This window comes from Streptosporangium sandarakinum (assembly GCF_013409935.1).
In the GTDB taxonomy this organism is placed as follows: domain Bacteria; phylum Actinomycetota; class Actinomycetes; order Streptosporangiales; family Streptosporangiaceae; genus Streptosporangium; species Streptosporangium nondiastaticum.
In genome coordinates this window covers 1,375,748-1,491,090 of the sequence record NZ_JACCCO010000003.1, presented here as the reverse complement: position 1 = coordinate 1,491,090, position 115,343 = coordinate 1,375,748, and the positions used below count along the sequence as shown (strand labels likewise).

Genomic DNA, 115,343 nt, shown 5'->3' with positions numbered 1-115,343 from the left:
ACGTCGTTCGCCGTCCGCACCGGGTAGCCGGCGCTCAGCCCCATCGACCCGAGTGCCTCGGGCACGTCGCCGGGGGTCTGGTCCAGCAGCCACTTGTACTCGTGTTCCACACCCACGGTGTAGGCCGGCAGCCGGTTGATCCCGGAAGCGACCTCATGATCGTCTGTCATGTCCGTCTCCAGTGTCAGGCAGTTCGAGGGTGAAGACATCCACGTCGCGCCGGTCGAGTTCGAGCACGGTCGAGCACACCCGGCGGATGGTGTCGCGCGTGGCGGGCGGAGGCCGGAAGTGCCCGGACTTGGTGTTGGCGACGACGGCGCACACCCTCGGCTCCCCCACGAACACGATCTCCCCGGCCGCCTGCGCCATGAGCCGTTGCGGCACCAGCAGCGGATGGGCGACCCGGACCCCCGCGGCCATCGCGGTGGCCCGCCCGAACACCAGATCGCGCAGCCGGAAGGCGCGGTTCCAGACCACCAGCGTGCCTCGATCGTCGATCACGAACATGTACGGCACCCCCGCCCGGAGCGGGCCGAGCAGAGGACCGGAGACCTCGACGAGCCGGGGGCTCACCACGGGGACGGCCGCCGCGTAACGCTCTTCGAACCGATCGCGATCGAACTCGATCACCAGCGGAGACTCGGACACCACCCTGCTGGACGGGCTGGGCAGCGCCGGGAACTCGCTCACCCGGTAAAGGTCCTGGATGGCCTCGCGCAGCCGGTCCACCCGCGCCGCGATCACCATCGCCCCCGGGTCCCCCGCCAGCACGGTACGCAGCCTGATCAGCTCTTCGGTCAGGACGAACACGAGCGCTTGCGACCTCGGGCCGTACCGCTCGGCCGTCAGCCGTGCCAGCGCGTCGTATCCGGCCGTCAACTCTCTGTGATCGTTAAAGGCAGGCGTCAGCATGTGTTTCCCGGCCCTTTGTCGTAGAGGTGGTGCGCCGGAGACCGGCGCACCACCTCGCTCCCGTACTTACCGAGGGCTGAGACTTACTGCGGGCTCAGACCGGCCTGCTCGGCGGCGAGGAGCTCGCGGCCGTCGGCGGTGACGTCCAGCTCCTGCAGCGAGGCCACCAGGGTGTTCACGTCCATGTCGTTACCTCCTTTCGGCGGGGATTCCAGCGGGGACCGCTGTGATGTACATGCTTGCGATCCCCGCCATCGAACATCCATCCGGACGCCACCCGGCCGCCACCGAATGCCTTTGACCTGCGTGTCCGAAGTTCACCGGCTCGCGCAGGTCGAGGAGCCGGACCCGGTCGGACCTCGTGCCGGCCAGCACCACCGATCCGGCGTCGTGGCCGTGCCGGACGGCTCCCCCGGGGGGCCGTCCGGCAGGCGCGTCGGGGCGACGAGGATCGTCCGCGGTGCCCCGGCCTTCAGGCCGGGGGTGAGGCCGACCGCAGCGACGTCGTCGTCAGATGCGGGTACGCCCTGATCTCGGCCTCGGTGAACCGCTCCGTCACCCACCCGCCGCGGGAGAACAGCTCGGTCTGGTCGGCGTGGTGCGGCGAGGCCGCGCCGGCCGACAGCGAGTACGTCAGCACGGTGCGGGTGCGCGGCCCGGCCGGGGTCAGTTCCACGGCCATCATGAAGCTGGAGCCGGTGTCGACGTCCGGATAGCGGCCCGCCTCGCCGAGCGGGCCGCCGGTGCGGATCCGGTCGAAGCAGCCCTCCCCCTCGGTGCAGCCCGGCACCGGGACGTCGCCGTAGCGCTGGGCCTGCCCCGGCGTGAGCGTCAGCGGCAGGTCATTGGCGGTGAAGAACCGCACGGCGTCGGCCAGCGCGCCCTGCACCACCGGGTTGGCGATGTCGAGCTTGAACGATGAGCCGCTTCCCAGGCGGCCGAGGTCGAGCAGGTTCGTCCACACGTCGGTGGCGGTGATGGGGCCGACCCACTCCTTGCCCCGGCAGGCCGGGTCGGGCAGCCTGTCCACGCCGGTGTCGCTCAGTTGACGCGCTCCCCGGCCTGAAGGCCGGAGGTTCAGCCCGTGCCGCGTCATGCGGCGCCTCTGTGGCTTCCTGCTTCACTGGGCTGTGCCACCGCGAGCGGTGGTCTTACCGGCCCTCCACAGGCGTTTCGCCTGTCCGCCCGTCCGGCGGCCAGGATGTTGATCGCCGCATTGACGTCCCGGTCGTGGGCCGCGCCACAGGCGCAGATCCACGACCGGACGTTCAGCGGCATCGACTCTTGCAGAGCGCCGCACTCCGAGCAGAGCTTGGAGGAGGGGAACCACCGGTCGATCCGATGGAAGGTTCGCCCGTACAGCTTCGCCTTGTACTCCAGCATCGCGATGAACTGCGACCAGCCCGCGTCGTGCACGCTTTTGGCCAGCTTGGTGCGCGCCAGTCCCACCACCGCCAGGTCCTCCACATGCACCGCTTGGTTGTCGCGAATGATCTGCGTGGAGAGCTGGTGGTGGAACTCGTGGCGCGTGTCGGTGACCTTCGCGTGCTGGCGGGCGACCTTGCGACGAGCCTTGGCCCGGTTGTTCGAGCCCTTCTCTTTACGCGACAGGGCGCGTTGGAGCTTCTTGAGTTTCTTCTCCGCCCGGCGCAGGAACCGGGGTGAGTCGATCTTCCAGCCTTCCGAGGTCACCGCGAAGTGGGCTAGGCCCAGGTCGATGCCGACCTCGGCATCGGCGGGCGGGAGCGACTGCTCGGCGACCTCGACCACGAAGCTCGCGAAGTACCGTCCGGCCGCGTCTTTGACCACGGTCACGCTGGAGGGTTCGGCGGGCAGGGCGCGGGACCAGCGGACCTCCACATCCCCGATCTTCGGCAGCCGCAGCTTCCCGCCCGGCATGATGGCGAACCTGGCGTTCTTCGTGAACCGGATCGCCTGCCGGTTGTCCTTACGCGACCGGAACCGGGGCGGCGCGGCCTTCGGACCCTTCCGTTTCCCGGCGACCGAGGCGAAGAAGTTTCGGTAGGCGGTGTTCAGATCGGCGAGCGCCTGCTGGAGCACCACGGCGGAGACCTCGCCCAGCCAGGCACGCTCGGGCGTCTTCTTCGCCTCGGTGATGACCCGCTTGGACAGCTCCCCGTCCACGATGTACGGCAGGCCCGCCTCGCGGGCGTCCTGGCGTGCGCGCAGCCCATCGTTGAACACCGTACGGGCGCATCCGAACGCCCGCGCCAGCGCCTCGTGCTGGGCGGCGTCCGGATGAAGCCGGTACTGGTAACGAAGCTGCATGGTACCGATGGTACCATAGGTACTATGACGGAACGTATGAGTGTTCGAGAACTCCGCGACCAGTTGGGGCGCCGGATCGACGTCGCCCACTTCACTGGTGAACCCACCATCGTGGAGCGGCACGGGGAGCCTCGCGCCGTGGTCGTCTCCTACGCCTGGTGGATGGAGCAGCAAGACCAGGAAGGCCAAGGCACGCTCGTGCCCTAACAGGCACTCCCGCGCGGGCCTTCACCCCCGCACCTGAAGGCCGGAGCACTGGCCCGCATTCTGATAGCCGTAGCCGAGGCCGCCGTGGTCTTTCGCCGAGATGTGCGGGATGCCGTACTCGGTGCGTCTGATGTCGGCGCTGTAGCGGCCCCCGGCGGCGCTCACCGGCGCGGGCGCCGCCACGAGGAGGGAGGCGGTCAGCGCGGCGGCGAGCACCGCGGCCGGCCGTCGGACATGTTTCATCATCGACGATGGTCCTATTCGAAGCGGGCGCCCTCGGGCGCGGTCACACGCTTGAGCAGCGGCAGGCCGGCGAGGATCACCAGCAGGGCGGCCAGCAGCCCGCCGCCGACGGTCAGGAAGTAGGCGGGGCCGGGCAGCGCCGCCGGCGCGCTCTTGATCCTCAGCTGGTCGATCAGCGGTTCGGCCACGCCGAGGCCCGCGCCCGCCGCCACCAGGGCGGCCAGCACCACGGGAGCGGCCGTCTCCAGTAGCACCACCTGGGACAGGACCCGGGTCGGCGTGCCGCACAGCCGCAGCAGCGTGAACGGCTGCCTGCGCTCCACCACGCCTCCGGCGACCGCCACCAGCAGGCCGCAGCCCGCCACCAGCAGGGTCAGCGCGACGATGGCCGGCGCCACGCGTTCCACCTGGTCCAGCAGCACCGCGCGGACCTGGGCGACCTCGGCGAGCGTCAGCGGCGTCTCGGCGCTGCCGGAGCGGGCGACGTACGGGGCGAGCAGCGTGCGGATCCGCTCGCGGACGGCCGGGTCGTCCGCGCGGACCAGCACCGCCGCCAGGGACAGGCGAGCCGGGGCGGCCTGGCCGGCGGCTTGATCGGCGGCCGGGCCGGCGGCCGGGCTGGAGGGGTCCACGATCGGCAGGTTGCGGTCGACGGAGAGCATGTTGTCGCTGGTCAGTAGCCGGTTGAAGTCGGCCGTCACCGCGCGGGCGCCCGGGGCGCAGCGGCCGAGCGCCGGGAAGGCGGCCAGGGCGTCGCACGCGACCACGTGCCCGAGCATGAAGTCGGGCCGGCAGCCGGGGCCCGGGGCACACGGCGGGGGCCCGTCGGGCCGGGCCGGCTGCCCGATCCTGCGGTAGATCGGCAGCACGGTGACACCGGGGCGGGAGCGGAGCTCGGCGAGCAGTTCGTCGGCCGTGCCGGGCGGCAGCGGCCGGCCCGGGGCGGCGTCGGCGTACCCGAACGACGTCCGCAGGACCTCGCCCAGCGTGCCGCCGCCCGCCGCCGCCTGCCCCGAGACGACGGCGGGGACGATACCGGCGACGGCCGTGCCGATGAAGACCGCCAGCACGATCCCGTTCACCGACCGGAAGGCCCCCTTCGGGTCGGCCGCCAGCCGCTGCGCGGCCAGCAGCGTCGCCGCGCCGCGGGTGAGGCGGGCGGCCAGCCGCGCGACCAGCATCGTCAGCCACGGCCCGGCCACCATGAGACCGACCATGATCAGCGCCAGGCCGACGTCGAGGAGCAGCGCGTCCGGCTCCCTGTCGCCGCTCGCGAACACCGGGCCGGCGAACAGCCCCAGCCCCGCCAGCAGCGGCAGCACCCGCCACCATCCCGGGGCGGAGGCCCGCACCTTGCGCGCGGCGCCGAGCGGTGTGATCCGTACCCGGCGCAACGACCACAGGGCGGCGCCCGCCGCGGCGAGCGGCACGCCCGCGACCACGGCGGCGTAATGCGTCGGGGTGGGCGCGACCACGTCGGGGAAGAAACGCGAGCCGGTGACGGCGACGCCGGCCAGCGCGGGCCGCACCGCCTGGAAGACCGCGATGCCGGCGAGCGCGCCCAGCAGCGCGCCGAGCGCCGCGTCCACCGAGGCGATCGCGTTGACCTGCCGCGCGGTGGCTCCGGCCAGCCGGATCGCGGCGAAGCGCGCCTCGCGGCGGGCGGCGGCCAGGCGCGTGGCGGTGCCGATGAGGATGATCAGCGGGACGATCAGGCCGACGGCGGCGATGCCGAAGCCGTGCTCGTACAGGGCCATTGTGTCGTCCGCGGCCGGGGCGGTGGCGACGGCGTCCACGGCCACCGTGCCCGCCATGCCGGCCAGCGCGTCAGGACTCTGGCCGACGACGACGACCAGGTCGTCGGGGCCGGACAGCGCCGCCCGCCCGATGAGACCGGCGCGGGCGCCGGGGAAGCGGTCGGCGAGTTGCTCACGCGGCACGGCGTCCATCAGCTCGGCGAGCGCGGGCGAGACGTAGTGGCGCCCCGCCCCGGGCAGCGCGGAAAGACCGGGAACACCCGGGGCGGGCGTCCGCGCGTCGAGGACGGCGACGTCGAGCCGCTTGATCGGACGGCCGGCGTAGTAATCCTGGCGGTGGTTCCACAGCACCGCGCCGGAGGTGGCGCCCAGCGCCCAGCCCGCCGGCGCGGAGCCGGTCGTGCACTCCCAGCACGGCCGGTCCGCGGTGGTCCGGAAGGCGTTGAACAGCGCCACCGTGGACAGCAGCACCGTCACCCCCGCCGCGACGGCGGCGGTGACGAGCACCAGCCGGACGATCGCCTCCCGGCCGCCGCGCAGCGACAGCCGCAGGCCCAGCCACAGCGTCATCGGACGACCTCGCCGGCGTAGGGGTCGGTGACTCTGCCGTCGCGCACCATGACCTCCCGGTCGGCGCAGGCGGCGACGCGGGCGTCATGGGTCACCACGATCACCGTCGTGCCCTCCTGACGGGCCAGGCCGACGAGCAGCTCCATGACCTTCTCCCCGGTGAGCGAGTCGAGCGCGCCGGTGGGCTCGTCCGCGAAGATCACCTTGGGCCGCGTCACCAGCGCCCTGGCGACGGCCACCCTCTGCGTCTGCCCGCCGGACAGCTCGCCGGTGCGCCGTCCGGCCAGGTCCTCCAGCTCCAGCCGCCGCAGCCAGTCGCGCGCCCGCTGGTAGGCCTGCCTGCGCCCGGTCCTGCCGAGCAGCAGCGGCAGGGCGACGTTGTCGGCCGCCGTGAGCTCCGGCACCAGCTGGCCGAACTGGAAGACGAAGCCGAACGCGGTACGGCGCAGCTCCGACCGCCGGGCGTCGCCCAGGGTGTCCAGCCGCCGCCCGCCGAACCAGACCTCGCCCGCGTCGGGGGTGAAGATGCCGGCCAGGCAGTGCAGCAGCGTGGACTTGCCGGAGCCGCTCGGGCCCATGATCGCCAGAACCTCTCCCGACGTCACCGACAGGCTCGCCTCGCGCAGCGCCGGCGTGCGGCCGTAGGAGCGCTCGACGGAACGGGCCTCCAGCAGCGGGCCCGGCAGGGGAAGCGCGTCGATGGTCATGCGCGGCGCACCGTCTCCGCCAGCGCGCCCAGCCGGGCCGTGGTCACGTCGATCCAGCGCAGGTCGGCCTCCAGGTGGAACAGGGCGTGGTCGGCCAGCAGGGCGTCCACGAGCGCGCCGTCGCGTTTGATCTCCGACAGCTCGCGCATGCGCCGCATGTGCGTGGCGCGCTGGACGTCGAGGAAGCGCTGCGCGTCGTGGCCCAGCATCAGCGCCAGCACGACCTTCGTGAACAGCACCGTCTGCAGGAACGGCTCCGCCGCCGCCGGCTCGGCCAGCCACGCCTCCACCTCCTGCCTGCCCAGCGGGGTGATGGCGTAGCGCTTGCGGTCGGGCCCGTCGCCGGGCTCGCTCGGGCCGGCCGCGACCTTGCCGTCCCTGGCCAGGCGGCCGAGCGTCGAATAGACCTGCCCGAAGGGAAGCGGCTTGCCCTTGCCGAAGTAGGTGTCGTAGTCGCGCTTCAGGTCGTATCCGTAGCTGGGCTCACGGTCCAGGAGGCCCAGCAGGGTCAAGGGGACTGTCATGGCGATCAATATATACCGGGGGTATATACGCGGCGCATACCACGACGCGCGGCCCTCACCGGAGGCCAGGGGCCGCCGCGGCGCTTTGACACCTCATATGGCTAACCGCTATCTATTGGCTAACCGTTAGGGGGTGGAATGCAGGACGCGGTGCTGGCGATGCTCGCCAAAGAACCATCACACGGGTACCACCTGCGGGCCCGGCTGCGGCACAGCCTCGGACCGCTGGGCGAGTCGATGAACCCCGGCCAGATCTACGTGACCCTGGCCCGGCTGGAAAAAGCCGGGCTCGTGGTCTGCGAGCGGGCCGACGGCCTGCCCGAGAAGCCCGAACGCAAGGTCTACGCGCTGACACCCGCCGGACAGCAACGGGTCGCCGCCTGGCTGACCGAGATCGGCTGGCCGAAGCCGGACCTGGCGGAGTTCCACCTCAAGCTCGCCACCGCCGCCGCGGCCCGGCTCGCCGACCCGGTCGAACTCATCGCGGCCCAGCGCCGCGAACTGCTGCGCCGCCTGCGCGAGGCGCAGCAGGCGGCGCTGGCCGAGCCGGCGGGATCGGGCGCCGCCCTGCTGCTGGAAGGGGTCATGCTGCGACTGCAGGCGGACCTGCGCTGGCTGGACGCCTGCGAACGCGCCTGGTCCAAGGTCGATCACGAAGCCGAGGGTGCATGAACGTGTCAAGTGCCGCAGTCCGGGCCCGCGGCCTGGTGAAAACGCACGGCCAGGGGCAGAGCCGGGTCCGCGCGGTGGACGAGATCGACCTGGAAGTGCCCCAGGGGCAGACACTGGCGGTCATGGGCCCCAGCGGCTGCGGGAAATCCACCCTGCTGCACCTGCTCGGCGGCCTGGAACGGCCCACCGGCGGAGAGGTGTGGATGGCCGGACGGCGCATCGACGCCCTGAGCGAGCGAGCCCTGGCGCGCATGCGGCGCCGATCGGTCGGATTCGTCTTCCAGGCATTCCACCTCATGGACGAACTGTCGGCCGCCGAGAACGTGGAACTGCCCGCCCTGCTGGCCGGCCGCTCACGCCGCCAGGCCAGACGACGCGCGAACCTCCTGCTGGAACGGGTCGGGCTCGCCGACCGCGCCCGGCACCTGCCGTCACAACTGTCCGGCGGGCAACGCCAGCGGATCGCCGTCGCCCGCGCCCTGGTCAACGACCCCCTCGTCGTCCTGGCCGACGAACCCACCGGCAATCTCGACACCGCGGCGAGCCTCGACATGCTGAGAATCTTCGATGACCTGCGCGCCGCGGGGCAGACCCTCATCATCGTCACGCACGACGAACGGGTCGCGGCCACCGCCGACCGGCTGGTCTCGATGCGCGACGGGATGTTCGTCGACGACACCCGGCTGGCCGGCACCGGCACCGGACGGCTCGGCGGCCTGATCGGGCTGGAGGGCTGAACATCATGGGCTCCACCGTGCTCATCGTGCGCCTGGCACTGGCCGACATGCGCCGGCACAAGATCCAGGCCGCGATGCTCCTGCTCGCCGTGACCGTGGCCACCGCCACGATGACCCTGGGCCTGTCCCTGCGCGGCGTGAGCGACGCGCTGTACGAGCAGACCCGCGCGGCCACCGCCGGACCGGACGTGGTGGCGCTCTCCGGCGAGACGGGCCCCACCGTGACGTCGGCCCTGACCTCGCTGACGGACGACCCCGAAGTGGTCGCCCACCACGGCCCCTACCGCATCGTCTACGCCGACCTCACCACACGCGACTCCATCTCCTCCCCGGTGGTGGTGCAGGGCTTCGCCGAGACACCCGGCACGCTCAACCGGCCCCTGGTGACCTCGGGCCACTGGGTACGCCCCGGCGGCACGGTCCTCGAACGCGGCTTCGCCACCGCCCTGGGCGCCGGCGTCGGCGACCACGTCACCATCGCCGGCCGGTCCTACCCCGTCGTCGGAATCGCCGTCACCGCCGCCACCTCCATCTACCCCTGGGCGGCACAGATCGGCCCGTACGGCGGACCCAGCGACTACACCGGCCTGGCCTGGATGACCCGATCGGACGCCCGCGCACTGGCGGCGTCCCGGGACCTCCCGGTGACCACGGCCCTGGACCTCAAGCTGCGCGACCCCGGCGGGACCGAGGCATTCCTGGCCGCCCACCACGGCCTCACCCTCAGGGTGAGCCTCCACACCTGGCGGTTCACGGCCGAGCAGGACATGGTCATCCTCAGGGACACCCAGCCGATCCTGGTCGTCGGCAGCTGGCTGCTCGGCTTCCTGGCCATCACCGGAGTGGCGGCGCTGGCCGCCGGACGCGCCATCGAGCGGACACGCCGGGCCGGACTGCTCAAGGCCGTCGGCGCCACCCCGAGTCTGATCGCCACCGTCCTGCTCACCGAGTATCTGGCGCTGGCGCTGATCGGTGACGCGCTGGGGCTGGTGATCGCCCGCCTGACCCTGCCCGCCGTCGCCAGCCCCACCGCCAGCCGGATCGGCACCGCCGAGCTGACCGGCGCCACCGTCGCCGCGGCGACCGTTCTCGCCATGGCGGTGGCGGTGCTGTCCACACTGCGTCCCACACTGCGGGCCATGCGCACGGCGACCGTCACGGCGCTGACCGCCACCGCGCACCAGCCCCGTCACCGCCCCCGGCTCACCGCGCTGTCCGCACTACTGCCCACACCGCTACTGCTCGGGCTGCGGCTGACCGCCCGCCGGCCGGGCCGCGCCGTACTGCAGGCATGCTCCACCGCCACCACGGTGATCGCGATCGTCGCCCTGCTGACCCTCCACGCCCAGCCGGAGAGAGGCTACGGACTGGACGGCTCCTCCGCCCTGCCCAACCTGCGGGGCGAGCACGACCGCGGACTGATGCTCGCCGTCACCGTCCTGCTCATCGCACTCGCCGTCGTGAACACCCTCACGTTCACCTGGACCACCGCCATGGAGGCCCGGGCGAGCATGGCCGTCGCCCGCACGCTCGGCGCCACCCCGGGACAGATCTCCGCGGGACTGTCCGCCGCCCAGCTCCTGCCCGCGCTGCCCGGCGCCGTCATCGGCGTCCCCCTGGGCGCCGGCCTGCTCTCGCTCTTCGCCGCCCCCAACGCCGTGGAACCCCCCTCCTCCTGGCTGCTCGCCGCCGCGCTCGCGACCGTCCTGACGACGGCCGCGCTCACCGCCCTGCCCGCACGACTGGCGGCCCGCGTGCCCGTGGCACAGACCCTCAGCGCCGAAACGGCCTGACCGGCCCGGTACGGCGGACACCGGCGGCCCCGGAGGGTGCGGCCGGACACCGGCGGCCCCGGAGGGTGCGGCCGGACACCGGCGGTCCCGGGGTGCGCGGCCGGCGGCGAGCGGCCAAGCCCGGGCTGAACGACGACGATGGGGCGGTTCCCCGGGCACGGGGACGCCAGGAGAGGAGTCCTTCCCAGAACCCGCCCTCCCCGGCCCGCCGGGTGGCCGGGCTCACCCGGCGGCTTGCCAACCGAACATTCAACATGTTCAAATGAACTCGTGGAGAGTTCAGATCGCCTGCGCGCCATCATGTCCGAACTGCGCGCCAAGGACAGCGTCTCAGTGGCCGAACTGGCCGTCGCCCACGCGGTCTCAGAAATGACGATCCGCCGCGACCTCGACGAACTCGCCCAGCAAGGAGTCGTCAGACGCGTCCGCGGCGGCGCCATCAGCCTCCTGCTACGCGGCGAGGAACCCCCCTTCGGCGTACGCGAACGCGAGGCGACCGACATCAAACGCCGCATCGCCGCCGAAGTCGCCACCCTGCTCGCCGACGGCGAGGCCGTCCTGCTCGACGGCGGCACCACCACCCTGGAAGTCGCCCGCGCGATCCGCGACCGCCGCCTGACCGTCCTGCCCCTCTCTCTGCAATCCGCCGACGAACTCGCCACCGCACCCCGCATCCGCCTCGTCCTCCCCGGCGGCGAGGTACGGCCCGGCGAACTCAACTTCTCCGGCCCCCTCACCGAGACCTCCATCCGATCCCTGCGCTTCGACACCGCGATCATCGGCTGCTGCGGCCTGTCCGCCGAACACGGCCTGACCGCCCACGACCTGTCCGACGTCGCCGTCAAACGAGCCGCCATCGACTCCACCCGACGCGTCATCGTCGCCACCGACTCCGGCAAGTTCACCCGCACCGCCTTCGGCGCCGTCTGCCCCCTCGACCGCCTCGACATCGTCATCACCGACACCGCCATCCCCCCGGGCGAACACGACGCCCTCACCGCCGCCGGCGTCACCGTCCGCACCGTCTGACCGGAGCGCCCATGCACGTCACCACCCCCGACCGAACGGTCCTCACCCGCGCCCGCATCGCGGTCTACCTGCTCTTCACGCTGGCGGGCATCGCCATCGGCACCTGGACGGCACGCATCCCCTCCATCAAGGAAGGACTCGACCTCAGCGACGGCCGCCTCAGCCTCGGACTCCTCGGCATCGCGGCCGGGGCCATCACCGGCATGCAGGTGGTGGGCCGCCTCATCGACCGCCACGGCAGCACCACCGTCATGATCCCCATGGCCTTCGCCCAGGGCATCGTCCTCATCCTGCCCGCCCACGCCCCCGGCCTCACCGCGCTCGCCGCGACGCTGTTCGCCTTCGGCCTGGTCCACGGCACCCTCGACGTGGCAATGAACGCCAACGCCGTCGAGGTCGAACGAGCCGCGAACCGCCCCCTCATGTCGTCCTTCCACGCGGCGTTCAGCATCGGCGGCTTCCTCGGCGCCACCACCGGCGGCCTGCTCGCCCAGACCGGGCTCACCCCCGCCGCCACCTTCACCACCACCGCCGCAGTCCTCACCCTCATGGCACTGTGGGCCGCCCGCTGGGCCCTCCCCCGCTCCGCCGCACCTCCCGGACACCCCGCCGAACCCGCACCCACCGGGCTCCCCGAAACCACCGGCCCCGCCGCGCGGACCACCCCGGAAACCACCACCGCCACCACCACGACCACCACGGAAACCACCCCGGCGACCGCCGCGGGAGCCGCCCCGGGAAGCGGCGGGAGCAACACCCCCGCGAAAGGCGCCGCCCACGGCGTGTTCACCCTGGGCGTACTCGCCATCTGCTGCATGATCGGAGAAGGCGCCGCCGCCGACTGGAGCTCCGTCTACCTCCGCGACAGCCTCGGCAGCTCGGCAGGATTCGCCGCGGCCGCCTACGCCGCCTTCTCCGTCATGATGACCGCCGGCCGCCTCGCCGGAGACCGGCTGGCCGCCCGGTTCGGCGCGGTGACGCTGGTACGCGGCTGCGGCACGCTCGCCGCGGCCGGACTCGGCGCCGGCCTGCTGGCCGGCAACCAGATCATCGCGGTCCTCGGGTTCGCCTGCTTCGGCGCGGGCCTGTCGTGCATCATCCCCCAGCTGTTCTCCGCCGCCGGCCGCCGCGACCCCGCCCGCGCCGGCCAGGCCCTCGCCCGGGTGGCCGGCCTGGGATACGCGGGCTTCCTGGCCGGCCCCATCCTGATCGGCGGGCTCGCCGAAGTCGTCGGCCTTCCTCTCGCGCTGGCCGTTCCCGCCCTGCTCGCTGGTTCTGTTGCTTTGGGCGCTGTTCTTCTTCGAACGGTGCCCTTCACAAAGTAGATCATTTATCTCGTGGTCGCCCCCAACGGCGGCGCCGCCGACCGTCCGCTCTGACTCCACAGCCGCTCGCCCAGTCGCAGGTCAAGGCGCAGGCCGGGGCCGAGGTGTCCGGCGCGGCGGCCCGTCCGGCGACCGAGGGCGAGCGGCTCCGCCCCCGGGAGACGATGACCGGGACTTGGCCCCGCCACATCGGTTACCGGCGAGAGGCGTCACGGCGGATCCCGATCGTGGCCATCGAGCGGGCGGCGACCTGACGGGTGGACTCAGCGGGCGCCGGCACGTACGGCGGTCGCGGCCAGGGTGGTGTAGTTCATCGTGAAGCGTCCGCCCAGGGAGTCGATGGCCTCCCCGACCGCGCCCAGTATCCCGGCCAGCTGATCGGGACGGAGCCGGGTGAGGCCGCCGGTGGTGGGCAGCAGGTCCAGCCACTGGTCGCGCGTGTAGGACCGCTCCCAGTCGAACCGCCACTGTTCTGGATCGTGGAACTGCTCGGTCTCGCGGATCTGGTCGGCGAACTTCGCGTACGCCGCCCGGTAGAGGCCGAGCGGACGCCGGGCCGGTTGACCGTTGAGCGGGGAGTCGGGCGCCGCCCGCCGGTAGGCGGCGGCGAACGGTTCGGCCACCTCGGCAGGCGGCTCGTACACGTGCCCGAAGATCGCCAGCCGTCCCCCTGGACGCAGCACACGTGCCGCCTTCGCGGCACCGGCGACCGGATCCACCCAGTGCCACGACTGGGCCGCGATGACCGCGTCGAACGTCCGGCCGGCCGGCCGCCAGGCTTCGAAGGTCGCCACCTCGACCCGCAGGCCACGGGCTCGCGCGAAGTCGGCCATCCGCGCATCGGGCTCGACGCCGAGCACGGCGCAGCCGGCGGCCTGGAACCGGCGGGCGGCGATGCCGGTGCCGCAGCCGACGTCGAGCACGTCAGGCCCGGGGCTCCCGGCGACGATCCGCGCCACCAACGCATCGGGGTAGCCGGGACGGGCCTGGTCGTAGCGTTGTGCGTCCACGCCGAACGACTCGGCCATCTGCCGGGCCTTTCGTGGCTCGGCCAGGGGCGGTTCCGGTTGTTCTCGCGGTAGTATGGGCATGCGCCCACTTTAGTGGGCGCATGCCCACTGGGCAACGGAGACCGACGGGCTGACATACGAGAGGATCTGCGAGTGCCGACCGGAGTGCACCTTCGCGACGCGCGGCGGCAACTGTTCGAGGCCGCCGAACGCGTGCTTCTGCGGGACGGGCCGAACGGGCTGACCAGCCGGGCCGTCACCGACGAGGCGGGCTGCGCCAAAGGCGTCCTGCACCGGCACTTCCCCAATTTCGACGCCTTCCTCACCGACCTCGTGCTCGACCGGGCCGCGCAGCTCGAGACACAGGCGAGTGCGCTGCGCGAGTCCGCCGGCACCGGCACCGTGGCCGGCAACCTCACCAGCGCGCTGACCACCCTGTTCGGACCGGTTCCGGTGGCGATCATCCCGCTCATCACCTTCCGGGATGAGCTGCGCGCCCGGCTGCGGCAAGCCATGCCCGGAGGCGGCATCGCGATCCTCTCCCAGGCCACGGCCGCGATCTCCGCCTATCTGACAGAGGAGCGTGAACTGGGCCGCATCGCGGCCGACGCCGACATCGACTCGCTCACCCTCTCCCTGGTCGGCGGCGGGCACCTCCTGTTCGCGGACCGCGACCCCGGTCCGCCGGCCACGGCGGTCGTCGACAGGTTCGTGACAGCGGTCATCGCCGACGCCGGCCGCTGAGGACCGGAGATCAGATGGCGGAAGGCGAGCCGCCGTACATCGATTGGTGTAGCCGGATACTCCGATGGCGCAGGCCCAGGTGACGCGTGAAGGACGATGTGTCCGGCCGTCACCGAAACCTACCGTTGGGAGCCATGGGCAAGAAGTTCTCTTTGACTGGTTTCGTGATCGCTATCCTTTCCTTTGTGGTGTCCGACGTGGTCAACCGGGGCTACGATCCGGTGGACGAGACGATCAGCAGGTACGTCAACCTGCCGTACGGCTGGCTGGTGACCGTCGGCCTGCTGGGGTTCGCGGTCGGGACCGCAGCACTGGCCGCGCGGACCGCGGGCAGCGGGTGGGGGCGGGGGCTGCTGTGGTTGTGGGCCGGGTGCGCCCTGGCCGCGGCGATCTTCCCGGCGGACCCGCCCGGCAACTGGTCCCACCCCTCTCTGGCGGAGAGCGTGCACGGGATGGCCGCCTGGGTGGGGCTTCTCGCGTTGGCGATCGCGATCGTAGGACCATCTCCGCGACCCTGTTCAGCCTTGTGGCCGTCGTCGCCCACCGCTTCCTGCTGCCGGGCCCGGAAGACGCCGAGCGCTCCGCCGAAGCCCGTGATCCGGCCGCGGCCGACGACCACGCAGCCGCCCCGCCCACCCTGCCCGCCCAGCGCGCGGGCCGGCGCTCGTTCACCGGCCCGGCGGTACGGATGCTCGCCGCGCTCGGCGTACTGGCCGCGTGCGGCGCGCTGGTCGAGGACGCCGGCGCGTCCTGGGGCGCCCTCTTCCTCACCGGTCTGCACGCCGACGCCGCCACCGCCGGCCTGGCCGTCGTGGTCTTCCAGACCGCCATGACCATCGGCCGCCTGTCCGGCGACCGCGTGGTGGACCGCTTCGGGCAACGCGCGGTGGCCCGCGCGGGAGGCGTCCTGGCCGCCGCCGGCATGGGCGCGGCGCTGGCCGTGCCGTCCATCCCGGCCGCGCTGGCCGGCTTCACCCTCGCCGGGCTCGGCTTCGCCACCCTCGTCCCGGCCGCCATGCACACCGCCGACGAACTGCCCGGCCTGCCGCCGGGCACCGGCCTGACCATCGTCAGCTGGCTGCTGCGCGGCGGCTTCCTGCTGTCCCCGCTGCTCGTCGGAGCCGTCGCCGACCTCCTCAGCCTGCGCGCCGGCCTGCTTTCGGTCGTCCTGGCCGGCCTCGTCACCATCGTCCTCGCCCGCGTCCTGACCGACCGTACCCACGCCTCGGCCTGAACACCGGGCCGGCCACAGAGACGCCGCCCACGGGAACCCGAGGCGGCGGAGGCGGCGTTCCCCGCTCTCCGGAACGCGGCGCGGCGGGCCGCCGCGAGGGCGCGAAGGCGAGGCGGACGACGGTCAGGCGGCGCGGCGCAGGGGTGGGCGGCCGGCCCAGGTGGCCCATCGCCAGAGCCACTCGACCGGCCCCTGGCGGTACCGCCGCAGCCACAGCACCGACCACAGCCACTGCACGGCGAGGATGACGCCGGCGACCGTCACCACCGTCGCCTCCGACCAGCGGTCCGGCACTCCCCCGAGGACGCGGGCGGCGGCCAGGACGAGGACCGTGGCGGTCAGGTAGTTCGTCAGCGCCATCCGGCCCAGCGGCGCGAAGACCGCCCGCAGCGCCGGCCGGAGCGGCGTCCGCATCAGCACCAGCAGAACGCAGACGTACACCCCGGCGACCAGCAGTCCGGCGGTGGAGAACGCCAGGCTGAAGCCGGAGTCGTACGGATCCAGCCCGCTCTGCCACCACAGCGCGGGCACCGCCCCCGCCGCCAGGACCAGGCCCAGCGCCGCCGGCCCCCGCGCGGACCGCTCGACCCGGTCGATCACCCCGTACCGGGTCAGCGCCGAGCCCAGTAGGAACAGCCCCGGAACCAGCGCGTGCCAGCCCCCGGTGGCCAGTAGCGACACCGCGAGGAGTACGGCCGCCAGGCACGCCACGGCCCACCGCGGCAGCCAGGTCGAGGGCAGCAGCACCAGCAGACCGACGACGGCGTAGGCGGTCAGGATGTCCCCCCGCCACAGCAGCAGGAAGTGCACCAGGCCGATCGCGAGCAGCGCCAGGAGCCGGCGCGCCAGGACCAGCCGCGGCCGGGCGGCGCGGACCGCCGCCGACTCCAGCAGCAGCGAGAACCCCACACCGAACAGGAGGGAGAAGATGGGGAAGAAACGCTGGTCGATGAACAGCCCCGGCCACGCGGCCGTGTCCCCCTCCAGGGTGGGCGCGGCGGGTGTGAGGGCGTCCCCGACGTGGGCTATCGGTTTGACGTTGGCCAGCAGGATCCCGCACAGCGCGAACCCGCGCACGACGTCGAGCGCGGCGATCCGCGTCCGGCCGGGCCCGGCCGGGCGGTCACCGGGGCCCGGCGTTCGCGACGACACCCGCCCGGGACGCGAGTCTCCGGGACGCGGATTTCCAGGACCGGGCGGGTGTCCAAGGCCGAGCGGGTCTCCGGGAGCGGGCGGGTGTCCAGGGCTGGGGGGAAGATCTTCGTACGGCATGGGCTCATCGTGCGGGTCCGGCCCGCCGCCGGCATGGGCCGAAAGCATGATCCGCACCACGGGCGGCCGTACTTTCGGCCGGTTCCACGCCTACCCCGGCGATGTCCAACCGCCCGGGGGCCGCGGCCTCCGTGCGACGAGGACGCCACCGACGAGCGACGGGCCGCGGCGGGCGGGAAGCCGGACCCTCCACCGCCCCACGGGCCAGCTTGCCCACGGGGAAAGGTCTGTGCGAACCTCTTACGTCATCTCTCCGAAAGGGCTGATCGTGACACTCGGCATGGTTCTCGGCGACTTCCCCGCTCGCGCTTCGACGCGGGAGCGGTAGCCCCACCTGCCCTGACACCCGCCCGTGCGCCGCACGGGCCGTTTCTCCCGCTCCTCGTCGAAGTGCTCTTCGTGCCCCTGCACGTTCGACCACGAGGAGTACGTGGTGTCCACGATCCGCTGGACCGAGACGAACACCCCCCGTTCCGCCCACTGGCATTCCGAGAGCGCGACCCCGCCTCCCCGCCGGGTCATCGGCGCCGACGACCGGATGAAAGCCGACACCGCCTACCGCCTGGCCTGCGAAGGCACCGGTCTGCTGTGGCGGGGTGACTTCCACGGCGCACGACGGCTGCTGCAGGCGATGAGCCGCCGCATCGACCGGAAACCTCCCCGGCGAGGTGACAGCCCGGCAGAGTCCTTCCACCTGCACCGCCGTGCCCGCGGCCACCGTGCCCGCGTGCTGGGCCGGCTCCTCGTCCTGCTGGAGGACGACTACCGCCTGAACCTGCGCAGAGCCCCCGATGTGCGCCGAGCCTGCATCGAAGCGTACGGTCCGCAGTCCGAGCCGATGGCCGTCTCGCTCACCGAACTGCTGGGTGTGATCGGAGCGCATCAGTGGCGCACGAAGGGCGTGGAGGTACCGGCCCTCCGCGCTCGCATTCACCCGCACTACGGCGTGTTCTCTCCCGTCAGAGGGGAGTACGTCGATCTCGTCGCGCATGCGCCACTCCCCCCGCCGGCGGGCCCTCGCGCGGGCCGCCGCACCGCGTTCGACCTCGGCACGGGAACGGGAGTGCTCGCGGCCGTCCTGGCCCGCCGGGGAGTCGACCACGTCGTGGCCACGGACATCAGCCCGCGCGCTCTGGCCTGCGCGGAAGAGAACGTCCGCCGGCTATGCCTCACCGGGCGCGTCGACGTCATGGGCCCCGGCCTCTTCCCCGACGGGCGCGCGGACCTCGTCGTCTGCAACCCGCCCTGGATTCCGGCCCGGCCCACCTCCGCCGTGGAGCAAGGCGTCTACGACCCGGATGGCAGCATGCTCCGCGGCTTCCTGACCGCGCTCACCGCGCATCTCGAACCGGGGGGTGAGGGATGGCTCATCCTGTCGGACCTGGCCGAGCACCTCGGGCTCAGGACGCGCGGCGAACTGCTGGCCGGCATCGAGGCGGCGGGCCTGCACGTGGTGGGCAGGATCGACACCAGGCCGCGGCACCCGCGAGCGATGGACGCCGCCGATCCCCTCCACGCCGCCCGGGCCGCGGAGGTCACCTCGCTCTGGCGTCTCGCCGCCGGACGACGTCCGGCATCGGCTGTCACCGGGAGCGAGCCGGCCCCGGCACCGCCGCCGGATGAGGACGGAAGCGCTTCCGCGCGTTCTACGGCTTCTCCTGCCGGGACCTCGTCATCGGCGTGACCGCACTCGCCCCGGCCTCGCCTGCCCAGGTGAGGCCGGGGTTTTGTTGCATTTATGAGTTTCAACCAGCCAGGCGGCTTTACAATGTAGATCATATAATCAGGCGAGGAACTGCTCGTAGCCGAGTTTCGCCACCATCGCGCACACCACGCACAGCAGCACGATCCGCACGAACCCCGAACCGCGGCGCAGCGCCATCCGCGCCCCGACCTGGGCTCCGGCGATGTTGCAGACGGCCATCCCCAGCCCCAGCGACCACAGCACGTGCCCCTGGGAGGCGAAGACGATCAGAGCCCCCACGTTGGTGCAGGAGTTGATGATCTTCGAGTGCGCCGAGCCGTGCACGAAGTCCATGCCGAGGATCGTGGTGAAGGCGATGATCAGGAAGGTGCCGGTGCCGGGCCCGAGGATGCCGTCATAGAAGGCGATCGCCGCGCCGGTGACCGCGGTCGCGGCCAGCACCCTGGCCCGGGTGCGCAGGTGCGGATGGGAATGGGCGCCGAACGCCGGGCGGAGGGTGACGAACAGCGCCACGCACAGCAGGGCGGCCATCACCAGCGGGGTGAGCGCGTCCTTGGAGATCGACGCCGCCGACGCCGCGCCGAGACCGGCGAACACGACCGCGGCCAGCCCGGCGGGCACCGCCACCCGGCGGTCGATCTTCGTGGTGCGGGCGTAGGCGACCGCCGCCGATGAGGTGCCGAAGACGGCGGCGAGCTTGTTCGTGGCCAGCGCCTGGACCGGCGAGACCCCGGCGACGAGCAACGCGGGCAACTGCAGCAGCCCTCCCCCGCCGACCACGGCGTCGATCCACCCCGCCCCGGCCGCGGCCGCCAGCAACAGGAGGATCTCCACCGTGCCCATCCTGAAATCCCCCGAACCATCTGTTATCCACCGTCAGCTCGGCAGAGCGTACCGAACACCGCCCCCCGCGTCCTCCGCGCGGGGGACGCGCTCCCCTCCCCGCGGGAGGGCGGGCGGTCACCGTACGGGACGGCCGCCTGGAACCGGACGTGCGCAACCGGCCCCGGACCCCGGCACGGCTGCCCCCGCGCGACGCGTCATGATCGGGGCGATGCCGTTTGGGGCGGGCGGGCGGAGGAACTCCTTTCCCAGCGGCACACAATGACGGCTTGCGAGACGGGCGGGACGATGGCGGAACGGCTGGTGGTGATCGGCGGCGACGCCGCGGGGATGAGCGCGGCCTCCCAGGCGCGGAACCGGCGCGGCCCGGACGACCTGCGGATCGTGGCGCTGGAGAAGGGCTTCCACGCCTCCTACTCCGCCTGCGGGATCCCCTACCTGGTGGGCGGCGAGGTGGGCGGGGTCGAGGACCTCGTCGTCCGGCGCCCCGAGGTCTTCCGCGACGAGCAGGCCATCGACCTGCGCCTGCGCAGCGAGGTCACCGAGATCGACCTGGACCGCCGGGCGGTGGCCGTACACGACCATGAGGAGGGCCGCGACTACTGGGAGCCGTTCGACCAGCTCGTCGTCGCCACCGGCGCCCTGCCCAGCCGTCCCGGCCTGCCCGGCGCCGACGCCGCCGGCGTGTACGGCGTGCAGACGCTGGACGACGGCGCCGCGCTGCTGCGGGCCGTCGAGGCCGACGGGGCGGAGCGCCCGCGTGCCGCCACGGTGGTCGGCGGCGGCTACATCGGCCTGGAGATGGCCGAGGCCCTGGTCCGCCGGGGCCTTTCGGTGACGCTCGTCGAGGCCGGTGAGCAGCCGATGGGCACGCTCGACCCCGACATGGGCGCCCTGATCGCCGACGCCCTGCGCCGGCTGGGGGTCGAGGTGCTCCTCGGAGAGGGGGTGACGGGCTTCTCCGCCTCCGGCGGCCGGGTGGACGCGGTGTGCGTCGGGAACCGGAGCGTACGGGCCGACCTGGTCGTGCTGGGCCTCGGGGCCCGCCCGAACACCGCGCTGGCCGATGCCGCGGGCATCCCGGTGGGCGAGACCTCCGGGATCCGGACCGACCGGCGGATGCGCACCCCCGTCGAGGGCGTGTGGGCGGCCGGCGACTGCGTCGAGACCTTCCACCTGGTCTCCCACCGGCCGGTGGCGATCGCGCTGGGCACCCACGCCAACAAGCAGGGCCGCGTGGTCGGCATCAACATCGGGGGCGGGTACGCGAGCTTCCCCGGGGTGGTGGGGACCGCGGTGTCCAAGATCTGTGAGTACGAGGTGGCCCGCACCGGCCTGAACGAGGCCGAGGCCGCCGCGGCGGGGTTCGAGTTCGTCACCGAGACCGTGGCCTCCACCACGCGTGCCCACTACTACCCCGGCGCGCGGGAGATGCGGACGAAGATGATCGCCGACCGCCGGACCGGACGGCTGCTGGGCGCCCAGATCGTCGGGCAGGAGGGCGCGGCCAAGCGGATCGACACCCTGGCGCTGGCCGTATGGCACGGGATGACCGTGGAGGAGATGACCGGCCTGGACCTGGCCTACGCTCCTCCGTTCGCCCCGGTGTGGGACCCCGTGCTGATCGCCGCGCGTAAGACGGCCGAGCGCCTCGAACGCCTCCACACCGGCGGCTGAGCGGGCCGGCCCACCGGGAGCCGGGGGCCGGGCGGATCGGCGGTGTGTCCGGCGCGGAGCGGACCCCGCCGTTCAGGCGCGCAGGAACTCGAGCAGGTCGGCGTTGAACTGCTCCTTCTGGCCCGGCACCATCGCGATGCCGTGCGAGCCACCCTGGTACACCCTGTAGACGTTGTCCGGAATGATCCTGGATGCCTTCTCCCCGGCCGCCGCGATCGGCACGACCTGGTCGTCGTCACCGTGGACGATCAGCGTGGGGATGTCGAACCTCCTGAGATCCTCGGTGAAGTCGGTGGCCGAGAAGGCGTCCACGCAGGCCACCCCGGCTTCGATGTTCTCGGCCATGGCCATCAACCAGAAGGCGTCCTTGTTGCCCTGCGTCACCTTGCCGCCCGGCCGGTTGGCCCCGAAGAAGACCTCGGCGGTGTCCTTCCAGAACTGCGAGCGCTCGGCGAGGATGCCGTTCTTCAGGCCGTCGAACACCTCCTGCGGCGTTCCCTCGGGATTGCCGTCGGTCCTGAGCATGAGCGGTGGGATCGCGGACAGGAGCACGGCCCTGCGAAGGCGGGACGTGCCGTGCCGGCCGATGTAGCGGGCCAGTTCCCCGCCGCCCATGGAGTGCCCCACGAGGGTGACGTCGCGCAGGTCCAGGCTTTCGATGAGATCTCCGAGATCGTCGGCGAAGGTGTCGAAGTCGTAGCCACCCGCGGGGTGGCTGGAGCGGCCGTGGCCGCGCCGGTCGTGCGCGATCGCCCGGAACCCGTTGTCCTTGACCAGCTTCAACTGGTCCTGCCAGGCGTCGGCGTTCAGCGGCCAGCCGTGGATGAAGACGACGGGCGGGCCGCCGCCCCAGTCGTAGAAGAAGATCCGCGTGTCGTCGCGGGTGGTCGCGTAAGGCATCGTGAAGCGCTCCGAAGGGACCGGCGGTCGTACCGAATGAGGGGTGGGTGACGGCCGGTTCCGCGCATCCGGCCGGTCGGCGGTCTGCACGCCGGCCGGATGCGCGTCTCCGAGGCCACTCACCTCGGTCGATACCGCGGTCATGATGCGCCTAAGGCCATGGTCCGGTCTGCCGTTCTTTGCCCACGTTGTGTTCATGGCGACGCTGGCGCGTCGCGGCTCGGGGGCTGTATTCATGGCGACGCTGCGCGTCGCGGCTCGGGGGCTTGAGCCCGGTGCCTTCCCTCGTCGTTCACTCGCTGCGCTCGCTCTCTCCTCGGTCCAGACACCGGTGCCCCCTCGCGGGTCCGGTCAGCGGTGCCCCTTTGCGGCGTTCACCGCGAAAGGGCCTCACGCCCGGAGCTGCCGGGCTGGCCGGGGACGGGTACGGCCGGCGCCGGGGGAAATCCCCTGGCTCAGGTGTCGGCTCCGCCGGAAGCGGGCAAGGGCGGAGAATCCAGCCTTAATTCGGACAAGGAGTAATAATGCTCACAATGACCGACACTGCCGCGCAGGTGATCCGGAATCTCAGCTCGCAGGTGGGAGGCTCGGCGGACACCGGGGTCCGCATCTCCTCACAGAGCGACGACACGGACTCGCTGCTGCTGTCGATCGTCGAAGGGCCGCAGTCCGAGGACAAGGTAGTCGAGACGGACGGAGCGCACATCTTCCTGGATCCCAAGGCGGCGGACCTGCTCGACGACAAATCCCTCGACGCCGACGTCGACGAGGGTGGAGGGGTGACCTTCACGATCACCGAACAGATTCCCCGGCAGGCGTGACGGCCTTTCGGGAAGCGGGCCCCGGCCTCGGAACGAGGCCGGGGCCCGCGTTGTACCGGGCGCCCTGACGGGCGCTTCGGGGGGCGTTCCCACCGCGTTCCGGCGGCGCCCCGCCGCGCCGCCGGCGCCCTACTGGCGGGCGCTGGCCAGCGCGAGCGGGTCGGACGGGGCCTCGGACTTGGCCTTCTCCATCCGCTCGCCGAGCTCCTGAAGCCTGTTACGCCCCAGGGCCTCGCGGACCTGGGGGAACCAGTCCTCTTCCTCCTCCTTGATGTGGTGGCGCACATTCTCGATGAGGACGGTCACCTTGGCGTCGAACCGCTCGTCCTTGGGGTCCATCCCCTTCAGCTCCGACAGCAGCCAGGCCACGACGTGGTGCTCCTCCACGCTCTCCAGGACGTGGTCGGAGGTGTCGGGTGCCTCGGCACGCGCCTCCGGGTAGAAGATCGCCTCCTCGATGTAGGCGTGCTCGCACAGCTCCTTGGAGATCTTCTCGACGATCTCCTGCTTCTTCTTGTAGGCGGTCTCGCCCGCCTGCTCGAACTCCTTGAACAGCTTCTCGACCGTCTTGTGGTCGTCCTTCAGCAGCACGATGGCGTCCATGGCCTCATCTCCTTCGGATACCGGGTCACGGGGACCCGCCTGTTCGGGGGGACGTCTTCTCTCGGGGGTCGTCAGGGGGTCAGGAGGACCTTGATGGCCCCGTCCTGCTTCTTCTGGAAGATCTCGTAGCCGTGCGGGGCCTCCGCCAGCGGCAGCCGGTGCGTCGCCAGGTCCATGACGCCCAGCGGGTCGGAGTCGTCGGTCACCAGCGGCATCAGGTCGTCGATCCAGCGCTTGACGTGCGCCTGGCCCATGCGCAGGGTGATGCCCTTGTCGAACATCTTCAGCATCGGCATCGGGTCGGCCGCGCCGCCGTAGACGCCGGAGATCGAGATCGTGCCGCAGCGCCGTACCGTGTCGATGGCCTGGTACAGGGCGGCCAGCCGGTCCACACCGGCGTTGGTCATCAGGGGGGCGGCGACAGCGTCGGGCAGGAGCCCGGTGACGGTCTGCGCCATCTTGGCGACCGGGGAGCCGTGCGCCTCCATGCCGACCGCGTCGACGACGGAGTCGGTGCCCCGTCCACCGGTCAGCTCGCGGACCGCCTCCGCCACGTTCGGGGTCGCGGAGGAGTCCAGGATCTCCACGCCGTGCCGGCGGGCCATCTCCAGCCGCTCGGGCACGCCGTCGACGCCGATCACCCGGTATCCCAGGTGCTTGGCGATCCGGGCGGACATCTGCCCGATCGGGCCCAGGCCGAAGACCGTGACGCTGCCACCATCAGGGATGCAGGCGTAGTCCACCGCCTGCCAGGAGGTGGGCAGGACGTCGGAGAGGTAGACGAACCGCTCGTCCGACGGCCCGTCGGGCACCTTGATCGGCCCGAAATGGGCCTGCGGGACCCGGAGGTACTCGGCCTGTCCCCCGGGGACCTGGCCGTACAGCTTGGTGTAACCGAGCAGCGCGGCCCCGGTGCCGTACTCGCGCACCTGCGTGGTCTCGCACTGGGCGTACAGCTTCATGTCGCACATCCGGCAGCGGCCGCACGAGATGTTGAACGGGATGACGACCCGGTCACCGGGCTTGATGTGCGTGACCTCCGCGCCGACCTCCTCCACGACGCCCATCGGCTCGTGCCCGAGGACGTCCCCCTGCCCGAGGAACGGTCCCAGCACCTCGTACAGGTGGAGGTCGGAGCCGCAGATCGCGGTCGTGGTGACCTTGATGATCGCGTCGGTAGGCTCCTTGATGATCGGGTCCGGGACGTCCTCGACACGTACGTCTCGCTTACCGTGCCAGGTAAGTGCCTTCATCGCTCTCCTCCTGTCAGGACGCCGGACGGCGTGTCTCGTCCACGCCTGAGCTGCGACGACGTCCCCCTTACCCGCTGAACCGCCCTCAAACGAGAACCCGCGGGGGAGGACACCGGATCTGAGCCCCCGAGTCGTGACGCGCAGCGTCGCGATGAGCCCTCCCGGAACCGGCGCATTCCCCAAGCATTCCCCGCTCATTTCGGTCGTCTTTTATTCCGTTTTCCATTCGCGCTAATCAGGGAGTGGACATGGAGGGTAATTCGCGCGGCGGATCAACGCTCACCCGCGCGAAGGACGACCCGGTGGTTCGGCGGCCGTCACGATGAGATCGCGATCACCTGCGGCGGTTCTTTCCTCCGCGTGCAGGTGCCGCGCGGATGAGGTCGGCGAACCATCGGCCCAATAGCCGGTTCGTGCCGCCGCCACATGCGCTCTAAATACCTGGAAAGACGCCCGAAAGGAAACCGAGGAACGTGAAGAAGCGCGAGAAGGCCCTGCTCGCCACGACCGCCACGGCGGCCCTGGCCACCCTCGCCCTGGTGCCGGCGGCTCCCGCCACCGCCGCGAGTTACACGGTCGAGGTCCAGCTCCAGACCATCAGCACCGTGAAGGAATCCGCCGGAGTCACCTTCACCTGCCCCGCCAACCAGGTCATGACCGGCCGTTCGCACTCCGGAGACGAGAACGGCTACACGAAGTACTCCTGCAGCCGGATCCTCATCAACGGCGAGCAGGTGACGGTGGAGTCCCGGAGCTGGAGCTCCAACCAGAAGGAGAGCAGCTCGAACTACGAGACCACCGACAACCGGGTCATCACCGGCCGGTGGCACAGCGGGAACGAGAACGGCTACACGAACTACGAGTCGGGCGCGCTGTGGTGGCAGGGCAGGCAGCTGCGGCTCGTCCCCGGCCCGTGGACCTCGAACCTGCGTGAGAGCAGCCATTCCGTATCGGCGAGCCCCTACCACGTCATGATCGGCCGGAAGCACTCCGGAGACGAGAACGGCTACACGAACTACCGGTTCGCCTCGGTCACGGTCGACGGCTGAGCCCTCCTACCTCCACTCACCCGGCACCGCCCCGGGCGAAGGCTCTTCCGCCGCTGAAGCCTTCACCCCGGGCGGCCACCGAAAAGCCGGGAGCGACTGAGCCCGGCACCGCGCCTCGCACCGCCGGACGAGCCGGTGGTCTGCACACCCGGGTCCTGGCGCGAGAGTCAGGGCCCGGGTTCACCACGGCTCAGAGGCCACTTCGCCGGAACTTCCCCATTGCCGCCGGAAGCTCCGGCGGTCCCTGGGGCGCGGGAGTCGGCTTTCCGGTTTCCGCACACCGCAGGGCAAGGGCCCGAGCCGCGACGCGCGGCGTCGCAATGAACATCGTCAATACGGCCGGCGGGTCAGGCCCAGGTGCACCATCTCGGTGAGCGTCACGATGTCGAAGACCGGCACGCCGGTCCGCTCCTGGATCGCGTGCGCGAACGGCACCAGGTCGGTGCACTCGATGACGATCGCCCCCATGTCGGGGTTGTCGCGCGCGAGCCGTACGGCCTGGCCCAGCACCTCGCGTTCCAGGCGGTCGGCGTCCAGTTCCACGCGCCGGCCTTCGAGCATGACCTCGCGGAACTCGGGTTCCTCCTCCATCCCGGCGACGCAGACCGGGACGTCCTCGGCTCCGACCGCCTCCAGGTGCCGCCGGGTCAGCGCCGCCTTCTTCGCCACCAGCAGTCCCACCTTCCGGCCGGGGCGGAGCATGCGGTGGACCATCGGCAGTTGGATCAGGCTGGAGGCGTAGAGGGGGACGCCGACCGCGCCGGCCAGTTCCCGCTGGAAGAGGACGAGGAAGCCGCAGGCGCCGGTGATCGCCGCCGCGCCTTCCGCCTCCAGTTCCCGCGCCGCGTCGACGAACGGGTCGAGCAGCCGGGGGTCGCCCATGCTCACCACGCGCTCCGGCGTCGCGCCCCGCACCACCTTGTAGATCACCGGGAAGCCGAAGGTGACCGGGTTCCTGATGTGTCCGGGGATCTTGGTGAACGAGGTCTCCAGGCACAGTACGCCTATCGGAGCCTCGCGGCCCGTCTTCTCCTCGCCGGTCATGGCCATCGCCTTCCTCCGTCTCGTCCGCGCCGCCGGGCCGTACGGTCGCCGTAGCGGCCCGGGTGGAACGGCGCGGGGTCCGTGTCGGGTGGCTCGCCGTTGAGGAGCTGGGCGAGCAGCCTGCCCCCGGACGGCGCCAGGCCCATGCCGATGTGGCCGTGACCGCAGGCCAGCCAGAGACCGCGGTACGACCCGGCCCGCCCGATGAGGGGGAGGCTGTCGGGGGTGCAGGGTCGCAGGCCGCTCCAGGTCTCGATGATCGGGGTGGTCTCCATTCCTGGGAGGTAGGACCGGACGGTCCGCAGGATGCCCGCCACGCGCCGCCGGGATACCGCGGGATCCATGCCGGACAGCTCCAGCGTCCCGCCGAGGCGCAGCCGGTCGCCGAGCGGTGTGATCGCGACCTTGCCCTCCCCCAGCAGGACCGGGTGCCGCGGCGCGTTGCCCGGCGCCTTGACCGTGACGGTGTAGCCCTTGGCGGGCTGGAGGGGGAGCCGCAGTCCCAGGTGACGGACGCACTCCGCCGACCAGGCGCCGGCGGCGACGACCGTCTCGGCGGGCGAGAGGTCGCCGCGCGTCGTCCGTACCCGCCGGACCGCGCCGCCCGCGGTCTCGAAGCCGACGACCCCGGTCTCCTCCAGGATCTCGACTCCCATGTCCCGCAGCGTCCGGGCGAACTCGCGGAGGAACTCCGGGACGCGCAGGTAGGCGCCCTCCTCGTTGTACAGCGCGCCGCGGACGTCGAACTCGACGCCCGGTTCGAGTGCCCGCAGCTCGTCCGGGTCGAGGACGCGCAGCGGCACGCCGCGGGCGACCGCCCGGGGTACGGAGCGGCGTCCCTTCTCGAACCCCTCGGCCGTGTTGAACGCCAGCAGCATGCCTCCCTCGGCGAAGGCGGAGGCGAGACCGTTCGGACCGGCCGCTCCACCCGGTCCGGGTGGGCCGGTCGGCGCGCACAGCTCGCGCAGCATCGCCAGGCTGCGCCTCTTCATGTCGGCCAGCACCCGGAAGGCGGCGTCGGCGGCGCGTTCGTCGCAGGCGCGGCGGAAGTGCCACAGCCAGCGCGCCAGCTCGGGGTCCCAGCGCGGCCGGACGGAGAACGGGCTCTCCGGGTCGAGCAGCCAGCGCAGCCCCTGGGCCGGCACGCCGGGCTCGGCGAGGGGCGCCGCGCCCTGCGTGCCGACGAAGCCGGTGTTGCCGTGGGAGCAGGACTGCGGGCCGCCGACCGGCCCGCGTTCCACCACGGTGACCCGGGCACCGCCGAGCCGGAGGTGGTAGGCGCAGAACAGGCCGGCGATGCCGCCGCCGATGACGAGGACGTCCGGGTCGTGCCGCGCGGGAGCCCCGTCGAGGGCGCCGGAATCGCCGTGGTCACCACGGTCACCGGAGCCGCCGAGGGCGCCCATACCGTCGGGGACGCCAGCACCGCCGGAAGCGTCGGGGACGTCAGGGACATCGGGGGCGTCGGAGGCGTCGGGGGCGTCCATACCGTCAGGGGCGTCGGGGGAAGGCATCGCCGGCGTTCACCGTCCTTCACAGGCTCACGACGAAGAAGTTGGTCGGGAGGTTGACCACGACGCGCTCGTGGATCTGGGCCATGAGCGCGAGGCCCCCCGGCTCGGCGAAGGTCCCCGGGGGCGGCTCGGCGAAACGGATCACCGAGCGGCCGGCGTCGAACAGCAGGGCGCCGTGCCCGAAGTCTCCGACGAGGGCGGTGCCCGGCTCGACCAGGCGGGTCCGCACGATGAAGACGCCGTTCCGTTCGATGTCGTCCATCAGGCGGCCCTCGCCCATGAAGGCGTAGTAGTCGGCGGGGTTGATGATGAGGCCGTCGGCCGTGCCCCCCATCTGCTCCACCTCGTTGCACGCCGCCAGGATCGTGGAGGCGAACGACCCCTTGGAGGTCATGCGGGCGATCTGCGGCATGTTCAGCAGGCCGCCGGCGCCGCGGATGATCGTGTCGTTCTCTGCGGTGGACAGGCGGACGATGAGCCGGTAGTTGATGAAGGACTCAAAGGTCTCGATGTCCTCCCACAGGTCCGGCGGGACCTGGACCCAGGCGGTGGTGGGCAGCAGTTCGGGTACGGGTGAGCGGTGGAAGCGGTTGGCCGCCTCCCGCCGGAGGTCGGCCTCGTGGACCTGCGGGGCGCCGGGGTCCGGGAGGCTCTCGTGCCAGTAGTAGCGCCGGGGGTCCTTTGAGAGGTCGACGACCTTGATCATGTTGCGCGCCGGGTAGCGCGGCTTGCGCCGGGAACTCGTCAGCGAGTCGGTGATCGTCACGTCGTACTCGACGACGGCGTCGGTCCCCTTGGCCGCGCATGCCTCGGCGAAGATCCGTCCCGGGGACATCTCGGTCCTGCGCTGGGCGACGACCTCGGCCATCGTGCGCTTCATGGTGTCTGTCGGCTGCATGGCGTCCTCACTGTCGCGGTGCTGGTCACGGTCGGCGTGCCGGTCTACGGTCGGCGTGCCGGTCTACGGTCGGCCACGGCCGATCACGGTCGATCACGGCCCGCCACGGCCGGTGATGGCCGACGCGGCAGGCACGGCCGGTACTGGCCGGCGCGGCTGGCGCGATCGGTACTGGCCGGCGCGGCTGGCGCGATCGGTACTGGCCGGCGCGGCTGGCGCGATCGGCGCGGTCGATGTCGGCACGGTCAGCGTCTGCGGGCGACGAAGACCCCCCAGCCGAACTCCCCCCGGTCGATGGCAGCCTGGATCTCGCCGCAGGACTCGGAGAAGGCGAGCATCCAGTCGCGCGCCGCGGCGTCCGGCGTCGTCTCGGCCCGCTCGCGCGCGGTCTTCCCCAGCACCCGGTAGGTCTGCCTGATGTGATCTTCGAGGTTGCGGGCGAGGAGGATCTCGAATCCGGCGTCCTCCAGGGCCCGCTGGTAGCCGACGAGCGAGTAGCCGCCGCCCCACCGCACCCGGTCGTAGACGTGCTTGCGGGCGCGTTCGCCGATGTCCTCCCTGGGCTGGAGGAAGTCGGAGAAGGCGAAGATCCCGCCGGGCCGCAGGACGCGGTTGACCTCCGCGTGGCTGCGCGGCTTGTCCGGCACCAGGAAGAGCGCGTCCTGGCTGACGACGTGGGTGAAGGAACCGTCCTCGTACGGCATGCGCGTCGCCGAGCCGTGCCGGAAGGCGATGCCGGGACGGTCCCCGGCCAGTTTCCTGGCGAACGCGACGCGCTCGGCGCTCAGGTCGAGCCCCTCGCCGCGGCAGCCGTACCGGTCGGCGAGGTGGATCAGGAAGTTGCCGCAGCCGCAGCCCACGTCGAGCACGTGGGAGGTCTCGCCGATCCCGGCCTCGGCCGCCATGATGTCGGAGGTCCGTTCGGCGGCCGCGCGGTAGTCCTCGTCGTCGTCGCCGGAGAAGTACCCCGTGTGCAGGACGCCCTCGCTGTCCCAGAAGGTGAGGTAGGTCTGCGTGGTCTGGTCGAAGAAGTCCCCGACGTCCTTCTCGGTGTAGACATGACTGGTCAGCGACATCATGCGCTCCTTGTCTCCGTGGTGTCTCGTGTCCCCCGTCCGGCGGCGTCCCGTGCGAGGATCCCGGTGAGATGCCTCGTGCGGGACGTCTCCGGGACGCCTCGCCTCGGTCAGGGGTCCGGTGGCGATCGAAGGTCCGTGGCCGTCAGAGGATCCCCGACCGCAAGGGGGTTCCCTCGCGGCAGGAGTCCGGTGGCGGTCAGAGGCCGTGGCGGTCGGTCGTCCGATGGCGATCAGGTGTAGGTGTTCTCCCCCGCGCCCGACAGGTGCGGCAGCTCCGGCCCCACGACGGCGGCGCCGCCGTCGATCAGGTGCACCGCACCGGTGACGAAGGACGCCCGCTCCCCGGCGAGGAAGGCCACCACCGCGGCGATCTCCTCGGGGCGGGCCAGACGGCCGACGGCGTTGTGGTGGCCCATGGCGCGCAGCCGTTCCTCCACGTCGCCGCCCGCGGCCAGCCGGGCCGCGGCCCGCTCCATCGGCGGGGTACGGGCCCCGCCGGGAGCCAGCACGTTGACGGTGATGCCCTCGCGCCCCACCTCCGCGGCGAGCGCCTGGGCGAAACGCACCAGGGCCGCGCGGGTCACGCCCGAGAGCGCCAGCGGCGGGATGGGGACGCTCGCCGTCTCCGAGGCCACGAACAGCAGCCGGCCCCATCCGGCGGCCCTCAGGTACGGCAGCGCCGCGAGGGCGAGGTCCACCGCGGGCAGCAGCACCTTGCCGACGGCCGCCTCGTAGTCACCCGTCGCGAAACGCGAGGCCGGGCCGATCGGGGGGCTGCCGCCGCTGACGAGAACGATGTGCAGGGCGCCGAGGTCGGCGGCCACCTCGTCCACCCAGCGGCGCGCCGCCTGCCCGTCGGTGATGTCCACGCTCCGGACGTGGACGTGGCCGGACGCCACCTCCTTGACGGCGCGTTCGGCCTCCCGGAGCCGGTCGGGATCGCGGGCGCCGATCGCGACGTGCGCGCCCTCCCTGGCCAGCTCCATGGCGGCGGCGAGGCCGAGCCCGCTGGAGCCGCCGGCGACGAGCGCGACCTTGTTCGCAAGGCCCAGGTCCAATCGTGGTCCTCTCTGTGTTCATTGCGACGCTGTTCTCATTGCGGGCTCATGGCGACGCTGCGCGTCGCGGCTCGGGGGCTGGTGCCCGGTGTCTTCCCTCGTCACTCCGTCGCTCCGCTCCCTGTTCATTGCGACGCTGCGCGTCGCGGCTCGGGGGCTCAAGCCCGGTGTCTTCCCTCGTCACTTCGTCGCTTCGCTCCTACGTTCCTCGGTCCAGACACCGGCGCCCCCTCGCGGGTCCGGACTCCGGTGGCCCCTTGCGGGTCCGGTCAGTGGCGACCCTTGGCGGTGTTCTTCAGGCCAGGCGGCGGGGCGCCTCGCGGGGCGCCGGTGGGCAGGGGGCCGCCGTGCCGGTAGCCGTAGTGCCGTAGGAGCGGCCAGGACAGCGCCGTCGCCGCCAGTCTGGCCGTGGCCGGCAGGCCCGTCCGCCAGGCGTCGTCCCGGTCCCGGATGACGGTCACGCCGGTGCGGAAGCGGTCTGGGTTGCCGGTGACCGTGTGGTTGGGGCGCAGCTCGACGGCCCGGTCCCGCACCGGGTTGCCGGCCGGGTCGGCGCCGCAGAGCCGCAGGAGCGTATCGATGGTCCCCGCCGGGTCGGCGGCGAAGTCCTCGTAGCGCAGGAGGAGCGACCGCTCCGGGTGACGCCGGGTGATAGCCCGGGAGGCCAGGTTGAAGCCGTCCCAGTAGGCGGTGCTCTTCGCCGCGGACATGGCGTAGACGTACTCCTTGGGCCGGCGCCAGGAGTGGGCCACCGCCCGGGGGTCCCGTACGAGGTGGACGTAGTACGGCCGCACCCCGTCGAGGTGCGGCAACAGGGCGGCCTCACCGGGGATCTTCGTGGTGTCCACGATCACCCGCGCTCCGGTCCGCTCGGCGATGGCGTGGTAGGTCCGGGTCATCAGGGCGGCGTGCTCGCGGATGTCGTCGCGGTACGGCCCGCGGCCGAGCACGCGCCAGGTGTGCCGGGTCCGGACGCAGGAGAGCTGGCGGCGGATGACGGCGGCGGCGTGCTCGTGCGCCGTCATCCCGGCCGGGCGGACGGTCTCCAGGATCTCCGACCAGACCGGGCAGCGGGTCAGCGTCTCGCCGCAGCCGCACAGGTTGTTGGCGCCTTCGCCGACGCTGTTCCTCCACAGGAAGTGCAGCTCCCCGACGTGGAAGAACCCCGGGATCTCGTTGAGGACGTTGCCGATGATGGTGCTGCCGTTGCGGCACCATCCGGTGATGCACAGGATCGTGAGGGGCGACGATGTGTCCATGGGGGCTCCCTGGCTTCAGCCGGTGGTCGCCGGCCGTACGGCCGGCCTGCGGACACGGAGCGCCACGGCCACGGCCGCCACGGCGCAGGCGGCGCCGGCGACGAACACGGCCGGGTAGCCGAATCCCGTCGCCACGGCTCCGATCAGCGGGCCCCAGAGGGCGAGGCCCAGGTCCCAGAAGGAGGTGTAGGCACCGATCGCCGCCCCCTGCTCGGCGGGGTCGGCCAGGTCCATCACCATCAGGGAGAGCGAGGGGTGCAGCAGCGAGAACCCCACCCCGGTGATCACACTGCCGATCAGGGCGACCGGCAGGTTCGGGGCCACCGCGACGACCAGCAGGCCGGCGGCCTCGCCGATGCCGCACCAGACCGCGACCCGGCGCGGCCCGAGCCGGTCCGGCAGGTGGCCGATGAACAGCCTCGTGCCGGCGTAGACGGCGCTGAAGCAGCTGAGCACGGCGACGCCGGAGTCGATGCCGCGGGCTCTCAGGTGCAGGACGACGAAGGCGGCGAGACCGGCGTATCCGGCGGAGGCCAGGGCCAGCGCCGTTCCGGGCAGCAGCGCCGGGCGCACCAGCAGGCGGTGCCCGCCCCCTCGCCGCACGCCGCCCGCCGGGCCGGTGCCCCGCTCCTCTCCGCCGGAAGTTCCTCCGCCGGAGCCACCGCCGGAAACCGTGCCGCCGGGAGCCTCGCCGGGCCGCCCGGTGCGGGCGTGCACCGGGGACGCGCTGATCAGCAGGAGGCCGACGAGTGCGGCCGCGCCGCTGAAGGCCCACACCGCGCCGTAGCCGAGCGGCAGCATCGCCGCCCCGAGGAAGGTGCCCGCGGAGATGCCGCCCCACATGCTCACGCCGTACAGGCCGATGAGCTGGCCGCGGCGCTCATGCGGGGCGAGCGCCACGGTCCAGACGGCGCCCGCGGTGAACAGCGCCGCCTCCCCCACGCCGAGCAGCAGGCGCAGGGGGACGAGCCCGGCCACGCCGAGCGGCAGGAAGTACAGGACGCCGCCCACCGCGATGATCAGCGCGCCCGCCAGCATGACGAGGCGGTGGCCGTGGCGGTCGGCCAGGTGACCCGCGACGGGCCGGACCAGCAGCGCGGTGAACGCGGTGGCCATGACCACCAGGCCGACCGCGACGTCGGGGGCGCCGTAGCGTTCCCGGACGAAACCCGGCAGCACCGGGATCACCGCGCTGAGGCCCACGTATCCGCAGAAGAGCCCGCCGAAGACCCCGACGAGGGCGAGGCGGGGGATCGCGTTTCCCGTGACCTGTGCGCTCATCACCGCCGCCCGGCCCGCGCGACGCCGGCCGTGCCACCGTCCGGTACGGCGCTCGCCCCCGTGGACGGCACAGTGTCCGGCACGGTGTCCGGCACGGGCCGCGGTCCCGCCGTTCCGGCCGTTCCCGGGGCCGGTCCGGCGTGCGCTCCGGCCGGTAGGCCGCTCTCCGGTACGGCGAGCGCCTCCGCCGGGGGTCCGGCGGCCGGGCGGGCGGCCTCCGCGACCTTGCGGACCGCGCGGACGAGCTGGTCGCAGTCGGCCGGCGACAGGCTGGACGACAGCGGGACGTCGACCGCCTCCCGCAGGTGACGCGTCGTGGCCGGCAGCAGCGCCCTGACCTGCTCGGCGGTCAGGCCGCCGAACATGAACCGCCAGTTCCAGAAGACGCGGACGTTGACGTCCTCGTCGGAGCCGAGGTTGCGCGCGTCGATGCCCTCGTGGCGCAGCGCGCGGGCGAACCATTCGGCGTCCCCGCCCGGGACCCGGAAGATGAACGCCTCGCCGAGGTAGGCGCCGGGGGCGACCGGTTGCCGGATCTCGATCCCCGGGACACCGGCCAGTGCCGCGGCCACGTAGGAGTAGTTGGCGCGGAAGCGTTCCAGGCGGACCGGCAGCCGTTCCAGTTCGGAGCGGAGCAGCGCCGCGCGGATCTCGTCCATCCGGAAGCTGAGCAGCGGCAGGTCCAGATCGGTGCCGATCGGCGGGTCACCGTCCGGGAAGTGCCGGCGGAAGCGGCCCTCGTAGGCGCCCGAGAGCACGACGGCGCGGGCGAACAGCACGCTGTCGTCGGTGACCAGGAATCCGCCCTCGCCGCAGTTGAGCGACTTGTCGGACTGGGTGCTGAAGGCCCCCGCGAGGCCGAAGGTGCCGAGCTTGCGGCCTCGCAGTTCGGCGCCCAGGGCCGGTACGGCGTCCTCGATGACCGGCACGCCCATCTCCGCGGCGAAACGCGTCAGCGCCTCCATGTCGGCGGCGAAGCCGCGCATGTGGACCACCAGGATCGCCTTGATCTCCGGCGTCCAGCGGCGGCGGAGGTCGTCGAGGTCCATGTGCAGGTTCTCGTCCACCTCCACCAGCAGGGGCGTGCATCCGGCGAGCACGATGGCGCTGGGGGTGGCGACGAAGGTGAAGCCGGGGCAGGCGACGAGCGAGCCCGGCGGGATGCCCGCCGCCATGATCGCGAGCGCGAGCGCGGCGGTGCCGCTGGACACGGCCAGCGCGTGCCTGCTGCCGAAGTAGCGGCGCAGTTCCTCCTCGAGCGCGCCGCACTCGGTCTCGTGCTGGGCGCGGTGGTCGTAGCGGAAGTAGAGGTGGCTGCGGACGGCGCGCATCGCCGCCTCCTCGTCCTCGGGATGGACGAAGACGGCTCCCTTGTCGTAGGTGGGCCACGGTGCGTGCCGGACGGGGCTGCCGCCGTACAGGGCCAGCCGCGTGTCCTCGGTCTGCCCGGTCCGTGCCTGCGGCCGGACCGGTGTCGAACTCTCTTCTGTGCCGTCCACCGTCGAGCTCCTCGTCGTCGGCTGTCGGTTTCCGTCGTTGACGGTGCGCGGGCACGCGGACACCGCCCCGGGCGGGGCCGTGGTCGCGTATCGGTGACCTTTTGTGAAGGCGGTAGAAGGCGGGGAAGCGCCGGGGGCCGCGGGGCGACCGTCCCGGTGGCGCCGTCCGGCGGGGCCGGCGGGCCGGGGGTTTCGTAGGGGGCGGATGAGATTTTTTGAATGTTCTCTAAATACATTAGGGGTGTCAATGAGAGCTAATGGCCGGTATTGGACAGACAAAAATAGTCATATCCACATATTTACCTTTTGGCGCTTATGTCACTTCAACACCATGGGCTTCGTACGGCACACACGTCACACCGGCGGCACGGCGGCATCCCGCCCGGCCCAGCGCGAGCCCGAGGTGACCGAGCAGAGCTGGTGCGCCGGTCGACGGGCACCGCGCATCGGGCCGAGGATGCCGCCGACCTCGCCCGGATGTTCTACGTCGACGCCGATCAGCCACATCGCCTGATTCTCCGCGATCACCACCGGGGTCCCATGATGAGCCGGAGCGGCACCTTGGCCTCTCCGAGATGGGTGTCCGCCAACTGCCGGAGGTGATCGCGCGACTCAGTGGCCGCCGGACAGCTCGCCGGACAGGGTGGCGCGCATCTTGGGTGCCGGATGGGGACGGGCCGGGGAAACGGGACTGATCGCACCGCGCCCCGGCCCGACCCGGCAAGGGGCGATTTCGCCCCAGGCCACCGTCACGGCCTCATCGGAGCCGAGCTCTATGACGAGCGCCGGCCTCGGTGGTCCGGCCCGGTCTGCAGGCCGTCGAGGATGAGCGCGAGGTAGCGCCGCCACGGTTGCACGGCGCCGGCGGCCGGCAGATCCATCACGGAGTCGATCATCGCAACGATGGGCGCGATGTCCTCCACCGTGACGTCGTCGCGCATCGTGCCCTGTTCCTGGGCGCGGGTGATGAGGTGGCCGCAGGACTCCACGATGCCCTCCCGGGTGCGCAGGATCCGCTCGCTGTCGCTCGTGCCCTGCCGTATCAGTTCGCGGAGCCCACGGTCGGTCGCGGCTTGCTCCAAGGCATGTTCGAGGAAGGCCCTCAGGGCTTCGTAGGCGTCCCGCCCCGCCAGCGCGGCCTGCGCCGTGGCGCGGATGTCGTCGAGCTTGCCGGCGTAGACGGCCTCGGCGAGGGCCTCTTTGTTGGGAAACCGCCGGTAGACGGTGCCGACGCCGAGTCCCGCGTGGTGGGCGACGTCGTTGAGCGTGGCTTGCAGCCCGCGCGCGGCGAACACCTCCCGCGCCGCCGCCAGTGTGCGCCGCCGGTTGTGCTCGGCGTCGCGGCGCAGCACCGGTGTCTCTTCGCTCATGACATCCCCGCTCCTCCGACTAACCGGATACAGCATATCCGGTTCATGCTAGGCTGCCCGGCATAAGCGGATATTGCATATCCACTTCGGTGGATATGCCGCGAGAGCAGGTGAAACATGCAGACCGTGGTCATCACCGGAGGCACCGACGGGCTCGGCAAGGGGCTGGCCCTCCACTACCTCCGGCAAGGCGCTCACGTCATCGCCGTCGGCAGCACCGCCGGAAAGGGACAGGCCCTGCTCGCCGAGGCCGAGACCATTCCAACCGGGCGGGCCGGCTTCGTGCGCTCCGATCTCACCTCGGTGGCCGCCTCCCAGGATCTCGTCGAACGCCTTGCCGAGGATCATCCGGTCGTGGACAAGCTGATTCTCTGCGCCCAGCGATACCGGCTCTTCGGCGACCGCGTGACCACCCGCGAGGGCTTCGAGCACAGCTTCGCGCTCGCCTATCTCAGCCGTTTCGTGCTGAGCCACGGCCTCCACGACGCGCTGCGGGCCGCCCGCCGTCCGGTCATCATGAACGTGGGCACGCCCGGTGTCCCGCTGGGCCGCATTCACTGGGATGACCTGCAGCTGACGCGCGCCTACAGCGGGACCAAGGCCACCCTGCAGTCCTTCCGGGCCAACGATCTCCTTGGAGTCGCCTTCGGCGTTCTGCATGCCGGCAGCGGCGTCTCCTACATCGGCTACAACCCCGGCGTGGTCTCCACCGGCATGCCCGAGAGCCTGCCGCAACCGCTACGCGCTGCGGCAAAGGCGTTCTTCGCCATGTTCGCCACGTCGGTACCGAGGGCGACGGCACCCCTGACCGCACTCCTGGACGACCCGCCGGCCGAGCCCTTCACCGCCTACTGGCGGAAGCGCCGGCTGTCGCCGGCCGGCCGCGCGTTCGCCAGGCAGGACGCACTACGCCTCCACGACCTCACGCGAGAACTGATCCCACGCTGACGCCCGTGCCGTACCCGCATTCGAGGGCCTGCCTGACCGACCGGGACGACGGCGCCCCCGACCACACCTGGAGAACGTACAGATGCATTTGAGCGACATGACGGGCAAGACCGCCCTGATCACCGGCAGCACCGCGGGGATCGGCATGGAGACGGCACGCGGTCTGGCCGAACGGGGGGCCTCGGTCATCCTGGTGGGAATCGATCACATCCGAGCGCAGCAGGCCGCGCAGGACATCCGCGCCGGCGCCGGACACGATCGGGTGAGCGCCTTCGCCGCCGACCTCACCAGCCTCCACGGGCTGCTCCAGCTCGCATCCCGGATCGCCGAGCGCTACGAGGCTCTGGACGTCTTGGTCAACAACGTCGGCGTGAACCGGCCGCACCGCGAGCTGACCGCCGACGGGGTGGAGAAGATGTTCGCCGCACACGTTCTCACCCCGTTCACCCTCACTCGCCTGCTCCTGCCGCAGCTGAAGCGCGCCGGCCACGCCCGAGTCGTCAACCTGACGGGCGGCATTCCCGGCGGCCCCATCGAGCACGACAACCTCCTGGGCGAGCGCCGCTTCATCGGGTGGACGTTCAGCCACTACAACCACACCAAGACCATGACGATGGCGCTGACGGCCCGGCTAGCCCGGGAGCTGCGCGGCACGGGGGTGACGGCCAATGTGGTCTACCCCGGGCACGGCTACACGCCGATGAACAGATCGACCCCGATCACCGCTTTCCCGAGGCTCTACCGGCCGATCGCGCCCCTGGTCCTGAAGGTCATCGCTCCGCTTTTCCTGTCGGATCTGACCCGTTCGGCTCGCTCCAGCGTCTATCTGGCCGCGAGCCCGGAGGTGGAGGGCCTCACCGGCGCCTACTTCGACGACAAGTGCCGCCGCAAGCCGTTGCCGGTCAGCGCTCTCGACGAACGCAACCAGAGCGCCGTATGGGACCTCTGCGTCCGGCTGAGCGCGGACGCGCTCACAGGCACCCAAGCCTGATCGAACCCCCTGGCGGTCACCACTGCCATGGGGCTCGTCCGCCCCCTCGCGCCACCATCGGCACCCTGACGGCACGCCACGCCTGAGCGGCCTATCGCCGAGGATGGGACGTCGCGCCAGGCCACGCCGGCGCGCAGGACGTAGATGACGCCGGCCAGGGCCGTGCGGTCATCGATCGGCCGCCGCCCCGGATGGCGTCGGCGACGTGGCGGGTAAGGCGGCGACGGCGCGGGCCGTCTCCACGCCGTGAGCCGGGAGCCGGGAGCCGGGCGCGGGCGGCGGGCGCCCGGGAATCCGCGGGGCTCACCGCGCGGATTCCCGGGTGGAGGGTCCTCTCACCAGTTGGCGGGCAGGCCCGGCACGGTGGTGGGCAGGGCTTGTCCCGGCGGGCGGATGACGTAGACGATGCCGCCGCTGCTGGTGCTGCGCTGCCAGACGTTCTCGAAGTCGCCCCGCGGATAGACGTGGCGCACCGCGTCGTCGCTCGGCGAGGCGGGGTCGTTGGCGATCACGTCGCCGGTGGCGGTGAACCCGACGATCACCATGATGTGGCCGTCGGTGCCGTAGCCCGCGCCGGGCAGCTCACTCTCCTTGAACGACTGGGAGGTGATCACCGGGATTCCCGCGGCGATGAAGCGCTCCAGCTCGGTCAGCGACCGCAGCCGGGTGACGAAGCCCTCCATCCCGTACCGCCCGGCATAGGCGGTGTTGAACGGCCAGTTGCCCGCCCCCTGGTATGCGTGGTCGTAGGTGTAACGGGCGGCGTGGTCGACCTCGGGGTCGGGGTCGGACGGGTCCACCCAGGAGGTGTCCTCCTTGCTGGGCCAGGCGCCCCAGTAGCCGAGCACCATCGTGGTGGAGGTCGGGCTGCACCACGCCTGGCCGCCGCCGTCCCACTCGGGGTAGTGGCCCTTGTGGACGTTCTGGGAACGGCGTGGCACTTTCAGCTCGATGCCCCATGCCTGGCCACCGGGACTGGCCGTCACGCGCTTGCGCTCGGGGACGGCCGAGGCCATCGCGCCCAGGCTCCGTACGACGGGGGTCACGGTGGAGCCGGGCGTGCGGTGCAGCGTGACGCGCAACTGGTAGGCGGTGATCGGCCGGCCCGACGCGGCAACGAAGGTGTCGACCGAGACGGTGCCGTCGGCGTCACCCTGGCCGGGGACCGAGGTGCGGCGGATGTCATCCTCGCCGTAGGCCCAGCGGCCCATGACGTACCACTTGCTCAGCCCGGCGGCGTTGCGGCCGCGCATCTCGACCTGCACCCAGCTCCCGGCCGGGGTGTCGGCGGTCCAGGACGCGACCAGCTCGGTGGCGGCGAAGCCGACCCGCCGCTCGGGGCCGGTCCAGCGGGCGTAGTCCCAGGTACGGGTGCCCAGGGCATCGGTGTAGGAGGTGGTTCCGGCGGCGGAGGCGAAGGCCAGGGTGTCACGGGCCGTCACACCCTCGGCGACGCCGGCGGGGAAGGAGGCCCGTTGGTAGACGACGTCGGTCTGGGTTGGCGGCGGCTTGGTCACGGCCGCGGCGGGCCCCACCGCGGAGGCGGTGAGGGTCGCGGACGACACGACGGTGGACAGGAACGCGGAGAGGAACACGGTCAGCACGCGCATGGGCTCACCTTGCCTGGGGGTTCTCGACCCCGCAGACGGTAGGTCTCCGCGCCACACCGCGCATCGGGAACTTTACGTATCCGCGCCCCCCACCAACGGAAAAGCCCGCGAGGGGCGCCGGTGTCTGGACTGAGGAGCGGAGGAGCGCAGCGACGGAGTGACGAGGGAAGACACCGGGCCAAGAGCCCCGAGCCGCGACGCGCAGCGTCGCCATGAACACAGAAGACACCGGACCAAGAGCCCCGAGCCGCGACGCGCAGCGTCGCCATGAGCAGAGCGGATATCAGCGCAGGGACGCGCCGACGCCCCGATGAAGGCCGTCCATCTCGTCCCGGGAGACGTCGTAGGCGGCCCCGCAGTAGGTGCACTGCATCATGTATCTCTTCCGCACCGGGAAGAGCGGAATGAAGAACAGGCTGAACTTCGTCACCCGCTTCGCCAGCGCCTGAGCCGCGGTGTTGCCGCAGTTACGGCAGACGAGAGTGACCATGCCGAGCCGCTGGATCGCGGTACGAAGACCGAAGATGAACAACATCACCCGCTCCTACCCGCCCCAGCCCAACTTCCACGTCGAACCCGCGAGGGGGCGCCGGTGTCTGGACCGGGGAGAGAGCGAGCGCAGCGAGTGAACGACGAGGGAAGTCAGCGGTCACCAGCCCCCGAGCCGCGACGCGCCAGCGTCGCAATGAGCCCGCGAGGGGGCGCCGCTGACTGGACCGAGGAGAGAGCGAGCGCAGCGAGTGAACGACGAGGGAAGTCAGCGGTCACCAGCCCCCGAGCCGCGACGCGCCAGCGTCGCAATGAGTAGGGAGAGGGCGAGGCGGTCGGTCGGTGAGTCGAGGTCCAGGCCGGTCAGTTTCGCCAGGCGGCGCAGCCGGGCGCGCAGTGTCTCGCGGTGCACGCCGGCCGCGGCCGCGGCCGGGTCCCAGTGGTGGTTGGCCTCGACCCAGGCCCGGGCGGCGGCTATCAGTGTCTCGCCGTCGGCCGTCTCGGTCACGGGTGCGAGCAGCGCGGCCGCGAACCGCTCCGCTTCGGGTGAGGCCAGCAGCCGGTCCAGTTCCATCACGGGTGTGTCGGCGTAGCGCACCACCGGCCGGTCCGGGCCGGTCAGCTCGGCGGCCAGGCCGGACTCGCGGATGCCGGCCGGGACCTCGTCGAGCGGCCTGGGCACGGCGATCCCGGCTCGGGCGCCGTCGAGCAGGGGCTCCAGCCGTTCCTCGGTGAACCCCGGGATGACGAGCACGACCGTGCCGGCCCGGCCGTCGCCGGCCGCCCAGCCACCGGCCGCCACGATCCGCTCGGTGGCGCGGCGGTGGCCGGGGCCGGCCAGCGTGACGGCCGCGAACTCCTCGGGCAGCGGCAGGTCTGCCGCGGCGGCCACCCGCGCGGCCGAGCGGGCGTCGCCCTCGGCCAGCAGCCCGGCGATCGTCCGGCGCAGTTCGCGTTCGCCGCCCCGGTCGAGCACGGTGAGCAGGGCGGCGGCGGTGCCGATGATCCCGGCGGCCCACATGGGCCGTTCGCCGACCGAGAGCGCGCCGACGCAGAGCGTGCCGCGCCGCTCGCGGGCCGGGCCCAGTGGGACCGCGGTCACCGGCTCGCCATCCAGTTCGACCTGGAGGATGTGCCGTCCGGACCGGTCGCCCTGGCGGGCCAGTTCGGTGAGCGCCTCGGCGGCGGGGCCCGCACCGGCGGGCGCGCGCAGCGCCACGGCGTGCCCGGCGTCCAGTACGGCGACCCAGCCGTGCAGTTCCCGCGCCAGCCGGTCGGCCACGGCCTGCCGTCCGGCGTATCCGGCTTCGGCGAGCTGCTGCTGCACCTTTCTGGCCTGTTCGGCCTCGCGCCGCGCCTCTGCGGCGTTCAGGTCGGCCACGGCCCGGTCCACCGCGACGAACGGCGTGCGGCGCGGGACCTCGATCAGCGTCAGCCGGTGGCGGCGGGTGGCGTGGACGACTTCGGCGGGGACCTCGGTGAACCAGGGGTCGAGGCCGAATCCGACGGCGCGGGCCCCGGCCTCGGCGAGCCGGGTCGCCCACCGTTCGGCCGCCGCGGCGGGGTCGTCCTGGTCGCGCAGCCACATGCCGCTGGTCAGCAGGAGTTCGGCGCCGTCAAGCCAGGGTGTGGGGTCGGGCTGCTCGGACACCGCCACCCAGCGCACCGGCTGGTCGAGCCCTTCGTGGCCCAGGACCACCCGCAGTCCGAGGCGGGCGTTGGCCAGCAGCCGTCGGATCGTCACCGCCATGGCTTTCACCGTCCTCCGCGCGGCCACCCCGGCGGCCGCCGGTCAGCGGGGCCGTCGCAGCATCTCCGCGCCGAACAGGTCGGTCCGGCGCCGTGCCAGCTGCGGTTTCACCGCGCACGCCTCCCCCGCGCCGTCCGTACCCCGCACCGCGCATCGCAGCTTCGTCCAGCCTATCCCCGTGTTCAGCGCCTCCTTTCGGGGCACCGTGACGTGGTCGGGGCCGAAGACGCCGCCGGGTGTCGTGCCGGCGTTGGCCAGAGCGATCCAGACGTGGGAGTCGCCGGCGCGCAACCGGGCGGGGTGGGCGAAGGCGGGCTCGGGGTCGCGCAGCGCGGCCGGGTTCAGCGGAACCCGGGTGCCGGGGAAGGGCACCGGGTAGGGCCAGTCCACCGCGGCGGGCACCGCGAGGACGTCGGCGCCGAGGACCGCGAGCGCCCGCGAGGGTTCGAAGGGTTCCAGCTCCTCCCCCGCCAGCAGCCCGAGCGAGCCCCACGGCCGGGTGACGACCGCCGGGGGCGCGTCGCCGGGCTCGGCCCAGGCGGCGTGCGCGCCCAGGTGGGTGACGTGGCGGCGGGCGGCCTCGCCGCCGGGGGTGACGAGCGTGACCGCGTATCGGACCGGACCCGGCCGGCCGCCCGAACCGTCCGAACCGTCCGCGCTCTCCGCATTCCCGGCGCCGCTCCCGCCGTCGCCGGGTACGGCCAGCGCGGTCACCGCGTCGCAGCGGTGCCGTTCGCACCAGGCGCGCAGTTCCTCCAGCGCGGCCCGGGCCCGGCCCGGGTCGGGGACGCCGCCGGTCAGGTGGAAGGCGGGCAGCACGGCGAGGTCGGTGCCTTCGGGCGGGGCGGGCAGGTCGCCGGCGGGCCCGGCCAGTACGGCGACGCCCACGGACGGCCCGTCTCCGGCCGCGCCCTCGGGCACGGTCCCGATCCCGGTCTCCGCTCCGCCGCCGGACAAGGGCGGGACGCCGGACAAGGGCAGGCCACCGGGCGGCGTGGTCAGCGCCTCACGCTCGGCGCGCGGCCAGGTGGTCGAGCGGGCCAGCGGGCCGTACTCCGCGGGACGCCGGGCGGCCAGCCGCCGGTGGCGCGCGGTGGCCGCGGCGGTCAGGTCGAGGGTGGCGGTGACGAACCCGGGACCGTCGTCCAGGGCGGCGGCGACGTCGCCAGTGTGGTCGAGCACGCAGCTTCCGCCGCTGAACTGGAAGGAGTTGCCGGCGAGGGTCTCGGCGCCGGCCTGGTCGGCGGCGACCAGCGGCAGGCCGTTCTCCCAGGCGCGCAGCCGCCAGGTGGCGCTGGGGCCGGGCTCGGCCACCCATGCGGTGGGCAGCGCGATCCAGTCGGCGCCGCGCAGCGCGGCGTACCGGGCCGGCTCGGGATAGTCGATGTCGGCGCAGATCAGCGGAGTGACACGGCCCGCGGGGGTGTCCCACACCGGCGGCGGCAGGTGGCCGTCCACCGCCCACAGGGGGTCGGGGACGAACGCCTGCGTCTTGCGGTAGGAGCCGACCGGCCCGTCGGGGCCGATGAGCACGCACGCGTTGTGCAGGGTGCCCAGCTCGGGGTCGAGTTCGGGCATGCCGAGCACGATCCAGGCGCCGGTGGTACGGCACAGCCGGGTGAGCCGGCGCACCGACGGGCCGTCCACAGGTTCGGCGAAGGGCCGCACGTGTTCCTCGGAGGACCACAGGTAACCGGTCAGGGCCATCTCGGGGGTCACGACCACCCGCGCGCCGGCCGCGGCGGCCGCCGCGGCGAGATCCTCGATCGCCTCCAGGTTGGCGGCGACGTCGCCGTGCGCCGACTGGAGCTGGACGGCTCCGACGGTGACCGTACCGGGCGCGCCGGGCCTGGGCGGGGTGGTGATCGCGGTCATGGTCTCCGATTCTCCGGTCGGTCCAGGAGTGGCGCTCATGGCGACGCTGCGCGTCACGGCTCGGGGGTTGTGTTCACGGCGACACTTCGTGTCGCGGCTCGGGGGTTGTGTTCACGGCGACACTTCGTGTCGCGGCTCGGGGGCTCTTGTCCGGTGTCTTCCCTCGTCACTCCGTCGCTCCGCTCCTGCGTTCCTCGGTCCAGACACCGGCGCCCCCTCGCAGGCTCCTCAGTCCAGACACCGGCGCCCCCTCGCGGGCTCCTCGGTCCAGTCAGCGGCGCCCTCTCGCGGGGAGCGGAGGGGGACGCCCGCCGCGGGGCGGCCGGACGGACGGGGGAGCATCCGGTCCGTGCCGCCCCGCGGCGGGCGGGAGCGGCGTCAGTCGAAGACGATGACGCTGCGGGTGCGGGTGCCGTCGCGCATCGCGTCGAACGCCTCGTTCACCTCGTCGAGCCGGACGCGGTGCGAGATGAGCGAGTCCAGCGGCAGCTTACCCGCGAGGTAGAGCTCGGCCAGCCGGGGGAAGTCCAGGCTCGGCACGGCTCCGCCGTAGTTGGAGCCGATGAGGGTCTTGCCCGCCTCGGCCAGTTCCAGCACGTCGATGCCGGCCTTGGCGCCCTCGGGCGGCAGACCGACGAGGACCCCGACGCCGCCGGGCGCCAGCAGCGACGGCAGCGTCTCGATGGTCTCGACGCGGCCGATCACCTCGAAGGCGTAGTCGGCGCCGCCGCCGGTCAGCTCGGCCACCTGGGCGGCGACGTCGTCACCGGCGCGCAGGGTGTGGGTGGCGCCGAACGAGCGGGCGGCGGCCAGCTTCTCCTCGGCGGTGTCCACCGCGATGATCGGGTGGGCTCCGGCGAGCGCCAGGCCCATGATCACCGCCAGGCCCACGCCGCCGCAGCCGACGACGACGGCCGAGGAGCCGGCGGGCACCCTGGCGTTGTTGACGACCGCGCCGACGCCGGTGGTGATCGAGCAGCCGATGAGGCTGGCGACGTCGAACGGCACGTCGGAGGGGATGCGGACCGCGGCTGACTCGGGCACGACGGTGTACTCGCTCATCGTGCCCACGGCGAGGTAGGGGTAGACGACGTCGTCGCCGTCGCGCAGCCGGGTGGTGCCGTCGGGCAGCAGGCACTCGGGCGCCCGGGTGCCGGTGCACGCCCACGCCTTGCCGGCCGCGCAGGCGCGGCAGCGGCGGCAGGGGTAGTACCACGACAGGATGACGCTGTCGCCGGGGGCCAGGCCGGTGACGCCCTCGCCGACCGCCTCCACGGTGCCGGCGCCCTCGTGGCCCATCACCGTCGGGGAGGGCAGGTTCCACTCGCCGTCGAGGACGTGCCGGTCGGAGCCGCACACGCCGGAGGCGCCGAGCCGTACCAGGACCTCGCCGGGGCCCGGGTCGGCCACCTGGATCTCCTTGATCTCCAGGCGGTTGCCGCGGCCGTCGTGCACGGCCGCCAGGGCGGTTCTGGGCATCAGGACTCCTTGTGCGTGGTGACGGGGACCGCTCCGGCGACGGCCGGGGCGAGGTGCCGGCGGTTGAGCGCGCGGCTGAGGACGATGTGCGCGACCGCGGCGACGACCACGGCGGGCACCGAGGCGGTGAGCCAGTTGAAGGCGGGCAGCGTGTCGAGGGTCTGCGGGTTGTACAGCACCACGTAGGCGACGGCGCCCAGCGCGGTGGAGATCAGCCCGGACAGGTTGAACCCGCCGGTGAAGTGGTACGGGCTGGCGGCGCGGTGCGCGTACAGGCCGCGCAGGTCCAGCCGCTGGCGGCGCACCACGAAGTAGTCGGCGATGACCGTGCCGCAGATAGCCGCGAGGAAGGCGCCGCTCCAGGTGACGAACACCAGGAACCGGTCGTACAGCAGGTTCGGCCAGAAGCTGATGATCGCCGGGAGGAGGAAGAAGCCTCCGGTGAGCCATTCCCAGCGGAATCTCGCCAGCAGCTCGCCGCCGGCCTGCCGCAACGCGAGGCAGGTCGAGTAGACGATGGAGGTGAGGCTGGTGAGGTTGGCGAAGGCGATGAACAGCAGCGCCAGCATGCCGAGCCATTTGCCGCCGAGGGGGACCATCCACACGGTGGGGTCGGGGTCGCCGAGGGTCAGCGCGGCCGCCATGCCCACGACCTGGGCCACGATCGTCGCGCCGAACAGGCCGATGAAGCCCGGCCACAGTGCGCTGCGCGGGCGGTCGGTGAGGCGGGCCAGGCTGCCCATGACCGGCCACCACGACAGGCCGACGCCGAGGTTGAACTCGACGGCGAGGGCGAAGTTCAGCCCCTCGCTGGGGAACGGGTTCAGCGGCTTGGCCGCCAGCAGGTCGTTCCACGAGGTCTTGGTGAGCACCAGCACGATCATGCCGACGGTCAGCAGGGCCAGGCCGGGCGAGACGATGCGGTTGAGGAACCGCATCGTCAGCGGACCCTTGGCCAGGACGATCCAGGCGATCGCCAGCGCGAGGAGGGCCAGGATGGTCACCGGCAGCGCGTTGGGGCCGATGTCGGTGCCGAACACCTGGTTGGACACCTGCGTGGTGGCCCGCCCGAACATCACGCCGAGCAGCGCCGACCAGCCCATCTCGGTGAAGAGCACGACGGTGAACACCAGGACGGCGACCCCGCCGAACCCGAACACACTGCGCAGCAGGGTGTACTGCTCCACGCCGTAGCGCTGGCTGGAGACGACGCTGCCCAGCAGCATCACGGCGACGCCGATGGCGTTGCCGATGACCATCGCCGCCAGGCCCTTCTGGAAGCCCACCAGCGCGGCCGTGGAGCCGCCGACGAGGAACGCCCACGTCGCGATGGCCAGACCGACGTTCACCCAGGTGAAGTCGGTGAAGTTCCAGACCCGCTCGCTGCGCAGCACGGGCAGCGACCCGAAGGTCGCCTCCTTGGCGACGTCTTCGTTGGCCGACATCACGCCATCACCCACCCGGCGATCGTGAGGGCCACGACGATGGCGGCCAGCAGCCACAGGTCGGCCGCGGCGAGGGGCGCGTGCGCCGGGTCGCCCGACTCGTCGCGTTCGAGGGTGACGAGCCGCCTGTCCAGCTCGGCCCGCAACGCGGAGTCCTTCACATCCATACGGTTAACCTCCAGGAACGGTCGCCCGACGGCGCCGGTCGTCTCCCGCGGAGCGGCCGCGTGTGACGCGGAGCTCATCCGGCGGTTAACTCACCGTAAAAGGAGGTTCCTGAAGGTGTTCCCGCTGTATTTCCGCTGTTCGGGCGGCGATGGTGGCGGATTTACCGTACGGCGGGGCCGCCGGGGGCGGTCCGGAGCGGCCGTCCCCCGGCGGCCGGCGGGTCAGTAGGGCCAGATCCAGTCGCGGATGCCGGCCGGGTCCTCGCCGTACTCGCGGGTGTGGGCGCGGGCGCGCAGGCGCTCGTCGGCCATCCGCTGGCGCAGGTGGGCGGCGGTGGCGCCGAGCCCGGGCACCCGGTCGATGACGTCCATGACCAGGTGGTAGCGGTCGATGTCGTTGAGCATCGCCATGTCGAAGGGCGTGGTGGTGGTGCCCTCCTCCTTGTAGCCCCGCACGTGGATGTTGTCGTGGCCGTTGCGGCGGTAGGTGAGCCGGTGGATCGACAGCGGGTAGCCGTGGAAGTTGAAGATGATCGGCCTGTCGGTGGTGAACAGCGTGTCGAACTCGGTGTCGGACATGCCGTGCGGGTGCTCCGACTCCGGCTGCAGCCGCATCAGGTCCACGACGTTGATCACCCGTACCCGCAGCTCGGGCAGGTGCTCGCGCAGCAGCGCGGCGGCGGCGAGGGTCTCCAGCGTCGGCACGTCCCCGGCGCAGGCCAGGACCACGTCGGGCTCTGACCCGTCGTCGGTGGAGGCCCACTCCAGGATGCCCAGCCCCCGGGTGCAGTGCGCGACCGCCTCCTCCATGGTGAACAGGTCCAGCACCGGCTGCTTGCCCGCCACGACGAGGTTGACGTAGTCGCGCGAGCGCAGGCAGTGGTCGGCGACGGACAGCAGGGTGTTGGCGTCCGGCGGCAGGTAGATCCGCACCACCGAGGATTTCTTGTTCATCACCACGTCGAGGAAGCCGGGGTCCTGGTGGCTGAAGCCGTTGTGGTCCTGGCGCCAGACGTGCGACGACAGCAGGTAGTTCAGCGAGGCGACCGGCCGCCGCCAGGGGATCTTCTGCGACGACTCCAGCCACTTGGCGTGCTGGTTGAACATCGAGTCGACGATGTGGATGAACGCCTCGTAGCAGTTGAACAGCCCGTGCCGGCCGGTCAGCAGGTAGCCCTCCAGCCAGCCCTGGCACAGGTGCTCGCTGAGCACCTCCATCACCCGGCCGTCGGGGCCGAGGTTCTCGTCGGTGCCGAGGGTCCGGGTGTCCCAGGCCCGGTCGGTGACCTCGAAGACGGCCGACAGCCGGTTGGAGGCGGTCTCGTCCGGCCCCATCAGCCGGAAGTCGTCGGGGTTGGCGGCGATGACGTCGCGCAGCAGGCCGCCCAGCACGCGGGTCGGCTCGGTGAGCTGCGTCGCCGGGGACTTCACCGCGACGGCGTGGTCGCGGAAGTCGGGCAGCGCGAGCGGGCGCAGCAGCTCGCCGCCGTTGGCGTGCGGGTTGGCGCTCATCCGGAGCGGCCCGGCGGGCACCGTCTCCAGCACCTCCGGCACGGGCCGCCCGTCGGCGTCGAACAGCTCCCCGGGCCGGTAGGAGCGCATCCACTCCTCCAGGGCCCGCAGGTGTTCGGGGTTGTCGCGCACCCCGGTCAGCGGCACCTGGTGGGAGCGCCAGGTGCCCTCGACCTGCAGGCCGTCCACCTCGCGCGGGCCCGTCCAGCCTTTCGGGGTGCGCAGGATGATCATCGGGAGCCGGGTGGCGCGGCCCTCCTTGTACTCGGCGATCTCGTCGAAGACCCGGTCCAGGGTCTCGGCCATCAGCGGGTGCATGGCGGCCGGGTCGTCACCGGCGACGACGTGCGGGCGGTAGCCGTACCCCTCCATGAGCTTGACCAGCTCTTCCTCGGGGATGCGGGACAGGATCGTCGGGTTGGCGATCTTGTAGCCGTTGAGGTGGAGGATCGGCAGGACGGCGCCGTCCCGGGCGTGGTTGAGGAACTTGTTGGAGTGCCAGCTCGCGGCCAGCGGGCCTGTCTCGGCCTCACCGTCGCCGACCACGCAGGCCACCACGAGATCGGGGTTGTCGAAGGCGGCGCCGAAGGCGTGGGCCAGTGAGTAGCCCAGCTCGCCGCCCTCGTTGATGGAGCCGGGCACCTCGGGGGCGACGTGGCTCGGGATTCCGCCGGGGAAGGAGAACTGCCGGAACAGCCGCCGCATCCCCTCGGCGTCCTGCCGGATGTGGGGGTACTTCTCGGTGTAGGTGCCCTCCAGCCAGGCGTGCGCGACCGCCGCCGGGCCGCCGTGTCCGGGGCCGACGATGTAGATCATGTCCTGGTCGCGCTCGGTGATGATCCGGTTGAGGTGGGCGAAGCAGAAGTTCAGCCCCGGCGTGGTGCCCCAGTGGCCCAGCAGCCGGGGCTTGATGTCCTCGGGCCGGAGCGGTTCGGACAGCAGCGGGTTGCCGAGGAGGTAGATCTGCCCGACCGACAGGTAGTTGGCGGCCCGCCAGTAGGCATCGACGTGAGCGAATGCATCCATACACCGACAGTTCCTCAGCGGAGGGTTTCGAACCCTCACCCGTCCGGTTCTCCCACGCGGGAGAACCGGACGGCCCGGCCTCAGTCGGTGACCTCCACGCCTCTCCAGAAGGCCACCCGATCCTTGATCTGGGCCGCCTCAGGCTTGGGCTCGGCGTAGAACCACGCCGCGTCGGGGTTCTGCTTTCCGTCCACCTCCAGCGTGTAGTAGTTCGCCGTGCCCTTCCAGGGGCAGACCGTGGTCGTCTCCGACGGCCTCAGGTACTGCGGGAACACCGACTCGATCGGGAAGTAGTGGTTGCCCTCCACGACCCGGGTGTCGTCGCTCCGCGCGATGATCTCGCCGTTCCACCGTGCTGTCGCCATGCTCCCAGGCTGACACATCACCGCCCGAAGATCCCGCGCCGCCCTCCCCCGGCCGGAAAGCACCACCCCTCCGATCGGAAAGCACCACCCGCCCGGCCGGAAAGCACCACCCCTCCGATCGGAAAGCACCACCCGCCCGGCCGGGAAGCACAACCCTTCCGATCGGAAAGCGCCCTCCCCCGATCGGAGAACACCGTCCCCCGGCCGGGAAGCGCCACCCGCCCGCCGCGTGCCGGGGCTCCGGGCGGCGGAACTCTGCCGCCCTGCCGCATACGGCAAAGCCATCACCCGGTACGGGTTCGACCGCGCAGGCCGGGGCATTCCCGTACATATGCGCGTAGTAGTCGTCGGCGCCACCGGGAACGTGGGCACCAGCACGGTGTCCGCCCTGGCGGCCGATCCCGAAGTCACATCCATCGTCGGCCTGGCCCGGAGGATCCCGGACTGGAGTCCCGACAAGACGACATGGCGTTCGGTGGACGTCTCCACCGGCGACCTGGACACGCACCTGGCGGGAGCGGACGCCGTGGTGCACCTGGCGTGGCTGTTCCAGCCCACCCGGGACCCGGTGACGACCTGGCGGTCCAACGTGCTGGGCAGCATCCGGGTGTTCGAGGCGGCCGCCCGGCAGGAGGTCCCCGCCCTGGTCTACTCCTCCTCGGTGGGCGCCTACTCCCCCGGCCCGAAGAACCGGCCGGTCGGCGAGGACTGGCCCACCAACGGCTGGCCCGGCGCCGCCTACGGCCGGGAGAAGGCCTACGTGGAGCGGGTGCTCGACACCTTCGAACGGGACCATCCAGGCACCCGGGTGGTGCGGATGCGGCCGGGCTTCGTCTTCAAGCGGGAGGCGGCGACCGAGCAGCGGCGGCTGTTCGGCGGGCCGTTCATCCCCCAGCGGCTCGTACGGCCCGGCCTGATCCCCTTCGTCCCGGACAACCCGGGCCTGAGGTTCCAGGCGGTGCACGGCGAGGACGCCGGCGAGGCGTTCCGGCTCGCGGTCACCCGGCCGGTGTCGGGGGCCTTCAACCTCGCCGCCGAGCCGGTCGTCGAGCCGTCGACGCTGGCCGAGCTGCTGGGCGCCCGGCTGCTGCCGGTGCCCGACTGGGTGCTCAGGGGGACCGCGGCGGCCGCCTGGTACGCGCGGCTGATCCCCGCCTCGCCCGCCCTGGTGGACATGGTGCTGAAGATGCCGGTCATGGACGTCACCCGGGCCCGTACCGAGCTGGGCTGGCAGCCCCGCCACACGGCGGTCGACGCGCTGCGGGAGCTGTTCGAGGGCCTGCGGGGCGTCGAGGGCATGGCGACGCCGCCGCTGTCGACGGAGACCGGCGGCCCGGCGCGGACCGGCGAGCTGAGCACCGGGGTCGGCAAGCGGCCGTGACCGCGGCGTCCCGTCCCCGCCGGACGGCCCGGCCCGGTGTCCCGGGCGCCGGGCCGGCCGCCGCGGCCACGGTGGGGGAAGGCGTCCGATGGGGTCGCCGCGACGGGTGACGGAGCCGCGCCGCGGGGCAGGGATGCGGGCATGACGACACCGCCCTCCTTCCCGCACACCGCCCCGCCGCCCGCCGCCCTGCGGCCCAGGGCGGGCCGGATCCTGGTCGGCACGGCCTCCTGGACCGACCGGTCGCTGCTGGAGTCGGGCTGGTATCCCGCGGACGTCTCCACCCCGGCCGAGCGGCTGGCCTACTACGCCTCGCAGTTCCCGATCGTCGAGGTGGACGCCACCTACTACCACCCGCCCGCCCAGCGCACGGTGGAGGCCTGGCGGGACCGGACGCCGCCGGACTTCACCTTCAACATCAAGGCGTTCTCGCTGCTGACCGACCACCCCACCCCGCCCCGGTCCCTCTACGCCGACCTGCGCGACCGCGTCGGCACGGCCAAGCGCAACCTCTACCTGCGCGACGTCGGCCCGGAGATCACCGAGGAGGTCTGGCAGCGGTTCCTGTCGGCGCTGGCGCCGCTGCAGGAGGCGGGCAAGCTGGGGGCGGTCCTGTTCCAGTTCCCCCCGTGGTTCGCCATCGGGGCGGCCCAGCGGCGCTACATCCTCGACTGCGTACGGCGCTGCCGTCCGATGCGCGTCTGCGTGGAGTTCCGCAACCGGACCTGGATGGAGCCGGAGCGCAACCGCGAGGAGACCCTGGAGTTCCTCGCCTCGCACGAGATCCCCTACGTCTGCGTCGACATGCCCCAGGGGCATCCGTCGTCGGTCCCGCCGGTGCTGGCCGTGACCGCCGGCGACCTGGCGGTGGTCCGCCTGCACGGCCACTCCGACCGGTGGGTGGGTGGGACGAAGGAGGAGCGCTTCGCCTACCTGTACTCCGAGGAGGAGCTGGCGCGGTGGGCGGAGAACGTCCGGCTGCTGTCCGCCGAGGCCGCCGCCACTCATGTGATCTTCAACAACTACTGGGGTGACGGCTCGCAGCGCAACGCGGCACGGCTGGCCGAGCTCACCGGCCGGAACGGTTCAGGTGGCGGGGCGGCCTGAGGGAGCCCCGCCCGGCGTACGGATGATCCCATCCGTGAAGCGGGGACGGCGGGAGGGCGACCCCGCCCAAGGCGGCGGACCCGCCGGGGCGGACCGGCCGGGGGCGCGGGTCAGCTCCGGGTGACCGCCTCGGCCTTCGCCCTGGCCTTGCGGCGCACCACCGCCATGAGCGCCCTGCGCTCGTCAGGGGTGGTGCCGCCCCAGACCCCGTACATCTGCTGGGTGTTCAGGGCGTAGTCCAGGCAGCGCCGCTTGACCGGACAGCGGTTGCAGACGGCTTTGGCCTGCTCGCACTGCTCCCGGCCGGGGCCTTCGAAAGAGACGGGGAAGAAGAGCTCCGGATCCTCCTCCAGGCACAGGGAACTGCGGGACCAGTGGATGATGGGCACGACGTTGCCCTGTCCAGACATAGGCGATCCAATGAAGATGAAAGGCGTGATGATTCGCAACTTGGCTTCTGGCTCGCGTGCCCACGGGAGATACATTCATACCTTTTAAGGCGAAAAATCGCGTTACTTTGCCAGCTGTTTCCCTGCCCCGCCGCTCACGCCCCGCCGCTCAGCGGAACCGGAAGGACAGCGGGCCGGTCGGCGTCGAGTCGTCGAGGGAGTCGAGCATGTCCCCCTCCTCCCCGAGGCCGCTCTCCCGAGCCAGGCGCGGGCCCATCTCCCGCACCTCGTCGGCCAGGTCCTCCCGGCCGATCTCGTCCAGCGTGGCCCGCAGCTTGGCCAGGCCGTGCCCCATCTCCACACTCGCCACGTGCGACAGCGTCGCGGGCAGCGCCCGTTGCAGGCTCCTGACCGCCACGTCGCGGTCCCGGCCCTCCAGCTGCGGCAGGATGTCGGCGAGGGTGGACAGCGCCGCGGCGCACGTCTGGTGCTGCCGGGAGGAGGTGCTCACCACCACCAGGTCCACCAGCGCGGTGACGATCCGCCGCTGCGCCACGTCCTCGTAGACCACCGGCAACGGCCCGCCGTACAGCTCGGCGTCGGGCACGCCCGCCGCCGCCCACCGGGCCGACAGGTCGCGCAGGGCCCCGATCGCCGCCACCGCCACGTCGGGGTTCTGCCGGGTGGAATTGGCGGCCCAGGCGACGTGGCCGAGCTGCTCGACGGCGTGGTCGGGGTCGACGCCGGCGTTGCGGGACCGGTCGATCATGACGCAGGACAGGATGTTGCCGGCGACGTGGGCACGGCGGCCGGCGTCCCCGCCCCGGATGTGGGCGACGATGTCGCCGTAGGCGAGCAGGTCGCCGATCCGCACCCGGAACTCCACCTCGATCTCCTCCCCGGTGCCGCGCAGCAGGTCCTGCAGGCGGGCCGTGCTGATGTCGATCACGTACCCCGTCTCGCGGGTGGTCACCGAGGTCGGCTCGCCGTCCAGCGTCCGCCTGCGGCGGGAGCGGGCCACCAGCGGCATCTGGCGCAGCCTGGCCCGGATGGCGAGGTCCTGGATCGAACGCACCACGGAGGTGGGCCGCATCTGGTCGATCACGCCGTAGCCCATGAACACCAGCAGGACCAGCGCCCCGGCGGCCAGTACGACCGCCAGCATCGCCCCCACCCCGATCCACTCCGGGCGCGAGACGGCCATCACGAGATAGGTGAAGGTCGCACAGCCCGCGAAGTAGCCGAAGTACGCCTGGTTGGCCCTGCGCCGCAGGAACTGGTCGAAGACCACCGGCGCGACCGAGGTGGACGTGTGGGAGATCGCCACCAGCAGCGCCGACAGCGTGAGCGTGGTCACCGTCACCAGACCGGAGGCGATCACGCTCAGCATCCTGAGCAGGTTGGCGTGCGGGAACAGCCGGAGGAAGAGGTCGTGCACGGCCCCGTGCGACCTCGACAGGGCGATGTCGGCGAAGACGGACACCGCGGCCAGCCCGACGAACCCGAGCACCATCAGCAGCGGTGTGAACAGGAACTCCGTCGCTGACAGCCGCCAGCGGACCCGCAGGTCCTGGGCGGGAGGCACGAACCTCTGGAGATGGGGGGCTTCGGGCACCGTGATCGACTGCCCCGGCGCAATGGCGGCAAACGCCGTAGAACCCCGTAGAACCCGCGAAAACCGGCGCCCGGACTCCGCGTCCGGGCGCCGAATCCGGCGGCCGTCAGGCCGTCTCGGCCATCCGCGCCCGCTCGTTGGGCACGCCGTGCGTCATCTTCAGGCCGCTCACGTCACGCGGCCCGTTCTTGCCCAGGTTGGACAGCCGGCCCAGCTCCTCCTCGCTCAGGTTCTGGGTCGCCAGCGGCTCCAGGTGGGCGACGTCCTCCGGCCCGATGCCCAGCCCCTCGCCGACGCGCAGGCCCAGGTCGTCGTCGACCATCAGGAAGTGCCAGACCATGCGCTCCTGGATGGGACGCTCGGCCTGCGACAGCAAGGTGACGAAGTTCAGCACCAGGTCGTCGCGCTCCCACTGCTCCATCAGCGCGTAGCGCTGACCGGCCTGGGTGTAGTCGTTGGTCCGCGGGATGCGCTTGCGGGTCAGCCGCCCGGAGACGACCGGCCCCTGCTCGTCGCGGGTCGGGTACTGCGCCTCACGCAGCCCGCCGGTGATGGACGGCTCGTAGTTGACGTGCGGGTTCTCCCCCTCGCCGTCGACGTAGTAGGTCATCTGGCCGTCTCGCTGGTTGGTCCGCACCTTGGCGTTCTTCGCCTGGTTCACCGGCAGCTGCAGGTAGTTCGGCCCAACCCGGTAGCGCTGGGTGTCGCTGTAGGAGAACGTCCGGCCGACCAGCATCTTGTCGTCGGAGAAGTCGAGCCCGTCGACCAGCACGCCGGTACCGAAGGAGATCTGCTCGTTCTCGGCGAAGTTGTTCTGCACACTGCGGTTGAGGACCATCCGGCCGACCGGCAGCGCCGGGAACTCGTTCTCCGGCCAGACCTTGGTGTCGTCCAGCGGGTCGAAGTCCAGCTCGGGATGCTCGTCGTCCGACATGATCTGCACCAGCAGCTCCCACTCGGGGAACTCACCGCGGTCGATGGAGTCGCGCAGGTCCTTGGTGGCGTGGCCCAGTTCCTTGGCCTGCACGGCCGCCGCGTCCGCCACCGTCATGCTCCGCACGCCCTGCTTGGGCATCCAGTGATACTTCACCAGGTGCGTCACACCCTCGGCGTTGACCCACTTGTAGGTGTTGACCCCGAAGCCCTGCATGTGCCGGTAGTCGGCCGGGATGCCCCGCGGGCTGAACAGGTTCACCAGCATGTGCATGCACTCCGGCGTCTGCGACATGAAGTCGAAGATCCGGTTGGGCTCCTGCCGGAACGTCACCGGGTCCGGCTTGAGCGCGTGGATCACGTCGGGGAACTTGATGGCGTCCCGGATGAAGAAGACGGCCAGGTTGTTGCCGACGAGGTCCCAGTTGCCGTCCTCGGTGTAGAACTTCACCGCGAACCCGCGCGGGTCGCGCGCCGCCTCCGAGGAGTCGCGACCGCCGATCACCGTGGAGAAACGCACGGCGACGTCGGTGCGCTTGCCCGCCTCCTGGAAGAGCTTCGCCCTGGTGAACCGGCTGATCGGCTCGTCACCCAGCTTGCCGTACGCCTCGAAGAAGCCGTAGGCGGTCGTCCCCCGGGCGTGCACCACCCGCTCCGGGATGCGCTCCCGGTCGAAGTGGCTGATCTTCTCCAGGAACTGGTAGTTCTCCAGGGTCGCCGGGCCCCGCGCGCCGATCGTGCGCTGATTCTGGTTGTCATAGACCGGGTGTCCCTGCCGATTCGTCAGCGTCGGGCGCTCATCACCCGGCTGCGACCCCATGCTCGACACGTCCGTCATGACGTCATTCCCTTCCGTGTCGCGATCACTTCGGCGTACCGAGCCTGTCGGCACACGAGGTCCCCATATCCGGCGGTGTGTGATTTATAGCGGGGAAGGAAAAGAATCTCCGTAACATGGAGACCCGCGTGAACGGTACGCGGCCGTCACGCGGGCATCCGATTCCCTCAGCGGGACTTCGCCGTGGCCCTCCGATTGGCCTTCTTGATCGCGTCCACCAGCTCCTCCTTGCTCATCGAGGAGCGTCCGGGCACATCCAGGCGCTTGGCGACCTCGTACAGGTGCTGCTTGGACGCCTTGGCGTCGACCCCCTCGGCGGTCTTGCCGCGCTTCGGAGTGCTCTTGGCCGCCTGGGAGTCGGAGGGCCCCTTGCGGGACTTCTCCTCCCAGTGGTCGCCGACCTTCTCGAAGGAGTGCTTCAGCGCCGCGAACGCCGTACGATGCGCCCGCTCCCCCTCACCGTAGGTCTCCACCGCCGAGTCATGGGCCTTGCTCCAGGTCTCCTGCGCCTTCTTGGGAGAACGCTGGATGGTGGACGGCATTTCCTTCCGTGCCGGCATCGGAATCACCTCTCTCCCTCGTTCACCGGCTCCCTGCCCGCGTCACCGCCTTTCATGCGACCCCGGCCTTCACGTGACTCTCGGCCTTCACGCGTCCTTCGGGCTTCACGCGTCCTTGTGGCCTTCACGCGTCCTTCGGGCTTCATGTGTCCTTCGGCTTTCACACGGCCCCGACCTTCGCGCGACCCTCGGTTTTCACGCGGCCCCTGCGCCGGCCGCCCCCGCGCCGCGCCTTTCCCCGGGAGCCCTCCCGGGCCGAGTCCCGCAGCAGGGAGATCACCGCCTGCTCCACGCCACCGTGCGTGGCCAGCTGCCCGAAAGCGGCGTCGGCGCCGAGCTTTCCGAGCGCGGGCCCGATGGTCCGGCCCCTCTCGTAGGCCTCGATGACACGCGGGTCGATGTACGAGACGCGGGCGACGGCCGGGGTGTTGCCCAGGTAGCCCGCCACCTCGTTCACCACCCGGCTGATCGCCCGCCTCCGGCCGGTCCTGGACCGGGCGCGGGCGGAGACCGCCAGGCCCACGGCGGCCAGGACCGTCCCGTGCCAGGTACGGAAGTCCTTCGCCGACACCTCGGTCTCCAGCGTCTCGCGCAGGTAGGCGTTAATGTCGTCGCTGCGCACGTCCACCCAGCGGGAACCGTCCCGGTAGCGCAGCAACTCCCCCTCCTCCGCGGCCCGGTGCAGGGCGGTGACCACCTTGCACACGTCCGCGTCCATGATCTCCACCTCCCGCTGCTTGCCGCCCTTGGCCGGGTAGGAACAGACGACGTGGCCCGCCGAGCAGGTGGCGTGCTCCATCCGGAGCGTGGCCAGCCCGAACGACTCGTACGCCTCCCCGCCGACCCGGAAGAAGCCGATGTCGAGCATCCGGGCCGCGGCCGCCATCACCCGCTCACGCGTCAGCCCCCGCTGCCCCAGATGCTCGGCGACCCGCTCACGGAACTTGGGCAGCCGCTCGGCCATCTCCAGCACCCGGTCGAACTTCAGCCGGTCCTGCTCCCTGCGCCAGTCGTCGTGGTAGCGGTACTGGCGGCGCCCCGCGGTGTCGGTGCCCACCGCCTGGATGTGCCCGTCGGACCATCGGCAGATCCACACGTCGGTCCAGGCGGGCGGGAGCACCAGCGCCCGGATCCGGTCGAGGGTAAGGCGGTCGCGCACGGGCCTGCCGTCGGAATAGTGGTAGCTGAACCCGCGGCCCCTGCGCCGCCGTACGATGCCTGGTTCCGCGGGATTGCTCTGGCGAAGTTCGGTCACGGCGGTTTCCCTACCCTGCTCATGGCGACGCTGCGCGTCGCGGCTCGGGGGCTCAGACCCGGCGCCTTCCCTCGTCGTTCACTCGCTACGCTCGCTCTCTCCTCAGTCCAGACACCGGCGCCCCCTCACGGGCTCATGGCGACGCTGCGCGTCGCGGCTCGGGGGCTCAAGCCCGGCGCCTTCCCTCGTCACTCCGCCGCTCCGCGACTGCGTTCCTCAGTCCAGACACCGGCGCCCCCTCGCGGCTCTCATCGGTCCAGGCACCGGTGGCCCCTCGCTGTGTTCTCAGATGGGGGCGCCGTCGTCCTCGTCGCCCTCCCGGGGGCCCGGGGTCCCCGTACCGCTCTGCGAGGGGGACGGCGACGGCGACACGGTGGGCCGGTTGGGGTCCGGGGTGCCCGGGACCGGCGGCGGGGTCGGCACGAACACCGTCGCCGGCAGCGGCCTGCGCGGCGTCTGCGCCTCGCCCTCGGCGCGCAGCAGCAGCCACGCCATCACCACCGTCATCACCAGCAGAACGGTCAGCACCACCCCGGCCAGGACCACCGACCGGCGGGGCTCGGTCGGCGGCGGGGCGGGCTTCGGCGGGCCGGGAAGCGCGGGCACGCGGTCGCTCACCCAGTACGGCGCGAAGTCCGGGCCGTGCCGCTCACCGATCAGCATGCCGCGCACCAGCACCGGCTCCAGGAACCGCTCGGCGCCCGCCCGGGACGGCTCGTACGGCGTGGCCACCCACGGTGCGCTCCCGCCGTTCATCCCGAGCACCGGCGGCGCGTCGGCGGCGAGCGCGGTCCTGCCCCTGGTGGCCCTGACCACCCACCCCCGCACGACCGAACGACCGGACGCGGCCTCGCGGATCGCGGCGACGAACCTGTCACGGGCCGCCGGATCCAGCGCCGCTCCCCGGGTCAGCACCGCGACCGAGACCGCCCTGCCGTCGGGGGCCTGCCCGAGGTAGACGAGCCCGGCCGGCCCCGCCCACAGGCGGGCTCGAAGGACGAAGGGCCCGAGATGGGGCGGATCACCGTACTGGAGCGGACTGGCCACGACTGCCATGAAAGCACACGCCCGCCGCCGCACGCGGCCCGCGCGAGCCGCGGGCGGCGGGCCACGCGGAGACCGGGGGAAATACCCCCGCCCAGCCGTGCGGCGCGGGTTTTCATTTGGTGGAATGTCACCATGACCGTCGCCGAAGAACTGCCGCGCGAGATCGACACCGGACTGCTGCGCGAGGCCCTCGCCGAGGTGCGGCGGGTCATCGTGGGTCAGGAGCACATGGTGGAGCGACTGCTGGTCGCGCTCCTCGCCCGCGGGCACTGCCTGCTGGAGGGCGTGCCGGGCGTCGCCAAGACCCTGGCCGCCTCGACGCTGGCCACCGTGGTGGGCGGTGACTTCGCGCGCATCCAGTTCACCCCTGACCTGGTGCCCAGCGACATCGTCGGGACGCGCGTCTACCACCCGTCACGGGAGTCCTTCGACATCGAGCTCGGCCCGGTGTTCGTCAACTTCCTGCTCGCCGACGAGATCAACCGCGCCCCCGCTAAGGTGCAGTCCGCGCTGCTGGAGGTCATGGCCGAGCGGCAGGTCACCCTCGCCGGCCGGACGCATCCCCTGCCGCGGCCCTTCATCGTGCTCGCCACCCAGAACCCGATCGAGTCCGAGGGCGTCTACCAGCTCCCGGAGGTCCAGCGCGACCGGTTCCTCTTCAAGATCCGTGTCTCCCATCCCAGCGCCCAGGAGGAGCTGGAGATCCTGCACCGCATGAGCGTCACCCCGCCCGCCCCCAAGGCGGTGCTGGACCCCGGGCGGCTGATGGGGCTGCAGGCCATGGCCGACCGGGTCTCGGTGCACCAGCTCGTCGCCGACTACGTCGTCCGGCTGGTCATGGCCACCCGCTCACCCGCCGAGTACGGCCTGGCCGACCTGGCGGAGAGCGTCGAGGTCGGCGTCAGTCCCCGCGCCACCCTCGGCCTGGTCGCCGCCGGACGCGGCCTGGCCCTGCTCCGGGGCCGCGACTACCTGCTGCCCGACGACATCCGCGACGTGGCCGTGGACGTGATGTCCCACCGGCTGATGCTCACCTTCGACGCCCTCGCCGACGGCGTGGACCCCGACGACGTCGTCAGACGCATCCTCGCCGCCGTCCCCCCACCCCTGGTCGTCTGGAACCAACCCGCCCGATGACCGCGAGGGGGCGCCGGTGTCCGGACCGAGGAGAGCCGCGAGGGGGCGCCGGTGTCTGGACCGAGGAACGCAGGAGCGCAGCGACGAAGTGACGAGGGAAGACACCGGGCAAGAGCCCCCGAGCCGCGACACGAAGTGTCGCCATGAACACAGCGAGGGGGCGCCGGTGTCTGGACCGAGGAACGCAGGAGCGGAGCGACGGAGTGACGAGGGAAGACACCGGACATGAGCCCCCGAGCCGCGACACGAAGTGTCGCCATGAACAGGGAGCGCAGCGAGTGAACGACGAGGGAAGACACCGGGCTCCAGCCCCCGAGCCGCGACGCGCAGCGTCGCCATGAACACAGAACAGGCTCTGCGGCGATTGGAGTTGACGATCGTCCGGCGGTTGGACGGGTTGCTGCACGGTTCCTACGAGGGGCTCATCCCGGGTCCGGGCAGCGAGGCCGGTGACAGCCGCGTCTACGTCCCCGGTGAGGACGACATCCGCCGCATGGACTGGGCGGTGACCGCCCGCACGGGCGTCCCGCATGTGCGGGACCTGATCGCCGACCGGGAGCTGGAGACCTGGGCGCTGGCCGACCTGTCGCCCAGCATGGACTTCGGCACCGCCGTCATGGAGAAACGCGACCTCGTGGTCGCCGCGATCGGCGCGATCGGCTTCCTGGCCGGGCGGATCGGCGACCGCTTCGGCGCCTACGTCCTGCACGACGAGCACATCCACCGGATGCCCGCCAGGAGCGGCCGTCCCGCCCTCTATGGGCTGCTGCACTCGCTGGCGGAGGCCCCCCGGGGCCGCCCCGTCGCCGACGCCCCCGACCTGGCCGAGGCGGTCGAGGTGCTCGCCTCGGTACGGCGCCGCCGCGGGCTGCGAGTGATCGTCTCCGACTTCCTGGGCGCCGAACCCGTCCTCGATCCGCGTCTGGAGCCGCCCTGGGAGCGGCCGATGCGCCGGCTGGCCGCCCGCCACCAGGTGCTGGCCGTCGAGGTGATCGACCCGCGTGAGCTGGAGCTGCCCGGGGTGGGGCTGGTGAGCCTCGTCGATCCCGAGACCGGGCGGACCCGCGAGGTCCGGCTCACCGGCAGGCTGCGGGCGGCCTACGCCGAGGCGGCCGCCGCCCAGCGCGCGGCGACCCGCGCGTCGCTGCGCCGCTGCGGAGTGGCGCACCTGGTGCTGCGGACCGACCGCGACTGGATCTTCGACATCGCCCAGTTCGTCCTGCGGCAGCGGCGCACGGCGCACCTGGCGCACCGGCATCCGACGTCAGGAGTGGCACGGTGACCTTCCTCTCTCCGGCCTGGCTGTGGCTGTTCGCCGCGCTGGCGCTGGTCGTGGCGGGCTACGTGGCCGCCCAGTTCGCCCGCCGGCGTCACGCCGTGCGCTTCACCAACCTGCCGCTGCTGGCGCTGGTGGCGCCGGCCGGGCCCGGCTGGCGACGGCACGTCGCCCCCACGCTGTTCCTGCTGATGATGTCCCTGCTGGTCCTGGGCGCGGCCCGGCCGGCCGACTCGGTGCGGGTCCCGCGCGACCGTGCCACCATCATCATCGCGCTGGACGTCTCGCTGTCGATGGAGGCGGGCGACGTCGCACCCAGCCGGATCACCGCCGCCAAGCAGGCCGCGCAGAAGTTCGTCAGGGACCTGCCCGAGCGGTTCAACGTCGGGGTGGTCGCCTTCGCCCGCTCCGCCTCGGTCGTGGTCTCCCCCACCACCGACCATCAGGCGGTCAACACCTCCATCGGCAACCTCAGCACCCGGGCCGGAACCGCGATCGGGGAGGCGGTGTTCAATTCGCTCGACGCCGTCCGCTCCTTCGACCAGCAGGCGGTCACCGATCCGCCGCCCGCCGCGGTCGTGCTGCTGTCCGACGGCGACAACACCTCCGGCCGTACGGTGGCCGAGGCGGTCGAGGCGGCGGCCTCCGCCCGGGTGCCGGTGTCGACGATCGCCTACGGCACGCAGGACGGCACCGTCACGATCGACGGCCGCGACGTCAACGTCCCGGTGAACAAGGCGACCCTGCAGAGTCTGGCGGAGGGCACCGGCGGCCGTGCCTACGAGGCGGAGTCGGGCAGCCAGCTCCGGGAGGTCTACGAGCAGATCGGCACCTCGCTCGGCTACCAGACGGTCGAGCAGGAGGTCACCCAGTGGTTCGTGGTGGCGGCGGCGCTGACCGGCATGGCGGTCGCCGCGGCCTCGATGCTGCTGGGCACGCGGCTGCCCTGACCCGGCCGCCTCCCGGCCGTGGCCGCTCCCCGCCCCGGACTCCGGGCGGCCCGCGACGGGTCCCGGGGACGCGGCCGCCCCGGCGCGGTCCCGGGCGTTGGTAACGTTCTACGACGTGGCACATTACTTCGAGGAGCGTCCCGAGACCGCCAGCCGTCCCGGCTCGGTCACGCTCGTGCTCCCCGACCTTCACCTGAGGATGGAGACCGACAGCGGGGTCTTCTCCCCCGAACGGGTCGACCAGGGCACCCGGATCCTGCTGGAGACCGTGCCGCCTCCCCCGGCCGAGGGCGACCTGCTGGATCTCGGCTGCGGCTACGGCCCGATCGCCCTGACCATGGCCTCCCGCGCGCCCGCCGCGACCGTCTGGGCCGTCGACGTCAACCGCAGGTCGGTCGACCTGTGCGCCAGGAACGCCCAGAGCGCAGGCCTTGACAAAGTAAGGTCAGTGCATGTCGACGAGGTCCCGCCGGAGGTGCGGTTCCGGGCCATCTGGTCCAACCCCGCCATCCGCATCGGCAAGGCCGCGATGCACGAGATGCTGACCCGCTGGCTGTCGCGGCTCACCCCCGACGGCGTCGCCCACCTCGTGGTCCAGAAGCACCTGGGGTCCGACTCGCTGCAGCGCTGGCTGAACGAGCAGGGCTGGCCCGCCACCCGCGCGGCCTCCCGCTCCTCCTACCGGGTCCTCAGGGTCGAGGCCCGCCCCGCGGACCGGAAGGGCTGAGACCCGCCCCGGCGGGGCCCCGCCTCCCCCGGGCGCCGGCCGTACGGCCCGGTGACGAACGACCCCGGCGAGCCGCGGCGCGCCCGGGTGAACCACGACGAACGAGGAACGGTGAACGAACGATGACCGCGAATCCGCGCAGGCAGCTGCGGCAGACGGACGTCAAGCGGCTCAACCGCACCTGGCGCAGGCACACCGAGGGGAGGCTCGCCCTGATCGTGGAGTCGGTGACCGGCCCGTTCAACATCGGCTCGATCTTCCGTACGGCCGCCGCCTTCGGGGTGGGGCACGTCTGGCTGGCGGGCAACGCCACTCCCCCGACCAACCCCAAGGCGCAGAAGACCGCGCTGGGCACCGACCGCCTGGTGGCGTGGGACGAGCCGGTCCCCGTCCTGGAAGCGGTGCGGGCCGCGAAGGACGACGGCTTCAGGGTGATCGCGGTCGAGCTGACCGGGGACGCGGTGCCGCTGCACGAGGCGAAGCTCGACGGCGACGTGTGCCTGGTGGTGGGCAGCGAGGACCACGGCTGCTCCCCGGCGCTGCTGGAGGCAGCCGACGGCGTCTGCTACATCCCGCAGGTCGGCCGGGTGGGCTCGTTCAACGTGGGGGTGGCCACCGCGATCGCGGTGGCCGAGGCCCGCCGCCAGGAATGGGCCGCGAAGGGCATGCCCGCCGGGAACTGAGCCCCGCTCCCGGCGCGGCGCGTCCGGGAACCGGCCCCCTGGCGGGCGAAGCCGGCTCCCGCGGCGTCCGGCGCCGCGGGCACGCGGCCACGGGCGCCCGCCGTTTCACCGGGGCCACCGCGAACGTTCACCGCCCGTCCCGGTGACGCGCCCCGCCCTCAGGCGGCATACTCCTGCACGTGCAGCGCCGTTACGCCTTCCTCGACCATCCCGGCCCGCTCGCCTTCGCCCATCGGGGCGGGGCGGCCGAGGGCCGGGAGAACAGCCACGCCGCGTTCGCCCGCGCCGTGGAGCTCGGCTACACCTACCTGGAGACCGACGCCCACGCGACCGCCGACGGGGTGCTGCTGGCCTTCCACGACCACACCCTCGACCGGGTGACCGACCGGCGCGGCCGGATCTCCGACCTGCCCTACCGGGTGGTCCGGCAGGCGCGGATCGGCGGGACCGAGGAGATCCCGCTCCTTGAGGACCTGCTGGGCTCCTGGCCCGGGGTGCGGTTCAACATCGACGTCAAGGAGACCTCGTCCATCGGGCCGCTGGCCCGGGTGATCAGGCGGACCAACGCCTACGACCGGGTCTGTGTCACCTCCTTCTCGGAGGAGCGGCTGGCCCGGGCCCGCGCCGCGATCGGCCGCGACGTGTGCTCCTCGCTCGGCCCGCTCGGCGTGATGTCGCTGCGCGCCGCCTCCTCCACCACCCGCTACGGCCGGCTGCTGGCCCGCCTGGCCCGCGCCGGGGTGCCGTGCGCCCAGGTCCCGCTGGGCTTCCGCGGTCTGCGGGTCACCACGCCCGCCCTGATCCGCACCGCGCACGCCCTGGGCATGCAGATCCACGTGTGGACCATCAACGACACCGGCGAGATGGATCGCCTGCTCGATCTCGGCGTGGACGGCGTGATGACGGACAACATCTCCGGTCTGCGCCGGGTGCTGGAGGAACGGGGCCTGTGGCACCCGGCGGGCCTGCCCGTCTGAACGCCCCGGCCGCCCGTCCGAACGGCCCGCCGCCCATCCGAACACCCCCCACCGCCCACCCGAGAGTCCCGGCCACCCGTCCGAACGGCCCGGCATCCACGGCCTTCCCGATCTTCCAGTTCCAGCCTCCCCCCAGTGAACCGAGGACCGTCATGACCGCCGAAAAGGTCACCGAGGACCTTTCCCCGTCCCCGAACCGCCTGCGCGAGCAACGCGGCTGGTACTTCTACGACTGGGCGAACTCCGCCTTCCCCACCACGGTCCTGACCGTCTTCCTGGGCCCGTACCTGACGACGATCGCCGAGACCGCCGCCGCGGGCCGGCCGTACGTGGACGTGCTCTGGTTCGACGTGCGGCCCAGCGCCTACTACTCCTTCGTGGTGGGTTTCTCGGCCGTTCTGCAGATCTTCCTGATGCCCGTCGCCGGGGCCCTGGCCGACCACACGGGCCGCAAGCGGGAGATCATGGGCCTGTTCGCCTACCTCGGCGCCGGGGCCACCGTCTGCTTCTGGTTCCTGTCGGGCGACCGCTACCTGCTGGGCGGCGCGCTGTTCGTGATGGCCAGCGTCTCGTTCTCGGCGGCGTTCGTCGTCTACAACTCGTTCCTGCCGGAGATCGCCGCGCCGGACGAGCGCGACCGGGTCTCGGCCATGGGCTGGGGCTTCGGCTACCTCGGCGGCGGCCTGCTGCTCGCCGTCCATCTGGGCCTGTTCCTCTACCACGACGCCTTCCACGTGACGGAGGGCGACGCCGTACGGCTGGCGCTGGCGTCGGCGGGCCTGTGGTGGGGCGGGTTCACCGTCATCCCGATGCTGCGGCTGCGCAACCGGCGCGCGCTCGCCCGGGGCTCCGAGAGCGTGGGCCGGGCCGTCACCGGCACCTTCCGCCAGCTCGGCCGCACGATCGTGGAGCTGCGCCGATACCCGCTGTCGCTGGCGTTCCTGGTGGCCTACCTGATCTACAACGACGGCGTGCAGACCGTCATCTCCTTCTCGGCCACCTACGCCGACAAGGAGCTCGGGCTGGGCCAGACCGTGCGGATCGGGGCGATCCTGATGGTGCAGTTCGTCGCCTTCGGCGGCGCGCTGCTGCTCGGCCGGCTGGCCGCCTCCTACGGCGCCAAGCGCGTCGTGCTGGCCGCACTGGTCGCCTGGACCGGCGTGGTGGCCGTGGCCTACTTCCTGCCCAAGGGGGCGGCCCTGCCGTTCTTCGCGCTCGGCTTCGCCATCGCGATCGTGATGGGCGGCACGCAGGCCCTGTCGCGGTCGCTGTTCTCGCACGTGATCCCGGCGGGCAAGGAGGCGGAGTACTACAGCCTGTACGAGATCAGCGACAAGGGCTCGACGTTCCTCGGGTCGTTCACCCTGGGCCTGGCGCTGCAGCTCACCGACAGCTACCGGCTCGGCATCGTCTCGCTGGTCATTTTCTTCGTGGTGGGTTTCGTCCTGCTCGCCGCGGTGAACCTGCCCCGGGCGATCCGCGCGGCGGGCAACCAGGTGCCCGAACGCCTCTGAGACATCTTCCCAAAAGCGCATCGCAGACCCGGCAAGGAACGCGCGATTGGATCTCCTCGTGTGTGGGAATCCACACACGGTATCAAGCGTTGTACGCCGTGGGAGACAAACCCCTCACGACGGGGCCCTCAGGAGGCATTGAGACATGGGCGAGCGTGCGCTACGCGGTACCCGACTCGGGGCGACCAGCTACGAGAACGACCGCAACACCGATCTGGCTCCGCGCCAGGAGGTGTCCTACATTTGCCCGAAGGGCCATCGGTTCGACGTCCCGCTCGCCGCCGAGGCCGAGATCCCGGCGACGTGGGAGTGCCGCATGTGCGGCGCGAACGCCCTGCGGGTGGACGGTGAGCTCCCGGAGGCCAAGAAGGCCAAGCCGCCGCGGACGCACTGGGACATGCTGCTGGAGCGTCGCACGATCGAGGACCTTGAGGAGGTGCTCAACGAGCGCTTGGCGATCCTGCGCGCCCAGCGCCGCAAGAGCGCCTGATCCGACGACCTGACGCGAGACCCCCGGCCCACGGCGAGGGCGCCGGGGGTCTCGTGCTGTCCGGGCAGGGCGGACGGATCCGGCCGGTTCAGTAGCCGATGGTGAAGCGCCGCTGGACGAAGCGGGGTAGTTCCGCCTCGTCGATGAGTGCGACGGCGGCGTCCTCGGAGGAGATGCGGCTGCGTCCGGCGGCGTCGAGGACCGGCTGGTCTCCCCCGATCCGGAACCGTCCGGTGCGGCGGCCGGGGGCGATCTCCTCGGCCGGACTGAACGGTTGGAGGCGCGCAGGACGTTCAGGGCGTCCCGATGCCCGCGCACGGCGGCGGCGTACTCCCTCGGCAGTCCCGCCCGGTCGAGGCTCTCGTGCAGGAGTTCGTCGGAGTCCGCCCGTACGAGGCCGGGCTCGACCTCCAGGCTGCCGGCACCGCCGATCACGATCAGCCGGGTCCGGGGGTGGCTCTCCAGCGCCTTGAGCAGTGCTCGGGCGGCGGCGGCGTAGACCGTGGGATCGGCGATCGAACGCGACACGGTGTCGGCGAAGTCGGCAGCGGCGTTTCCGGGCTGGTATCCGCTGATCAGGACGTCCAGTCCGGGCAGGACCGCGGCGATGCTCCCGGCATCGAGGACGTCGATGTTCTCCCAGACGATGTTCTCCCGCTCCTCGTCGATCCGGGTGGCGTCGCGGGTGAGCGCTGTGACGTGGTGCCCCCGGTGGAGGGCTTCGGTGACGACGCGGCTTCCGATACCGCCCGTGGCTCCGATGACTCCGATGCGCATGGATTCTCCCCTGTTCTCTGCGTGGCGTGAGGAGACCATACGGCGTGAAGTTAATGCACGCCACGCAAATCAGTGACAGGGTAGAGTGACTGTCGTGGGAAGCGCGGGAGGACGTCGCGAACGGCTGCGGGCCGAGACGACAACGGAGATCAAGCAGGTCGCGCTCAGGCTGATGGCCGCGGGCGGTCCCGACGCGATCACGCTGCGGGCCATCGCCCGCGAGATGGGCATGACCGCCAACGCGATCTACGGTTACTTCGCCACCCGCGACGACCTGGTGACCACGCTGATCAACGAGCTCTACACCGCGCTGGCCGACGCCGTGGACGCCGCGTGGGCCGAGGCTCCCGCGGCGCATCCGGCCGATCGGATCCAGGCGTGGGCGCGGGCCTTCCGGGGGTGGGCCCTGGCCAATCCCGAGGGTTTCCGCCTCATCTACGGCGACCCGGTGCCCGGCTACCAGGCACCCGAGGGCGGCGCCGCCCCGGATGCCGCGCACCGGGTCTGCACGGGCATCGCCGCCCTCGCCGACGCCGCCTGGCCGCACACCGGACGTCTTCACGCGCGCAGCGACTTCCAGTGGTCCGACTTCGACGCCGGACTGCTCGGCAAGGTCCGTCCGGCGTTCCCCGAACTGCCTCCGGCCGGCGTGGCACTCGCGCTGCGCATCTGGGGCCACCTGCACGGCCTGGTATCGCTGGAGATCTACGGGCACCTGCGCACCCAGACGGTCAACCCCGACAAGCTCTTCCACGAAGAACTGACCCAGCTCGTCCGGTCACTGGGCATCGAACCCGAGGGGTGACGGCCCTCGGCGCCTCCGGAGTCGGTCGCGGCCCCGGCGACCCGCGACCGGGACACCGCGTTCACCACGCGGCCGGGGCCGCCTCCCTCGGCGAGCACTCGGTGGACGCCGGCCACGGACGGGTGCCTGCCCCGGTTCCTCCCGGTGGGACGACCGTACGGGCAGGCGACCGGCGGTCATACGCCCGGCGTACGGCCGGCGGTCATACGGCGGGCGGCGAGCTTCCGGGCAGCGGGCGTCCAGGGGGCGAGCGTCCGGGTCCGGGGGGCGCGGTAATGGCCCGGTCCGGTGACGTGGAATCGGCTCTGGGGCCCGGCCTCTCCGGTCCTCTAGGGTCGGATCATGACCATCGCCGAGGACACGACGAACGACCGGCCCGCCCCCGGCAGGGCCGCGGCGCTGCGCGCGCTGCACGTGCCGGGGGACCCCCTGGTGCTGCCCAACGTCTGGGACGCCGCCTCGGCCCGGATCGTGGCGGCGGCGGGCTTCCCGGCCGTCGCCACCGGCAGCGCCGCGGCCGCCCCGGTGCTCGGGTACGACGACGGGGAGACGGCCCCGGCCGCGGAGATGCTGGCCGCGACCGCCCGGATCGTCCGCGCGGTGGCCGTCCCGGTCACCGCCGACCTGGAGCGCGGCTACGGCCTGGCGCCCGCGGAGCTGGTGGAACGGCTCGCCGCGACCGGCGCCGCCGGCTGCAACCTGGAGGACTCCGACCCGCGCACCGGCGAGATGATCGACGCCGCCGAGCAGACCGTCTTCCTCGCGGCCGTCCGCTCCGCCGCCTCCGCCGCGGGCGTGGACCTGGTGATCAACGCGCGGGTCGACGTCTACCACCACGGCTCCGGCTCCCCCGCCGAACGGCTCGCCGAGGCCGTACGGCGGGGCCGCGAGTACCTGGCGGCCGGCGCCGACTGCGTCTACCCGATCTCCGTCTCCGAGCCCGCCGACATCGGCGCGCTGGCCGAGGGGATCGGCGGCCCGATCAACATCATGTTCCGCCCCGGCACGCCGTCACTGGCCGAGCTGGCCGGGCTCGGGGTCGCCCGCGTCAGCTTCGGCCCCGGTCTGCACCGGGCCGCGCAGGAGCACACCGCGCGACTGGTCGCGGCGATCCGGGAGGGCCGCAGCCCCTACGACCCGGAGTTCTCCGGGCGGTGACAGGCGCGTCCTCCGGGGTACGACGAGCCGTATTTCCACGACGTGTGTCAGAGGAGGCTCATATGCGTACGGTCATCGCCGGTGGCCACGGGAAGATCGGGCTGCGGCTGGGGCGGCTGCTCGCCGGGCGGGGGGACGAGGTCGTCAGCCTGATCCGCGACCCGGCGCAGGAGGACGACGTCCGCGGGACCGGGGCCGAGCCCGTCGTGTGCGACCTGGAGAAGGCGGGGGTGGAGGAGGTGGCCGCCCTCCTCGCCGGGGCGGACGCCGCGGTGTTCGCCGCCGGGGCCGGGGCGGGCAGCGGCGTGCCGCGCAAGGACACCGTCGACCGCGCGGCCGCGGTCCTGCTGGCCGAGGCGGCCGAGCGCGCCGGGGTCCGCCGCCTCGTCCAGATCTCCTCGATGGGGGCCGGGCAGCCGCCCCAGCCGGGCAGCGACGAGGTCTGGGCGGCGTACATCGACGCGAAGACCGCCGCCGAGAACGACCTGCAGGGCCGCCGCGACCTCGACTGGACGATCCTGCGTCCCGGGACGCTGACCGACGATCCCGGAACCGGGCGCGTCACGCTGTCGCACCCGCCGGTGCCGCCCGGGCGGGTGTCCCGCGACGACGTCGCCGCGGTCATCGTAGAGCTGCTCGACACCCCCGGCCCCCACCGCCACATCGTGGAACTCGTCAGTGGCGACGTCCCCGTCGCCGACGCCGTCCGCGGCCTGGCCTCCTGACCGCCCGCCGGGACCGGGCGGGCCGATCGCGTCCGAGCGGATTCTGGCGGATTCTGGCGGATTCGGGCGGGTCCGGGCAGTCAGGACAGTCCGGCCGGACGTCCCCCTCGGCCCGCCCCCGGCGACTCCGCCGGGGGCGGGGTCATTAGGATGTCCGGATGCGTGATCTCGGTGAGGACCCGCGGCCGGCCCGGGGGGCGGTCCGCGAGGTCTACGGCGTGGACCGGACGGCGACCCTCGACTACTCCCCCGATCTGGACGGCCTGGCCGACCCGGGTGAGATCGTGTGGGCCTGGGTCCCCTACGAGGAGGACCCGGACCGGGGCAAGGACCGGCCGCTGCTGATCGTCGGCCGCCACCGGCGCCGCCTGCTGGCGATGATGCTGTCCAGCCACGGCGACGACGACCCCCGCGAGTGGCTGGAGCTGGGCGCGGGTTCCTGGGACCGCGACGGCCGGGTCTCCTACCTGCGGCTGGACCGCGTCTTCGCGCTTGGGGAGGATGACATCCGCCGCGAGGGGGCGGTCCTCGACCCGGCCCGCTTCGCCCGCGTCGCCGCCGCCCTCGGCAGGATCCACGGCTGGTCCGTCGCCCGCTGACGACCGGCCGTCCCGCCGGCCGGGACCGGGGGGTCGCGGCCGGGTGACCCCGGGGGATCCGCGGCCGGGTGACCCCGGACCGGGTGTCGCGGTCCGCCGGTGCCCGGCGGGCGGGCGGCGCGCGGTCCGGTTCCGGCCGGGACCGGTCAGGGCGTCTAGGCGGGCTCCACCGCCCAGGCGCCGCAGGCGTCGGAGATCATCGTGAAGGCCGCGACCGATCCGGCCGCGGCCGATTCGATCGCCGCCTGCGAGTCGGTGATGAGGTCTCCGGCGGCGTACAGGCCGGGCACGTTGGTGCGGCGGCACTCGTCGGTCTTGACGTAGCCGTCGCCGCCGAGCACCAGGCCCAGCCGCTCGGCCAGGCGCGTGATCAGCGGGACGGGCCGCTGGCCCGGCTGCCACAGCAGGGTCTGCCGTTCGACGAGCATGCCGTCCTCCAGCTCGACCGCGTGCAACCTGCCGCCGGTGTGGTGGAGCCTGCGGATCCTGCCCTCGACGACCCTGGCCTCGGGGACCGGCTCGGGCAGGGCGCCGTCGGCCAGGACGATCACGTCGTGGCTCCAGGCGGAGAAGCCCGCGGCGGCCGTCCTGGCGAAACCGGGGTCGGAGGTGACCACGCCCCAGGCGCGGTCCCGGTTCTCCCAGCCGACGCAGAACGGGCAGTGGATGACCGTCCTGCCCCAGCACTCGTCGAACCCCTCCACCTCGGGGCGGACGTCGATCACTCCGGTGGCGAGGAGCACCTGGCGCGCCCACAGCGGACCGCGGCGGTCGGACAGGACGGTGAAGCCTCCCTCGGGGTCGGGGATCACGTCGGTCGCGGTGGTCTCGTACATGTCGGCCATGCCGTACCGCGCCAGGTCTGTCCAGGCGCGGCGGCGGTACTCGTCGGGGGTGAGGCCGTCGAGGCCGACGATGCCGTGCACTCCCCTGGAGGGGGCGTTGCGCGGTGGTCGCCTCGTCTCCAGGACCGCCACCCGGCGCACCGAGCGGCCCAGCGTCATGGCCGCCGTCAGCCCGGCCGGCCCGCCGCCGATGATCGCCGCGTCGTAGTGCTGCACGGCGTGCTCCTTTCCGCCGGATCCACCGGCTCGGATCCGGTGCCTCCCGGTCCGCCGCCTCCTCCGCGGGCTCGCTGCGGCCCACCGGGCGGGGACCCGCTTCCATGACCGTCTGCCTGGCAGTACCCCGGAACCCTGGCGGTACCCAGGAACTCGGGCGGTACCCCGGAACCGGGCCGGGAGTCGCCGGCCGCCCGCGTGGGCCTCCCGGCTGATCGCTGACGGCGGGAGGTAATAAGGTTTACGGCCTATGTCCAGGAAGGTACAATTTTATGACCGCAAACCTTTTGTGGGCTTTCTTGCCCTCAGTATTTCAGCGACGCTGCTGGCCGGCGGCGCCACCCTGCTGAGCGGTCGTCTCGAACCGGTCCCGGACACACCCGGCACATCCGAGGCCCTGCCCCGGGTGCCGGTGACCCCCACCCCGCCCCCCGCGCCGACGGCGTCGCCGCGGTCGTCCCCCGGAACGGACCGTCCCTTCCTCCTGGCCAACGGCCGCCGGCAGCCGCAGCGGATGAAGGTGCCGGCCTCGGCGGGTGGCCGCTACGCCGTCGTGGGCGGCGGGGCCGAGCCGCCGGCGGGCGGCAGAGGACGGGTAATCCGCTACATCGTCGAGGTCGAGCGCGGCCTGCCGTTCGACGGGCGGGAGTTCGCCGATGCCGTGCACCGGACCCTGAACGACTCGCGGAGCTGGGGGTTCCGGTTCAAGCGCGTGGCGCGCGGGCCGGTGGAGATCCGGGTGTCGCTGTCCAGCCCCGCGATGACCGACCGGCAGTGCCTGCCGATGATCACCAACGGCATGCTGTCCTGCTGGAACGGCAGACGCGCGGTGATCAACGCCATGCGGTGGAACCAGGGCGTGCGGGGCTACAGGGGCGACGTCGCCACCTACCGGGAGTACGTCATCAACCACGAGGTGGGCCACGGCCTCGGCCACGGCCACACGCCGTGCCCCGGGCGCGGCCGGCGGGCCCCGGTGATGCTCCAGCAGACCAAGTCGCTGTACGGCTGCCGCCCGAACGCCTGGCCCTCCCCGGGCCGCTGACCGGCCTTCGGCGCCTGGCCGGCCGCCCCGCGGGCCCTCCCCGCGGGGCGGCCGGCCTCCGAAGATCAGCGGATCCGCGTCGCCTACTCTTGGCAGAGATCACTGTGATCGCTGCCAACACGAGGGGACGAGCGATGCTGCACGAAAGACTGGCGTCGATCTACGATAACGTTCTGAGCCGCAACCCGGGTGAGATCGAGTTCCACCAGGCCGTTCGCGAGGTGCTGGAGAGCATTGGACCGGTGCTCGCCAAGCATCCCGAATACGCCGAATCCAAGATCATTGAGCGCATCTGCGAGCCGGAGCGCCAGATCATCTTCCGCGTGCCGTGGGAGGACGACCGGGGCGAGGTGCAGATCAACCGGGGTTTCCGGGTGGAGTTCAACAGCGCGCTGGGCCCCTACAAGGGCGGCCTGCGCTTCCACCCCTCGGTCTACCTCGGCATCGTGAAGTTCCTCGGCTTCGAGCAGATATTCAAGAACGCGCTGACCGGCCTGCCCATCGGCGGCGGCAAGGGGGGTTCCGACTTCGACCCCAAGGGCCGCTCCGCGCGTGAGGTGATGCGTTTCTGCCAGAGCTTCATGACCGAGCTCTACCGCCACATCGGCGAGTACACCGACGTCCCGGCCGGTGACATCGGGGTCGGGCAGCGCGAGGTCGGCTACCTGTTCGGCCAGTACAAGCGGATCACCAACCGCTACGAGTCGGGGGTGATCACCGGCAAGGGGCTCAGCTACGGCGGCGCGCAGGTGCGGACCGAGGCGACCGGCTACGGCTGCGCGTTCTTCGTGGAGGAGATGCTGAAGGCGCGCGGCACGTCGTTCGACGGCCGGCGCGTCGTGGTGTCCGGGGCCGGCAACGTCGCCCTCTACACGATCGAGAAGGTGGAGCAGCTCGGCGGCGTGGTGGTCGCCTGCTCGGACTCCTCCGGATACGTCCTCGACGAGAAGGGCATCGACCTCGCGCTGCTCAAGCAGGTCAAGGAGGTCGAGCGCAGGCAGCTGGACGCCTACGCCGAGCGCCGCGGCGGGGCGCTCTTCATGGCCGGCCGCTCCGTGTGGGAGGTGCCGTGCGAGGTGGCGATGCCGTCGGCCACCCAGAACGAGATCACCGGGCGTGACGCCGAGGCCCTGGTGGGGGGAGGCTGCATCGCGGTGGGCGAGGGCGCCAACATGCCCACATCCCCGGAGGGGATCCGGGTCTTCCAGGAGGCGGGGGTGGCCTTCGGTCCCGGCAAGGCGGCCAACGCGGGCGGCGTGGCCACCAGCGCGCTGGAGATGCAGCAGAACGCCAGCCGCGACTCCTGGAGCTTCGAGTTCTCCGAGCAGCGCCTGCGGGAGATCATGTGCGACATCCACGCCCGCTGCCTGGAGACCGCCGACGAGTACGGCATGCCGGGCGACTACGTGGCCGGGGCCAACATCGGCGGGTTCAAGCAGGTCGCGGACGCGATGCTGTCGCTCGGCCTGATCTGAGGCCGCATCCGCCCCGCACGGGGCCTCCCCGCGTGGGGCTTCCCGGCGTAGGGCCTCCCAGCGCGGGTGGATCCCAGCGCGGGTGGATCCCGCCGGGCCGGTACCCGGTCCGGGCGGTCCCGCCGGGCCGCCGCCCGGTCCGGCGGGTCTCCGGTCCGGGCGACGGGCCTCCGGTCCGGGCGACGGTCTCCCGATTCGGGCCGGCCCCCGGCTGGACCGAGCCTTCCGGGCGGGCATGACAGGCCGGAAATACCGGTCGTTCCCGTGACTCGGCTGATCCGGTAGCAAAATGCCGGACAAATAGCTCTTTTATCGGAAAAGGCCATCTTCTTCGCGTCGCACGGAATACAGTCCGGATTGTCGGACGGCGCCCACCCTTCGCGGAAGGGCGGAGGACACGCGGACGGGGTGGCTGACGGCCTTGGATCCGATCGGTGACGCACTGCTGAAGGCCATGGCGCCGGAGCTCGGGTACCGGCAGCGGGACGGGCAGCCCACCGTGTTCGGCCGGTGGTACTCGGCCAGCGTCGTCCGGGACGCCGAGTACGAGAAGGCCCCCTGGTGCGACATGTTCATCGCCTGGGCCGCGACGAAGGCCGGCGTCGCCGACTACGTCGGCCGGTTCGCCTGGACCCCCTCCCACGCCCGCTGGTTCACCACGCACGGCGCGTGGTCGCGCACGCCCGAACCGGGGGCGCTGGTCTTCTTCGACTGGTCCGGCGGCGGGGACATCGGCGGCATCGACCACGTGGGAGTGGTCGAGAGCGTGGACGGTGGAACGATCCACACGATCGAGGCGAACGTCGACGGCTCCCGGCTGAAGCGCAAGACCCGTGACGAGAGCAAGGTCGTCGGCTACGGCCTGCCGCACAAGGTCAGGGAGAGCCTGACCGGCGCGCCCCCGGCCGAAGGGGCGCCGGTCCCCTCCGCGGTCACGCGGATCGAGGTGCGCCCGGCCCCCGGCCCCGGCGCGCCCGCCATGGCCTTCAGTACGGGGCCGTACGGCGTGCCTGCGGAGACGGTGCCGGTCGCCGGACTGCTGGCCGTACTGCTCGTCGCGACGTTCCTGCTGACCAGGCGGCGGCCCCGTCCCGGGGCGGGCCGGCACCGCAGGCGGGGCCGCCGGCCGGACGGGGTGCCGGAGGGCGGTAGAGCGGCGGGCGCCGGGTAGTGTCCCGCCATGACGGTCACGGGATTCGCCGGGCGGATGGCGGCGTTCTGGACGCGGGCCCGCCGCCGCAACGGCTGGCTGGACCACCTGGTGCGCGCCGGGGTGCGGTACGACCAGGCGGACGGCGGGCGACTGTCGGCCGCGCTCACCTACTACTCGTTCTTCGCGGTGTTCGCGCTCGGGCTGCTGGGGTTCTCGATCATCGGGCACGTGCTGGACGACCCGAAGGTCATCACCACGGTGCAGGTCTTCCTGAGCGAGAACTTCCCCCGCCTGGACGTGGCGGCGCTGCGCGACGCCCGGGGCACGGCCGGGGCGATCGCCCTGGTGGGCCTGCCGCTGACCGGTTTGTTCTGGGTGGACAGCATGCGCTCGGCGATCCGGGCGATCTGGCGATTGGAGGAGTATCCGGGCCCCTACCTCCTGCGCCAGGTGATCGACCTGGGCGTGCTGGCCGGGCTGGGACTGCTGCTGTCGGTCTCCCTCGCGGTTTCCTTCGCCGCCGAGTCGTTGCTGAACTGGATGTTCCTGCACACCGTGGGCGTCACCGACGACGCGACGAGATGGCTGCTGTCGGCGGTCTCGTTCGTGCTCGGCCTGGCGGTGAACACACTGCTGGCCGCCGCCCTGCTCACCGTGACGCCCCGGCTGCGGCTGCCGCTCGGCCGGGTGCTGGGGCCCGCGCTGTTCGCCACCGCCGGGCTGGAGATCCTCAAGACCATCGGCCAGTTCTACCTGGAGACCACCGCGGCCAACCCCGCCTACCAGGTCGTGGCGGGCGCCGTCGGGATGCTGGCCTTCCTCAAGATCCTCAACCAGATCATCCTGTTCGCCGCCGCGCTGTGCGCCACCGGCACCGGCGGGCGGGTCGTCGATCTGGCGGCCCGCACGGAACGGCCTGAACGGCCCGAACAGGCTGAACAGGCTGAACAGCCCGAGCACTCGGGGCATCCGGAGCACCCCGGGAACCCCGGGAACCCCGGGAACCTTGGGCATCCGGAGCGTTCCGAGCGCCCGGCCGTGACCACCGTCCCGGACGCCTGACCGGCCCGTTCCCCAGTCGGCGACCGCACCGACTCCCTCATACCCTGACAATTACCCCATACTGAGGCGGTGTTGAGCAGTCACCGCCTCCGGGTCCTGCTGGAGGTCTTCCGTACGGGGAGCATCGCCGGCGCCGCGCGCGTCCTGCGGCTCTCACCGTCGGCCGTCTCCCACCAGCTGTCCCGGCTGGAGGAGGAGGCCGGGGTGGGCCTGGTCGAGCGGGGCGCCCAGAGCCTGCGGCTGACCGCGGCGGGCCGGCGGCTGGCGACCCGCGCCCAGGAGGTGCTCGACATCATCGAGGCCGCCGAGAAGGACCTGCTGGCGCAGGCCAGGGCCGACGCCGGGCAGCTGCGGATCGGGTTCTTCGCCTCGGCGGGGTACCGGTTGCTGCCGCTGGCGCTGTCGGCCTTCACCGCCCGCCACCCGGCGGTGGAGCTGGACCTGGTGCTCGGCCAGCCCCACGAGCTGATGCCCGACCTGGAGCGCGGCGCGCTCGACGTGCTGGTGGTCTTCGAGCACGCGCTCGACCCGTGGAAGCCGCCGGAGGGGGTCGAGGTCACCCACCTGTTCGACGAGCCGCAGCTGCTGGTCGTGCCGCCCGGCCACCCCGCGGGCAGATCGCAGCGGGTACGGCTCGCCGACCTGGCCGGGGAGCCGTGGATCACCACCTACGGCACCGGCACCCCGGTCTCGGTGCTGGAGCGGGCCAGCGCGCTGGAGGGCTTCAGCCCGATGATCCGCTGCCGCAGCGACCACTACGAGGTCACGCTCGGGCTGGTGCGGGCCGGGCTCGGGGTGGCGCTGGTGCCCAGCCTCGGCGCGCGGGGCGCCCCCGGCGTCCAGGTGTGCCGGCTGGACGGGCCCCGGCTCTACCGCAGGATCGGCGCGGCGGCCCGCCCGACCAACCCCAACCCGGCTCTGCGCTCCTTCATCGACTACCTGCGCGACGCCTCGGCCCGGCTCCGCAACGCGTCGCACTGATCACCGGGCCGCGCCGGGGATCGCTAGCCTTTCCCTCGGAGAGCGCGCAGGTATAGTCAACGCTCATCCGTTCAGCACATATGTTCAGAGCCTAGGGAGAGCCCGCCCATGAACGCCGCCGACGCCGCACCGGAGGCACAGGCCCGGTTCCCCCAGGAGCTGATGTACGCGGCGGCGTCGCAGTACTACCTTGAGGACGCCACCCAGGCCGACATCGCCAAGCGGCTGGGCGTCAGCCGGGCCACGGTGAGCCGGCTGCTGACCGAGGCGCGCCGGCACGGCATCGTGGAGATCCGGGTGCACCGGCCGACGACGCTGGAGGAGGGCCCGCTGGCCGCCGAGGTGGCCGCCGCGCTGGGCCTGCGGCGCGTCTTCCTGGTGCCCAGGGTCGGCGGTCCGGCGCTGGGCCCGTGGCTGGCCCCGGGCCTGGCCAGGGCGCTGGCCGCGGCGGGCCTGGAGTCCGGCGACGTGCTGCTCGTCTCCTCCGGCAGCACGGTCTACGAGTGCGCGCGGGAGAGCCTGGGGCGGTTCCCCGGCGTCACGATCGCCCCGGCCGTGGGCGGCCAGGAGGACCCGCAGCCCTGGTTCCAGACGAACGAGACCACCCGCCTGCTGGCCGAGCGCGTCGGGGGCGTGCCCAGCTACCTGTACGCGCCCGCCCAGCCGGGCCCCGAGCTGTTCTACTCCCTGCAGCACGAGCCGTCGGTGCGCAAGGTCATGGACCTGTGGGCGCACGCCAGGTGCGCGATCGTCGGCGTCGGCTCGCCGCCGCTGACGCGCCAGGTCGTGCCCGCCTTCGTGCCCCGCCACGCCGACGGCCTGCGCGACGCCGTCGGCGACGTGTGCTCGCGCTTCTACGACCGCGACGGCGAGCCCGTCGGCTACCCGGGCAGCGAGCGGCTGGTGGCGACCAGCCTGGAGCAGCTGCGCCGCATCCCCGTCTCGATCGCGGTGGCGGTCGGCCCGGAGAAGGTCCTGTCGATCGTCGCCGGGGCCAGGGGCGGCTACTTCAACCAGCTCGTCACCGACGCCCTGACCGCGGAGAGCCTGCTGTCGGCGACCCGCTGACGAGAGACGGCCCCCTGACGAAAAGGTCCTGACGGAAGGGGCCCCGGCGGAAGGGGACGTCCGTCCGCGACCCGCCGTAGCCACCCGCACCGCACCGCCCGCCGTACCGCGCCGCGCCGCACGACGCACGACGCACGACGCCGCCCCCGTACCGCACCGCACCGCTCCCGTACCGCCGTACGGTGCCGCCCGCCGTACGACGCCGCCCCCGTACCGCACCGCCGCACCGCGCCGCCCGCCGTACGACGCCGCCCGCCGCCGGGTCCGCTGACGGACGGTGACGCCCCCGCGCGCCCCGCGCTCCGGGAGGGAACTCACCGGTCACCACGCGCGCATGAAGGCCAGGTCACGGGCCAGGAAAATCCCTGAACACTTTTGCTGGACAAATATTCCGGACACGGCTAGCGTGTTCGGCCACGGCGCATCACCGCGTGTAGCGGACCGTGCCCGACCTCGGGGGACCGCGTAGCAGATCCGCTCCGCGAGGACACAGCAAGCAAGGGAAGAATCCGTGAAGAAAGCTCATATGCGGACATCGGCGTTCGCCGCGGTGGCGGTCATCGCAGGCATGGCGCTCACCGCCTGTGGTTCCGACTCCACCGGAGCGGACGGCGGCACCGGCGGCAGCGGTGGCGGGAGCGCGGAGAACGCCAAGGTGGCCTTCCTCATGCCCGACCTCGCCTCCACCCGGTACGAGCTGGCCGACAAGCCGCTGTTCGAGGCGAAGATGAAGCAGCTGTGCTCAAGCTGCACCGTCATCTACCAGAACGCCGACTCCGACGCCTCCAAGCAGCAGCAGCAGGCCAACTCGGCGCTGGCCCAGGGCGTCAAGGCCATCGTGATCGACCCCGTCGACTCCGCCGCCGCCGCGACCATCGTCAAGTCGGCGCAGGCGCAGAACGTGCCGGTCATCGCCTACGACCGGCCGATCCCCACCACTCCGGCCGACTACTACGTCTCGTTCGACAACGAGAAGATCGGCTCGATGATCGGCCAGTCCCTGGTCGACCACCTCAAGAAGGAGAACGCCGAGGGCGGGATCCTCCAGGTCAACGGCTCCCCGACGGACGCCGCCGCCGGCCTGATCAAGAAGGGCATCCACAGCGCGGTCGACCCGAGCGGCTTCAAGCTGCTGGCCGAGTTCGACACCCCCGACTGGTCGCCGGAGAAGGCCCAGGGCTGGGTCAGCGGCCAGATCACCAAGTTCCGCGACCAGATCGCGGGCGTGGTGGCGGCCAACGACGGCACCGGAGGCGGCTCGATCGCCGCGTTCAAGGCGGCGGGCGTGAAGGTGCCGCCGGTCACCGGCAACGACGCCGAGTCGGCCGCCGCCCAGCGCATCATCTCCGGCGACCAGTACAACACGATCTCCAAGCCCATCAAGACCGTGGCCGAGGCCGCGGCCGACGTGGCCTACCAGTTCGTGCAGGGCAAGAAGCCCGCGGGCAAGACCACCCTCTACGACACTCCCTCGGAGCTGTTCACCCCCACGGTCGTGACCAGGGACAACATCAACGAGGTGCTGTTCCAGAGCGGAATCATGAAGGCGTCCGAGGTGTGCACGGGTGAGTACGCCAAGGGATGCGCCGAGCTCGGCATCAAGTAGATCTCGAGGAGCCCCTTTGTCCGCCACCCAGCAAAAAGACAGCGTCCTGTCCCTGCGCGGGATCAGCAAGACCTTCGGTGCGGTCGCCGCGCTCACCGACATCGACCTCGATGTGGCGGCGGGTCAGGTCGTGGCCGTCGTCGGGGACAACGGCGCCGGCAAGTCGACGCTGGTCAAGGTCCTGTCGGGCGTGCACTCGCCGGACTCCGGCACGATCACCTTCGACTCGAAGACGGTCGGCATCCCGAGTCCGGCGGCCGCCCACCGGCTCGGCATCGCCACCGTCTTCCAGGACCTCGCGCTGTGCGAGAACCTCAACGTGATCCAGAACCTCTTCCTCGGCCAGGAGCTCCGCCCGCTCCGGCTGAACGAAGTGGCGATGGAGACGCGCTCGTGGGAGCTGCTCCGCCAGCTCTCGGCGAAGATCCCCAGCGTGCGGGTGCCGGTGGCGTCACTGTCGGGCGGCCAGCGGCAGACCGTCGCGATCGCCAGGTCGCTGCTCGGCGACCCGAAGATCATCATTCTCGACGAGCCGACCGCCGCCCTGGGCGTCGCGCAGACGGCCGAGGTGCTCAACCTGGTCGAACGGCTCCGGGAGAACGGCCTGGGCGTCATCATGATCAGCCACAACATGGCGGACGTGAAGGCGGTCGCCGACACCGTGGCCGTGCTGCGGCTGGGCCGTAACAACGGGGTGTTCGACGTGAACGACGTCTCGGTCGAGGACATCATCGCCGCCATCACCGGCGCCACCGACAACGTGGTGTCGCAGCGCCGGGCGCGCCGCAAGGAGGGGCTCTCATGACCACCACGCTCGCCACCGACCGCCAGGACGAGCGGCTGCAGAGCCGCGAGGGGCTGCGCGGCGCGGTCACCGACGTGATCGAGCGGGCCCGCGGCGGCGACCTCGGCGTGATCCCCGTCGTGGTCGGCCTCGTGGTGATCTGGGCCGTGCTGCAGATCCTCAACCCGGTCTTCCTGTCCAGCACCAACCTGGTCAACCTCACGCTGGAGTCGGCCGCGGTCGGCGTCATCGCGCTCGGCATCGTGTGCGTGCTGCTGGTCGGGCAGATCGACCTGTCGGTCGGCTCGGTCAGCGGCCTGTCCGGCGCGGTGCTGGCGGTGCTGTTCGTCGACAAGGGGCTGCCGGTCTGGGCGGCCATCCTGGCGGCGATCGCGCTGAGCGCGGCGATCGGCTGGGTGTACGCCCAGCTGTTCAACCGCTTCGGGGTGCCGAGCTTCGTCATCACGCTGGCCGGGTTGCTGGCCTTCCTCGGCCTGCAGCTGTACGTGCTGGGCACCAAGGGATCGATCAACCTGCCGTTCGACTCGGCCCTGGTGAACTTCGCGCAGCTGGCCTTCGTGCCGCAGTGGCTGTCGTACACCTTCGCGGTCGTCGCCGCGGCCGGGCTGTTCGCCAGCGGCTACCTCCACGCCCGGGAGCGCCGCCGGGCGGGCCTTTCGGCCAGGACCACCTCCATGCTGGCCGTACGGAGCATCGCGCTGCTGGCGGTGCTGGCGTTCGTGGTCTGGTACCTCGGGCAGACCCGCGGCGTCGGCTGGATGTTCGTCCTGTTCGTCGCGCTGGTGCTGGTCATGCACTACCTGCTGTCACGCACCAAGTGGGGCAGGTCGGTCTACGCCGTCGGCGGCAACGTGGAGGCGGCGCGGCGGGCCGGCATCAACGTCCGGGCCGTCTACACCTCGGTGTTCATGCTCTGCTCCTCCTTCGCCGCGGTGGGCGGCATCCTCGCCGCCGCCCGGCTGGCCGCCGCCAACCAGAGCAGCGGCGCCGGCGACGTGAACCTCAACGCCATCGCCGCCGCCGTGATCGGCGGGACGAGCCTGTTCGGCGGGCGCGGCACCGCGTTCGGCGCGCTGCTCGGCATGATCGTCATCCAGTCGATCTCCAGCGGCCTGACGCTGCTGAACCTCGACTCCTCCATCCGGTTCGTGGTGACGGGCGTGGTGCTGCTGCTGGCCGTGGTCGTCGACTCGGTCGCGCGCAAGTCGCGGACCTCCCACGGGCGGGCCTGATGGCGGCGATCTGCGTCGACGCCGGAACCACGGTGGTCAAGGCGGTCGGCTACGACGAGGCGGGGGCGGAGGTCGCGGTCGCCCGGCAGGAGACCGGCGTGTCCCGCCCCGCGCCCGGCCACGCCGAGCAGGACATGAACACGGTCTGGGCGGCGGTCGCGCGCACGGTGCGCGCGGTCGCCGACCGGCTCGCCGACGCCTCGGCCGGGACCGTCGACTTCGTCGCGGTCACCGCCCAGGGCGACGGCGCCTGGCTGGTCGGCCCCGACGGTGAGCCGACCGGCCCGGCGATCCTGTGGAACGACGGCCGGGCCACGGCCGCGGTGGACGCCTGGAACCGCTCCGGCGCTGCCGGGCGCGCCTTCCGCGTCAACGGCTCCGCCGCCGCCTCGGGGCTGCCGCACGCCATCCTCACCTGGCTGCGGGAGCACGACCCCGAGCGGCTGGAACGCTCGGCGGCCCTGCTGACCTGCGGTGGATGGATCTTCTCCCGGCTGACCGGGGAGATCGCCGCGGACGAGTCCGACGCCTCGGCACCGTTCATGGACCTGCGCGCCCGTGCCTACTCCCCCGAGCTGATGGCGCTGTTCGGCCTGGAGTGGGCCGCGCGGCTGCTGCCAGAGCCGCGCGGCGACGCGCGCCGCGTCGCCGCGCTCACCGCGTCCGCCGCCGCGTCGCTGGGCCTGCCCGCCGGGACCCCGGTCGTGATGGCCCCCTACGACATCGTCTCCACCGCCGTCGGGGCGGGCGCGGTGGGCGACGGCCGGGCGTGCAGCATCCTGGGCACCACGCTGTGCACCGAGACCATCGTCGCCGAACCCGGCCTCGACGGCCCCGCCGTGGGCATCACGATCGCGGCCCCCGGCGGCTACCTGCGGGCCTTCCCCACCTTCGCCGGGGTCGAGGTGATCAACTGGGTCTGCCGCCTGCTCGGGCTGCCCGGTCCGGCCGCCCTCGGCGAGCTGGCCGCGGCGAGCCCGCCGGGCGCGGGCGGGCTGGCGTTCCTGCCCTACCTGTCCCCCGCCGGGGAGCGGGCGCCGTTCTGCGACCCGCTCGCCCGGGGCTCCTTCCTCGGCATGTCGTTCGACCACGACCGTGAGCACATCGCCCGCGCCGTGTTCGAGGGCCTCACGTTCGTCGTCCGCGACTGCCTGGACGCCTTCGGCCCCGCCGTGCGGGAGCTGCGGGTGTGCGGCGGCGGCTCGGCGAGCGACCTGTGGGTGCGGATGATCGCCGACGTCACCGGCCTGCCGGTGCTCCGGCCGGCCGACTCCGAGGTCGGCGCCCGCGGCGCCTTCCTCGTCGGCCTGGCCGCGACGGGCGCCGCCGCCGATCTTGAAGAGGCGGCCGGGCGCCACGTGCGGCTGCGCGACGCCGTACGGCCGCGGCCCGGCGCCTACGAGACCTTCTACCGGGACTTCCTCGCGCTGCGCGAGACCGCCGCCCGGTCCTGGCCGCTGCTCGCCGGAACGCGGAGCCGCTCATGAGCGTGTGGATCGGCATAGACCTGGGCACGCAGAGCGTGCGCGTGATGGCCGTCACCGGCGACGGCCGGGTGCTCGGCGCGGCCGGCAGGCCGCTGACCAGCCACCGCGACGGCCCCCGGCACGAGCAGGACCCCGAGCAGTGGTGGGAGCAGCTGGCCGCCGCCGCCCGCGAGGCGCTGCGCGACGTGCCGCCCGGCCCCGTCGGCGGCGTGGCCGTGGACGCCACCTCCGGCACGATCCTGCTCACCGGCGACGACGGCCGGCCCCTCACCCCCGGGCTGATGTACGACGACCGGCGGGCGGCCGGCGAGGTCGATCGGGTCAACGAGGCCGGCGCGCGGGTCTGGGACCGGCTCGGCTACCGCCGTATGCAGGCCAATTGGGCGCTGCCCAAGCTGCTGTGGCTGCTGCGCGACGCCCCGGCCGGGGCGCGCCTGGCGCACCAGAACGACTTCGTCAACCGCCGCCTGACGGGCCTGCCGGTCGCCACCGACCTGAGCAACGCGCTGAAGACGGGCGTGGACCTGATCGACGAGCGCTGGCCGTCGGACGTCCTGGACGCCCTCGGCGTCCCCGCCTCCGTGCTGCCCGGCGTGGTACGGCCCGGCACCGTGCTCGGCGAGGTCTGCGCCGGGGCCGCCGAGGCCACCGGCATCCCGGCGGGCACGCCGGTGGTCGCCGGCACCACCGACGGGTGCGCGGCGCAGCTCGGCGCGGGCGCCCTCACGCCCGGGAGCTGGAACTCGGTGATGGGCACCACGCTGGTGCTCAAGGGCGTCACCCGGGAGCTGGTCCACGACCCGCTGGGCGTCGTCTACTCCCACCGCGCCCCGGACGGCTCGTGGTTGCCGGGCGGCGCGTCCAGCACCGGCGCGGGCGTGCTGGCCCGCGACCTGGCCGGGCGCGACCTCGACGCGCTCAGCCGCCTGGCCGCCGGCCGCTTCGGATCCGGCGGCTCCTCCGCCGACCCGTCCGCCACCGTCTACCCGCTGGTCTCGCGGGGAGAGCGGTTCCCGTTCGCCGCGCCGGAGGCGGAGGGCTTCACCCTCGGCCACGTCGGCGACGACGTCGACCGCTACGCCGCGATCCTGCGCGGCGCCGCCTACATCGAGCGGCTCTGCTTCGACTACCTCGATCTGCTCGGCGCCCCGGTGGACGGCGAGATCGTGCTGACCGGCGGCGCGACCCGCAGCGCCTACTGGAACCGGGTCAGGGCCGCCGTGCTGGGCCGGCCGGTGACCCTGCGGGAGAACGCCGAGCCCGCGCTCGGCATGGCCGTCCTCGCCGCCGGGCCCGCCTCGGCGGCGCGGATGGTCCGCACCCGCGAGGTCGTCGAACCCGGCGGTGAGGACCTGCGCGAGTACTACCTGCGGTTCGTCGCCGAACTGGAGGACCGCGGCTGGCTGCCCACGGAGGCCGCCGCCCACGCCCGGAGAAGGAGCACCCGATGACCCGGCTCGTACTGGCCCGCCACGGCGAGACCGTCTGGCACGCCGAGAACCGCTACGCCGGCGTCACCGACGTCGAGCTGACCCCGCGCGGCCACGAGCAGGCCGGACGGCTGGCCGCCTGGTCCGCCGCGGCCGGGCTCGCCGCAGTCTGGACGTCCACGCTGAGCCGGGCCCGGATCACCGCCGAGGCGAGCGCCCGCGCGGCGGGCGTCGAACCGCGGGTGGACGCCCGGCTGTGCGAGCTGGACTTCGGCCGGGGTGAGGGGCTGACCTCCGCCGAGATGCACGAGCGGTTCCCCGAGGCCCGCGCCGCCTTCGAGGCCGATCCCGCCGCCCACCCGCTGCCCGGGGGCGAGGACCCCGGGCGGGCCGCCGCCCGGTTCACCGCCGCCCTGGGCGACATCGCCGCCGCCCATCCCGGCGGGCGGGTGCTGGTGGTGGCCCACACGACCGCAATCAGGCTCGCGCTGTGCGGGCTCATCGGGGTGCCGCTCGGTTCCTACCGGCGGCTCTTCCCGCGCCTGGACAACTGCGCCGTCACCGAGCTGCGCCTCGACGGCGGGCAGGTCGCGATCCTGCAGTTCAACTCTCCGATTGGAGCCGTTCGTTGACCATCCGAATCCTCGCCGCCGGTGACCACTTCGTGCGCAGCGACCTCCTGGCGGACGCGCTCAGGCAGGTGGTCCCCGGCGGCGCCGACATCCGCGAGCTGACCCTGCCGTGGCCGGTCGTGCCGTTCGGCCGGGTGGGCGAGGTCGACGAGGCGTCCGACGTGGAGGAGGAGCTGATCGAGGCGCTGCGTGGCGTGGAGATCTGCGTGACCCAGATGGCCCCGCTGACCCGGCGGGTCCTCGACGCCTGCCCCGACCTGAAGCTGTTCTGCGTCAGCCGGGGCGGCCCGGTCAACGCCAACCTCCAGGCCGCCACCGAGGCCGGGGTGACCGTCACGTTCGCGCCGGGCCGCAACGCGGTCGCCACCGCCGAACACACGGTGGCCATGCTCCTGGCCGCCACCCGGCGCATCCCGCAGACCAACGCCGACCTCGCCCGGGGCGTGTGGCGGGGCGACTACTACATGTACGACCACGTGGGCCCGGAGCTGGAGGGCGGCACGGTCGGCCTGGTCGGCTACGGCGCGATCGGCAGCCGGGTGGCCCGCATGCTGGAGGGGTTCGGCGCCGAGGTGCTGGTGTACGACCCCTACGTCACCGGCGTCCCCGGTCAGGTGGAGCTGGAGGAGCTGCTGCGCCGTTCCCGCTTCGTGTCCCTGCACGCCCGGGTCACCCCGGAGACCACCGGCATGATCGACGCGAAGCGGATCGCGCTGATGCCCGCCGGGTCGGTGCTGGTCAACTGCGCCCGGGGCGCGCTGCTCGACTACGACGCCCTGTGCGACGCCCTGGACTCGGGTCACCTGTTCGGCGCCGCGGTGGACGTCTTCCCCACCGAGCCCATCCCCGAGGGGTCCCGCCTGCTCACCACACCCAACCTGGTGATGACCCCGCACCTGGCGGGGGCCAGCAAGGAGACGGCGGCCAAGGCGGCGCGGATCGTCGCCGAGGACGTGGCCCGCTACCTGCGCGGCGAGCCGGTCGCCCACCACGCCAATCCCGTCCTCGCCGCCTCCTGAACCGCCGCTCCGGAGGCCGTCCCCGGCGTGCCGGGGTTCCCTGAGGACCCGGCGCGCCGGCCTCCCGGGGCGGCACGGCGGGCGCACCCGCCCGCGCCCGCCGGCTCGTGAGAACGCCCGGACCCCCGCGACGGGGATCCGGGCGTTCGGGCCTTCCCGGTGGGGCCTCGGGAGAGGAGTCTCAGGAGGCCTTCCCGGTGAAGCCTCGGGGGGTGAGCCTCAGGAGGCCTTCCCGGTGGAGCCTCAGGGGGTGAGACCCGCCAGGCGGGCGATGGCCAGGCCCGCCCGGCGGGCGCTCCGCACCAGGGCGTGCTCGCTCCCGGCGGGCCCGTTGGCCACCACGGCGTAGCCGATCCGCCGCTCCGGGCCGATCATGACGCCCACGTCGGCGCGCACGCCGGTGTCGGTGCCGGTCTTGTTGGCCACCCAGACCATCCCGCGCGGGGGCGCGGCGGGGATCACGCGGTCCTCGGGCTCGTGCGGCAGCAACGCGGGCACCAGGCTCCGGTCGGTGTTGTGCGCCATCCAGCGCAGCATGGTCCGGCTCCACTCCTCCGCGCCGTCGAGCCGGGCGGCGAACCTGGCCAGCTCGCCGGCCGTGCCGAGGGCGAAGGCCGGCGGGTGCGACGGCAGCCGGGGCTCGCGGATCCGGTCCAGGACACGGGTGCGCGTGAAGCCCAGCCCGGCGGCGACCTCGGCGACCCGGTCCAGGCCGATCCGGCGCAGCAGCGCGTTGGTGGCGGTGTTGTCGCTCACCGAGGCGACCAGCACCGCGAGATCCCCGACCGGCCAGCGGTCGCCGGACAGCGCGCCCATCAGGCCGGAACCGCCGCAGCGGTCATCGGGGCGGATCTCCACGGTCTCGGCCTCCTCCAGCGCGCCGGCGGCGATGTCCCGGGCCGCGGCGGCCAGCAGCAGCAGCTTGCCGGTGCTGGCCAGGACCAGCTCGGTGTCCTCGTGGCGGGAGATCATGCCGGGCACGGACACCGCGACCGTGCCCGGACCGTCCAGACCGTCCAGACCGTCCGTAACATCCAGACCGTCCAGACCGCCCGTGTCGTCCGGGCCGTCCGGAGCGTCCGGTCCCGCCGGGCCCTCCCGGTTCGCCGGGCCGTCCGGCGTGCCGTACTCGGTCATCGTCTCCCCTCCGTCGTCCGCCGTACGGTGCCCGTACCGCCGTGACCGTTTCTCATACCGCCAGCACCGCCCCGGGCCGGACGCCGGTCCCGGCGCCGTCGCGGACCACCGTCTCACCGGCGACGAGCACCGAGTGGACGCCCGCCGGCGGCAGCAGCGGGTCGGCGAAGGTGGCGCCGTCGGCGACCGTGCCGGGGTCGAAGACGACCAGGTCGGCGTGGGCGCCGTCGGCGATCACGCCGCGCCCGGCCAGCCCGAACCGCTCCGCCGCCATGCCGGTCATCTTGTGCACCGCCGTGGGCAGGTCGAGCAGGCCCAGCTCCCGGACGTAGCGGCCCAGCACCCGCGGGAACGTCCCCGCCCAGCGCGGGTGAGGCCGGCCGCCCGGCTTGGGCACCCCGTCGGAGCCGATCATCGAGTACGGCGCCGCCAGCACCCGCCGCACGTCGTCCTCGATCATCGAGTGGCTGATGATGGTGACCTCGCCCTGCTCTGCCACGAGCAGGTCGGCGGCCACGTCGAGGGGGTCCTGTCCGCGGGCGGCGGCCAGCTCGGCGATCGTGTGCCCCTCCGTCTCGGAGTGGCGGGGCGCGCAGGCGACCGAGATGCGGTCCCACCCGCCGTTGCCGACGGTGTTCTCCCAGCCGGGCACGCCCTCGGCGATGGCCCTGCGCATCAGGTCACGCTGGCCGGGGTCGGCCAGGCGCACCGTGAGCGCGGTGACCCCTCCCTCGGAGGCCCAGGGCGGGAGCATCGCGGCCAGCGCCGTGCTTCCCGCAGTATAGGGATAGACGTCGCAGGTGACGTCCATCCCTCCGGCGCGCAGCGCGGCGATCCTGGGCAGGGTCCGCTCGGTCCGCCCCCAGGCGTACTTCCCGGCGGTCTTGTGGTGGGAGACGTGCAGCGCCGCGCCGCTGCCGCGGGCGATCTCCACGGCCTCCTCCAGCGCCTCCTCCACCCGGGACATCTCGTCGCGCAGGTGGGTGACGTACGGCTTGCCGTGCCGGGCGGCGACGGCCGCGAGCGCGGTCACCTCGTCGGTGCCGGCGTAGGTGCCGGGGGTGTAGATGAGGCCGGTGGACAGGCCGGCGGCGCCCGCCGTCAGCGCCCGGTCCAGCAGCGCGCACATGGTCTCCAGCTCGGCGGCGGTGGCGGGCCGGTCCACCGGTCCCATCACCCCCGAGCGCAGCGTGCCGTGCCCGACCAGCGAGGCCAGGTGGTTGGCGCGGGGAACGGCGGCGTGCGCGGCGGCGAACTCGGTGAAGCCCTCGTACATCCCGACGTCGCCGCCGAAGGAGACGCGGGTCTCGGCGCGCATCGCGGCCAGCCGTTCCGGCAGCGCGGGAAAGAGGCTGGAGCCGCAGTTGCCGCAGATCTCGACGGTGACGCCCTGCAGCACGGAGGCGCCGGCCAGGTCGCGGCCCGTCTCACCGCCGATCAGGGTGACGCCGTCGGAGTGGGTGTGCACGTCGATGAACCCGGGCGCGACGGCCAGTCCGGTGACGTCGCGCACCTCCCGGGCCCCGGCGCGGGAGCCGGGCGGCAGGAGGGTGAGGCGGCCGGCGTGGACGCCGACGTCGGCGTGCCGGGCCGCGCCTGGACCGGCGGTGCCGTCGATCACCAGGCCGCCGGTCAGCAGCAGGTCGAAGTCGCTCAAAGCACCTGCCCCAGGAAGGCGCGGAAGCGCTCGTGGCGGGGGGCGGCGAGCACCTCGCGGGGGTTGCCGCGCTCGACGACCACTCCCCCGTCGATGAAGATCAGGTCGTCGCCGACCTCGCGGGCGAAGCCCATCTCGTGGGTCACCACCATCATGGTCATGCCGCTGGCGGCCAGGTCGCGCATGACGGCGAGGACCTCCTGGACCAGCTCGGGGTCGAGGGCGCTGGTCGGCTCGTCGAAGAGCATCAGCTTGGGGTCCATGGCCAGGCTGCGGGCGATCGCCACGCGCTGCTGCTGGCCGCCGGAGAGCTGGGCCGGGTAGTGGCCGGCGCGGTCGGCCAGGCCGACGCGTTCCAGCAGCTCCATCGCCCGGGTGCGGGCCTTGTCCTTGGGGACGCCCCTGACCACGACGGGGCCCTCCATGACGTTCTCCAGCGCGGTGCGGTGCGGGAACAGGTGGAAGCGCTGGAAGACCATGCCGATGTCCTGCTTCTGGCGGGACAGGGCGGCGGGGCTGAGGTGGTGCAGCCGGCCGTCGCGCTCGGCGTAGCCGATGAGGTCGCCGTCGACCCAGATGCGGCCGGAGTCGATGGTCTCCAGGCGGTTGACGCAGCGCAGCAGCGTCGACTTGCCGGACCCGGAGGGGCCGACGACGCAGACCACGCCGCCCACGGGCACGTCCAGGCTGATGCCCTTGAGCACCTCGACCGCGCCGAAGCACTTGCGCACCGAGCTGATCCGCACCATGGGCCGGGTGCCGGTTCCGGTCGTCACGCGTTCCCCCTGCCGAACGGCCGCAGGTTGCGGCGGATCCTGGTCGGCAGCGCGTGGTGACCGCGCTCGAAGCGCTTCTCGAGGAAGTGCTGGCCGACGCTCGCGATGGTGGTGAGCACCATGTACCAGATGGAGGCCACGATCAGCATCGCGATGACCTCGAAGTTGCCCAGGTAGATGCGCTGGGAGACGGTGAGCAGCTCGGCCCCGGCGATGACCGAGACCATCGAGGTGGTCTTGAGCATCGAGATGAACTGGTTGCCGGTGGGCGGGACGATCACCCGCATCGCCTGGGGCAGCACGACCCGGCGCAGCACCTGCCGGTGCGACATGCCGAGCGACTCGGCCGCCTCGCGCTGGCCGGGGTCCACCGAGCGGATGCCCGCCCGGACGATCTCGGCCATGTAGGCGCCCTCGTTGATGCCGAGGCCGAGCAGGGCCGCGGTGAAGGGCGTGATCAGCTCGTTGGCCTGCCACTCGAACAGCTTGGGGCCGTCGAAGGGGACGCCGATGCCGAAGGTGGGGAAGACCAGGCCGATGTTGAACCAGAAGATGAGCTGGACCAGCAGCGGGGTGCCGCGGAAGAACCAGGTGTACAGGGCCGAGGCGCCCCGCAGGACGGCGCTGCCGGACAGCTGCATCACCGCGGCGAGGACGCCCAGGGCCAGGCCGATGGCCATCGACAGCACGGTGAGCTGGATGGTGACCCACAGGCCGCCCAGGACCCGGCCGTCACCGAGGTAGGCGACGATGACGTCCCAGTGCAGGTTCTCGTTGACGATGATCGTGTAGGTGAGCCAGACCAGGAAGAACCCGGCGACGAGTGCCGCGATCCACCGGCCGGGCCGGGGCGGGCGGATCGCGTCGATGGGCAGGTCCGGCTCCTGGGCGGCGGAGGTCCCGGGTTCTCCGGGGATCTTGGTCACTTCCACGGCTTGGTGTTCACCATGACCTCGGGGACGGCGTTGGCGGCCACGCCGTACTTCTCCAGGATCTGCCGGTAGCCGCCGTCGGCGATCAGCTCCTGCATGGCCTTGGCCACGGCGTCGCGCAGGCCGGTGTTGCGCCGGTCGATCGCGATGCCCCAGGGGCCGGCGTCGTACTGCTCGGACAGCACGTCGTACTTGCCGGTCTCCTTGGCGTACATCGCCGCGACGGGCGAGTCGACGATGGTGGCGACGGCCCGGCCGGAGTCGATGCTCAGCAGGCCGGTGGGGGCGTCCTCGCTCTGGATGATCTTCATCTTGTCGGCGCACTTGGCGTCCTGGCGCTGGCCGATGGCGAGGTTGGAGCTGCCCTTGGCCAGCACGATGGACCGGCCGCACAGGTCCTCAAGGGTCTTGATGCCCTCGGGGTTGCCCTTCTTGACCATGATGGCGCCGCCGGCGTTGAAGTAGTCGACGAAGTCGACGGCCGCGCGGCGCTCCTCGGTGTCGCTCATCGAGGACATGGCGATGTCCCAGTTGCTCGCCTGCAGGCCGGGGACGAGGCCGTCGAAGGCGGCGTTGGTCACCTTGGCCTTGAGCCCGAGCTTGGCGGCGATGGCGGCGGCCAGGTCGGGGTCGACGCCGATGAGCTCCTGGGTGCCCTCCTTGTACATCTCCATGGGCGGGTAGCCCTCCGAGGTCGCCATCCGGAGCTCGCCGGTCTTGCGCACCGACTCGGGCACCAGGTCCTTGGCGGACTTGCCGGCCGCCGCGGCGGCGCCGCTCGTGTCGCTCCCCGACGACGAGCGCCCGCAGCCGCCGGCGAGTGCCGAGACGACCAGCGCGGCAGCAACGACTGAATACAGGCGCTTTGTCACGGAACCTCCTGCTTTGCGAATAGTGCAGCTCATCGTGCCGACGGTGGATAACGACCCGAACACACCTGAATGCTTGCGAGTCTGAGCCCCGAAATATTCGATGCTCGGCCCGCGCGACGACCGCCCGGCCCTACCGTCGTCACCCATGAGCCTGGTGATCGAGAACGGCTGGCCGCGCACCGCGGAGTGGACCGGCGGGGAGCTGCGCCTCGGCGGGATCGGCGTGCGCGACCTGGCCGCCGAGTTCGGCACGCCCGCCTACGTCCTCGACGAGGAGGAGTTCCTCGCCCGCTGCGCGCTGTGGCGCGACGCCCTCCCCGACGGGGAGGTGCACTACGGCGGCAAGGCGTTCCTCTGCCCGCAGGTGGTGCGCTGGCTGGACGCCGCCGGGCTCTGCCTCGACGTGTGCACCGGCGGCGAGCTGGCCGTCGCCATGGCCGGGGGCATGGACCCGGCGCGGGTGGTCTTCCACGGCAACAACAAGTCCGTCGCCGAGCTGCGCCGCGCCGTCGCCTGGGGCGTCGGCTGCGTGGTCGTGGACTCCTTCACCGAGATCGAGCGGCTCGCCGCCCTGGCCGCCGAGGCCGGGACGCGCCAGCGCGTGATGATCCGGGTCACCCCGGGCGTCACGGCCCACACCCACGAGTTCATCGCCACCGGCGGCGACGACTCGAAGTTCGGCTTCTCACTGAACGCCGGCCTGGCCGCCGAGGCGGTCCGCCGCGTCCTGGCGGAGGACTCGCTGGAGCTGGCCGGCCTGCACTCCCACATCGGCTCGCAGATCACCGACCTCGGCGGCTTCGCCCTGGCCGCCGGCCGGATGGCCGCCTTCCTCACCGCCTGCGAGGACGAGCACGGCGTGACCATCCCCAAGCTGGACCTGGGTGGCGGCCTGGGCATCGTGCACCGGCCGGGCGACCCGGTGCCGCCGAGCCCCGCCGAGGTGGTCGCCGCGCTGCGCGCGGCCGTGCCCTCCCGGGTACGGCTCGCCGTCGAGCCCGGCCGCTCCATCGCCGGGCCCACCGCCGTCGCCCTCTACGAGGTCGGCACCGTCAAGGACATCCCCGGCGTGCGGACCTACGTCAGCGTGGACGGCGGGATGAGCGACAACCCGCGCCCGGCGATGTACGGCGCCGCCTACACCGCGGTCCTGGCCTCCCGCGCCTCGGACGCCCCGGAGCGGCCGGTCACCGTGGTCGGCAGACACTGCGAGAGCGGCGACGTGCTCGTCCGCGACCTGCCGATGCCGGCCGACGTGCGGCCGGGCGACCTGCTGGCGATCCCCGCCTCGGGCGCCTACCAGCGGTCGATGGCCAGCAACTACAACCACGTGACCAGGCCGCCGGTGGTCGCGGTGCGCGACGGGGCGGCGCGGGTGATCGTGCGCCGTGAGACCGAGGAGGACCTGCTCCGCCTCTACGTCTGACCTGGGGCGCGGGCCGGGGTCCGGCGCGTGCGGGCATGCGACGGCGAGGCGCGGCCGGTCATCGTTCTTCTCCCCCGTCTCCTGCCGGTGATCCCCGGCATAGCGGGATCTTGTGGTGTTTCTCCGGCGCTGTCAAGGGTTGACAGCGCCGCGGTCTCGAACGGCATACTCCGGATTCGCACTACTCAACATAGGACAGGTGTGTCCGGCCATCGGTGGGCCCCGCGTGGTACCGCTGCGTCCGATCAACCGGATGGCACGGACGACCACACCTGACGGCACGGAGTTCACATGAGCAACCCGTTCGAAGAAGAAAACGGCCGCTACCTCGTCCTGGTGAACGGCGAGGGACAGCACTCCCTCTGGCCGGTTTCCATCGACGTCCCGGGCGGCTGGGAGGTCGCGCACGGTGAGGACAGCCGGCAGGGCTGCCTCGACTTCATCAACGCGCGCTGGACCGATATGCGGCCGCGCAGCCTTTCCGGGTCCTGAGTCGGCGGGACCCGCACGTCCGCCCGGCACATCGCCGGTTTTCCTGCTTTTCGCGGCTTTTCCGGAGCGCGGAACCACGGTCCGCGCTCCCGGCCCGCGCCTCCCGGGCCACGAGTTTCCTCCTCCCCGCAGGTCCACCGCCATGTTCCAAAATGGAGGTTTCGTGAAATACCCCTCTTTATCGGCCAATCTTGCTGAAATCTTCGAGGCGCGGGTGGCGGCGGCTCCGGACGCCGAGGCGGTGGTCTGCGGCGAGGTCCGCCTGAGCGCGGCCGAACTCAACGGCCGGGCCAACGCCCTGGCCCGCCGCCTGCTCGCCGCCGGCGTCGGACCCGAGACCCCCGTACTGGCCCTGCTGCAACGCTCCGCCGACGTCGTCGTCACCATGCTCGCCGTCGTCAAGGCCGGCGGCACCTACGTCCCCCTGCACCCCGCCCTGCCCGTGACCCGGATGCGCTGGATCGCCGAACAGACCGGCGCACCCGTCCTCGTCACCGACACCGCCAACGCCGGACACGACCTGGCCGCACACCTCACCCCCCTGGTCGTCGGCACCGACACCGACCCCGACAACCTCAACCTCGACATCGCCGCGGACCGGCTGGTGTACGCGATGTTCACCTCCGGCTCCACCGGCACCCCCAAGGGCGTCGCCGTCACCCACCGCAACATCCGCTCCTTCGCCACCGACCGCCTGTGGGAGAGTCCCGCCCAGCAACGGGTGTTGTTCCACACCGCCTCCTCCTTCGACGTGTCCATGTACGAACTCTGGGTGCCCCTGCTGAACGGCGGCACCATCGTCGTGGCACCCCCCGGCGTCGTCGACGCCGCCACCCTCACCTGGGCCCTGGACCGGGAGGGGGTCAGTGCCGTCTTCCTGACCACCGGCCTGTTCAACGTCCTGGCGCAGGATCACCCCGCCCTGCTGGCCCGCGTCCCCGAACTGTGGATCGCCGGCGAGGCCGCCTCCCCGGCCACCGTGGAGCGGGTCGTCCTCGCCGGGGGCAACGTCTTCAACGGCTACGGCCCCACCGAGACCACGATCTACGTCACCGCGCACCACGTCACCGAGCCCGGTCCCGTCGTGCCGATCGGCCGGCCCCTGGACGACACTCGCGCCTACGTCCTGGACGATCGCCTCCAGCCCGTCCCGCCCGGTGTCGCCGGCGAGCTCTACATCGCGGGCGAGCACCTGGCCCGCGGCTACCTGGGCCGTCCCGACCTCACCGCCGAACGCTTCGTCGCCTGCCCCGAGGAGCCCGGCGCGCGGATGTACCGCACCGGCGACCTGGTGCGCCGGCTGCCCGACGGAACCCTCGACTATGTCGGCCGGGTGGACAACCAGGTCAAGATCCGCGGTATCCGGATGGAGCTGGGCGAGATCGAGGTGGTCCTGGACCGCCATCCGGACGTGGCCCAGACCGTCGTCCTGGCCCGGGAGGACCGTCCCGGGGACAAGCGGCTGGTCGCCTACCTCGTCCCGCGCACCACGGACGCGGGCACGGGCGCCGGCGTCGGTGCCGATGCGGACGCGGAGGGGTTCACCGGCCGGGTGCGGCGCTTCGCCGAGGACAACCTGCCCGCCTACATGGTCCCCTCGGCCTTCGTGGTCATGGACGCCCTGCCGCTCAACCACAGCGGCAAGGTGGACCGCCGCGCCCTGCCCGCCCCGGAGACCACGGCCTCCGGCACGGCCCCGCGCACCCCCGTCGAGGAACGGCTCTGCGCACTGTTCGCCGAACTGCTGGCCGTACCCGGCGTCGGCATCGACGACGACTTCTTCACCCTCGGCGGCCACTCCCTGCTCGCCATGCGCGCCGTCACCGCCATCCGCTCCACCTTCTCCACCGAACTCCAGATCCGCGAGATCTTCGAAGCGCCGACCGTGGCGGATCTGGCCGTACGGATCGAGAAGGCGAGGACCGACGGCGCGGTCCGCGTCCGGCCGGCGCTGGTCCGCGCCGAGGACGGTGACCGCTCGGAGCTGTCGTTCGCCCAGTACCGGGTCTGGCTCGTCGACCAGCTCGCCGAGAACGCGAGCCTCTACACGATCCCGCTGGTGCTGCGGCTGTCGGGCCGGCTGGACCGGGAGGCGCTGCGTGCCGCGGTCGCCGACGTGGCCCGGCGGCACGAGACGCTGCGCACCGTCTTCCCCGCCCGGGAGGACCGGCCGACGCAGCGGGTGCTGGAGAGCGTGCCGGACCTGACGGTGACCGAGGTCGCCGAGGCGGAACTGGACGCCGCGATCCGGCGGACGGTACTGCGGCCGTTCGACCTGGCGTCGGAGCCGCCGATGCGGGCGGAGCTGTTCGCGCCGACGTCCGCGGGGGACGCGCGGGCCGTACGGTCACCGGGGACCGCCGCACAGCCGGCCGGAACGGCGGAGCCCGGCGGCGGCGGCGAGCACGTCCTGGTGCTGGCCTTCCACCACATCGCGATCGACGGGTGGTCCCTCGGCCCGCTGGAGCGCGACCTGGCCACGGCCTACGCCGCCCGGGTGCGCGGCGAGGAACCCGGCTGGCAGCCGCTGCCGGTCCGCTACAGCGACTACACCCGCTGGCAGCGCGAACTGCTCGGCGACCCCGCCGACCCGGGCAGCCTGATGGGCGAGCAGACCGCCCACTGGCGCGCCGCGCTGGCCGGGCTGCCCGACGAGATCGCGCTGCCCGCCGACCGGCCCCGGCCCGCGACGAGCGAGCACCGGGGCGAGGCGGTGTCCCTGAGCCTGTCACCCGAGTTGCACGCCCGGCTGCTGGCGGTGGCCCGGGGCGGGCAGGCGACGCTGTTCATGACGTTGCAGGCCGGGCTGGCGGCGCTGCTGACCCGGCTGGGCGCCGGCGCCGACGTGCCGATCGGCGCCCCCGTCGCCGGCCGCACCGACGAGGCGCTGACCGACCTGGTCGGCTTCTTCACGAACACGCTGGTGCTGCGCACCGACACCTCCGGCGACCCGACCTTCCGCGAGCTGCTGGCCCGGGTCCGCGAGACCGACCTGGCCGCCTTCGCCAACCAGGACGTGCCGTTCGAGCAGCTCGTGGAGGCGCTGAACCCGCCCAGGGTCTACAGCCGCCCGCCGCTGTTCCAGGTGATGCTGGCCCTGCTCAATACGCCCGGCACGGACGCCGAGCTGCCCGGGCTGACGATGGCGCTGGACCCGGCGTACTCGCTGTACGGGTTCGGCGGCGCCAAGTGCGACCTGCTGCTCGGTCTGACCGAGGACTTCACCGCCGACGGCGCCGCTGCCGGGGTGGAGGGCGTGCTGCAGTACGCCACCGACCTGTTCGACCGGGGCACGGCCGAGACGATCGCGGCGCGGCTGGTGCGGCTGCTGGAGGCCGTCGCCGCCGACCCCGACGTCCCGATCGGCGCGGTGGATCTGCTCGACCCCGCCGAACGCCGCGCCCTCCTCACGGAGTGGAACGACACCGCCGCCCCCACCCCGCAGGGCAACCTGGCCGAGCTGTTCGAGGCGCGGGTGGCGGCGGCTCCGGACGCCGAGGCGGTGGTCTGCGGCGAGGTCCGCCTGACCGCGGCCGAGCTCAACGGCCGGGCCAACGCCCTGGCCCGCCGCCTGCTCGCCGCCGGCGTCGGACCCGAGACCCCCGTACTGGCCCTGCTGCAACGCTCCGCCGACGTCGTCGTCACCATGCTCGCCGTCGTCAAGGCCGGCGGCACCTACGTCCCCCTGCACCCCGCCCTGCCCGTGACCCGGATGCGCTGGATCGCCGAACAGACCGGCGCACCCGTCCTCGTCACCGACACCGCCAACGCCGGACACGACCTGGCCGCACACCTCACCCCCCTGGTCGTCGGCACCGACACCGACCCCGACAACCTCAACCTCGACATCGCCGCGGACCGGCTGGTGTACGCGATGTTCACCTCCGGCTCCACCGGCACCCCCAAGGGCGTCGCCGTCACCCACCGCAACATCCGCTCCTTCGCCACCGACCGGCTCTGGCACGGCCCCGCCCACCGGCGGGTCCTGTTCCACACCGCCTCCTCCTTCGACGTGTCCATGTACGAACTCTGGGTGCCCCTGCTCAACGGCGGCACCATCGTCGTGGCACCCCCCGGCGTCGTCGACGCCACCACCCTCACCTGGGCCCTCGACGACGAACACGTCACCGCGATCTTCCTGTCCACCGGCCTGTTCAACGTCCTGGCCCCCGACCACCCCGCCCTGCTCGCCCGCATCCCCGAACTATGGATCGCCGGCGAAGCCGCCTCCCCCACCGCCGTCGCCCACGTCCTGGCCGCCGGCGCCACAACCGTCTTCAACGGCTACGGCCCCACCGAGACCACCGTCTACGCCACCGCCCACCCCATCACCACCCCCGGCCCCGTCATCCCCATCGGCCGCCCCCTGGACAACACCCGCGCCTACGTCCTGGACGACCACCTCAACCCCGTCCCGCCCGGCGTCCCCGGCGAGCTCTACCTCACCGGCGAACACCTGGCCCGCGGCTACCTGCACCGCCCCGACCTCACCGCCGAACGCTTCGTCGCCTGCCCCCACGGCCGGCCCGGCGAACGCATGTACCGCACCGGCGACCTCGTCCGCCGGCTACCCGACGGAACCCTCGACTACCTCGGCCGCGTCGACGACCAGGTCAAGATCCGCGGCATCCGCATCGAACTCGGCGAGGTCGAGAACGTGCTGGGCCGTCATCCGGACGTGGCCCAGACCGTCGTCCTGGCCCGGGAGGACCAGCCCGGGGACAAGCGGCTGGCCGCCTACCTCGTCCCGCGCACCACGGACGCGGGCACGGGGACGGATGCCGCCGCCGGGGCGGACGGGGCCTCGGGCACCCACTCGGGCGTGGGCGCGGAGGAGTTCATCGGGCGGATTCGGCGCTTCGCCGAGGACAACCTGCCCGCCTACATGGTCCCGGCGGCCTTCACGGTCATGGACGCCCTGCCGCTCAACCACAGCGGCAAGGTCGACCGCCGCGCCCTCCCCGCCCCCGCCCGGCAGAAGACCGCCGCCGCCGCGTTCGTCCCACCCCGCACCGACGCCGAACACCTCGTCGCCGACGTCTGGACCGACGTGCTCGGCAACACCCGCGTCGGCGTCCACGACGACTTCTTCGCCCTCGGCGGCAACTCCCTGCTCGCCATCAGGGTGCGGTCGCGCATCAGATCCGCGGTGGGCCTGGAGGTCCCGATCAACGTGATCTTCGCCAACACCACCGTCGAGAAGCTGGCCGACGCCGTGGAGGCACTGCTGATCGCCGACATCGAGGCCGGAGGTCACTAGGACCTGTCTGGTGGATCCTCGTCACGGCGAGGATCCACGGAGCAGAACCCCGAGCCCGCCGCCCGGCCCCGCGGCATGCCGATCCGGTATGCCGCGGCGGCCGGGCGAGCCGTGCCGGATGCCCGAAGGACATCGGGCGGACGGAGAGGAGCGGTGTCCGGAGGGGACGGGGTGCCGGAAAAGCGTTCGGGCCCCTCACCCGCCGGTGAACCGGGGCGGGTGAGGGGCCCGAGGCGCCGAACGGCCGGTCAGGCCGCGGAGTCCGGCACGCCGTACTCCGCGACGAGCACCGCGCGGGCCAGGGCGTAGTGGTTGATCGTGCCGCTGAAGACGGCGGCCGTCTGGTCGGGGGTGACCTCGATGCTCTCCACCCCGAGGGCGTGCACGGCGAAGACGTAGCGGTGGGCCGGGCCGGGAGGCGGGGCCGCTCCGCCGAAGTCGAAGGTGCCGTAGTCGTTGCGGCCGTGCAGGGCGCCCTTGGGCAGCCCCTCCATGTCGCCGCTGCCCGCGCCGCGCGGCAGCTCGGTCACGTCGGCCGGGATGTCGGCCAGCACCCAGTGCCACCAGCCGCTGCCGGTGGGGGCGTCCGGGTCGAAGCAGGTGATCGCGTAGCTCTTCGTCCCGGCCGGCGCGCCGGACCAGCGCAGGTGCGGGGAGACGTTGCCGGCTTCGTAGACGTGCGCGTCGGGCAGGATCTCGCCGTGCACCAGGTCGTCGCTGACGACCGTGAAAGCCGGCACCTGCCGTAAATAGTCGTATGGCATGGGCGCGCGACCGGCCATCATTCCCCCGTCTCCGTTCCTGACTCCTGGCTGAGGGGATCCTGTTCACTTTCCCTCTCGGTGTCAAGGGTTGACATCGCTTTCCCGCCCGGAGTCAAGGGTTGACATTACTCCGCATACATAGGGGATACTCCCCCTTCGGGGTGTTAGTGACTTAGACGGTGGGATCGGTCGCTTTCCGGTGATATGCGGTAACCCTGCGTTCCGGTTGACAAAGACGTCCACGAGACCGTTTCCGAAAGCACGGAGTTTCCATGAGCAATCCGTTCGACGATGAGAACGGCAGTTACCTCGTTCTGGTGAACGGCGAGGGACAGTACTCCCTCTGGCCGACCTCCGCCGAAGTTCCCGGCGGATGGGACATCGCGCACGAAACGGACAGCCGACAGGGCTGCCTGGACTTCATCAACGCGAACTGGGCCGACATGCGGCCGCGTAGCCTGCAGACGTCCTAAAAAGGGCATTAAGGCCCCAAAAAGGGCATCAGTGTCCTGAAAGTGGCACCGAGTTCCTTCTCTCCGGGCGACTACCGCCACGAGCCGTGTTCAGGAACGGATATTCCGCGCGGCTGAGCCGTGGCTGAACAGCGCCTGTGCCATCGGTTCGGCTTTTCGCCTCATCGTGCCCTGGGGCCCCTGTGTCCCCGTGCCCTGAACCTGGAGATTCCGTGAACCCGATTTCTTTGCGGCGGAACCTTGCCGCGCTGTTCGAGGCGCGGGTGGCGGCGGCTCCGCACGCCGAGGCAGTGGTCTGCGGCGAGGTCCGGCTGACCGCGGCCGAGCTCAACGGCCGGGCCAACGCCCTGGCCCGCCGTCTGCTCGCCGCCGGTGTCGGACCGGAGTCACCGGTCGCGGTGCTCATGGAGCGCTCAGCCGACGTGGCGGTGGCGACGCTGGCCGTCGTCAAGGCCGGCGGCGCCTACGTGCCGCTGCACCCGGCCTATCCGGTCGCCCGCATGCGGGCGATCCTCGACCAGGCGGGCGCGCGGATCGTGCTGACCGACACGGCGCACGCCGGCCACGAGTTGGCCGAGCACGCCGCCTCCCTGACCGTGGGCGACGACACCGACCCGGAGAACCCGGGCCTGGACATCGCCGCCGACCGGCTGGCGTACGTGATGTTCACCTCCGGTTCCACCGGCGCCCCCAAGGGCGTCGGCGTCACCCACCGCAACATCCTCTCCTTCGCCGCCGACCACCGCTGGCGGGAGCACGACCGCGTGCTGTCGCACTCCTCGTTCGCCTTCGACGCCTCCACCTACGAGCTGTGGGTGCCGCTGCTGAACGGCGGCACCGTGGTCATGGCCCCGCCCGGCGCCGTCGACGCCGGGACGGTGGCCCGGATGCTGGACGACGAGCGGATCACCGCGGCGTTCATGACGACCGGCCTGTTCAACGTGCTCGCCGAGGAGGCGCCGGAGCTGCTGGCCCGGATCCCCTCGCTGTGGACCGGCGGCGAGGCCGCCCACCCCGCCGCGATGGAGCGGATCGTCCTCACCGACGGCATCGTGCACAACGCCTACGGCCCCACCGAGAACACGACGTTCTCGGTCTCCTACCCGGTGGAGAAACCCCCGTCGGGCGCCGTTCCCATCGGCCGCCCGCTGGACGCCGTCGGCGTCCACGTCCTGGACGGGAATCTGCGGCCCGCCGACGAGGGCGAGCTGTACCTCACCGGGGAGCAGCTGGCGCGCGGCTACCTGGGCCGGCCGGACCTGACCGCCGAACGCTTCGTCGCCTGCCCCCACGGAGAGCCTGGCACGCGGATGTACCGCACCGGGGACCTGGTGCGCCGCCTGCCCGACGGGGACCTCGAGTTCGTCGGGCGCGCCGACGGCCAGGTGAAGATCCGCGGCTTCCGCATCGAGCTGGGCGAGATCGAGACGATTCTCGCGCGGCACCCCGAGGTGGCCCAGGTCGCCGTCCTGGCCCGGGAGGACCGTCCCGGGGACAAGCGGCTGGTCGCCTACCTCGTCCCGCGCGCCACGGACGCGGGCACGGGCGCGGACACCGGTCAGCTCGCCGACCGGGTACGGCGGGCGGCCGGGGAGACGCTGCCCGCCTACATGGTGCCGTCGGCGTTCGTCGTACTGGCGGCGCTGCCGCTCAACCACAACGGCAAGGTCGACCGCCGCGCCCTGCCCGCCCCGGAGACCACGGCCTCCGGCACGGCCCCGCGCACCCCCGTCGAGGAACGGCTCTGCGCACTGTTCGCCGAACTGCTGGCCGTACCCGGCGTCGGCATCGACGACGACTTCTTCACCCTCGGCGGCCACTCCCTGCTCGCCATGCGCGCCGTCACCGCCATCCGCTCCACCTTCTCCACCGAACTCCAGATCCGCGAGATCTTCGAAGCGCCGACCGTGGCCGCGCTCGCCGCCCGGATCGAGCGGGCCGGCGGTGAGGGCGGCGGCCGGCCCAGGCCGGTCCTGGCCCGCGGCGGGGAGTCCGGACGCCCGGAGCCGTCGTTCGCCCAGTCGCGTCTGTGGATCTCCGACCGGCTCGCCGAGAGCGTGAGCCTCTACACGATCCCGCTGGTGCTGCGGCTGTCGGGCCCGCTGGACCGGGAGGCGCTGCGCGCCGCGGTCGCCGACGTGGCCCGGCGGCACGAGACGCTGCGCACCGTCTTCCCCGCCCGGGACGGCCGTCCCGAGCCCCGGGTGCTGGAGGGCCTGCCGGACCTGACCGTCACCGGGATCGTCGACGGGCCGGAGCTGGACGCCGCGATCCGGCGGACCGCGCTGCGGCCGTTCGACCTGGCGTCGGAGCCGCCGATGCGGGCGGAGCTGTTCGCGCTGCCGCCGGTCGGCGGGCGGGACGAGCACGTGCTGGCCCTGCTGTTCCACCACATCGCGATCGACGGGTGGTCCCTCGGCCCGCTGGAGCGCGACCTGGCCACGGCCTACGCCGCCCGGGTGCGCGGCCAGGAACCCGGCTGGCAGCCGCTGCCGGTCCGCTACAGCGACTACACCCGCTGGCAGCGCGAACTGCTCGGCGACCCCGCCGACCCGGGCAGCCTGATGGGCGAGCAGACCGCCCACTGGCGCGCCGCGCTGGCCGGGATGCCCGACGAGATCGCGCTGCCCGCCGACCGGCCCCGGCCCGCGGCGCCCGGACACCTGGGCGAGTCGGTGTCCTTCACGCTCCCGGCCGGCCTGCGCCGGCGGCTGCTGGCGGTGGCCCAGGCCGATCAGGCGACGCTGTTCATGACGTTGCAGGCCGGGCTGGCGGCGCTGCTGACCCGGCTGGGCGCCGGCGCCGACGTGCCGATCGGCGCCCCCGTCGCCGGCCGCACCGACGAGGCGCTGACCGACCTGGTCGGCTTCTTCGCCAACACGCTGGTGCTGCGCACCGACACCTCGGGGAACCCCACCTTCCGCGAGCTGCTGGCCCGGGTCCGCGAGACCGACCTGGCCGCCTTCGCCAACCAGGACGTGCCGTTCGAGAACCTGGTCGAGGCGATCAACCCGCCGCGGGTGCCGGGCCGTACCCCGCTGTTCCAGGTGATGCTCGGCCTGGTGAACACCTCCCCCGCCGAGAGCGGGGTCGCGGGGCTGACGATGGCGCTGGACCCGGCGTACTCGCTGTACGGGTTCGGCGGCGCCAAGTGCGACCTGCTGTTCGGTTTCACCGACGGCCGCTCCGCCGACGGCGCCCCGGCCGGGGTGGAGGGCGTGCTGCAGTACGCCACCGACCTGTTCGACCGGGGCACGGCCGAGACGATCGCGGCGCGGCTGGTGCGGCTGCTGGAGGCCGTCGCCGCCGACCCCGACGTCCCGATCGGCGCGGTGGACCTCCTCGACCCCGCCGAACGCCGCGCCCTCCTCACGGAGTGGAACGACACCGCCGCCCCCACCCCGCAGGGCAACCTGGCCGAGCTGTTCGAGGCGCGGGTGGCGGCCGACCCGGACGCCGAGGCGGTGGTCTGCGGCGAGGTCCGCCTGAGCGCGGCCGAGCTCAACGGCCGGGCCAACGCCCTGGCCCGCCGCCTGCTCGCCGCCGGCGTCGGGCCGGAGTCACCGGTCGCGGTGCTCATGGAGCGCTCGGCCGACGTGGTGGTGGCGATGCTGGCCGTCACCAAGGCCGGCGGCGCCTACGTGCCGCTGCACCCGGGCCTGCCGGTGAGCCGGATGCGCTGGATCGTCGAGCGGACCGGCGCGCGGGTGGTGCTGACCGACGCCGTCTACGCCGAGCACGAGCTGGCCGAGCACGCCCGGGCCGTGGAGGGCGTCCAGGCGATGACGGCCACCGAGGAGAGCGACCCGCAGAACCTCGGTCTGGAGATCGCGGCGGACCGGCTGGTGTACGCGATGTTCACCTCCGGCTCCACCGGCACCCCCAAGGGCGTCGCCGTCACCCACCGCAACATCCGCTCCTTCGCCACCGACCGGCTCTGGCACGGCCCCGCCCACCGGCGGGTCCTGTTCCACACCGCCTCCTCCTTCGACGTGTCCATGTACGAACTCTGGGTGCCCCTGCTCAACGGCGGCACCATCGTCGTGGCACCCCCCGGCGTCGTCGACGCCACCACCCTCACCTGGGCCCTCGACGACGAACACGTCACCGCGATCTTCCTGTCCACCGGCCTGTTCAACGTCCTGGCCCCCGACCACCCCGCCCTGCTCGCCCGCATCCCCGAACTATGGATCGCCGGCGAAGCCGCCTCCCCCACCGCCGTCGCCCACGTCCTGGCCGCCGGCGCCACAACCGTCTTCAACGGCTACGGCCCCACCGAGACCACCGTCTACGCCACCGCCCACCCCATCACCACCCCCGGCCCCGTCGTCCCCATCGGCCGCCCCCTGGACAACACCCGCGCCTACGTCCTGGACGACCACCTCAACCCCGTCCCGCCCGGCGTCCCCGGCGAGCTCTACCTCACCGGCGAACACCTGGCCCGCGGCTACCTGCACCGCCCCGACCTCACCGCCGAACGCTTCGTCGCCTGCCCCGAGGAGCCCGGCGAACGCATGTACCGCACCGGCGACCTCGTCCGCCGGCTACCCGACGGAACCCTCGACTACCTCGGCCGCGTCGACGACCAGGTCAAGATCCGCGGCATCCGCATCGAACTCGGCGAGATCAACGCCGTGCTGGGCCGGCATCCCGAGCTCAGGCAGGCGGTGACCGTGGTGCGCGAGGACCAGCCCGGCGACAGACGGCTGGCCGCCTACCTCGTCCCGCGCGTCGCGGACGCCGGCCGCGAGGGCGAACTCGCCGACCTGGTGCGGCGCTTCGCCGAGGACAACCTGCCCGCCTACATGGTCCCGGCCGCGTTCACGGTCATGGACGCCCTGCCGCTCAACCACAGCGGCAAGGTGGACCGCCGCGCCCTCCCCGCCCCCGTCTGGCAGGAGAGCACCGCCGTCGCGTTCGTCCCGCCCCGCACCGACGCCGAACACCTCGTCGCCGACGTCTGGACCGACGTGCTCGGCGACACCCGCGTCGGCGTCCACGACGACTTCTTCGCCCTCGGCGGCAACTCCCTGCTCGCCATCAGGGTGGCCGCCAGGATCCGGGCCGCCGTGGACCTGGAGATCCCGATCAACGTGATCTTCGCCAACCCCACCGTCGAGAAGCTGGCCGACGCCGTGGAGGCACTGCTGATCGCCGACATCGAAGGACAGGGCGCCTGAGCGCCGCTGTCCCGCAAGGAAGGAAACCGTAGATGACCGACCAGCTGTCGGAACGCGCCGTCACGCTCTCGGCCGACAAGCGCGCCCTGCTGGCGCAGCGATTACGAGGACGGGCGGCGACCGTCACGGTCCGGCCCCGGTCCCCCGAGACCGAGCCGCCGCCGTCCAGCGGACAGGAACGCCTGTGGTTCATGGAGCAGCTCGCCCCGGGCAACACCGCGTACACGATGCCGCTGACGCTGCGGCTGACCGGTGAGCTGGACGCCGAGCTGCTGGAGGCCGCGCTGACCGCGCTGGTCGCCCGGCACGAGGCGCTGCGGATGCGCTTCCCCAGCCAGGACGGGCGGCCCAGGGTCGTCATCGACGAGCCCGGCCCCGCCACGCTGAAGGTCATGGCGGCGGACGACGCCGCCCGCGCGGCCGAGATCGTCGGGGAGGAGGTCAGGCGGCCGTTCGACCTGGCCGCCGACGCGCTGCTGCGGGCGACGCTGGTCCGCATCGCGCCGGACGACCACGTGCTGCTGCTCGCCGTACACCACGTCGTCAGCGACGGCCGGTCGCTGGAGATCATGGCCGACGAGCTCTTCGCCCTGTACGCCGGGCTGCGCGACGGCGCCCCGGTGGAGCTGCCGCAGCCGCAGGCGCAGTTCGGCGACTTCGCCGTATGGGAGCGGGAGCGGCTGGGCGGGCCCGAGGTCGAGCCCGACGTCGCGTTCTGGCGCGAGCAGCTCACCGGGATGCCCGACCTGGAACTGCCCACCGACCACCCGCGCCCGGCCGAACAGCGCTTCGAGGGCGCGCTGTCCGCCTTCACCTGGGACGCGGAGCTGACCGAGGCGGTCCGGGAGCTCGGCAGGGCGCACGGCGCCACGCTCTACATGACGCTGCTCGCCGCCTACCAGGCGGTCCTCGCCCGGCTCGCCGGCCAGGACGACTTCGGCGTCGGCTCGCCGGTGGCCGGACGGCCCTACCGGGAGCTGGAGGGCGTGGTCGGCTCCTTCGTCAACATGGTGACGCTGCGCGGCCGTACCGGGGACGACCCGACGATCGCCGAACACCTGCTGCGCACCCGGGAGACCGTGCTGGGCGCGCTCGGCCACCAGGACTACCCCTTCCACCAGCTGGTCAACGACCTGCGGGTGGAGCGCGACCCCAGCCGGTCGGCGATCTTCCAGGTGACCTTCGCGCTGAACAACCGGGCGGAGCCGGCCCGCGGCGTCGCCGGGCTGGAGATCGCGCCGTTCGAGTTCCCGCTCACCATCACCCAGTTCGACCTCGCGCTGTACGTCACCGAGGCCGACGAGGGGCTGGAGGGGTTCTTCACCTACCGCACCGACCTGTTCGAGGCCGCGTCCGTCGAGCGCGTCGAGCGCGCGATGCGGCGCTTCCTGGAGCAGGCCGTCGCCGACCACGGGCGCCGTCTGTCGGAGGTGTCGCTGCTCGGCGACGCCGAGCGCGAGGCGCTGCTCGGCGAGTGGGCCGGCACCCGCACCTGGGAGCCGTCGTACCGCACGCTCGGCGAGATGGCCGAGGCCCAGGCGGAGCGGACCCCGGACGTCCGCGCCCTGGTGGCCGGAGACCGGTCGCTCACCTTCGCCGAGCTGCACGGCCGGGCGAACCGGCTGGCCAGGCGGCTGCGCGGGATGGGCGTCGGCCCCGACGCCCGCGTCGCGATCTGCCTGGAGGGCAACGTGGACGCCGCCGTGGCGATCCTCGCGGTGCTCAAGGCGGGCGGCGCCTACCTGCCGCTGGACCCCGAGCAGCCGACCGACCGGCTGGAGTTCCTGCTCGCCGACTCCTCGGCGGTCCTGCTGGTCACCAGCTCGTCGCTGCGGGACAGGGCGCCCGGCTTCACCGGTCCCGTCGTGGAGCTCGACCGGCTCGGCGACACCTCCGAGGAGGACGACGGCCCGCTGGAGCCGCTGGCCGGCCCCGGCGACCTCGCCTACGTGATCTACACCTCCGGCACCACCGGCCGCCCCAAGGGCGTCGGCGTCCAGCACCGCCACATCGTGGCCTACCTGGAGTACATCCGCGCCGAGTACGGCATCGTGCCGGACGCCCACTTCGGCCTGCTGCAGTCGCTCGCCTTCGACTTCAGCATGCTGATGTTCTACCTGCCGCTCACCGGCGGCGGCACACTGCACCAGCTGCCGCGCCGCGGCTCCGGGCACGAGCTGGCCGAGGCCATCGCGCACCTGGACTACCTGAAGATGACGCCCTCGCACCTGGCCGCCCTGGGGGCCGAGGTGGAGCCGGAGCGGCTGCTGCCGCGCCGCGCGCTCATCCTGGCGGGCGAGGCGTCGCCCACCGCGTGGGTCCGCGACCTCGCCGCCCGCACCGACTGCGCGATCTTCAACAGCTACGGTCCCACCGAGACGGTCGTCGCGGTGACCACCGAACGGGTGGACCCCGAGGCGGCGGCGCCCGGCACGGCCTGGCCCATCGGCCGCCCGCTGCCCGACGCCCGCGTCTACGTGCTGGACCGGGCGCTGCGCCTGGTCCCGCCGGGCGTGGCCGGTGAGCTGTACATCGGCGGCGACACCCTGGCGCGCGGCTACCTCGGCCGTCCCGGGCTGACCGCCGAGCGCTTCGTCGCCGACCCCTACGGCGAGCCCGGCGCGCGGATGTACCGCACCGGCGACCTGGTGCGCCGGCTCGACGACGGCCGGCTGGAGTTCCTGGGCCGCACCGACCACCAGGTGAAGATCCGCGGCTACCGGGTGGAGCTCGGCGAGATCGAGGCCGCGCTCGGCACCCTGCCCGGCGTCGTCCAAGGCGTGGTGGACCTGCGCGGCGACCACCTGGTGGCCTGGCTGGAGAAGGAGCCGGACGCCGCGGAGGCGCCGGTGGCCGAGCTGCGGGCGCACCTGCTGGACCGGCTGCCCGAGTACATGGTCCCCGGACGGTTCGCCTGGCTCGACCGGTTCCCGCTGCAGGCGCACGGCAAGGTGGACCGCCGTGCCCTGCCGGACCCCGAGCCGGAGCGGGCCGACCAGCGGGCCGGCTACACCGCGCCGGAGGGGCCCGTCGAGGAGGCCGTCGCCACCATCTGGGCGAACGTGCTGGACCTGGAGCAGGTCGGCGCGAACGACGACTTCTTCGACCTCGGCGGCCACTCGCTGCTGGCCACCCAGGTGGTGGCGAGGATGCGCAAGGCGTTCCCCGACAGCAAGCCGCCGATCGGCGTGCTGGAGATGTTCAAGAACCCGACCGTCGCCCAGCTCGCGAAGCTGATCGTCGAGCGGCGCGGGGAGACGGCCGGGCCGCGCCGGATGCTCGCCGAGCTGACCCGTCCGATCGCCCCGAAGGACCGCCTCGGCACCGTCGTCTGCGTGCCGTACGGCGGCGCCAACGCGGTCGTCTACCAGACGCTCGCCGACGCGATGCCCGCCGGCTACTCCCTCTACGCGGTCGCCGCCCCCGGCCGTGAGCCGGGTGAGGAGGCGCAGCTTCCCTTCCAGGAGGTCGCCGCGCAGTGCGTCAAGGAGATCGCCGAGCACATCCAGGGCCCGCTGGTCATCTACGGGCACTGCGCGCCGGGCAGCGCCCTGGCCATCGAGCTGTCCAAGCAGGTCGAGGCGTCCGGACGTGAGCTGGACGCCCTCTACCTGGGCGGCATCTTCCCGTTCGCCAAGCCCAGGGGCCGCTTCCTCGGACCGCTCAGCACGCTGATCAACGACCGCCTGCACGGCACCCGCAGCATCGCGGCCGAGCTGCGCGCGCTCGGCGGCGACATGACCGGCCTCGACGAGGAGCAGGTGACGTTCACCGTCGAGCTGATGCGCCAGGACGGCCGGATGGCCGAGGAGTACTTCACCGACCTGTTCGCCACCGAACAGCCGCGGCTGAAGGCGCCGATCGTCTCGGTCGTCGGCGAGCGCGACCCCAGCACCGAGTTCTACCAGGAGCGCTTCAAGGAGTGGTGCTTCCTGTCGGAGACGGCGTCGCTGGTCGTCATCGACGAGGCCGGGCACTTCTTCCCCAAGTACCGCGCCGACGAGCTGGCCCGGATCGTCACCGGGACGCACCGCGCCGACGACGCCTGGCGGCGGGAGCACTCCCGCGAGGCGGGCGGCACCTGGTGGCTGCAGGAGACCGTGCACCGGAAGGCCGCGCGCACCGAGCGCGAGCCGAGCATGCGCCGCTTCCTGCCCATCGCGCTGGGCCAGCTGGTCTCGCTGGTCGGGTCGGCGCTCACCGAGTTCGCGGTGCCGATCTGGATCTTCCAGAAGACCGGGTCGATGGCCCACTTCGGGCTCATCGCGCTGCTCGCCCTGGTGCCGGGCATCGTCGTGGCGCCGCTGGCGGGCGCGGTGGTCGACCGCTACGACCGGCGGCGCGTGATGATCGCCGGTGACGCCGCGTCGGGCCTCACCCAGGCGGTGATGCTCGCGCTGCTGCTGACCGACCGGCTCACCGTCGGCCCGCTGTACGGGCTGATAGCGATCGTCTCCGTCTCGGTGACGTTCCAGCGGCTCGCCTACCAGGCGTCGATACCGCAGCTGGTGCCCAAGCGCTACCTGGGCCACGCCAACGGCATCGTGCAGCTCGCCATCGGCAGCGGGCAGTTCCTGGCCCCGCTCATCGCGGTCGGCATGCTCGCCGCGATCGGGCTGGAGGGCATCCTGACCGTCCAGGTCGCCGCCTACGCGTTCGCCGTCCTGGTGGTCCTGCTGGTGAAGTTCCCCACCGCGCTGGGTCTGCGCCGCCGCGAGCCGATCTCCGCGGAGATCGTCAACGGCTTCCGGTACTCGCTGGGACACCGCGGCTTCCGCGCGATGCTGTTCTTCTTCGCCGGGGTGAACCTGTTCCTGGCGCCCATGTTCGTCATGGTCTCGCCGCTGGTGCTGTCGTTCTCCACCTTGGCCGCCGCCGGCACGGTGGCGGTCGCGGGCGGCGCCGGCGCGATCGTGGGCGGCCTGGTGATGAGCCTGTGGGGCGGCCCGACCCACCGCAAGCTGCGCGGCGCGATCGCCTCGGCCGGGCTGATGGCCCTCGCGGGCCTGGTCACCGGGTTGCAGCCCAACCTGTGGCTGATCGGCGTCGGCGCGTTCGGCATGTCCTTCTCGCTGTCGCTGATCAACGGCATCATCGCCACGATCATCCAGGTGAAGGTGCCGCACCGCTTCCAGGGCCGGATCATCGCGGTCAACACCATGATCGCCGCGGCGACCGTGCCCATCGGCTTCGGCGTCGTCGCGCCGCTCGCCGCTCCCCTGCTCGACCCGCTGATGGCCGCCGGCGGCCCGCTCGCCGGAACCGTCGGCGCGCTCATCGGCACCGGCCCGGGACGCGGGCTGGGGCTGTTCTACCTGATCTGCGGGCTCGCCATGGGCCTGCTGACCCTCGCCGGTCTGCGCGTCAGGACGCTGGCGCGCTTCGACGACGAGGTGCCCGACGCCAAGCCCGACGACCTCATCGGCATCGAAGAGCTGGAAAGGACCCACGCCGCATGAACACCACCATCGACTGGGAGGTCAGGGACAAAAGGCCCGCCGCGGCCGACGCCCAGGGCGCGGACCTGGGTGAGACCTGCGAGTGGTTGCGGGAGAGCCGCGAGGCCATCCGCGCGGGGCTGGACGAGCACGGCTCCGTCTACCTGCGCGGGCTGCCGGTCAAGACCATCGAGGACTTCGCCGAGGTCCGGGACGCGCTGGTCTCCAAGCTCGCCGGGTACGTCGAGAAGGCCACCCCGCGCAGCCACTTCGGCAAGGACGTCTACTCCTCCACCGACCTGCCGCCGTCGCACGCGATCCGCCCGCACAACGAGAACAGCTACGCGCTCAACTTCCCCGGGATCCTGATGTTCGGCTGCCTCGTCGCCCCCGACGAGGGCGGCGCGACGCCGACCACCGACGTGCGCAAGGTCCTGCGGGACATCCCCGCGCCGCTCGCCGACCGCTTCCGCGAGCACGGCTGGTCGCTGGTGCGCAACTACGGCGAGCACATCAGCCTGGGCTGGCGCACCGCCTTCGCCACCGAGGACAGGGACGAGGTGGCCGCCTACTGCGCGGAGAACCACATCGCCCACGAGTGGGTCGGCGACGACCAGCTCCGCACGAGGCAGCGCCGCTCGGCCACCATCCGCCACCCCGGAACCGGTGAGGAGGTCTGGTTCAACCACACGGTCTTCTGGAACGAGTGGGCGCTCGACCCGGACGTCCGCGAGGTGTTCATCGACGACCTGGGCCACGAGAACCTGCCCTTCAACACCGCCTACGGCGACGGCGAGCCGATCTCCAAGGAGGACATCGAGACGATCGACGAGGCCTACCGCCGGGCCACGACCAGGGAGACCTGGCGGGTGGGCGACATCCTGATCGTCGACAACATCCTGGCCGCGCACGCCCGCGAGGCGTTCAAGGGCCAGCGGAAGATCGTGGTCGCCATGGGCGACCCGATCGCGCTGGCGGACTGCTCCCCCACCGTCCAGCCGCTGGCCGGCTTCGCCAAGCCGCTCGCCGCGGCGGCCGCCGCCCCCGCCGCGGCCCCGCAGGACGCCAAGCCCGGCAAGCGCCGCTGGTTCGGCCGCCGCTCCTGACCCGACGGGCGGTCGCCGACGACCCGGTGACCGCCCGCGCGACCGTCCCCACCGGCCGGTCCCGCGCCGCCCTCCGCGGCACGGGACCGGCCGGTCCGGTTCTCCCGGGTTCTCCGCCGGCGCCCGTCCCGGCGACCCGGACACCTCCCCGGACCGTCGGCGCCCCCACCGGCCGCGTGACCGGCGGTGTCAGACGTTGCCCAGCACCCGGGTGACGCTGATCTCGATCACCACCCGGGCCGGGTTCTCCCGCGGCCTGCGGTAGCGCAGCTCGTACCGGCGCTCGGCGTCCTCGACCGCCTCGCGGTCGCGGCGGACCACCGCCCGCCCCTCCAGGGTGGACCAGCGGCGCCCGTCCACCTGGCAGACCGCCACCGGCGCCCCCTCCCCGCCCGCCTCCGGCAGGTTGCGGGCCTTCAGCGACGTGCCCGAGGTGATCACCCGGGCGATCCCGGAGTCGACGTCCAGCGTCACCCCCACGGGGACGACGTGCGGCGTGCCGTCGGCCCGGAGCGTGGTCAGCGTGCACAGGTGGCGCTCCCGCCAGAACCCGCGGAACTCCTCCCCCTGCCCCTTCAGCACGCCGTCCTTCCCGATGTCCATACCTCTTCCTTCGATTCCCTTCCGCGGCCGGATGCCTGTCCCACCACCGAGCCGGAATCCTCCCATACGACCCGAACAGGGCCGTACGATCGGGGGGTGATCATCCGTCAGAGTCAGCTCGTCGTCGACTGCGCGGACCCGGCGCGGCTCGCCGCGTTCTGGGGGGCGCTCATGGGCGCCGCACCCGTGGACCGCGACCCCGGCTGGTCCTACATCGACCCGCCGGAAGGGCTGCGCCTGGCCTTCCAGCGGGTCCCGGAGCCGCGTTCCGGCAAGAACCGCCTCCACCTCGACCTCGAGGTGGAGGATCTCACCGGCGCGGCCGACGCGGCCGTCGCGCTGGGCGGACGGCGGTCGGGCGCGGCGCAGCGCGACGCCGTCGGCGCCTTCCAGGTCATGCACGACCCCGAGGGCAACGAGTTCTGCTTCGTGGCCGAGGCCGTGCCATGAGCGCCGAGGCCGGACCATGAGCGCTGACCGCTCCGCCCGCTTTGCGGAAGAATCCGGACCAGCGGAAGAATCCGGACCATGCGCGCCGATCGCCTTGTGGCCGTCCTGTTGCTGATGCAGGCCCGCGGCCGGGTGACCGCCGCCGAGCTGGCCACCGAGCTGGAGGTGTCCGTCGCCACCGCCCGCCGTGACCTTGAGGCGCTGTCGGCCGCGGGCGTCCCCGTCTACCCCCAGCCCGGCCGCGGCGGTGGCTGGTCCCTGGTCGGCGGCGCCCGTACCGATCTCAGCGGCCTGACGGCGCCCGAGGCGCGGGCGCTCTTCCTGCTCGTCGGCCCCGCCGCATCCGTCTCGGCCGAGGCCAGGGCGGCGCTCCGCAAGCTCGTACGGGCCCTGCCCTCGACCTTCCGGGCCGACGCCGAGGCCGCCGCCGAGGCCACGGTGACCGACCCCGTCCGGTGGGGCGAACACGACAGGCCCCGGCCCCCGATGGTCGACCTGCTGCAGAGCGCCGTGATCCGGAGGCGCAGGGTCCGCCTGACCTATGCCGATCACGCCGGGGAGCGGACGGAACGGCTGGTCGACCCGTGGGGCCTGATCGACAAGGACGACGTCTGGTATCTCCTCGCCGGGACCGACCGGGGGCGGCGCACCTTCCGCGTCGACCGGGTCGCCCAGGCCGAGCCGACCGGCGAGCCCGCCGAACGCCCGGACGACTTCGTCCTCGCCGCCGCCTGGCAGGAGGTCGTCGACCAGGTCGAGCGGCGCCGCTCCCGCACCTGGGCGACCGTGCTCATCGAGGAGCGGTTCGCGCCGATCCTGCGCGACCGCTTCGGACGGCACTGCCACATCGACGGCGAACCCGACCGGGGACGCGTCCGGGTCCGCCTCGCCGCCCCCACCCCGCTGGACATCGCCCGCGACCTCGCCGGCTGGGGCGCGCTGGTCGAGGTCGTCGAACCGCGCTCGGTCCGTGACGAGCTCGCCCGCATCGGCGCCGAACTCGTCGCCCGCCACGGCGGCGGGAGCGACCCCGGCGAGCGCTGACCCCGGCGACGGCTACGGGCGCACCGGGCCCCGAGGCGGGAAGGCGCGCCGGCCGGCACCCCGCCGGTCAGCGGCCGGGGCTGTAGACCACCTGCTCGGGCGTCACCCGCACCGTGACGCGCTCCTCGCCCGGCTGCCGGTAGGGGTAGGTGTCCACGCCGAGGTACTTCTTCGCCAGGCGGTCGATGACCTCGTCGGC

At 72.6% G+C, this 115,343-nt stretch carries 98 protein-coding genes and 3 pseudogenes (2 of these 101 running past the window's edge); 51 read left to right on the top strand and 50 right to left on the bottom strand.

What is annotated here, in order from left to right; all coding sequences use genetic code 11:
* The 4 genes from HDA43_RS32910 to HDA43_RS32895 form a co-directional block, all read right to left on the bottom strand.
* Window positions 1-170: the beginning of a hypothetical protein gene (locus HDA43_RS32910; RefSeq protein WP_179828533.1), read on the bottom strand. It extends 544 nt beyond the left edge of the window; the window shows 170 of its 714 coding nt (coding positions 1-170); the start codon lies at window positions 168-170; the stop codon falls past the left edge of the window.
* Window positions 154-879, bottom strand: coding sequence for a hypothetical protein (locus HDA43_RS32905; RefSeq protein ID WP_179828532.1), 726 nt, complete (start codon window positions 877-879; stop codon window positions 154-156). The genes HDA43_RS32910 and HDA43_RS32905 overlap by 17 nt, the downstream gene beginning before the upstream one ends.
* Before the next feature lie 505 nt (window positions 880-1,384).
* Window positions 1,385-1,942 (bottom strand): penicillin acylase family protein, encoded by a 558-nt coding sequence (locus HDA43_RS32900; protein WP_312873657.1) that lies wholly within the window; start codon window positions 1,940-1,942, stop codon window positions 1,385-1,387.
* Between the two features lie 62 nt (window positions 1,943-2,004).
* Entirely contained in the window at window positions 2,005-3,201 is a 1,197-nt protein-coding gene (locus HDA43_RS32895; protein WP_179828531.1) for an RNA-guided endonuclease InsQ/TnpB family protein, read from the bottom strand.
* A 36-nt stretch (window positions 3,202-3,237) separates the two neighbouring features.
* On the opposite strand from HDA43_RS32895, the gene HDA43_RS32890 reads away from it, so the two are divergent.
* Complete coding sequence (locus tag HDA43_RS32890) at window positions 3,238-3,408, top strand: type II toxin-antitoxin system Phd/YefM family antitoxin (RefSeq protein WP_179828530.1); 171 nt, start codon at window positions 3,238-3,240, stop codon at window positions 3,406-3,408.
* 21 nt (window positions 3,409-3,429) lie between these two features.
* Here the strand turns inward: HDA43_RS32890 and HDA43_RS32885 are convergent, their stop codons facing one another.
* Genes HDA43_RS32885 through HDA43_RS32870 form a run of 4 tightly spaced genes read right to left on the bottom strand, consistent with a single transcriptional unit; the run spans window position 3,430 to window position 7,209 of the window.
* On the bottom strand, window positions 3,430-3,651 hold the full coding sequence (locus tag HDA43_RS32885) for a hypothetical protein (protein ID WP_179828528.1): 222 nt from the start codon (window positions 3,649-3,651) through the stop codon (window positions 3,430-3,432).
* Window positions 3,652-3,665: 14 nt separating this feature from the next.
* A complete protein-coding gene (locus HDA43_RS32880; protein WP_179828526.1) occupies window positions 3,666-5,978 on the bottom strand; it encodes an FtsX-like permease family protein in 2,313 nt (770 codons plus the stop codon).
* Entirely contained in the window at window positions 5,975-6,685 is a 711-nt protein-coding gene (locus HDA43_RS32875; protein ID WP_179828524.1) for an ABC transporter ATP-binding protein, read from the bottom strand. Before HDA43_RS32875 ends, HDA43_RS32880 begins: the two co-directional genes overlap by 4 nt.
* Window positions 6,682-7,209, bottom strand: a complete 528-nt coding sequence (locus HDA43_RS32870; RefSeq protein ID WP_179828522.1) for a PadR family transcriptional regulator — start codon at window positions 7,207-7,209, stop codon at window positions 6,682-6,684. Before HDA43_RS32870 ends, HDA43_RS32875 begins: the two co-directional genes overlap by 4 nt.
* Before the next feature lie 138 nt (window positions 7,210-7,347).
* Here HDA43_RS32870 and HDA43_RS32865 point away from each other — a divergent pair, with 138 nt between their 5' ends.
* The 5 genes from HDA43_RS32865 (at window position 7,348) to HDA43_RS32845 (ending at window position 12,765) form a co-directional block, all read left to right on the top strand.
* Entirely contained in the window at window positions 7,348-7,881 is a 534-nt protein-coding gene (locus HDA43_RS32865) for a PadR family transcriptional regulator (RefSeq protein WP_179828520.1), read from the top strand.
* On the top strand, window positions 7,878-8,618 hold the full coding sequence (locus HDA43_RS32860) for an ABC transporter ATP-binding protein (RefSeq protein ID WP_179828518.1): 741 nt from the start codon (window positions 7,878-7,880) through the stop codon (window positions 8,616-8,618). Before HDA43_RS32865 ends, HDA43_RS32860 begins: the two co-directional genes overlap by 4 nt.
* Window positions 8,619-8,623: 5 nt before the next feature.
* Window positions 8,624-10,411: an ABC transporter permease gene (locus HDA43_RS32855; protein ID WP_179828517.1), complete on the top strand. Its 1,788-nt coding sequence runs from the start codon at window positions 8,624-8,626 to the stop codon at window positions 10,409-10,411.
* A 270-nt stretch (window positions 10,412-10,681) separates the two neighbouring features.
* Complete coding sequence (locus tag HDA43_RS32850; protein WP_229811600.1) at window positions 10,682-11,440, top strand: DeoR/GlpR family DNA-binding transcription regulator; 759 nt, start codon at window positions 10,682-10,684, stop codon at window positions 11,438-11,440.
* Window positions 11,441-11,451: 11 nt separating this feature from the next.
* Window positions 11,452-12,765: an MFS transporter gene (locus HDA43_RS32845; protein ID WP_179828514.1), complete on the top strand. Its 1,314-nt coding sequence runs from the start codon at window positions 11,452-11,454 to the stop codon at window positions 12,763-12,765.
* 263 nt (window positions 12,766-13,028) lie between these two features.
* On the opposite strand, the gene HDA43_RS32840 is transcribed toward HDA43_RS32845, so the two are convergent.
* Window positions 13,029-13,856 carry a class I SAM-dependent methyltransferase gene (locus tag HDA43_RS32840; protein WP_179828513.1) on the bottom strand — a complete coding sequence of 276 codons (828 nt, stop codon included), beginning with the start codon at window positions 13,854-13,856 and terminating at the stop codon, window positions 13,029-13,031.
* Between the two features lie 72 nt (window positions 13,857-13,928).
* On the opposite strand from HDA43_RS32840, the gene HDA43_RS32835 reads away from it, so the two are divergent.
* The 3 genes and pseudogenes from HDA43_RS32835 (at window position 13,929) to HDA43_RS35605 (ending at window position 15,753) form a co-directional block, all read left to right on the top strand.
* Window positions 13,929-14,519 (top strand): TetR/AcrR family transcriptional regulator, encoded by a 591-nt coding sequence (locus tag HDA43_RS32835; RefSeq protein ID WP_179828511.1) that lies wholly within the window; start codon window positions 13,929-13,931, stop codon window positions 14,517-14,519.
* A gap of 134 nt (window positions 14,520-14,653) precedes the next feature.
* Window positions 14,654-14,956: pseudogene (locus HDA43_RS36815) on the top strand (DUF998 domain-containing protein); the annotation flags it as partial.
* A gap of 89 nt (window positions 14,957-15,045) precedes the next feature.
* On the top strand, window positions 15,046-15,753 hold the full coding sequence (locus tag HDA43_RS35605; protein WP_246424780.1) for an MFS transporter: 708 nt from the start codon (window positions 15,046-15,048) through the stop codon (window positions 15,751-15,753).
* A 123-nt stretch (window positions 15,754-15,876) separates the two neighbouring features.
* Here HDA43_RS35605 and HDA43_RS32820 read toward each other — a convergent pair whose 3' ends face one another.
* On the bottom strand, window positions 15,877-16,905 hold the full coding sequence (locus tag HDA43_RS32820; RefSeq protein WP_312873656.1) for a DUF418 domain-containing protein: 1,029 nt from the start codon (window positions 16,903-16,905) through the stop codon (window positions 15,877-15,879).
* 553 nt (window positions 16,906-17,458) lie between these two features.
* On the opposite strand from HDA43_RS32820, the gene HDA43_RS32815 reads away from it, so the two are divergent.
* A complete protein-coding gene (locus HDA43_RS32815; protein ID WP_179828505.1) occupies window positions 17,459-18,709 on the top strand; it encodes a methyltransferase in 1,251 nt (416 codons plus the stop codon).
* Between the two features lie 99 nt (window positions 18,710-18,808).
* Here the strand turns inward: HDA43_RS32815 and HDA43_RS32810 are convergent, their stop codons facing one another.
* Window positions 18,809-19,573: a TSUP family transporter gene (locus HDA43_RS32810; protein WP_179828503.1), complete on the bottom strand. Its 765-nt coding sequence runs from the start codon at window positions 19,571-19,573 to the stop codon at window positions 18,809-18,811.
* A gap of 261 nt (window positions 19,574-19,834) precedes the next feature.
* Here HDA43_RS32810 and HDA43_RS32805 point away from each other — a divergent pair, with 261 nt between their 5' ends.
* Window positions 19,835-21,250, top strand: a complete 1,416-nt coding sequence (locus HDA43_RS32805; RefSeq protein WP_281395740.1) for an FAD-dependent oxidoreductase — start codon at window positions 19,835-19,837, stop codon at window positions 21,248-21,250.
* 72 nt (window positions 21,251-21,322) lie between these two features.
* On the opposite strand, the gene HDA43_RS32800 is transcribed toward HDA43_RS32805, so the two are convergent.
* Window positions 21,323-22,150, bottom strand: coding sequence for an alpha/beta fold hydrolase (locus HDA43_RS32800; protein ID WP_179828501.1), 828 nt, complete (start codon window positions 22,148-22,150; stop codon window positions 21,323-21,325).
* Between the two features lie 533 nt (window positions 22,151-22,683).
* On the opposite strand from HDA43_RS32800, the gene HDA43_RS32795 reads away from it, so the two are divergent.
* Window positions 22,684-22,971 carry a Fe-S cluster assembly protein HesB gene (locus HDA43_RS32795; RefSeq protein WP_246424779.1) on the top strand — a complete coding sequence of 96 codons (288 nt, stop codon included), beginning with the start codon at window positions 22,684-22,686 and terminating at the stop codon, window positions 22,969-22,971.
* A 129-nt stretch (window positions 22,972-23,100) separates the two neighbouring features.
* On the opposite strand, the gene HDA43_RS32790 is transcribed toward HDA43_RS32795, so the two are convergent.
* The gene (locus HDA43_RS32790) at window positions 23,101-23,574 is read right to left on the bottom strand and encodes a hemerythrin domain-containing protein (RefSeq protein ID WP_179828489.1); all 474 of its coding nucleotides are present in this window, start codon (window positions 23,572-23,574) and stop codon (window positions 23,101-23,103) included.
* A gap of 71 nt (window positions 23,575-23,645) precedes the next feature.
* Complete coding sequence (locus tag HDA43_RS32785; RefSeq protein WP_179828487.1) at window positions 23,646-24,827, bottom strand: zinc-dependent alcohol dehydrogenase; 1,182 nt, start codon at window positions 24,825-24,827, stop codon at window positions 23,646-23,648.
* Window positions 24,828-25,300: 473 nt separating this feature from the next.
* Here HDA43_RS32785 and HDA43_RS32780 point away from each other — a divergent pair, with 473 nt between their 5' ends.
* The gene (locus tag HDA43_RS32780) at window positions 25,301-25,876 is read left to right on the top strand and encodes a hypothetical protein (RefSeq protein ID WP_179828485.1); all 576 of its coding nucleotides are present in this window, start codon (window positions 25,301-25,303) and stop codon (window positions 25,874-25,876) included.
* 330 nt (window positions 25,877-26,206) lie between these two features.
* Here the strand turns inward: HDA43_RS32780 and HDA43_RS32775 are convergent, their stop codons facing one another.
* The 10 genes from HDA43_RS32775 to HDA43_RS32730 form a co-directional block, all read right to left on the bottom strand.
* Window positions 26,207-26,926 carry an aspartate/glutamate racemase family protein gene (locus HDA43_RS32775; protein WP_246424778.1) on the bottom strand — a complete coding sequence of 240 codons (720 nt, stop codon included), beginning with the start codon at window positions 26,924-26,926 and terminating at the stop codon, window positions 26,207-26,209.
* Window positions 26,917-28,434: an NAD(P)/FAD-dependent oxidoreductase gene (locus tag HDA43_RS32770; RefSeq protein ID WP_246424777.1), complete on the bottom strand. Its 1,518-nt coding sequence runs from the start codon at window positions 28,432-28,434 to the stop codon at window positions 26,917-26,919. Before HDA43_RS32770 ends, HDA43_RS32775 begins: the two co-directional genes overlap by 10 nt.
* Window positions 28,435-28,453: 19 nt before the next feature.
* The gene (locus tag HDA43_RS32765; RefSeq protein WP_179828483.1) at window positions 28,454-29,332 is read right to left on the bottom strand and encodes a family 3 encapsulin nanocompartment shell protein; all 879 of its coding nucleotides are present in this window, start codon (window positions 29,330-29,332) and stop codon (window positions 28,454-28,456) included.
* Between the two features lie 245 nt (window positions 29,333-29,577).
* Entirely contained in the window at window positions 29,578-30,408 is an 831-nt protein-coding gene (locus HDA43_RS32760; protein ID WP_179828481.1) for a class I SAM-dependent methyltransferase, read from the bottom strand.
* Between the two features lie 233 nt (window positions 30,409-30,641).
* The gene (locus tag HDA43_RS32755; RefSeq protein WP_179828479.1) at window positions 30,642-31,469 is read right to left on the bottom strand and encodes an SDR family NAD(P)-dependent oxidoreductase; all 828 of its coding nucleotides are present in this window, start codon (window positions 31,467-31,469) and stop codon (window positions 30,642-30,644) included.
* A gap of 269 nt (window positions 31,470-31,738) precedes the next feature.
* Complete coding sequence (locus HDA43_RS32750; protein WP_179828477.1) at window positions 31,739-32,728, bottom strand: sulfotransferase; 990 nt, start codon at window positions 32,726-32,728, stop codon at window positions 31,739-31,741.
* Between the two features lie 15 nt (window positions 32,729-32,743).
* Window positions 32,744-34,009, bottom strand: a complete 1,266-nt coding sequence (locus HDA43_RS32745) for an MFS transporter (protein WP_179828475.1) — start codon at window positions 34,007-34,009, stop codon at window positions 32,744-32,746.
* Entirely contained in the window at window positions 34,009-35,508 is a 1,500-nt protein-coding gene (locus tag HDA43_RS32740) for a DegT/DnrJ/EryC1/StrS family aminotransferase (RefSeq protein WP_312873655.1), read from the bottom strand. The genes HDA43_RS32745 and HDA43_RS32740 overlap by 1 nt, the downstream gene beginning before the upstream one ends.
* A 354-nt stretch (window positions 35,509-35,862) precedes the next feature.
* Window positions 35,863-36,039, bottom strand: coding sequence for a hypothetical protein (locus HDA43_RS32735; protein WP_179828473.1), 177 nt, complete (start codon window positions 36,037-36,039; stop codon window positions 35,863-35,865).
* Between the two features lie 242 nt (window positions 36,040-36,281).
* Window positions 36,282-36,878, bottom strand: a complete 597-nt coding sequence (locus HDA43_RS32730; RefSeq protein ID WP_179828470.1) for a TetR/AcrR family transcriptional regulator — start codon at window positions 36,876-36,878, stop codon at window positions 36,282-36,284.
* Between the two features lie 117 nt (window positions 36,879-36,995).
* Here HDA43_RS32730 and HDA43_RS32725 point away from each other — a divergent pair, with 117 nt between their 5' ends.
* Window positions 36,996-37,826, top strand: coding sequence for an SDR family NAD(P)-dependent oxidoreductase (locus HDA43_RS32725; RefSeq protein ID WP_179828468.1), 831 nt, complete (start codon window positions 36,996-36,998; stop codon window positions 37,824-37,826).
* Between the two features lie 82 nt (window positions 37,827-37,908).
* Entirely contained in the window at window positions 37,909-38,817 is a 909-nt protein-coding gene (locus tag HDA43_RS32720) for an SDR family NAD(P)-dependent oxidoreductase (protein ID WP_218912705.1), read from the top strand.
* 101 nt (window positions 38,818-38,918) lie between these two features.
* Here HDA43_RS32720 and HDA43_RS36810 read toward each other — a convergent pair.
* The 10 genes and pseudogenes from HDA43_RS36810 to HDA43_RS32675 form a co-directional block, all read right to left on the bottom strand.
* Window positions 38,919-39,047, bottom strand: a pseudogene (locus HDA43_RS36810) (transposase); the annotation flags it as partial.
* Window positions 39,048-39,152: 105 nt separating this feature from the next.
* Complete coding sequence (locus tag HDA43_RS32715; RefSeq protein ID WP_179828467.1) at window positions 39,153-40,427, bottom strand: C39 family peptidase; 1,275 nt, start codon at window positions 40,425-40,427, stop codon at window positions 39,153-39,155.
* Between the two features lie 283 nt (window positions 40,428-40,710).
* Window positions 40,711-40,962, bottom strand: a complete 252-nt coding sequence (locus HDA43_RS32710; protein ID WP_179828466.1) for a zinc-ribbon domain-containing protein — start codon at window positions 40,960-40,962, stop codon at window positions 40,711-40,713.
* Window positions 40,963-41,184: 222 nt separating this feature from the next.
* Window positions 41,185-42,666, bottom strand: coding sequence for a PucR family transcriptional regulator ligand-binding domain-containing protein (locus HDA43_RS32705; protein WP_179828464.1), 1,482 nt, complete (start codon window positions 42,664-42,666; stop codon window positions 41,185-41,187).
* A gap of 42 nt (window positions 42,667-42,708) precedes the next feature.
* The gene (locus HDA43_RS32700; protein ID WP_179828462.1) at window positions 42,709-44,541 is read right to left on the bottom strand and encodes a nitrilase-related carbon-nitrogen hydrolase; all 1,833 of its coding nucleotides are present in this window, start codon (window positions 44,539-44,541) and stop codon (window positions 42,709-42,711) included.
* A gap of 378 nt (window positions 44,542-44,919) precedes the next feature.
* Window positions 44,920-46,020, bottom strand: a complete 1,101-nt coding sequence (locus HDA43_RS32695) for an alcohol dehydrogenase catalytic domain-containing protein (RefSeq protein WP_179828460.1) — start codon at window positions 46,018-46,020, stop codon at window positions 44,920-44,922.
* Window positions 46,020-47,465: a purine-cytosine permease family protein gene (locus HDA43_RS32690; protein WP_179828458.1), complete on the bottom strand. Its 1,446-nt coding sequence runs from the start codon at window positions 47,463-47,465 to the stop codon at window positions 46,020-46,022. The genes HDA43_RS32695 and HDA43_RS32690 overlap by 1 nt, the downstream gene beginning before the upstream one ends.
* Window positions 47,465-47,632 carry a hypothetical protein gene (locus HDA43_RS32685; protein ID WP_179828456.1) on the bottom strand — a complete coding sequence of 56 codons (168 nt, stop codon included), beginning with the start codon at window positions 47,630-47,632 and terminating at the stop codon, window positions 47,465-47,467. Before HDA43_RS32685 ends, HDA43_RS32690 begins: the two co-directional genes overlap by 1 nt.
* Before the next feature lie 222 nt (window positions 47,633-47,854).
* Window positions 47,855-50,170: a phosphoketolase family protein gene (locus tag HDA43_RS32680; protein ID WP_179828453.1), complete on the bottom strand. Its 2,316-nt coding sequence runs from the start codon at window positions 50,168-50,170 to the stop codon at window positions 47,855-47,857.
* Window positions 50,171-50,250: 80 nt separating this feature from the next.
* A complete protein-coding gene (locus tag HDA43_RS32675; RefSeq protein WP_179828451.1) occupies window positions 50,251-50,535 on the bottom strand; it encodes a DUF427 domain-containing protein in 285 nt (94 codons plus the stop codon).
* A gap of 331 nt (window positions 50,536-50,866) precedes the next feature.
* Between HDA43_RS32675 and HDA43_RS32670 the strand changes: the two genes are divergently transcribed.
* Together HDA43_RS32670 and HDA43_RS32665 are read left to right on the top strand one after the other, a co-directional pair.
* Complete coding sequence (locus tag HDA43_RS32670; RefSeq protein WP_179828449.1) at window positions 50,867-51,916, top strand: NAD-dependent epimerase/dehydratase family protein; 1,050 nt, start codon at window positions 50,867-50,869, stop codon at window positions 51,914-51,916.
* 141 nt (window positions 51,917-52,057) lie between these two features.
* Complete coding sequence (locus HDA43_RS32665; protein WP_179828447.1) at window positions 52,058-53,023, top strand: DUF72 domain-containing protein; 966 nt, start codon at window positions 52,058-52,060, stop codon at window positions 53,021-53,023.
* Between the two features lie 110 nt (window positions 53,024-53,133).
* On the opposite strand, the gene HDA43_RS32660 is transcribed toward HDA43_RS32665, so the two are convergent.
* From HDA43_RS32660 to HDA43_RS32635, 6 genes are all read right to left on the bottom strand, one after another.
* Complete coding sequence (locus tag HDA43_RS32660; protein ID WP_179828444.1) at window positions 53,134-53,433, bottom strand: WhiB family transcriptional regulator; 300 nt, start codon at window positions 53,431-53,433, stop codon at window positions 53,134-53,136.
* Window positions 53,434-53,581: 148 nt separating this feature from the next.
* Window positions 53,582-54,997 (bottom strand): DUF2254 family protein, encoded by a 1,416-nt coding sequence (locus HDA43_RS32655; protein WP_179828443.1) that lies wholly within the window; start codon window positions 54,995-54,997, stop codon window positions 53,582-53,584.
* 136 nt (window positions 54,998-55,133) lie between these two features.
* Window positions 55,134-56,798, bottom strand: a complete 1,665-nt coding sequence (locus HDA43_RS32650) for a catalase (RefSeq protein WP_179828440.1) — start codon at window positions 56,796-56,798, stop codon at window positions 55,134-55,136.
* Between the two features lie 167 nt (window positions 56,799-56,965).
* Window positions 56,966-57,358, bottom strand: a complete 393-nt coding sequence (locus tag HDA43_RS32645; protein ID WP_179828439.1) for a ChaB family protein — start codon at window positions 57,356-57,358, stop codon at window positions 56,966-56,968.
* 160 nt (window positions 57,359-57,518) lie between these two features.
* A complete protein-coding gene (locus tag HDA43_RS32640; RefSeq protein ID WP_179828437.1) occupies window positions 57,519-58,613 on the bottom strand; it encodes a DNA topoisomerase IB in 1,095 nt (364 codons plus the stop codon).
* A 285-nt stretch (window positions 58,614-58,898) separates the two neighbouring features.
* Window positions 58,899-59,669 (bottom strand): hypothetical protein, encoded by a 771-nt coding sequence (locus HDA43_RS32635; protein ID WP_179828435.1) that lies wholly within the window; start codon window positions 59,667-59,669, stop codon window positions 58,899-58,901.
* A gap of 123 nt (window positions 59,670-59,792) precedes the next feature.
* On the opposite strand from HDA43_RS32635, the gene HDA43_RS32630 reads away from it, so the two are divergent.
* The 8 genes from HDA43_RS32630 (at window position 59,793) to HDA43_RS32595 (ending at window position 67,414) form a co-directional block, all read left to right on the top strand.
* On the top strand, window positions 59,793-60,797 hold the full coding sequence (locus HDA43_RS32630) for an AAA family ATPase (RefSeq protein WP_179828433.1): 1,005 nt from the start codon (window positions 59,793-59,795) through the stop codon (window positions 60,795-60,797).
* Between the two features lie 337 nt (window positions 60,798-61,134).
* Window positions 61,135-62,079, top strand: coding sequence for a DUF58 domain-containing protein (locus HDA43_RS32625; RefSeq protein ID WP_179828431.1), 945 nt, complete (start codon window positions 61,135-61,137; stop codon window positions 62,077-62,079).
* Window positions 62,076-63,023 carry a VWA domain-containing protein gene (locus HDA43_RS32620; RefSeq protein ID WP_179828429.1) on the top strand — a complete coding sequence of 316 codons (948 nt, stop codon included), beginning with the start codon at window positions 62,076-62,078 and terminating at the stop codon, window positions 63,021-63,023. Before HDA43_RS32625 ends, HDA43_RS32620 begins: the two co-directional genes overlap by 4 nt.
* A 115-nt stretch (window positions 63,024-63,138) precedes the next feature.
* Entirely contained in the window at window positions 63,139-63,750 is a 612-nt protein-coding gene (locus tag HDA43_RS32615; RefSeq protein ID WP_179828427.1) for a class I SAM-dependent methyltransferase, read from the top strand.
* 122 nt (window positions 63,751-63,872) lie between these two features.
* Window positions 63,873-64,433 (top strand): RNA methyltransferase, encoded by a 561-nt coding sequence (locus HDA43_RS32610; RefSeq protein WP_179828425.1) that lies wholly within the window; start codon window positions 63,873-63,875, stop codon window positions 64,431-64,433.
* Window positions 64,434-64,612: 179 nt separating this feature from the next.
* Window positions 64,613-65,410, top strand: a complete 798-nt coding sequence (locus tag HDA43_RS32605; protein WP_179828423.1) for a glycerophosphodiester phosphodiesterase family protein — start codon at window positions 64,613-64,615, stop codon at window positions 65,408-65,410.
* A 152-nt stretch (window positions 65,411-65,562) separates the two neighbouring features.
* Complete coding sequence (locus tag HDA43_RS32600) at window positions 65,563-66,924, top strand: MFS transporter (RefSeq protein WP_179828421.1); 1,362 nt, start codon at window positions 65,563-65,565, stop codon at window positions 66,922-66,924.
* Window positions 66,925-67,069: 145 nt separating this feature from the next.
* The gene (locus HDA43_RS32595; RefSeq protein ID WP_179828419.1) at window positions 67,070-67,414 is read left to right on the top strand and encodes an RNA polymerase-binding protein RbpA; all 345 of its coding nucleotides are present in this window, start codon (window positions 67,070-67,072) and stop codon (window positions 67,412-67,414) included.
* 336 nt (window positions 67,415-67,750) lie between these two features.
* On the opposite strand, the pseudogene HDA43_RS36805 reads toward HDA43_RS32595, so the two are convergent.
* Window positions 67,751-68,191 (bottom strand): annotated as a pseudogene (locus HDA43_RS36805) (NAD(P)-dependent oxidoreductase); the annotation flags it as partial.
* Between the two features lie 94 nt (window positions 68,192-68,285).
* Here HDA43_RS36805 and HDA43_RS32585 point away from each other — a divergent pair.
* From HDA43_RS32585 to HDA43_RS32570, 4 genes are all read left to right on the top strand, one after another.
* Complete coding sequence (locus tag HDA43_RS32585; RefSeq protein ID WP_179828417.1) at window positions 68,286-68,996, top strand: TetR/AcrR family transcriptional regulator; 711 nt, start codon at window positions 68,286-68,288, stop codon at window positions 68,994-68,996.
* Window positions 68,997-69,338: 342 nt separating this feature from the next.
* The gene (locus HDA43_RS32580) at window positions 69,339-70,154 is read left to right on the top strand and encodes an isocitrate lyase/PEP mutase family protein (protein WP_179828415.1); all 816 of its coding nucleotides are present in this window, start codon (window positions 69,339-69,341) and stop codon (window positions 70,152-70,154) included.
* A gap of 62 nt (window positions 70,155-70,216) precedes the next feature.
* Window positions 70,217-70,879 carry an NAD(P)H-binding protein gene (locus HDA43_RS32575; protein ID WP_179828413.1) on the top strand — a complete coding sequence of 221 codons (663 nt, stop codon included), beginning with the start codon at window positions 70,217-70,219 and terminating at the stop codon, window positions 70,877-70,879.
* Between the two features lie 158 nt (window positions 70,880-71,037).
* A complete protein-coding gene (locus HDA43_RS32570) occupies window positions 71,038-71,478 on the top strand; it encodes a type II toxin-antitoxin system PemK/MazF family toxin (protein WP_179828411.1) in 441 nt (146 codons plus the stop codon).
* 155 nt (window positions 71,479-71,633) lie between these two features.
* Here HDA43_RS32570 and HDA43_RS32565 read toward each other — a convergent pair whose 3' ends face one another.
* Window positions 71,634-72,539, bottom strand: a complete 906-nt coding sequence (locus HDA43_RS32565; RefSeq protein ID WP_179828409.1) for an NAD(P)/FAD-dependent oxidoreductase — start codon at window positions 72,537-72,539, stop codon at window positions 71,634-71,636.
* 289 nt (window positions 72,540-72,828) lie between these two features.
* On the opposite strand from HDA43_RS32565, the gene HDA43_RS32560 reads away from it, so the two are divergent.
* The 13 genes from HDA43_RS32560 (at window position 72,829) to HDA43_RS32500 (ending at window position 87,534) form a co-directional block, all read left to right on the top strand.
* Entirely contained in the window at window positions 72,829-73,584 is a 756-nt protein-coding gene (locus HDA43_RS32560; protein ID WP_179828406.1) for a DUF3152 domain-containing protein, read from the top strand.
* Window positions 73,585-73,718: 134 nt separating this feature from the next.
* A complete protein-coding gene (gene gdhA / locus HDA43_RS32555) occupies window positions 73,719-75,059 on the top strand; it encodes an NADP-specific glutamate dehydrogenase (protein WP_179828404.1) in 1,341 nt (446 codons plus the stop codon).
* 421 nt (window positions 75,060-75,480) lie between these two features.
* Complete coding sequence (locus HDA43_RS32550; protein WP_179828402.1) at window positions 75,481-76,230, top strand: CHAP domain-containing protein; 750 nt, start codon at window positions 75,481-75,483, stop codon at window positions 76,228-76,230.
* Between the two features lie 9 nt (window positions 76,231-76,239).
* Window positions 76,240-77,274, top strand: a complete 1,035-nt coding sequence (locus tag HDA43_RS32545) for a YihY/virulence factor BrkB family protein (protein ID WP_179828400.1) — start codon at window positions 76,240-76,242, stop codon at window positions 77,272-77,274.
* Window positions 77,275-77,343: 69 nt separating this feature from the next.
* On the top strand, window positions 77,344-78,255 hold the full coding sequence (locus HDA43_RS32540) for a LysR family transcriptional regulator (RefSeq protein WP_179828398.1): 912 nt from the start codon (window positions 77,344-77,346) through the stop codon (window positions 78,253-78,255).
* A 108-nt stretch (window positions 78,256-78,363) separates the two neighbouring features.
* The gene (locus tag HDA43_RS32535) at window positions 78,364-79,323 is read left to right on the top strand and encodes a sugar-binding transcriptional regulator (protein WP_179828396.1); all 960 of its coding nucleotides are present in this window, start codon (window positions 78,364-78,366) and stop codon (window positions 79,321-79,323) included.
* A gap of 511 nt (window positions 79,324-79,834) precedes the next feature.
* Entirely contained in the window at window positions 79,835-80,929 is a 1,095-nt protein-coding gene (locus tag HDA43_RS32530; protein WP_218912701.1) for an ABC transporter substrate-binding protein, read from the top strand.
* 16 nt (window positions 80,930-80,945) lie between these two features.
* The gene (locus tag HDA43_RS32525; protein ID WP_179828394.1) at window positions 80,946-81,734 is read left to right on the top strand and encodes an ATP-binding cassette domain-containing protein; all 789 of its coding nucleotides are present in this window, start codon (window positions 80,946-80,948) and stop codon (window positions 81,732-81,734) included.
* Window positions 81,731-82,966 carry a sugar ABC transporter permease gene (locus HDA43_RS32520; protein ID WP_179828393.1) on the top strand — a complete coding sequence of 412 codons (1,236 nt, stop codon included), beginning with the start codon at window positions 81,731-81,733 and terminating at the stop codon, window positions 82,964-82,966. Before HDA43_RS32525 ends, HDA43_RS32520 begins: the two co-directional genes overlap by 4 nt.
* The gene (locus tag HDA43_RS32515) at window positions 82,966-84,453 is read left to right on the top strand and encodes an FGGY-family carbohydrate kinase (protein ID WP_179828391.1); all 1,488 of its coding nucleotides are present in this window, start codon (window positions 82,966-82,968) and stop codon (window positions 84,451-84,453) included. The genes HDA43_RS32520 and HDA43_RS32515 overlap by 1 nt, the downstream gene beginning before the upstream one ends.
* On the top strand, window positions 84,450-85,904 hold the full coding sequence (locus HDA43_RS32510) for an FGGY-family carbohydrate kinase (protein ID WP_179828389.1): 1,455 nt from the start codon (window positions 84,450-84,452) through the stop codon (window positions 85,902-85,904). Before HDA43_RS32515 ends, HDA43_RS32510 begins: the two co-directional genes overlap by 4 nt.
* Entirely contained in the window at window positions 85,901-86,515 is a 615-nt protein-coding gene (locus HDA43_RS32505) for a histidine phosphatase family protein (RefSeq protein ID WP_179828386.1), read from the top strand. Before HDA43_RS32510 ends, HDA43_RS32505 begins: the two co-directional genes overlap by 4 nt.
* Window positions 86,512-87,534, top strand: coding sequence for a 2-hydroxyacid dehydrogenase (locus HDA43_RS32500; protein WP_179828385.1), 1,023 nt, complete (start codon window positions 86,512-86,514; stop codon window positions 87,532-87,534). Before HDA43_RS32505 ends, HDA43_RS32500 begins: the two co-directional genes overlap by 4 nt.
* Before the next feature lie 243 nt (window positions 87,535-87,777).
* Here the strand turns inward: HDA43_RS32500 and HDA43_RS32495 are convergent, their stop codons facing one another.
* From HDA43_RS32495 to HDA43_RS32475, 5 genes are read right to left on the bottom strand one after another with little or no spacing between them, the layout of a single operon-like run.
* Window positions 87,778-88,671 (bottom strand): serine hydrolase, encoded by an 894-nt coding sequence (locus tag HDA43_RS32495; RefSeq protein WP_179828383.1) that lies wholly within the window; start codon window positions 88,669-88,671, stop codon window positions 87,778-87,780.
* A 52-nt stretch (window positions 88,672-88,723) separates the two neighbouring features.
* Window positions 88,724-90,328, bottom strand: a complete 1,605-nt coding sequence (locus HDA43_RS32490) for an N-acyl-D-amino-acid deacylase family protein (RefSeq protein ID WP_179828381.1) — start codon at window positions 90,326-90,328, stop codon at window positions 88,724-88,726.
* On the bottom strand, window positions 90,325-91,077 hold the full coding sequence (locus HDA43_RS32485) for an amino acid ABC transporter ATP-binding protein (protein ID WP_179828915.1): 753 nt from the start codon (window positions 91,075-91,077) through the stop codon (window positions 90,325-90,327). Before HDA43_RS32485 ends, HDA43_RS32490 begins: the two co-directional genes overlap by 4 nt.
* Window positions 91,078-91,100: 23 nt before the next feature.
* Window positions 91,101-92,036, bottom strand: coding sequence for an amino acid ABC transporter permease (locus tag HDA43_RS32480; RefSeq protein ID WP_312873654.1), 936 nt, complete (start codon window positions 92,034-92,036; stop codon window positions 91,101-91,103).
* Window positions 92,027-92,908, bottom strand: coding sequence for an ABC transporter substrate-binding protein (locus HDA43_RS32475; RefSeq protein WP_312873653.1), 882 nt, complete (start codon window positions 92,906-92,908; stop codon window positions 92,027-92,029). The genes HDA43_RS32480 and HDA43_RS32475 overlap by 10 nt, the downstream gene beginning before the upstream one ends.
* 145 nt (window positions 92,909-93,053) lie before the next feature.
* Here HDA43_RS32475 and lysA point away from each other — a divergent pair, with 145 nt between their 5' ends.
* The 3 genes from lysA to HDA43_RS32460 all read left to right on the top strand — a co-directional run bounded on the left by lysA (window position 93,054) and on the right by HDA43_RS32460 (window position 100,086).
* The gene (lysA, locus tag HDA43_RS32470) at window positions 93,054-94,334 is read left to right on the top strand and encodes a diaminopimelate decarboxylase (protein ID WP_246424775.1); all 1,281 of its coding nucleotides are present in this window, start codon (window positions 93,054-93,056) and stop codon (window positions 94,332-94,334) included.
* A 291-nt stretch (window positions 94,335-94,625) separates the two neighbouring features.
* Window positions 94,626-94,826 (top strand): MbtH family protein, encoded by a 201-nt coding sequence (locus tag HDA43_RS32465; protein ID WP_179828375.1) that lies wholly within the window; start codon window positions 94,626-94,628, stop codon window positions 94,824-94,826.
* 163 nt (window positions 94,827-94,989) lie between these two features.
* Window positions 94,990-100,086: a non-ribosomal peptide synthetase gene (locus HDA43_RS32460; protein WP_179828373.1), complete on the top strand. Its 5,097-nt coding sequence runs from the start codon at window positions 94,990-94,992 to the stop codon at window positions 100,084-100,086.
* 248 nt (window positions 100,087-100,334) lie between these two features.
* On the opposite strand, the gene HDA43_RS32455 is transcribed toward HDA43_RS32460, so the two are convergent.
* Window positions 100,335-100,871 carry a YbhB/YbcL family Raf kinase inhibitor-like protein gene (locus tag HDA43_RS32455; RefSeq protein WP_179828371.1) on the bottom strand — a complete coding sequence of 179 codons (537 nt, stop codon included), beginning with the start codon at window positions 100,869-100,871 and terminating at the stop codon, window positions 100,335-100,337.
* Between the two features lie 251 nt (window positions 100,872-101,122).
* On the opposite strand from HDA43_RS32455, the gene HDA43_RS32450 reads away from it, so the two are divergent.
* The 4 genes from HDA43_RS32450 to HDA43_RS32435 all read left to right on the top strand — a co-directional run bounded on the left by HDA43_RS32450 (window position 101,123) and on the right by HDA43_RS32435 (window position 113,047).
* Window positions 101,123-101,323, top strand: coding sequence for an MbtH family protein (locus tag HDA43_RS32450; RefSeq protein WP_179828369.1), 201 nt, complete (start codon window positions 101,123-101,125; stop codon window positions 101,321-101,323).
* Between the two features lie 212 nt (window positions 101,324-101,535).
* Window positions 101,536-106,503 carry a non-ribosomal peptide synthetase gene (locus tag HDA43_RS32445; RefSeq protein ID WP_179828367.1) on the top strand — a complete coding sequence of 1,656 codons (4,968 nt, stop codon included), beginning with the start codon at window positions 101,536-101,538 and terminating at the stop codon, window positions 106,501-106,503.
* Window positions 106,504-106,535: 32 nt separating this feature from the next.
* Complete coding sequence (locus tag HDA43_RS32440) at window positions 106,536-111,962, top strand: non-ribosomal peptide synthetase/MFS transporter (RefSeq protein ID WP_179828366.1); 5,427 nt, start codon at window positions 106,536-106,538, stop codon at window positions 111,960-111,962.
* Entirely contained in the window at window positions 111,959-113,047 is a 1,089-nt protein-coding gene (locus HDA43_RS32435) for a TauD/TfdA family dioxygenase (RefSeq protein WP_179828365.1), read from the top strand. The genes HDA43_RS32440 and HDA43_RS32435 overlap by 4 nt, the downstream gene beginning before the upstream one ends.
* A gap of 189 nt (window positions 113,048-113,236) precedes the next feature.
* On the opposite strand, the gene HDA43_RS32430 is transcribed toward HDA43_RS32435, so the two are convergent.
* Entirely contained in the window at window positions 113,237-113,650 is a 414-nt protein-coding gene (locus tag HDA43_RS32430; protein WP_179828364.1) for a pyridoxamine 5'-phosphate oxidase family protein, read from the bottom strand.
* Window positions 113,651-113,746: 96 nt separating this feature from the next.
* Here HDA43_RS32430 and HDA43_RS35595 point away from each other — a divergent pair, with 96 nt between their 5' ends.
* A complete protein-coding gene (locus tag HDA43_RS35595; protein WP_179828363.1) occupies window positions 113,747-114,100 on the top strand; it encodes a VOC family protein in 354 nt (117 codons plus the stop codon).
* A gap of 78 nt (window positions 114,101-114,178) precedes the next feature.
* Window positions 114,179-115,144, top strand: coding sequence for a helix-turn-helix transcriptional regulator (locus HDA43_RS32420; protein ID WP_179828362.1), 966 nt, complete (start codon window positions 114,179-114,181; stop codon window positions 115,142-115,144).
* Window positions 115,145-115,211: 67 nt separating this feature from the next.
* On the opposite strand, the gene HDA43_RS32415 is transcribed toward HDA43_RS32420, so the two are convergent.
* A protein-coding gene (locus HDA43_RS32415) for a PPOX class F420-dependent oxidoreductase (RefSeq protein ID WP_179828361.1) crosses the window boundary here: on the bottom strand, window positions 115,212-115,343 show its end. 267 nt of this gene lie beyond the right edge of the window; 132 of the gene's 399 nt are visible here — the last part of the coding sequence; the start codon falls outside the window, past its right edge; its stop codon occupies window positions 115,212-115,214.

Excerpts from the sequence above, each read along its gene's own strand:
- HDA43_RS32765 (WP_179828483.1), bottom strand. The coding sequence starts at position 29,332 with ATGCAGCCGACAGACACCATGAAGCGCACGATGGCCGAGGTCGTCGCC.
- HDA43_RS32745 (WP_179828475.1), bottom strand. The coding sequence starts at position 34,009 with ATGAGCGCACAGGTCACGGGAAACGCGATCCCCCGCCTCGCCCTCGTC.
- gdhA (WP_179828404.1), top strand. The coding sequence starts at position 73,719 with ATGCTGCACGAAAGACTGGCGTCGATCTACGATAACGTTCTGAGCCGC.
- HDA43_RS32855 (WP_179828517.1), top strand. The coding sequence starts at position 8,624 with ATGGGCTCCACCGTGCTCATCGTGCGCCTGGCACTGGCCGACATGCGC.
- HDA43_RS32465 (WP_179828375.1), top strand. The coding sequence starts at position 94,626 with ATGAGCAACCCGTTCGAAGAAGAAAACGGCCGCTACCTCGTCCTGGTG.
- HDA43_RS32580 (WP_179828415.1), top strand. The coding sequence starts at position 69,339 with ATGACCATCGCCGAGGACACGACGAACGACCGGCCCGCCCCCGGCAGG.
- HDA43_RS32895 (WP_179828531.1), bottom strand. The coding sequence starts at position 3,201 with ATGCAGCTTCGTTACCAGTACCGGCTTCATCCGGACGCCGCCCAGCAC.
- HDA43_RS32450 (WP_179828369.1), top strand. The coding sequence starts at position 101,123 with ATGAGCAATCCGTTCGACGATGAGAACGGCAGTTACCTCGTTCTGGTG.
- HDA43_RS32660 (WP_179828444.1), bottom strand. The coding sequence starts at position 53,433 with ATGTCTGGACAGGGCAACGTCGTGCCCATCATCCACTGGTCCCGCAGT.
- HDA43_RS32635 (WP_179828435.1), bottom strand. The coding sequence starts at position 59,669 with ATGGCAGTCGTGGCCAGTCCGCTCCAGTACGGTGATCCGCCCCATCTC.
- HDA43_RS32790 (WP_179828489.1), bottom strand. The coding sequence starts at position 23,574 with ATGGACGCCATCGTGCTGCTGAAGGACGACCACAAGACGGTCGAGAAG.
- HDA43_RS32805 (WP_281395740.1), top strand. The coding sequence starts at position 19,835 with ATGACGGCTTGCGAGACGGGCGGGACGATGGCGGAACGGCTGGTGGTG.
- HDA43_RS32675 (WP_179828451.1), bottom strand. The coding sequence starts at position 50,535 with ATGGCGACAGCACGGTGGAACGGCGAGATCATCGCGCGGAGCGACGAC.
- HDA43_RS32545 (WP_179828400.1), top strand. The coding sequence starts at position 76,240 with ATGACGGTCACGGGATTCGCCGGGCGGATGGCGGCGTTCTGGACGCGG.
- HDA43_RS32715 (WP_179828467.1), bottom strand. The coding sequence starts at position 40,427 with ATGCGCGTGCTGACCGTGTTCCTCTCCGCGTTCCTGTCCACCGTCGTG.
- HDA43_RS32870 (WP_179828522.1), bottom strand. The coding sequence starts at position 7,209 with ATGACAGTCCCCTTGACCCTGCTGGGCCTCCTGGACCGTGAGCCCAGC.
- HDA43_RS32685 (WP_179828456.1), bottom strand. The coding sequence starts at position 47,632 with ATGGATGTGAAGGACTCCGCGTTGCGGGCCGAGCTGGACAGGCGGCTC.
- HDA43_RS32800 (WP_179828501.1), bottom strand. The coding sequence starts at position 22,150 with ATGCCTTACGCGACCACCCGCGACGACACGCGGATCTTCTTCTACGAC.
- HDA43_RS32880 (WP_179828526.1), bottom strand. The coding sequence starts at position 5,978 with ATGACGCTGTGGCTGGGCCTGCGGCTGTCGCTGCGCGGCGGCCGGGAG.
- HDA43_RS32795 (WP_246424779.1), top strand. The coding sequence starts at position 22,684 with ATGACCGACACTGCCGCGCAGGTGATCCGGAATCTCAGCTCGCAGGTG.
- HDA43_RS32890 (WP_179828530.1), top strand. The coding sequence starts at position 3,238 with ATGAGTGTTCGAGAACTCCGCGACCAGTTGGGGCGCCGGATCGACGTC.
- HDA43_RS32680 (WP_179828453.1), bottom strand. The coding sequence starts at position 50,170 with ATGGATGCATTCGCTCACGTCGATGCCTACTGGCGGGCCGCCAACTAC.
- HDA43_RS32485 (WP_179828915.1), bottom strand. The coding sequence starts at position 91,077 with ATGGTGCGGATCAGCTCGGTGCGCAAGTGCTTCGGCGCGGTCGAGGTG.
- HDA43_RS32505 (WP_179828386.1), top strand. The coding sequence starts at position 85,901 with ATGACCCGGCTCGTACTGGCCCGCCACGGCGAGACCGTCTGGCACGCC.
- HDA43_RS32575 (WP_179828413.1), top strand. The coding sequence starts at position 70,217 with ATGCGTACGGTCATCGCCGGTGGCCACGGGAAGATCGGGCTGCGGCTG.
- HDA43_RS32705 (WP_179828464.1), bottom strand. The coding sequence starts at position 42,666 with ATGGCGGTGACGATCCGACGGCTGCTGGCCAACGCCCGCCTCGGACTG.
- HDA43_RS32625 (WP_179828431.1), top strand. The coding sequence starts at position 61,135 with ATGAACACAGAACAGGCTCTGCGGCGATTGGAGTTGACGATCGTCCGG.
- HDA43_RS32875 (WP_179828524.1), bottom strand. The coding sequence starts at position 6,685 with ATGACCATCGACGCGCTTCCCCTGCCGGGCCCGCTGCTGGAGGCCCGT.
- HDA43_RS32770 (WP_246424777.1), bottom strand. The coding sequence starts at position 28,434 with ATGCCTTCCCCCGACGCCCCTGACGGTATGGACGCCCCCGACGCCTCC.
- HDA43_RS32440 (WP_179828366.1), top strand. The coding sequence starts at position 106,536 with ATGACCGACCAGCTGTCGGAACGCGCCGTCACGCTCTCGGCCGACAAG.
- lysA (WP_246424775.1), top strand. The coding sequence starts at position 93,054 with ATGAGCCTGGTGATCGAGAACGGCTGGCCGCGCACCGCGGAGTGGACC.
- HDA43_RS32515 (WP_179828391.1), top strand. The coding sequence starts at position 82,966 with ATGGCGGCGATCTGCGTCGACGCCGGAACCACGGTGGTCAAGGCGGTC.
- HDA43_RS32435 (WP_179828365.1), top strand. The coding sequence starts at position 111,959 with ATGAACACCACCATCGACTGGGAGGTCAGGGACAAAAGGCCCGCCGCG.
- HDA43_RS32760 (WP_179828481.1), bottom strand. The coding sequence starts at position 30,408 with ATGTCGCTGACCAGTCATGTCTACACCGAGAAGGACGTCGGGGACTTC.
- HDA43_RS32570 (WP_179828411.1), top strand. The coding sequence starts at position 71,038 with ATGCGTGATCTCGGTGAGGACCCGCGGCCGGCCCGGGGGGCGGTCCGC.
- HDA43_RS32810 (WP_179828503.1), bottom strand. The coding sequence starts at position 19,573 with ATGGGCACGGTGGAGATCCTCCTGTTGCTGGCGGCCGCGGCCGGGGCG.
- HDA43_RS32650 (WP_179828440.1), bottom strand. The coding sequence starts at position 56,798 with ATGACGGACGTGTCGAGCATGGGGTCGCAGCCGGGTGATGAGCGCCCG.
- HDA43_RS32785 (WP_179828487.1), bottom strand. The coding sequence starts at position 24,827 with ATGAAGGCACTTACCTGGCACGGTAAGCGAGACGTACGTGTCGAGGAC.
- HDA43_RS32750 (WP_179828477.1), bottom strand. The coding sequence starts at position 32,728 with ATGGACACATCGTCGCCCCTCACGATCCTGTGCATCACCGGATGGTGC.
- HDA43_RS32695 (WP_179828460.1), bottom strand. The coding sequence starts at position 46,020 with ATGCCCAGAACCGCCCTGGCGGCCGTGCACGACGGCCGCGGCAACCGC.
- HDA43_RS32665 (WP_179828447.1), top strand. The coding sequence starts at position 52,058 with ATGACGACACCGCCCTCCTTCCCGCACACCGCCCCGCCGCCCGCCGCC.
- HDA43_RS32690 (WP_179828458.1), bottom strand. The coding sequence starts at position 47,465 with ATGTCGGCCAACGAAGACGTCGCCAAGGAGGCGACCTTCGGGTCGCTG.
- HDA43_RS32455 (WP_179828371.1), bottom strand. The coding sequence starts at position 100,871 with ATGATGGCCGGTCGCGCGCCCATGCCATACGACTATTTACGGCAGGTG.
- HDA43_RS32860 (WP_179828518.1), top strand. The coding sequence starts at position 7,878 with ATGAACGTGTCAAGTGCCGCAGTCCGGGCCCGCGGCCTGGTGAAAACG.
- HDA43_RS32645 (WP_179828439.1), bottom strand. The coding sequence starts at position 57,358 with ATGCCGGCACGGAAGGAAATGCCGTCCACCATCCAGCGTTCTCCCAAG.
- HDA43_RS32710 (WP_179828466.1), bottom strand. The coding sequence starts at position 40,962 with ATGTTGTTCATCTTCGGTCTTCGTACCGCGATCCAGCGGCTCGGCATG.
- HDA43_RS32725 (WP_179828468.1), top strand. The coding sequence starts at position 36,996 with ATGCAGACCGTGGTCATCACCGGAGGCACCGACGGGCTCGGCAAGGGG.
- HDA43_RS32430 (WP_179828364.1), bottom strand. The coding sequence starts at position 113,650 with ATGGACATCGGGAAGGACGGCGTGCTGAAGGGGCAGGGGGAGGAGTTC.
- HDA43_RS32520 (WP_179828393.1), top strand. The coding sequence starts at position 81,731 with ATGACCACCACGCTCGCCACCGACCGCCAGGACGAGCGGCTGCAGAGC.
- HDA43_RS32610 (WP_179828425.1), top strand. The coding sequence starts at position 63,873 with ATGACCGCGAATCCGCGCAGGCAGCTGCGGCAGACGGACGTCAAGCGG.
- HDA43_RS32775 (WP_246424778.1), bottom strand. The coding sequence starts at position 26,926 with ATGGCCATGACCGGCGAGGAGAAGACGGGCCGCGAGGCTCCGATAGGC.
- HDA43_RS32700 (WP_179828462.1), bottom strand. The coding sequence starts at position 44,541 with ATGACCGCGATCACCACCCCGCCCAGGCCCGGCGCGCCCGGTACGGTC.
- HDA43_RS32630 (WP_179828433.1), top strand. The coding sequence starts at position 59,793 with ATGACCGTCGCCGAAGAACTGCCGCGCGAGATCGACACCGGACTGCTG.
- HDA43_RS32720 (WP_218912705.1), top strand. The coding sequence starts at position 37,909 with ATGCATTTGAGCGACATGACGGGCAAGACCGCCCTGATCACCGGCAGC.
- HDA43_RS32420 (WP_179828362.1), top strand. The coding sequence starts at position 114,179 with ATGCGCGCCGATCGCCTTGTGGCCGTCCTGTTGCTGATGCAGGCCCGC.
- HDA43_RS32840 (WP_179828513.1), bottom strand. The coding sequence starts at position 13,856 with ATGCCCATACTACCGCGAGAACAACCGGAACCGCCCCTGGCCGAGCCA.
- HDA43_RS32510 (WP_179828389.1), top strand. The coding sequence starts at position 84,450 with ATGAGCGTGTGGATCGGCATAGACCTGGGCACGCAGAGCGTGCGCGTG.
- HDA43_RS32535 (WP_179828396.1), top strand. The coding sequence starts at position 78,364 with ATGAACGCCGCCGACGCCGCACCGGAGGCACAGGCCCGGTTCCCCCAG.
- HDA43_RS32885 (WP_179828528.1), bottom strand. The coding sequence starts at position 3,651 with ATGAAACATGTCCGACGGCCGGCCGCGGTGCTCGCCGCCGCGCTGACC.
- HDA43_RS32495 (WP_179828383.1), bottom strand. The coding sequence starts at position 88,671 with ATGACCGAGTACGGCACGCCGGACGGCCCGGCGAACCGGGAGGGCCCG.
- HDA43_RS32730 (WP_179828470.1), bottom strand. The coding sequence starts at position 36,878 with ATGAGCGAAGAGACACCGGTGCTGCGCCGCGACGCCGAGCACAACCGG.
- HDA43_RS32865 (WP_179828520.1), top strand. The coding sequence starts at position 7,348 with ATGCAGGACGCGGTGCTGGCGATGCTCGCCAAAGAACCATCACACGGG.
- HDA43_RS32595 (WP_179828419.1), top strand. The coding sequence starts at position 67,070 with ATGGGCGAGCGTGCGCTACGCGGTACCCGACTCGGGGCGACCAGCTAC.
- HDA43_RS32600 (WP_179828421.1), top strand. The coding sequence starts at position 65,563 with ATGACCGCCGAAAAGGTCACCGAGGACCTTTCCCCGTCCCCGAACCGC.
- HDA43_RS32670 (WP_179828449.1), top strand. The coding sequence starts at position 50,867 with ATGCGCGTAGTAGTCGTCGGCGCCACCGGGAACGTGGGCACCAGCACG.
- HDA43_RS32845 (WP_179828514.1), top strand. The coding sequence starts at position 11,452 with ATGCACGTCACCACCCCCGACCGAACGGTCCTCACCCGCGCCCGCATC.